Annotated in this window: 80 protein-coding genes, 1 tRNA gene and 1 pseudogene; 39 read left to right on the top strand and 43 right to left on the bottom strand. The window is 71.1% G+C overall.

Annotated features, from left to right (window positions below; all coding sequences use genetic code 11):
* From ABZS40_RS26660 to ABZS40_RS26645, 4 genes are all read left to right on the top strand, one after another.
* A partial coding sequence (locus ABZS40_RS26660; protein WP_354946230.1) for a DUF559 domain-containing protein occupies nt 1-808 on the top strand: 808 nt, incomplete at its 5' end.
* Entirely contained in the window at nt 805-1,530 is a 726-nt protein-coding gene (locus tag ABZS40_RS26655) for a hypothetical protein (RefSeq protein ID WP_354946229.1), read from the top strand. The genes ABZS40_RS26660 and ABZS40_RS26655, both read left to right, overlap by 4 nt.
* Complete coding sequence (locus tag ABZS40_RS26650) at nt 1,527-4,769, top strand: ATP-binding protein (RefSeq protein WP_354946228.1); 3,243 nt, start codon at nt 1,527-1,529, stop codon at nt 4,767-4,769. The genes ABZS40_RS26655 and ABZS40_RS26650 overlap by 4 nt, the downstream gene beginning before the upstream one ends.
* 9 nt (nt 4,770-4,778) lie before the next feature.
* Complete coding sequence (locus ABZS40_RS26645) at nt 4,779-5,111, top strand: putative quinol monooxygenase (protein WP_354946227.1); 333 nt, start codon at nt 4,779-4,781, stop codon at nt 5,109-5,111.
* Between the two features lie 64 nt (nt 5,112-5,175).
* Here ABZS40_RS26645 and pdxY read toward each other — a convergent pair whose 3' ends face one another.
* Nucleotides 5,176-6,027: a pyridoxal kinase PdxY gene (gene pdxY / locus ABZS40_RS26640; protein ID WP_354946226.1), complete on the bottom strand. Its 852-nt coding sequence runs from the start codon at nt 6,025-6,027 to the stop codon at nt 5,176-5,178.
* 164 nt (nt 6,028-6,191) lie between these two features.
* A complete protein-coding gene (locus ABZS40_RS26635) occupies nt 6,192-6,986 on the bottom strand; it encodes a serine protease (RefSeq protein WP_354946225.1) in 795 nt (264 codons plus the stop codon).
* 195 nt (nt 6,987-7,181) lie between these two features.
* Between ABZS40_RS26635 and ABZS40_RS26630 the strand changes: the two genes are divergently transcribed.
* Nucleotides 7,182-7,892: a MerR family transcriptional regulator gene (locus ABZS40_RS26630; protein WP_354946224.1), complete on the top strand. Its 711-nt coding sequence runs from the start codon at nt 7,182-7,184 to the stop codon at nt 7,890-7,892.
* Nucleotides 7,893-7,905: 13 nt separating this feature from the next.
* On the opposite strand, the gene ABZS40_RS26625 is transcribed toward ABZS40_RS26630, so the two are convergent.
* Genes ABZS40_RS26625 through ABZS40_RS26615 form a run of 3 tightly spaced genes read right to left on the bottom strand, consistent with a single transcriptional unit; the run spans nt 7,906 to nt 9,008 of the window.
* Nucleotides 7,906-8,616 (bottom strand): DUF998 domain-containing protein, encoded by a 711-nt coding sequence (locus ABZS40_RS26625; RefSeq protein WP_354946223.1) that lies wholly within the window; start codon nt 8,614-8,616, stop codon nt 7,906-7,908.
* Between the two features lie 42 nt (nt 8,617-8,658).
* Complete coding sequence (locus ABZS40_RS26620) at nt 8,659-8,790, bottom strand: hypothetical protein (protein WP_354946222.1); 132 nt, start codon at nt 8,788-8,790, stop codon at nt 8,659-8,661.
* The gene (locus ABZS40_RS26615) at nt 8,787-9,008 is read right to left on the bottom strand and encodes a hypothetical protein (RefSeq protein ID WP_354946221.1); all 222 of its coding nucleotides are present in this window, start codon (nt 9,006-9,008) and stop codon (nt 8,787-8,789) included. Before ABZS40_RS26615 ends, ABZS40_RS26620 begins: the two co-directional genes overlap by 4 nt.
* Before the next feature lie 89 nt (nt 9,009-9,097).
* Between ABZS40_RS26615 and ABZS40_RS26610 the strand changes: the two genes are divergently transcribed.
* The gene (locus ABZS40_RS26610) at nt 9,098-9,703 is read left to right on the top strand and encodes a TetR/AcrR family transcriptional regulator (protein WP_354946220.1); all 606 of its coding nucleotides are present in this window, start codon (nt 9,098-9,100) and stop codon (nt 9,701-9,703) included.
* 22 nt (nt 9,704-9,725) lie between these two features.
* Here the strand turns inward: ABZS40_RS26610 and ABZS40_RS26605 are convergent, their stop codons facing one another.
* Entirely contained in the window at nt 9,726-10,742 is a 1,017-nt protein-coding gene (locus ABZS40_RS26605; protein ID WP_354946219.1) for a LacI family DNA-binding transcriptional regulator, read from the bottom strand.
* Nucleotides 10,743-10,999: 257 nt separating this feature from the next.
* Here ABZS40_RS26605 and ABZS40_RS26600 point away from each other — a divergent pair, with 257 nt between their 5' ends.
* The 11 genes from ABZS40_RS26600 (at nt 11,000) to ABZS40_RS26550 (ending at nt 24,399) form a co-directional block, all read left to right on the top strand.
* Entirely contained in the window at nt 11,000-13,354 is a 2,355-nt protein-coding gene (locus ABZS40_RS26600; protein ID WP_354946218.1) for an AbfB domain-containing protein, read from the top strand.
* A gap of 437 nt (nt 13,355-13,791) precedes the next feature.
* Complete coding sequence (locus tag ABZS40_RS26595; RefSeq protein ID WP_354946217.1) at nt 13,792-15,084, top strand: cytochrome P450; 1,293 nt, start codon at nt 13,792-13,794, stop codon at nt 15,082-15,084.
* 262 nt (nt 15,085-15,346) lie between these two features.
* Entirely contained in the window at nt 15,347-15,829 is a 483-nt protein-coding gene (locus ABZS40_RS26590; protein ID WP_354946216.1) for a helix-turn-helix transcriptional regulator, read from the top strand.
* 253 nt (nt 15,830-16,082) lie between these two features.
* Nucleotides 16,083-18,485 carry a nitrate- and nitrite sensing domain-containing protein gene (locus ABZS40_RS26585; RefSeq protein ID WP_354946215.1) on the top strand — a complete coding sequence of 801 codons (2,403 nt, stop codon included), beginning with the start codon at nt 16,083-16,085 and terminating at the stop codon, nt 18,483-18,485.
* A gap of 16 nt (nt 18,486-18,501) precedes the next feature.
* Nucleotides 18,502-18,906, top strand: a complete 405-nt coding sequence (locus tag ABZS40_RS26580) for a roadblock/LC7 domain-containing protein (RefSeq protein WP_030490280.1) — start codon at nt 18,502-18,504, stop codon at nt 18,904-18,906.
* 53 nt (nt 18,907-18,959) lie between these two features.
* Nucleotides 18,960-20,153: an ABC transporter substrate-binding protein gene (locus ABZS40_RS26575; RefSeq protein ID WP_238684964.1), complete on the top strand. Its 1,194-nt coding sequence runs from the start codon at nt 18,960-18,962 to the stop codon at nt 20,151-20,153.
* Nucleotides 20,154-20,158: 5 nt separating this feature from the next.
* A complete protein-coding gene (locus ABZS40_RS26570; RefSeq protein ID WP_354946214.1) occupies nt 20,159-21,046 on the top strand; it encodes a branched-chain amino acid ABC transporter permease in 888 nt (295 codons plus the stop codon).
* Nucleotides 21,043-22,053, top strand: coding sequence for a branched-chain amino acid ABC transporter permease (locus ABZS40_RS26565; RefSeq protein ID WP_354946213.1), 1,011 nt, complete (start codon nt 21,043-21,045; stop codon nt 22,051-22,053). Before ABZS40_RS26570 ends, ABZS40_RS26565 begins: the two co-directional genes overlap by 4 nt.
* The gene (locus ABZS40_RS26560; protein ID WP_354946212.1) at nt 22,050-22,793 is read left to right on the top strand and encodes an ABC transporter ATP-binding protein; all 744 of its coding nucleotides are present in this window, start codon (nt 22,050-22,052) and stop codon (nt 22,791-22,793) included. The genes ABZS40_RS26565 and ABZS40_RS26560 overlap by 4 nt, the downstream gene beginning before the upstream one ends.
* Nucleotides 22,793-23,563, top strand: a complete 771-nt coding sequence (locus ABZS40_RS26555; RefSeq protein WP_354946211.1) for an ABC transporter ATP-binding protein — start codon at nt 22,793-22,795, stop codon at nt 23,561-23,563. Before ABZS40_RS26560 ends, ABZS40_RS26555 begins: the two co-directional genes overlap by 1 nt.
* A 32-nt stretch (nt 23,564-23,595) precedes the next feature.
* Entirely contained in the window at nt 23,596-24,399 is an 804-nt protein-coding gene (locus ABZS40_RS26550) for a methyltransferase domain-containing protein (RefSeq protein WP_354946210.1), read from the top strand.
* A 534-nt stretch (nt 24,400-24,933) separates the two neighbouring features.
* Here ABZS40_RS26550 and ABZS40_RS26545 read toward each other — a convergent pair.
* The gene (locus ABZS40_RS26545) at nt 24,934-25,539 is read right to left on the bottom strand and encodes a hypothetical protein (RefSeq protein WP_354946209.1); all 606 of its coding nucleotides are present in this window, start codon (nt 25,537-25,539) and stop codon (nt 24,934-24,936) included.
* A 629-nt stretch (nt 25,540-26,168) separates the two neighbouring features.
* On the opposite strand from ABZS40_RS26545, the gene ABZS40_RS26540 reads away from it, so the two are divergent.
* Together ABZS40_RS26540 and ABZS40_RS26535 are read left to right on the top strand one after the other, a co-directional pair.
* On the top strand, nt 26,169-27,149 hold the full coding sequence (locus ABZS40_RS26540) for an ATP-binding cassette domain-containing protein (RefSeq protein ID WP_354946208.1): 981 nt from the start codon (nt 26,169-26,171) through the stop codon (nt 27,147-27,149).
* Entirely contained in the window at nt 27,146-27,973 is an 828-nt protein-coding gene (locus ABZS40_RS26535) for an ABC transporter permease (protein WP_354946207.1), read from the top strand. Before ABZS40_RS26540 ends, ABZS40_RS26535 begins: the two co-directional genes overlap by 4 nt.
* A gap of 1 nt (nt 27,974) precedes the next feature.
* Here ABZS40_RS26535 and ABZS40_RS26530 read toward each other — a convergent pair whose 3' ends face one another.
* Nucleotides 27,975-31,145 (bottom strand): BTAD domain-containing putative transcriptional regulator, encoded by a 3,171-nt coding sequence (locus tag ABZS40_RS26530; RefSeq protein WP_354946206.1) that lies wholly within the window; start codon nt 31,143-31,145, stop codon nt 27,975-27,977.
* 113 nt (nt 31,146-31,258) lie between these two features.
* Between ABZS40_RS26530 and ABZS40_RS26525 the strand changes: the two genes are divergently transcribed.
* The 6 genes from ABZS40_RS26525 to ABZS40_RS26500 all read left to right on the top strand — a co-directional run bounded on the left by ABZS40_RS26525 (nt 31,259) and on the right by ABZS40_RS26500 (nt 38,263).
* Complete coding sequence (locus tag ABZS40_RS26525; protein WP_354946205.1) at nt 31,259-32,092, top strand: ABC transporter ATP-binding protein; 834 nt, start codon at nt 31,259-31,261, stop codon at nt 32,090-32,092.
* A 31-nt stretch (nt 32,093-32,123) separates the two neighbouring features.
* Nucleotides 32,124-33,107 carry an iron-siderophore ABC transporter substrate-binding protein gene (locus ABZS40_RS26520; RefSeq protein WP_354946204.1) on the top strand — a complete coding sequence of 328 codons (984 nt, stop codon included), beginning with the start codon at nt 32,124-32,126 and terminating at the stop codon, nt 33,105-33,107.
* A 5-nt stretch (nt 33,108-33,112) separates the two neighbouring features.
* Nucleotides 33,113-35,212 (top strand): iron ABC transporter permease, encoded by a 2,100-nt coding sequence (locus ABZS40_RS26515; RefSeq protein ID WP_354946233.1) that lies wholly within the window; start codon nt 33,113-33,115, stop codon nt 35,210-35,212.
* 26 nt (nt 35,213-35,238) lie between these two features.
* Nucleotides 35,239-36,144 carry a siderophore-interacting protein gene (locus ABZS40_RS26510; RefSeq protein WP_354946203.1) on the top strand — a complete coding sequence of 302 codons (906 nt, stop codon included), beginning with the start codon at nt 35,239-35,241 and terminating at the stop codon, nt 36,142-36,144.
* Nucleotides 36,145-36,275: 131 nt separating this feature from the next.
* Nucleotides 36,276-37,736 (top strand): SDR family NAD(P)-dependent oxidoreductase, encoded by a 1,461-nt coding sequence (locus tag ABZS40_RS26505; protein ID WP_354946202.1) that lies wholly within the window; start codon nt 36,276-36,278, stop codon nt 37,734-37,736.
* Between the two features lie 50 nt (nt 37,737-37,786).
* Complete coding sequence (locus ABZS40_RS26500) at nt 37,787-38,263, top strand: heme-degrading domain-containing protein (RefSeq protein ID WP_354946201.1); 477 nt, start codon at nt 37,787-37,789, stop codon at nt 38,261-38,263.
* A 44-nt stretch (nt 38,264-38,307) separates the two neighbouring features.
* Here ABZS40_RS26500 and ABZS40_RS26495 read toward each other — a convergent pair whose 3' ends face one another.
* The gene (locus ABZS40_RS26495; protein ID WP_354946200.1) at nt 38,308-39,684 is read right to left on the bottom strand and encodes an FAD-dependent oxidoreductase; all 1,377 of its coding nucleotides are present in this window, start codon (nt 39,682-39,684) and stop codon (nt 38,308-38,310) included.
* Nucleotides 39,685-39,920: 236 nt separating this feature from the next.
* On the opposite strand from ABZS40_RS26495, the gene ABZS40_RS26490 reads away from it, so the two are divergent.
* Complete coding sequence (locus tag ABZS40_RS26490) at nt 39,921-41,297, top strand: serine hydrolase domain-containing protein (protein ID WP_354946199.1); 1,377 nt, start codon at nt 39,921-39,923, stop codon at nt 41,295-41,297.
* An 86-nt stretch (nt 41,298-41,383) separates the two neighbouring features.
* Nucleotides 41,384-42,709 (top strand): alpha/beta fold hydrolase, encoded by a 1,326-nt coding sequence (locus ABZS40_RS26485; protein WP_354946198.1) that lies wholly within the window; start codon nt 41,384-41,386, stop codon nt 42,707-42,709.
* A 95-nt stretch (nt 42,710-42,804) separates the two neighbouring features.
* On the opposite strand, the gene ABZS40_RS26480 is transcribed toward ABZS40_RS26485, so the two are convergent.
* The gene (locus tag ABZS40_RS26480; RefSeq protein ID WP_354946197.1) at nt 42,805-44,025 is read right to left on the bottom strand and encodes an MFS transporter; all 1,221 of its coding nucleotides are present in this window, start codon (nt 44,023-44,025) and stop codon (nt 42,805-42,807) included.
* A gap of 41 nt (nt 44,026-44,066) precedes the next feature.
* Between ABZS40_RS26480 and ABZS40_RS26475 the strand changes: the two genes are divergently transcribed.
* Nucleotides 44,067-45,176, top strand: coding sequence for an ROK family protein (locus tag ABZS40_RS26475; protein ID WP_354946196.1), 1,110 nt, complete (start codon nt 44,067-44,069; stop codon nt 45,174-45,176).
* Between the two features lie 132 nt (nt 45,177-45,308).
* On the opposite strand, the gene ABZS40_RS26470 is transcribed toward ABZS40_RS26475, so the two are convergent.
* From ABZS40_RS26470 to ABZS40_RS26450, 5 genes are all read right to left on the bottom strand, one after another.
* Nucleotides 45,309-45,692, bottom strand: coding sequence for a MerR family transcriptional regulator (locus ABZS40_RS26470; protein ID WP_354946195.1), 384 nt, complete (start codon nt 45,690-45,692; stop codon nt 45,309-45,311).
* 128 nt (nt 45,693-45,820) lie between these two features.
* A complete protein-coding gene (locus tag ABZS40_RS26465) occupies nt 45,821-46,273 on the bottom strand; it encodes a hypothetical protein (RefSeq protein ID WP_354946194.1) in 453 nt (150 codons plus the stop codon).
* Nucleotides 46,274-46,330: 57 nt separating this feature from the next.
* Nucleotides 46,331-47,581 (bottom strand): Ig-like domain-containing protein, encoded by a 1,251-nt coding sequence (locus tag ABZS40_RS26460; protein WP_354946193.1) that lies wholly within the window; start codon nt 47,579-47,581, stop codon nt 46,331-46,333.
* Nucleotides 47,582-47,782: 201 nt separating this feature from the next.
* On the bottom strand, nt 47,783-48,223 hold the full coding sequence (locus ABZS40_RS26455; protein WP_354946192.1) for a DUF4395 domain-containing protein: 441 nt from the start codon (nt 48,221-48,223) through the stop codon (nt 47,783-47,785).
* A 172-nt stretch (nt 48,224-48,395) separates the two neighbouring features.
* Nucleotides 48,396-48,920 (bottom strand): thioredoxin family protein, encoded by a 525-nt coding sequence (locus tag ABZS40_RS26450; protein ID WP_354946191.1) that lies wholly within the window; start codon nt 48,918-48,920, stop codon nt 48,396-48,398.
* Between the two features lie 315 nt (nt 48,921-49,235).
* On the opposite strand from ABZS40_RS26450, the gene ABZS40_RS26445 reads away from it, so the two are divergent.
* Nucleotides 49,236-50,315, top strand: a complete 1,080-nt coding sequence (locus ABZS40_RS26445) for a DUF1996 domain-containing protein (RefSeq protein ID WP_354946190.1) — start codon at nt 49,236-49,238, stop codon at nt 50,313-50,315.
* Between the two features lie 139 nt (nt 50,316-50,454).
* Here ABZS40_RS26445 and ABZS40_RS26440 read toward each other — a convergent pair whose 3' ends face one another.
* The 13 genes from ABZS40_RS26440 to ABZS40_RS26380 form a co-directional block, all read right to left on the bottom strand.
* On the bottom strand, nt 50,455-50,718 hold the full coding sequence (locus ABZS40_RS26440; RefSeq protein ID WP_354946189.1) for a hypothetical protein: 264 nt from the start codon (nt 50,716-50,718) through the stop codon (nt 50,455-50,457).
* Between the two features lie 759 nt (nt 50,719-51,477).
* Nucleotides 51,478-52,674 carry a helix-turn-helix transcriptional regulator gene (locus tag ABZS40_RS26435; RefSeq protein WP_354946188.1) on the bottom strand — a complete coding sequence of 399 codons (1,197 nt, stop codon included), beginning with the start codon at nt 52,672-52,674 and terminating at the stop codon, nt 51,478-51,480.
* Nucleotides 52,675-53,281: 607 nt separating this feature from the next.
* Nucleotides 53,282-53,668 carry a tautomerase family protein gene (locus ABZS40_RS26430; protein WP_354946187.1) on the bottom strand — a complete coding sequence of 129 codons (387 nt, stop codon included), beginning with the start codon at nt 53,666-53,668 and terminating at the stop codon, nt 53,282-53,284.
* Nucleotides 53,669-53,749: 81 nt separating this feature from the next.
* Nucleotides 53,750-54,625 (bottom strand): alpha/beta hydrolase, encoded by an 876-nt coding sequence (locus tag ABZS40_RS26425; RefSeq protein ID WP_354946186.1) that lies wholly within the window; start codon nt 54,623-54,625, stop codon nt 53,750-53,752.
* A 284-nt stretch (nt 54,626-54,909) separates the two neighbouring features.
* Nucleotides 54,910-54,980 (bottom strand) — tRNA-Val (locus ABZS40_RS26420).
* Between the two features lie 171 nt (nt 54,981-55,151).
* Nucleotides 55,152-56,129: a hypothetical protein gene (locus tag ABZS40_RS26415; RefSeq protein ID WP_354946185.1), complete on the bottom strand. Its 978-nt coding sequence runs from the start codon at nt 56,127-56,129 to the stop codon at nt 55,152-55,154.
* Nucleotides 56,130-56,161: 32 nt separating this feature from the next.
* Nucleotides 56,162-57,691, bottom strand: a complete 1,530-nt coding sequence (locus ABZS40_RS26410; RefSeq protein WP_354946184.1) for a plastocyanin/azurin family copper-binding protein — start codon at nt 57,689-57,691, stop codon at nt 56,162-56,164.
* 8 nt (nt 57,692-57,699) lie between these two features.
* Nucleotides 57,700-61,638, bottom strand: a complete 3,939-nt coding sequence (locus ABZS40_RS26405) for a ThuA domain-containing protein (protein ID WP_354946183.1) — start codon at nt 61,636-61,638, stop codon at nt 57,700-57,702.
* 23 nt (nt 61,639-61,661) lie between these two features.
* Nucleotides 61,662-62,666, bottom strand: a complete 1,005-nt coding sequence (locus tag ABZS40_RS26400; protein WP_354946182.1) for a multicopper oxidase domain-containing protein — start codon at nt 62,664-62,666, stop codon at nt 61,662-61,664.
* Nucleotides 62,667-62,985: 319 nt separating this feature from the next.
* Nucleotides 62,986-63,792 carry an amino acid ABC transporter ATP-binding protein gene (locus tag ABZS40_RS26395; RefSeq protein ID WP_354946181.1) on the bottom strand — a complete coding sequence of 269 codons (807 nt, stop codon included), beginning with the start codon at nt 63,790-63,792 and terminating at the stop codon, nt 62,986-62,988.
* 5 nt (nt 63,793-63,797) lie between these two features.
* On the bottom strand, nt 63,798-64,592 hold the full coding sequence (locus tag ABZS40_RS26390; protein ID WP_091406922.1) for an amino acid ABC transporter permease: 795 nt from the start codon (nt 64,590-64,592) through the stop codon (nt 63,798-63,800).
* 101 nt (nt 64,593-64,693) lie between these two features.
* Nucleotides 64,694-65,512: a basic amino acid ABC transporter substrate-binding protein gene (locus ABZS40_RS26385; protein ID WP_354946180.1), complete on the bottom strand. Its 819-nt coding sequence runs from the start codon at nt 65,510-65,512 to the stop codon at nt 64,694-64,696.
* 176 nt (nt 65,513-65,688) lie between these two features.
* Nucleotides 65,689-66,366 (bottom strand): hypothetical protein, encoded by a 678-nt coding sequence (locus tag ABZS40_RS26380; protein WP_354946179.1) that lies wholly within the window; start codon nt 66,364-66,366, stop codon nt 65,689-65,691.
* 133 nt (nt 66,367-66,499) lie between these two features.
* Here ABZS40_RS26380 and ABZS40_RS26375 point away from each other — a divergent pair.
* Nucleotides 66,500-66,640 (top strand): annotated as a pseudogene (locus tag ABZS40_RS26375) (SipW-dependent-type signal peptide-containing protein); the annotation flags it as partial.
* A 41-nt stretch (nt 66,641-66,681) separates the two neighbouring features.
* On the opposite strand, the gene ABZS40_RS26370 reads toward ABZS40_RS26375, so the two are convergent.
* Nucleotides 66,682-66,867 carry a hypothetical protein gene (locus ABZS40_RS26370; RefSeq protein WP_354946234.1) on the bottom strand — a complete coding sequence of 62 codons (186 nt, stop codon included), beginning with the start codon at nt 66,865-66,867 and terminating at the stop codon, nt 66,682-66,684.
* A gap of 260 nt (nt 66,868-67,127) precedes the next feature.
* Here ABZS40_RS26370 and ABZS40_RS26365 point away from each other — a divergent pair, with 260 nt between their 5' ends.
* Genes ABZS40_RS26365 through ABZS40_RS26355 form a run of 3 tightly spaced genes read left to right on the top strand, consistent with a single transcriptional unit; the run spans nt 67,128 to nt 69,549 of the window.
* Nucleotides 67,128-67,760, top strand: coding sequence for a SipW-dependent-type signal peptide-containing protein (locus ABZS40_RS26365; RefSeq protein WP_354946178.1), 633 nt, complete (start codon nt 67,128-67,130; stop codon nt 67,758-67,760).
* Nucleotides 67,761-67,771: 11 nt separating this feature from the next.
* Nucleotides 67,772-69,064 (top strand): signal peptidase I, encoded by a 1,293-nt coding sequence (locus tag ABZS40_RS26360; protein ID WP_354946177.1) that lies wholly within the window; start codon nt 67,772-67,774, stop codon nt 69,062-69,064.
* Nucleotides 69,061-69,549, top strand: coding sequence for a hypothetical protein (locus ABZS40_RS26355; RefSeq protein ID WP_354946176.1), 489 nt, complete (start codon nt 69,061-69,063; stop codon nt 69,547-69,549). The genes ABZS40_RS26360 and ABZS40_RS26355 overlap by 4 nt, the downstream gene beginning before the upstream one ends.
* Here ABZS40_RS26355 and ABZS40_RS26350 read toward each other — a convergent pair.
* Genes ABZS40_RS26350 through ABZS40_RS26340 form a run of 3 tightly spaced genes read right to left on the bottom strand, consistent with a single transcriptional unit; the run spans nt 69,528 to nt 72,748 of the window.
* Nucleotides 69,528-70,457, bottom strand: coding sequence for a sulfotransferase (locus ABZS40_RS26350; RefSeq protein WP_354946175.1), 930 nt, complete (start codon nt 70,455-70,457; stop codon nt 69,528-69,530). The two genes, ABZS40_RS26355 and ABZS40_RS26350, sit on opposite strands and share 22 nt — an antisense overlap.
* 3 nt (nt 70,458-70,460) lie before the next feature.
* Nucleotides 70,461-71,468 carry a sulfotransferase gene (locus ABZS40_RS26345; RefSeq protein WP_354946174.1) on the bottom strand — a complete coding sequence of 336 codons (1,008 nt, stop codon included), beginning with the start codon at nt 71,466-71,468 and terminating at the stop codon, nt 70,461-70,463.
* Nucleotides 71,465-72,748, bottom strand: a complete 1,284-nt coding sequence (locus ABZS40_RS26340; RefSeq protein WP_354946173.1) for a glycosyltransferase — start codon at nt 72,746-72,748, stop codon at nt 71,465-71,467. The genes ABZS40_RS26345 and ABZS40_RS26340 overlap by 4 nt, the downstream gene beginning before the upstream one ends.
* A gap of 257 nt (nt 72,749-73,005) precedes the next feature.
* Here ABZS40_RS26340 and ABZS40_RS26335 point away from each other — a divergent pair, with 257 nt between their 5' ends.
* From ABZS40_RS26335 to ABZS40_RS26325, 3 genes are read left to right on the top strand one after another with little or no spacing between them, the layout of a single operon-like run.
* Nucleotides 73,006-73,968 carry a hypothetical protein gene (locus ABZS40_RS26335; RefSeq protein ID WP_354946172.1) on the top strand — a complete coding sequence of 321 codons (963 nt, stop codon included), beginning with the start codon at nt 73,006-73,008 and terminating at the stop codon, nt 73,966-73,968.
* Complete coding sequence (locus tag ABZS40_RS26330) at nt 73,961-74,740, top strand: sulfotransferase (protein ID WP_354946171.1); 780 nt, start codon at nt 73,961-73,963, stop codon at nt 74,738-74,740. The genes ABZS40_RS26335 and ABZS40_RS26330 overlap by 8 nt, the downstream gene beginning before the upstream one ends.
* Nucleotides 74,737-76,218 (top strand): hypothetical protein, encoded by a 1,482-nt coding sequence (locus ABZS40_RS26325; RefSeq protein ID WP_354946170.1) that lies wholly within the window; start codon nt 74,737-74,739, stop codon nt 76,216-76,218. Before ABZS40_RS26330 ends, ABZS40_RS26325 begins: the two co-directional genes overlap by 4 nt.
* On the opposite strand, the gene ABZS40_RS26320 is transcribed toward ABZS40_RS26325, so the two are convergent.
* The 7 genes from ABZS40_RS26320 to ABZS40_RS26290 all read right to left on the bottom strand — a co-directional run bounded on the left by ABZS40_RS26320 (nt 76,215) and on the right by ABZS40_RS26290 (nt 85,626).
* Nucleotides 76,215-77,069 (bottom strand): sulfotransferase, encoded by an 855-nt coding sequence (locus ABZS40_RS26320; protein WP_354946169.1) that lies wholly within the window; start codon nt 77,067-77,069, stop codon nt 76,215-76,217. The two genes, ABZS40_RS26325 and ABZS40_RS26320, sit on opposite strands and share 4 nt — an antisense overlap.
* A complete protein-coding gene (locus tag ABZS40_RS26315; protein ID WP_354946168.1) occupies nt 77,066-78,676 on the bottom strand; it encodes an oligosaccharide flippase family protein in 1,611 nt (536 codons plus the stop codon). The genes ABZS40_RS26320 and ABZS40_RS26315 overlap by 4 nt, the downstream gene beginning before the upstream one ends.
* Nucleotides 78,677-78,686: 10 nt before the next feature.
* On the bottom strand, nt 78,687-79,697 hold the full coding sequence (locus ABZS40_RS26310; protein ID WP_354946167.1) for a Wzz/FepE/Etk N-terminal domain-containing protein: 1,011 nt from the start codon (nt 79,695-79,697) through the stop codon (nt 78,687-78,689).
* A 24-nt stretch (nt 79,698-79,721) separates the two neighbouring features.
* On the bottom strand, nt 79,722-81,179 hold the full coding sequence (locus tag ABZS40_RS26305; RefSeq protein ID WP_354946166.1) for an O-antigen ligase family protein: 1,458 nt from the start codon (nt 81,177-81,179) through the stop codon (nt 79,722-79,724).
* 180 nt (nt 81,180-81,359) lie between these two features.
* Nucleotides 81,360-82,652, bottom strand: coding sequence for a glycosyltransferase family 4 protein (locus ABZS40_RS26300; protein ID WP_354946165.1), 1,293 nt, complete (start codon nt 82,650-82,652; stop codon nt 81,360-81,362).
* A gap of 245 nt (nt 82,653-82,897) precedes the next feature.
* Nucleotides 82,898-85,174: a catalase/peroxidase HPI gene (gene katG / locus ABZS40_RS26295; protein WP_354946164.1), complete on the bottom strand. Its 2,277-nt coding sequence runs from the start codon at nt 85,172-85,174 to the stop codon at nt 82,898-82,900.
* The gene (locus ABZS40_RS26290; RefSeq protein ID WP_354946232.1) at nt 85,171-85,626 is read right to left on the bottom strand and encodes a Fur family transcriptional regulator; all 456 of its coding nucleotides are present in this window, start codon (nt 85,624-85,626) and stop codon (nt 85,171-85,173) included. Before ABZS40_RS26290 ends, katG begins: the two co-directional genes overlap by 4 nt.
* 198 nt (nt 85,627-85,824) lie before the next feature.
* Between ABZS40_RS26290 and ABZS40_RS26285 the strand changes: the two genes are divergently transcribed.
* The 3 genes from ABZS40_RS26285 to ABZS40_RS26275 all read left to right on the top strand — a co-directional run bounded on the left by ABZS40_RS26285 (nt 85,825) and on the right by ABZS40_RS26275 (nt 88,846).
* Nucleotides 85,825-86,232, top strand: coding sequence for a YciI family protein (locus ABZS40_RS26285; RefSeq protein WP_354946163.1), 408 nt, complete (start codon nt 85,825-85,827; stop codon nt 86,230-86,232).
* 8 nt (nt 86,233-86,240) lie between these two features.
* The gene (locus tag ABZS40_RS26280) at nt 86,241-87,386 is read left to right on the top strand and encodes a DUF6596 domain-containing protein (RefSeq protein ID WP_354946231.1); all 1,146 of its coding nucleotides are present in this window, start codon (nt 86,241-86,243) and stop codon (nt 87,384-87,386) included.
* A 431-nt stretch (nt 87,387-87,817) separates the two neighbouring features.
* Nucleotides 87,818-88,846 (top strand): glycoside hydrolase family 11 protein, encoded by a 1,029-nt coding sequence (locus ABZS40_RS26275; RefSeq protein ID WP_354946162.1) that lies wholly within the window; start codon nt 87,818-87,820, stop codon nt 88,844-88,846.
* Nucleotides 88,847-88,911: 65 nt separating this feature from the next.
* Here ABZS40_RS26275 and ABZS40_RS26270 read toward each other — a convergent pair whose 3' ends face one another.
* The 4 genes from ABZS40_RS26270 to ABZS40_RS26255 form a co-directional block, all read right to left on the bottom strand.
* Nucleotides 88,912-90,336, bottom strand: coding sequence for a protein kinase (locus tag ABZS40_RS26270; protein WP_354946161.1), 1,425 nt, complete (start codon nt 90,334-90,336; stop codon nt 88,912-88,914).
* Nucleotides 90,337-90,452: 116 nt separating this feature from the next.
* Nucleotides 90,453-91,346: an SGNH/GDSL hydrolase family protein gene (locus ABZS40_RS26265; protein ID WP_354946160.1), complete on the bottom strand. Its 894-nt coding sequence runs from the start codon at nt 91,344-91,346 to the stop codon at nt 90,453-90,455.
* Between the two features lie 121 nt (nt 91,347-91,467).
* A complete protein-coding gene (locus ABZS40_RS26260) occupies nt 91,468-92,142 on the bottom strand; it encodes a hypothetical protein (RefSeq protein ID WP_354946159.1) in 675 nt (224 codons plus the stop codon).
* Between the two features lie 75 nt (nt 92,143-92,217).
* Entirely contained in the window at nt 92,218-92,832 is a 615-nt protein-coding gene (locus ABZS40_RS26255; protein ID WP_354946158.1) for a dihydrofolate reductase family protein, read from the bottom strand.
* Nucleotides 92,833-93,151: the final 319 nt, after the last annotated feature.

Raw genomic sequence — 93,151 nt, 5'->3', positions numbered from 1 at the left:
CCCCCCCCCCCCCCCCCCCCCCACCGCCGCCCGCTCCCGGCACTTCGGCCCGTTCCTGGCCGACCTCGCCGAGCGAGGGCTGCGCGGCCCGCGCCACCCCGGCGTCCGGTCCCGTTTCGCCCCTGGGGTACGCGCCGCCGGGCTCGCCCGGGTGATCGCCGACGCGTACGACCGGGACAACTGCGTACTCGTCGTGGCCCTGCCCGACCTGGGCGCCGACGCCGAGCGGACGCTGGTGGCCGCCGCCGAGTGGCTCGTGCGGCACGGCGGCTTCACTGTGTGGTTGGCCGGCGGGCCGCTGCGCCACGCCGACCGGGTGCGCTCGGTGCCCCTGCCGGTGCCGGCGCGATTCGCCGGGCTGGCCAACACGACCGAACGGCCTCCGGCCACCGCGGCCGAGCCGGAGTCGACGGTGCTGGCCTGGCCGCCGATAGCTGGCGTTCCACGCGGTGACAGCGCCGCCGAGCAGGCGTTGGAACGCGCACTCGCGCCACACGACTGGGCGCGGGGCCGGCGGTGGAACCAGACCTACGAGTGGCACGTCCTGGCCGAGGCGTACCGACTGGATCTGTTTTGGCCCACGGAGGGTCTTGCGGTCGAGGTGGACGGCCCGGAGCATCGTGGGCGAATCGCTTTCGCCAACGATCGGCGGAGAGACGTGCAGCTGCAACTCCTCGGGCTGGACGTGCTCCGCTTCACCAACGAGCAGGTGCTCACCGACGTGCCGGCGGTGGTCGACGGGATCCGTCGGCTGCTGGTCCGGCGACGCGCGGGCGGCACGCACCCCCACGGAGATGAGACATCATGACGAGCCCGGCGGACGTCCCGCACCTGACGCCGAACCAGATCAACGCCCTCGTGGTGTTGATGGTCGAGGCACGCCGACTCACCAACGTCGAGCTGAAAGAGCTGGCGGGTTTCACGCTGACCGGCAGGGACAACACGAAGCTCGTCGACCTGGGCCTGGTGGACACCGATCGGACGCACCGGCCGTTCGCCCACGAGCTGACCGAGGAGGGCTGGCGGGTGTCGCGTCAGCTGCACACCTCCGTGCCGCCGAAGCAGGGCGGCTCGACGACCCGGTCGCTGTTCGTCGTCCTGTCCAACCTGCACCGTTCGCTGGACCGGCTCCGGGTCAGCCACGGCGACTTCTTCAAGCAGACCGAGGCAACTGCCCCCGCGGCCGGCGAGCCGCGACACGAAGCGCCGGCACCCACGGCGGCAATGACGACGGCGGCACCGGCAGCGGTGGCACCGGTGTCCGCGGCGGCGGTGGAGGCGCTCGTTCGTTCCGCGTACCGGGATCTGGCCACCGCGCCGGGCGCATGGGTCGGCCTCGCCGACGTCCGCGACCGGCTCGCCGACACCGACCGGGTCGCCCTCGACGCGGCGTTGCGGGCGATGGTAGGCCGGGAGGACGTCCGCATCATCCCGGTGGCGAACAGCAAGTCACTGACCGCACGGGACCGGGCCGCTGCCGTCCGCATCGGGAACGAGGACAACCACGCCCTGGCGATCGGCCCGGCATGATCTCCGACGACCAGCGGGCCGCGCTGGAAGCGGTGAACCTGAACCCGGCGGTCACCCCGGACGACGTCTGGCGACCCAGCCCGCACAACGTGCCGGAGCTGCACGAGAAGGTGGCCGCGGAGATCCTGCGCGGGGTTGCGCGGGCCCGCACCGACGACACCAGCATGCCGCTCGGCGTGGCCATGCAGGGCCGCGCGGGTGCCGGGAAGACGCACCTGCTCGGAGCGGTCCGCGAACGGATCCAGCGCGACGGCGGCTACTTCTTCCTGGTCGACATGGTCAGTGGCAAGACGTTCTGGGAGAGCGTGGCCCTGGCCCTGGTGGAGGGGATGGGCCGCCCCCACGTCGGCTGGGGCACCCAGTTGAAGACCTTCCTGCGTCGACTCACCCCCCAGCTGGGCCTGCCGGTGGAGGTTCGCGACGCGGTCGCCGGCGCCCAGCCGGTGACCCGTGCGCAGCTCGACACCTTCATCTGGGCGCTGCGCGAGCGCGATCGGGAGGTCGGGCGGGACGCCCAGGACACCGCTCGGGCGCTCGTCCTGCACGGCGCGACCGACTTCGAGGCACAGGACGTCGGTTACGCCCACCTCATCTCCGAACCGGGTGACCCGGCCGCGCGGGCGGCGTGGGGGTTGAGCACCGCTATCCGCACCCCGCAGCAGGTCGTGCAGGACATCTCCCGGTTGATGGCCCTGACCCTGGACCCCACTGTCATCGCCGTGGACCAGCTCGACACGCTGTTCGCCCAGACCAGCACCTCACTGCTCAACCATCATCAGGGGCTGGAGGACGGCCAGGCCAAGGTGCTCGGCCCGATCGCCGACGGCCTGCTCAAGCTCCGCGACATCACCCGCCGCACGCTGGTCGTCGTCTCGTGCCTGCCGGACACCTGGGTGTTGATGACCCGCGCGGCGCCCACTCCGGTCGCCGACCGCTTCCGTACGGCGACACTGCCGGACCGGATCCCCACCTCGGAGATCGGGCAGGCGATCGTGGCGAAGCGCCTCTCCGCCGCGTTCGCGGGTATGTACTTCGGGCCACCGCACCCCACCTGGCCGATCGCCCCCGCCGCCTTCGCCGACGCACCAACCCTGACGCCACGCGCCCTGCTCCGCCGGGTGGACCGCCACATCGCCTGGTGCCGTGACCGCGACGAGGTGGTCGAACTGGACCGGCTCATCGACGGCGCCGACACGACGCCAACGGTCAGCACCGCCTGTGGCGCTGCCGCCGATCCGACGACTGACGAGCGCCGCCTGCACGAGTTGGACGAACGTTTCGCCGAACTGGTCGAGGCTGCGGACGTGTCGGCCGCCGTCGACCCGACGGGCGAGGACGAGCACCTGCCGCCGCTGCTCGCCGCCGGCCTGGCCGCCTGGATCGCCGAGCAGGCGCCGACCGGCGCCACCTACAAGTACGATCCGCCGCCCGGGCGCAAGCCCGCGCTGCACGGGCGGCTCATCGAGGTGCTCGACGAGGCCACCGAGAACGAGGCGCACTGGTGCTTCCGGGCCATCGCGCACCCCAACGCGGTCGCTGTGACCGCCCGGGTCAAGGCCGCGTGCACCCTCGCAGGGTTGGACCGGGACCTGCCGCAGCGGCGGCTGATCCTGCTGCGCAACGGTCCGTGGCCGACCGGGAAGCGTACGACCGAGGTGTTGACCGGCTTCGACGCGGCCGGCGGCCTGCGGTGCGCCGTGCCGGAGGCGGACCTGCGGGTCTTCGCGGCGCTGCGGGCGATGGCGGCCGAGCCGTCCACGGCCCTGCAGGAGTGGCTGGTGGCCCGCCGTCCGGCCAGCGGCACCGAACTGTTCCGCGCGGTCCTGCCCGGGCCCGACGGGACGCGCGGCGGCGCCCCGCCGCCCGACGTCGACGAGCCACGATCGGGTGGCCCCGCAACCGACCCGACGAACGTGCCGGAAGCCGACGTCCCCGCTGGCGCGTCGACCGGCGCGACGGCCGGGCCCGTACCCGCTGACCCGGCCGACCTCGCGGCCGGCACCGGCGCTCGGGCCGTCGGGCTGGGGCGGACCGTCGACGGCGGTCAACCGTTCACGGTGCCTCTGGAGTCGTTGCGCCGCCACGCCGTCGTGTTCGCCGGGTCCGGCTCGGGCAAGACCGTGCTGATCCGCCGGCTGGTCGAGGAGTGCGCCCGCGAGGGGGTCTCCGCGATCGTGCTCGACCCCAACAACGACCTCGCCCGGCTCGGCGACCCGTGGCCCGAGCCGCCGAGTGGCTGGGGCCCCGGCGACGCCGAACGAGCCGCCGACTACCTCGCGCACACCGAGGTGGTGGTGTGGACGCCCCGGGTCACCGCCGGTCGGCCGCTGAGCTTCCAGCCGCTGCCCGACTTCACCTCCCTGCGGGACTGGCCCGACGAGTTCGACCAGGCCGTCCGCTCCGCCGTGGAGGCGCTCGCGCCACGGGCCGGCGTGGACCGCGCCGGCCGGCTCGCCCAGCAGGGCAAGGCCGTCCTCACCGAAGCCCTCCAGGCGTACGCCCGCAGCGGGATGGTGGGCCTGCCCGGCTTCACCGAGTTCCTCACCGACCTGCCCGAGGGGGTCAGTCGGCTGGCCCGCGCCGGGAAGCTCGCCGAGGAGTTGGCCGAGGCGCTCAAGGCGGCGATGGTCACCGATCCGCTGTTCGGCGGGGTCGGCGCGCCGGCCGACCCGGGGCTGCTGCTGACACCGTCGGCGGGGCGGCGGGCCCGGGTGTCGGTGATCAGTTTCGTCGGCCTCACCTCGGATCAGGAGCGGCAGAGCTTCGTCAACCAGTTGCAGATGGCGCTCTTCGCGTGGATCAAACGGCACCCCGCCGGTGACCGACCACTGGGCGGACTGTTCGTGATGGACGAGGCGCAGACGCTCGCGCCGGCGACCGGCACCACGGCCTGCACCGCCAGCTCGATCGCGCTGGCCTCGCAGGCCCGCAAGTACGGGCTCGGGCTGGTCTTCGCCACCCAGGCGCCCAAGGGTCTGCACAACCAGATCTCCGGCAACGCGACGACGCAGTTCTTCGGGCTGCTCAACGCGCCGGCGCAGATCGACGCGGCCCGGCAGCTCGCCGAGGCCAAGGGCGGCCGGCTGCCGGACATCGGCCTGCTCAACAGCGGTGAGTTCTACGCGGCCGGAGAGGGATTCTCGTTCGTCAAGGTCCGCACCCCGCTGTGCCTGACGCACCACCCGAAGGCGCCGCTGACCCCCGAGGAGGTCGTCGCCCGCGCCCGCCCGGCTGAGTAGCCTTGGGCCATGATCTTCATTACCGCCAAGTTCCGGGTCCTGGCCGAGCACGCCGACCGGTGGCCGCAGATCGCCGCCGAGTTCACCGAGGCGACCCGGGCGGAGCCGGGCTGCCTGTGGTTCGACTGGTCCCGCAGCCTGGACGATCCCACCGAGTACGTGCTGGTCGAGGCGTTCCGCGACGATCAGGCCGGCGGGGCCCACGTCCAGTCCGCGCATTTCCGCGCGGCCCAGGAGACCCTGCCGCCGTACCTGGCCGAGACGCCGCGGATCGTGAACGCCACGGTGCCGCAGGAAGACTGGTCGCTGCTCGGCGAGATGGCCGTTCCCGAGGGTCGCTGACCGCCACCGGTCCGGGGTCAGCGACCGTCGTCAACGCAGCCGGTCCGGGGTCAGCGACCCGCCGTCAACGCAGCCGACGGGCGGTGAACCGGGCCGGCGGGTCGGCGATCACGTCCTGCGCCGCGATCAGCTGGATCTCCCGGGTGCCCGCCGCGAGAGTGGCCTCGAGCACGGCGTAGACAGAGGCGATGGTGCGTTCCAGCGCGGTCGCGGGTGAGCCGGTCGTCCACAGGTGGGCCAGGTACAGCGCCGCGGTGACGTCGCCCCCACCGTTCGGGTTGATCGGCAGCAGCGGCGTGGTCACCGCCCAGGCGCCCTCGTCGGAGACCGCCACCACCTCCAGCGAGTCCGGAGGCAGGTCGCCGTGGAGCACGCTGGTCACCAGGACGTGCCGTGGCCCGGTCGCGCGCACCACGTCGACCGCGTCGAGCACCTCGGCCAGCGAGTTCGTGGTGCGACCGGCGAGGAAGTCCAGCTCGAAGTGGTTCGGCATGATGATGTCCGCACGGGGCACGACGGTGTCCCGTAGGTACTCCGGAATTCCCGGCCGGACGAACATGCCCCGGCCGGCGTCGCCCATCACCGGGTCGCAGCAGTACACAGCGGCCGGGTTGGTCGCCTTCACCGTCGCCACCGCGTCCAGGATCACCGCCCCCATGGCCGGGTCGCCCTGATAGCCGGAGAGCACCGCGTCGGCGCTGCCGAGGACCCCGCGGTCCTCGATGCCCGCGATCACCTCCGCCACGTCCGCCGCCGGGAGCATCGGGCCCCGCCACGCGCCGTACCCGGTGTGGTTGGAGAAGTGCACAGTCAGGACCGGCCATACCTCGTGCCCGAGGCGTTGCAGCGGAAAGGCCGCCGCCGAGTTGCCGACGTGACCGTAGGCGACCGACGACTGGATGGACAGGATCTTCACCGGCCCATCATCGCCGCTACGGCCGGCGGCGCACCGACGGCCCGCCGAATCTGTCGGGTGGCCCACTCGCCCGGTGTCGGGTGGCACTCTCGCCGTCCTCCCGGCGGGACGCACGAACGGGCGACCCGGACCGTGTCGTCCGGGCCGCCCGAGCTGTCGTACGGTCAGCCGCCGAGGCTCGCCGCGGCCGAGGCGATCGACGAGGCGAAGTAGCTCACCTGGGTGTAGACACCCGGGTAGTTGGGCCGGGCGCAACCGTTGCCCCAGCTGACGATGCCGACCTGGATCCAGGCGTTGGAGGCGTCGCGGCGGAACATCGGGCCGCCCGAGTCACCCTGGCAGGTGTCAGTGCCGCCGCTGGCGTAGCCGGCGCAGATCTCCTGGGCGGGGATGAGGTCCCCGCCGTAGTTGGCGTTGCAGGTAGAGTCGCTGACGAACGGCACTGTCGCCTTGAGCAGGTACCGCTGCTGGCCGCCGCCCTCGCGCGCGGCACCCCAGCCGGCGACGGTGAAGGTGCCGCTGTCGTACGCGGTGGTGCCGGCGATCGGCAGCGTGCTCAGCCCGGTGACGGGGCTGGCCAGCCGGATCAGCGCCCAGTCGCGGCCGGCGCCGTTGTAGCCGGGGGCGCGGTAGACGTAGTTGGACCGGACGGTGATCCGGCTGGACGACTGGAGGTCGACAGTCCCGAGCGTCGCGGTGATGCTGGTGTTGGTACCGGTCGCGCCCACGCAGTGCGCCGCGGTGAGCACCAGCCGGGCGCTGTACAGCGCCCCGCCGCAGCCCATCGAGAGACGGACCATGAACGGGAATTCGCCCTGAGCGGCGCGGGTGCCGCCGACGACGTTCGGCGTCACGGGGCTGCCGGCCGCGGCGGCCGGCGCGGTGAGGGTGAGGCTGGCCGCGGTCACCGCGGCCAACGCGGTGGCCAGCAGGCCAGTGAGGGTACGCCAGCGAACCATGCATTCCTCCGCATCAGGATGGCACGCCTCGTGAGCGCACCGCAGTCGAGATAGCGGTCATCATATTGAGGTCTATGGATCTAGTGGGTCATCCTCTCTGGGTCGTACCACCGGCGGTATGGATCGCGTAACTGCACCCCCGCGAGGCGCCAAGGAGGGGCCTTGCCGGGTCGGGACTTCGAGGATGATGGAGCAATGATCACGATCGGTCAGCTCGCCGGCTACGCTGGCGTGACCATCAAGACGGTGCGCCACTATCACCAGCGCGGCCTCCTTGAGGAACCGCCGCGCGACGCCTCAGGTTACCGGCGCTACAGCGCCGAGCACGCCATCAGACTGGTGAAGATCAAGACTCTCGCCGAGGCCGGCGTACCGCTCGCCCGCATTGACGAGTTGCTGTCCGCCTCTCCTGACCGCTTCACCACGGCCATCGCCGAGATCGGCAACAACCTTGAGGAGCGGGCCCGAGAGCTTGTGCGCACCCGTGAGCGACTCACCCAACTCGACAGTGGCGACCGGCTCTTTGTCTCCGCCGACGTGGCGGCCTACCTCGACGAGTTGCACCGGATCGGGGTCAGCCAGCGCACCGTTAACCTGGAACGCGACGGGTGGATTCTGCTGCGGTCTATCTCACCGGTGCAGGCGTCCGCCTGGCTGACGGACAAACGCGACGCGATCAGCGATCCTGAATTTCGTGCCATCTACCTTGAGTACGACGCGGCACACGACTGGTCGCCCGATGATCCACGCCTGGAGGCGCTGGCCGCTCGTGTCCGGCGGTGGGTGGCAGGCCGGCCCTCGGCCGAGAAGGACCGGCTGGCCACCACGGCTCAACTGATCAAGGCGTCGACGAGCGTCGCCTCCCCGACGTGGGGGCGGCTCGCCGAACGGACCGCCCGTGGATGAACGGCATACCGCTTCAGCCCTGCCGTCGCGCCCGGAGTGCGTACACCGCGACCGCTGTCAGCCAGAGCAGGCTCGTGGTGATACCGATACGTTGATACAACCCGAAGCGGGCGGCCGGATCCGAGTCGAACCGTTGCAGGGAGAACGCCGCGAAGAATGCGACGCCAGTCAGCGCCGACGCAATTGCCCACCCGCGTTCACCGACCCGACGAAAATAGCGGGTGAAGACGAACGCCGAGACGGGCAGGCTGAAGAGGAAGGCAGCCGCGAACAGGTTGTGCAGCATGCCGTTCGTCGTGCTCTCTGTGGGGACGACGGGCGTGCCGACCGGAAACCCATTCGCCGGATCCGAGGCGAAGGCCCCCGCCCCGACCAGCCCGATGCCGGCCAGCCCGATCAGCAACGACCCCCAGGCGGAACCCGGAGGTCGGAGTGCGCGCCGCAGCCCGATCGCGAGCCCGAGCACCAGGAGGCCAGCGACGAAGAAGCTGGCAACCTGCATCCAATCGAACGACCCGAGTGCGAGCGTGCTGACGAGGTGCCGCATTGGTTGGTAGTCCGGGGTGAGTGCACCGCCCGCAATCCACGCGGCAGTGAACAGCGGGCCAGCGAGGGCACCGCCGACGAGCAGCGCCGAGGTAGCTCCATGGTTGGCGGCCAGGACAGTCGACTCTTGAGGTCGTGACATGGGGGGTGCCCTTTCGAAACGGATCGGTGCTGCCATTCGTTGACGACCTCAGTCAACGACCTTGACCCTAGGTCAGGGTCAAGGATGCCCGCCGGGCCACCGTGCGTCCATAATCGACGGACCGAAGTCGATCGGTACGCCGTGCTCGTTGCTGCCGGCCAACACTGCCGCCGCCCTCGTGAGGGCGAGGATCCGGGTCGATGCGTTCATCTGGCGCTGCCTGTCTGCTTGCTCCTGCGCGCGCCCCAGGCGGCCAGGGCGATCCCGGCGGCGGCGGCCACCACGTAACACGACAGCCGCACGCCGAAGCCGCCCGGCATCCAGGACAACAGGCCGGAATTGTCGTGGTCGACCAACAGTCGGATGGCGCCCTGCGCGCCCAAGGCAAGCAGGGCCAAGCCGATGACCAGCACAAACGCGTGCTTCACGTGCGATCTCCTTGAGGGGAAAGTGATGGTGCGATCGAACCATACCAGATTTTGGTACGATCGCACCACAAGACTTGGGAGGGTGGCGCTTGCCCCGCAATGTGGATCACGACGCGCGGCGTCGTCAGATCGCCGAGGCCGTCTGGCGACTGGCCGCCACCGGCGGACTCGAAGACGTCACCCTGCGGCAGGTCGCCACCGAGGCCGGTGTGTCGGCACGGTTGCTGCAGTACTACTTCGGCACCCGCGATCAACTCCTGCTCGGCGCGCTGGAAATCCTCAACACCGACGCCGAACAACGCGCCCGCGAACGCATGGCTCAACTCGGCGACACACCCACCATGCGCGCACTCGTCCGCGGCGTACTGCTCGAACTGCTCCCGCTCGACGAGGAACGCCGTAATCGGCATCTGGTCTACATCGCCTATTTCGTACGTTTCCTCACCGACCCCGCCCTCGCCGCGCTGGCCCGAGAGGCGCCACCCGCCCTGGAACAGCTCATAACCGACCTGCTCTGTCACGGCCACGAACTCGGCGAAGTCCCCACGCACATCGACACCGCCGCCGAGGCCGCGTTTCTCGTCGCCGGCGCCGAAGGACTCCAGGCCAGCGCGCTTTTCGGCCAACACCAACTCGACCGGGCCGTGGCACTGATCGACCATCAGCTGAACCGCATCTTCACCGTCAGCGGGTAGGCAGTCGTCCAGCTTCAATTCGTCACCCGCCGGGAGTGCCCGTGCTCTCGCGGCGGAGAAGCCGGAACGGCGTCTGCACGGTCAGCGGCCCCGCGATCTCCGCACCCTCGATGCGGGCGACGAGACGGCGTACCGCGAGACGGCCGATCTCCCTCTTGTCCGGGGCGATGGTGGTGAGGGTCGGGGCAGTGAACCGCCCCTCCTCGATGTCGTCGATCCCGACCACCGCGACGTCCTCGGGCACCCGGTGACCGGCCTCCGCCAGCGCCCGCAGCGCGCCGATGGCGACCAGGTCGTTGTAACCGAACACCGCGTCCGGCGGGTCACCGAGGGCGAGCAGGTCACGCATGGCCCGCATGCCGTCGAGCCGGCCGAAGGCGTCGGTGCGGGCGACCAACCGTGGTCGGTACGGCAGACCGGCGGCCGCCAGGGCCTCCCGGTAACCCCGGACCCGCAGGTGGGCCGACTGCCGGTCACCGCCGGGGGTAGCGCCGATGAACGCTATCCGGCGGCGCCCGATCGCCACGAGATGCCGGATCGCCGCGTGGCTGGCGGCGACGTTGTCGATGGCGATGTGGTCGTGCGGTACGTCGTAGACGCCCTCGCCGATCAGCACGAGCGGGCTGCCGGCCGTCCGGGCCAGCACCTCCTCCCGGCCGACGCGCACCGGGCTGAGGATCAGGCCGTCGATGATGCGCTGGCGCGAGCCGTCGAGGAGCGCCAGCTCGGCCTCCCGGTCCGCGGCGGTGTTCTCCATGACGAGCGTGTAGCCGAGCGCGGCGGCCTCGGAGATGGCGATCTCGGCGAGCTCGGCGAAGTAGGGGTTGGTCAGTTCCGGGATGGCCAGGGCGATCAGGCCGGTACGACCCCGGCGCAGATGCCGGGCGCCGAGGTTGGGGCTGTAGCCGAGTTCGTCGATCGCCTGCTGCACCCGTTGTCGGGTCCACTCCCCCACCGGCCGGTACCCGTTCACCACGTTCGAGACCGTGGCCAGCGAGACACCGGCCCGCTGGGCGATGTCCTTCAGGTTGACGCCCATCCCCCCGACCTTTCGTGAATTCGACCGGCGGGCCGACCAGACATTGATGAACAAGCATTGACGGGAGGGCCGGCGCGGCTCTATAACGTTATACAGGTGATGATGGATGTCAATATGCCGGTCACCGTTGGCGCGTGGAGATTCCACCGACATCCGTCGCTGACGCCCGCCCCCGTCAATGACCACCCGATGCCCGCCACCCACGCGCTTCGGGCCTGGCTGCACCGCCCGCGGCGACTCGTCCCCCCGGAGACGGCATGACACGTCACGTCCCCATCCGCCCCGCCCTGCCCCTGCTGCTCATCCTCGCCCTGGTCGCCGGCGTTCTCACCGCGCCCGCCTCGCCGACGTACGCCGCACCGGCCAAGACACCACCACTGACCACCCCCTGGACCAGCCAGGCCCTGGCCGGCACACCACTACCCGAGTACCCGCGACCCCAGATGACGCGGCCGGACTGGCTCAACCTCAACGGCGAGTGGCAGCTGCGCCAGTCGACGACCGACGACGCCCCGCAGTTCGGGACCAACCTGCCCGAGCGGGTCAACGTGCCCTTCCCGGTGGAGAGCGCCCTGTCCGGCATCCAGCGGGCGGCCAACGACAACCGCAACTACCTGTTCTACCGACGCACCGTCACCATCCCGGCGAACTGGTCGGGTCGGCGAACCCTGCTGCACTTCGGCGCCGTCGACTGGCAGAGCACCGTCTGGGTCAACGGTGTCCGGGTCGGCGCGCACACCGGCGGCTACGACGCCTTCACCTTCGACGTCACTCCCCAGCTCACCGCCGGGACGAACGAGATCGTCGTCAAGGTGTGGGATCCCACCGACACCCGGCAGAACGGCAGCCTGCCCGCGATCGGCAAGCAGACCAAGACGCCCAGCGGGATCTTCTACACCCCCAGCTCCGGCATCTGGCAGACGGTGTGGATGGAGCCGGTGCCCCCCGCCTCGATCAGCAGCGTCGACGTCTACCCGAACTTGAGCAACAACACGGTGCGGGTCCGGGTTTTCACCCGGGGCGACGTGAGCGGCCACAGCGTGCTCGCCGAGGCGCTGAACGGCGCCACAGTGGTCGGCTCGGCCACCGGCGGCTTCACCGACTTCAGCGTGCCGGTTCCCAACGCCCGCCGCTGGTCACCCGACGACCCGTTCCTCTACAACCTCCGGGTGACAGTGCGCGGCGCCACCGGCGCCACAGTGGATCGGACCACGCACTACTTCGGCATGAGGGAGATCACCACCGGCCTGGTCAACGGGGTGCTGCGCCCCAAGCTCAACGGCCAGTTCGTGTTCCAGGTCGGCACCCTCGACCAGGGCTTCTGGCCGGACGGGCTCTACACCGCGCCGACCGACGCCGCCCTCGCCTTCGACCTGCAGAAGCACAAGGATCTGGGCTTCAACATGGTGCGCAAACACATCAAGGTCGAGCCCCAGCGCTGGTTCTACCACGCCGACCGGCTCGGCCTGCTGGTCTGGCAGGACATCCCGTCGCTGACCGCACAGGACGTCGACCCCACCGACGCCCAGCAGGCGCAGTTCGAGGCCGAGGCACGCGAGATCGTCGACGAGCATCGCAGCTCACCCGCCGTGATCGCGTACACGCCCTACAACGAGGGCTGGGGCGAGCGGTCCCTCGCCGACACCCGTCGCGTCGCGCAGAACATCAAGAACCAGGACCCGACACGTCTGGTCAACCCGCACAGCGGTCACAACTGCTGCCAGTCCCTCGGCAACCCCGGCAACGGCGACATCGACGACTGGCACGTCTACCTCGGCCCGGACTCCCCCGTACCGTCGAGCAGCCGGATCGCGGTGCTCGGTGAGTTCGGCGGCCTGGGCCTGCACACGCCGGGCCACGAGTACAGCCCGAACGGCAGCTTCTTCGCGTACGAGTGGCAGTCCAGTTCGAGCGCGCTCACCGACCGGTACGTGGGGCTGGTGCAGGGCACCCAGAACCTGATGGTCGGCAAGGGGCTCAGTGCCTCGATCTACACCGAGATCACCGACCTGGAGGGTGAGCTGAACGGTTTCCTCACCTACGACCGGCAGGTGATCAAGATGGACCAGGCGCGGGTGCGCGCCGCCAACACCGCCCTGATCAACGCCTCGAAGACCATCGGCAGTTCGGCACCCGTCGCCCTGCCGGTCAACACCCGCCGGTCGTTGCAGGTGACCACGCCCGGCTTCACCAACCGCTACCTACGCCACCAGGACAGCCTGGCCTACACGGAGGTGGTCGACGCCGCGAGTTCCAGCCTGCTCAAGGCCGACGCCACGTACACCATCCGTTCCGGTCTGGCCGGCGCCGGCTGCTACTCGTTCGAGTCGGTCAACTTCCCCGGGCAGTACCTGCGCCACCAGAACTCCCGGGTCCGCAACTCACCGGACGACGGCTCCGCGCTGCTGCGTGCCGACGCCACCTGGTGCGCCCGTACCGGGTTGACCGGCACCGGAGTGTCGCTGGAGTCGTACAACTTCCGAGGTAAGTACCTGCGGCACTACAACTCGGAGGTCTGGCTCAGCAACGGCACCGGCGGCGACGCGTACAACACGCCGACGTCGTGGACCGCCGACAGCACCTGGAACATCGCCGCACCGTGGGCACCCTGACCGCCGCGCCCTGACCGGGCCGTCACGACACGTTGACGCGCGGGGGTTCCGGCATGGGCCGGAACCCCCGCGACGCGTGGACGGTGCGGCGGGGCCAGCCCCTTCTGCCGGGTCGTGACCGGACTCCGGCGTCACTCGTCGTCTCGGGCGTCGTTTCCCCGGTCATGAGCGAAGGCGGCGAGTTGACTTCACCGTGCGGCTGGGTCGACTTCACGGCAAGGACCGCGCCGCAACTTGCATTCCGCCAGGTTCACCCGGCTGTTGCAGCGCGCAATTATGCCAACCAATAAATAGACAACAACCAATCTTGACTTGTACGGCCGGCCAGCGCACCGTAAAGAGCCAGAGGCAGATGCACGCCATTATCGGCCCGGCTGAAGTGGATCGCCAAATGGGGGCGCTGCCGGTTCCTCGCCGCGTGTATCAGGAGGCTTTCCATGCGGTTGAATCCGTTCGCCGGGGTCTATCTCACCGATCCGGCAAGCATGTGGCGACGCATTCTCGACGATCCCGACGGGGTGCACTACGCCGAGGATCTGGGCCTGTGGTTGATCAGCCGGCACGCGGACGTCCGGCGGGCCCTCGCCGACGCCACGACATTCGCCAACGCCCTCACCCTCGCCCCGGTCTACGAGGTGTGTCCGCCGGCACTGAACGTCATCATGCAGATCGACGCGCCACCCACGACGGCCGCCGCGGACCCACCGGTGCACCCACGCACCCGGCGGGCCCTACGGGCGACCTTCGCGAACACCGCCGAGCGGGTCGAGGCCGAGTACGGGGCGATCATCCGACGTCGGGTCGACCATCTGGTGTCCCGTCTCGCCGCCCGCCAGGGCGATCAGGTCGACCTGATCCCGGAGTTCGCGACCGAGCTTCCCCTGCTGGTGGTCCTGGACATCCTCGGGGTGCCCGACGCCGACATCGGGCGGATCCGACGTTGGGCGGACGGCCAGATCGCCCTCATCTGGGGGCAGCCGGACCCGGCCGAGCAGGTACGCCTGGCACAGGGCCTGCTGGAGTTCTGGCACTACTGCGAGGACCTGGTCCGCCAGCGGGTGGACAGTGGACACCGGGGCGAGGACTTCATCAGCCGCGCCCTGGACTACCGGGACGACGACGACAGCGTGCTGACGGTGCCCGAGGTGGCGAGCCTTGCCTTCAATCTCCTGGTCGCGGGTCACGAGACCACGGCCGGGTTGCTCGCGCACGCCCTCGACCAGGCCCTGTCCGCTCCTCAACGTTGGTCGGCGATCACCGCGGACCCGGGGCTCGTTCCCGCTTTCGTCGGCGAGACGCTCCGGTTCGCGCCCGCCATCGACGGCTGGCTGCGGGTGACCACCCGGGATGTCACAGTGGGGCCGGTGACGATCCCCGCCGGGGCGCGTTGCCTGCTGTTGATCGGAGCGGCGAACCGGGACCCGGCAGCGTTCCATGACCCGGACCGGTTCGACCCACACCGGGCCGATGTGGGAAATCACCTGTCGTTCGGCCACGGTCCACATTTCTGCATCGGTGCGGGATTGGCGCGACTAGAGGCCGGAATCGCCCTCAGTCGGCTCGCCGAAGCCATTCCCGGGCTGAGGCTGTCACCGGAGCAGCATCGCTCGTACAAACCCAATGTCGCGTTTCGGGCGCACCGCACGCTGCTCGCGATAATCGACGGTCCGGCGCCCGCTGACGTGCCGGCAGCACGGGATGGCGCGACGGCCGAAGTGCACGCCGCCTGAGCGGGCACCGGCACCAGCGGTGCTGACCTGCGGACGGGTCGAGGGTGGGGTGGGCCGGCGTCGACCCGTTCCACCCGGCACGTCGCGATGCCGGGCCGGGTCCGGCGAGCACCTTTCCCGCTTTTCCCGACGATCCATACCGGTGAACGTCTTCACACCCATCGCGTCCTGGGTTAAGAATTGCCCTCTGTGAATGTTCAGCTCATCGGCCAATCTCGATCTGGCGTCCGGCGCTGAATGTCCGTTCCACGAAGGTGAGCGCATGGAGCACACGTCCCCGTCGAGCTCGGCTCACTCTGCGGCCAGTCAGCGGTTCCGACGGGAGTTGCGTGACTGCCGCGTCCAACGGGGCCTGACCCAGCGAGCCCTGGCGGATCTGGTGCGGTTCAGCCGGGAGACGGTCGCGGCGGTCGAGTCAGGTCGCCGGTTTGGCAGTCACGAGTTCGCACTGCGCTGCGACGACGTGCTCGGCACCGACGGCCGGCTGGCCGCGCTGTGGCCGCAGGTCGCGACCGAGCAGTTGGCGGCCGATGGTCGCCGAGGCCCCCGCGCGCCGGAACCGGCTCGGCTGGATCGGCAGGTGCCGCGCCAGCGTGGACGGCGGGACGCGCGCGACCCGGGCGCCGTGGTGGACGCGATCGACGAGCTGCGGGAGCTGATCGGCCAGGTGCTCAACGGTCAACCCGAAGCGGACGACTCGGAGCGGCGGCACCCGTCGGCCGAATCCCTCGACAACCAGCGCTGACCCGACGGATCCGACCCGACCTCGTGGCGTCACCGGCCGCTGACGTTGGGTACAGATGCTGGTACGGGCAGTTTGTACCACGGCCAGGTCTGGCCTACGAGCGCGGCTTCCGGCCGAATGGGACTTGCATTCGGCAACGTGCGGATAGACCGTCATCGACGAGTCGTGGGAGTCAATCTTGGCGTCGAGCACCCGGTCCCACGCGGCCAGACCCTACCCGACCCGCCGACGCGGTTGGAAGATAGCCGGCCGGATGCGCCTCATCGTCGCGGCCCCGCTCGTCGCCGTGATCGGCTTCGCCGGTCTCGCGCTGACCGAGAGCGCACGCCAGACGGCCCGCGCCAGCGACCTCCAGATCCTGGCCCAGGTCGGTGCCGAGGCCGGCGACCTCGCCTACCGGCTGCAACGCGAACGCATCGCCGCGGCCGACCTGCTCACCTATGCCCGGCCGGAGCAGCAGGACGCCTTCGGCGCGGAGATGGCCGCCACCGACGACGCCGTCGCCCGCTACCGCGGGCAGCGTGACCGACTGTCCACCGACAACGGCACCAGCTCCGCTCTCCTGCGGCGCATCGACGCGGCTCTGGACGGCCTCGCCCCGCTGCGCACCCAGGTGCGCACCGCCACGCACGCGTCGGTGTCGGCGATGACCTTCAGCTACCGCATCGCGATCGCCGACCTCATCAACTTCCGGGAGAACGTCTCACACGGCGTGGTGGACGCCCCACTCGCCGACGGGATCCGGGCCTCGGCCGCGCTGTCGAAGACGGCCGAGGCCATCGGTCAGCAGCAGGTGGCCGTTCTGCGCGCCGTCGCGGGCGGCGAGCTGACCCCGGCCATGCAACAGGACATCACCGCGGCCCGCACCAGCTACACCGAGTCGAGCCTGTCGTTCCTGGCCCTGGCCCCACCCGAGTGGAGCATCTGGTGGGAGCAGGCCGGCACCGGCAAGGAGGCGCTCACCCTGCAACGGATGCAGGACGAGGTGTCCCGGGCTCAGCCGGGGTCGCAGCTGAAGCTGGAGACCGACGCGTGGGTGTCCACCACCCAGACACGCGCCGCCCGGCTGGCCGACCTGCGCGCCCGGGTCGACGGCGCGGTCCGCGACGACGTACGGGCCGCGCACGCCGACCAGCGCCGCCGGGCCGTGGCCGAGGCGGCAAGCGTCCTCCTGGCCCTGGTCCTGACCGCGTTGGTGACCTGGGCCGTCGCACGGCAGATCACCCGACGGCTGCGCCGGCTACGGGACGCGGCCAACGCGGTGGCCTTCGAACAGCTCCCCGCCGTCGTGGCCCAGCTCCAACAGCCCGGCAGCGCCGCCGTCGACCCACAGAAGCTCGCCCATCAGCAGTCCAGTGCCGCCCTCGAACCGTCCAGCGACGACGAGATCGGCGAACTGGGTCAGGCGTTCAGCGCCGTGCACCAGGCCGCCGTGCGGACCGCCGCCGAACAGGCCGTCATGCGTGCCAACACCGCGGACATCTTCATCCACCTGAGCCGCCGCGAGCAGCGACTGGTCGACGCCGTCCTGGCCCAGGTCGACCTGGTCGAGCGGGACGAGACCGACCCCGACCGGCTCGACCAGCTGTACACACTGGACAACCTGGCGACCCGGATGGGCCGGATCAATGCGAGCCTGCTGGTGCTCGGCGGCGTCGGCGTGGGTCGCGTACGCCAGCGCGACGTGCCGCTGCAACAGGTGCTCCAGGCGGCGCTGTCCCAGATCGAGCACTACGCACGGGTCCGGCTCGGCATGATCGACGGAGACGTCGCGGTGGCCGCCAAGACCGTCGACGAGGTCGTGCACCTGCTCGCCGAACTCATGGACAACGCCACGACGTACTCACCGCCGGGCAGCGAGACCTGGGTGAGCGGCCGGAGCCTGGGAGACCGCGTCATCGTCCAGATCAGCGACGAGGGTGTGGGGCTGTCCACGCAGCGGATGCAGCAACTCAACGAGCTGCTGGCCCGCCCACCGGCCATCGACGTGGCCGCCGTGCGGGCGATGGGGCTGGTCGTCGTGGGCCAGCTAGCGGGCCGGCTGGGCGCCACCGTCCAACTGCGACGCGGCCCCCGGCGGGGCATCCTCGCCGAGGCGACACTGCCCGCGGCGATCATCCGGTCGCTGCCACCGGAGGAGTACCTGCTCGCACCCGGCCGCCTGTCGCGGCGTGCTGCGCGGACGCCCAGCCCTCCGCCGCCATACCAGCCGCGCCCCGAACCCACCGCCGGACGCCCGCCGGCCGAACGGACCCTGCCGGCCGCGCCGGTCTTCCGACCGGCGGCTCCCCCACCCCCGGACCGGGGTGACGCGCCCACCGAGGAGCTCCTCATCTTCGAACAGGTCAACCACTGGTTCCAGAACGACGTCGTCGACGGCCAGAACGGCCAGAACGGCCAGCGGTGGTCCAGCCCCGCCGACGACGCCTGGCGCACGGCCGCCCAGGCGCACACCCCCGAGGTCGCCACGACCACCAACTCCGGCCTGCCCAAACGACAGCCGCAACGGCACCTCGTGCCCGGCGGTGTGACGGTGCCCCAGCAGCAGCAACGGTCCGAGTACCGCGACCCGGCGCAGGTGGCCACGGCGATGGCCGCCTACGCGCGGGGCGTGGCGAACCGCCGACGGACCCCGATCAACCTCGGCAACAAATGACGCGACAGGAGAGCATGTGACCGACCAACAGGATCTCGGCTGGCTGCTGGACAACTTCGCGGCGCGCGCGACCGAGGTCAGCCACGCGATCGCCATTTCCAGCGACGGCCTGATGGTGGCCGCCACCCGCGACCTGCCACCGGACCGGGCCGACCAGTTGGCCGCCACGGGTAGCGGGCTGGTCAGCCTGCTGCGGGGGGCGGCGGCCTTCTTCGACGCCGGCGCGGTGATCTCCAACGTCACCCAGCTCGAGGGCGGGTTCATGTTCTCCATGGCCTTCAACGACGGCGCCTCGCTGCTGGTGCTCGCCGCGCCCGAGTGCGACGTGGGCAAGGTGTCCTACGAGATGACCGAGCTGGCCAACCGCATCGGGGACGCCCTGACCCCCGCTGCCCGAGCGGCGCTCGCCCGCAGCCGCTGACCACCCCGGCGCCCCCACGCCGGAGACCCCTTCCCCTTCCTCTGGAGTTAGACATGCCTCTCACCACGCCTTGGCGCAGCCGTGCCCTCACCGCCGCGCTGCTCGCCGCCGTGCTGACAACCAGCACGGCCTGCGGCGACGACGCTCCGGGCACGAGCGCCGGCGGCTCGATAAAGATCGGCCTGCTCGCGTCGCTGTCCGGGACGTACCAGGCGGTCGGTACGGAGATCCGCGACGGCTTCCAGCTCTACCTGGACACCCACGACGGCAAGTTGGGCGGCCGGCAGGTCGACCTCATCGTCGCGGACGAGGGCAACGGCGCCCAGACCGCTGTCCCGGCGGCGACCAAGCTGCTCAAGCAGGACCGGGTGTCCGCGCTCACCGGCATCGTCGGTGGCGGCTCGGTCGCCGGAGTCACCCCTGTGCTCAACGAGACCAAGGTGCCACTGGTCGGCTCCAACGGCCGGCCGGAGCTCAAGGACGTCTCCCGGGTCTGGCACACCTCGTACCTCTCCGACGAGCCCGGGGCGGCGATCGCCCAGCACGTCCGCGACAACGTGAAGGGCTCCGTGTACGCGATCGGCCCGGACTACCAGGGCGGTTGGGACGAGCTGCGCGGCTTCACCGACGCGTTCGGCAAGATCGGCGGAAAGCTCGCGAACGCCGACGGCAAGACGACCTTCACACCGTTCCCGGCCACCACCAACTTCCTCCCGTACTTCGCCCGCATCAAGGCCTCGGGCGCCGCGGCCGTCTACACCTTCTACGCCGGCAGCGCCGCCGTCGACTTCGTGAAGCAGTACGCGCAGTCGGAGATCAAGGACATCCCGTTGTACGCGGCCGGGTTCCTCACCGAGGGCGGCGTGCTCAACGCGCAGGGCGAGGCCGCCCGCGACATCTACTCGGTGCTCAACTACTCGCCCGACCTCGACAACGCGGAGAACCGCGCCTTCGTGGCCGCGTGGAAGGCGAAGCACGACGGTTCGCCGACGACCTACGCACTGGCCTCGTACGACGCGGCTGCGGTGCTGGACCGGGCGATCGGCGCCGCCGGAAGCGACCCGACCCCCGAGGCCATCAACACGGCTATCGGCCAACTCGGCCAGATCGCCAGCCCGCGCGGCACCTGGCAGTTCTCCACCACCACGCACTCCCCCGTGCAGAAGTGGTACCTGCGGCAGGTCCGCCAGGACGGCCGGGCGCTGTCCAACACCGTCGTGGGCGACCTCGCGACCGTCGGCCGGTGATAGCGGTGGCGGCAGGCACGAACCGGATCGACCCGTACCTGATCCCGGCGTTGGACGGAGTCGCCTACGGGCTGCTCGTGTTCGTCGCCGCGTCGGGCCTGGTCTTCTGTTTCGGCGTCGCCAACATCCTCAACCTGGCGCACGGCCTGCTGTACGCGATCGGCGGGTACACCGCCGCGGCGCTGCTCGACGGCGGCTGGGCGAGCCTGGCGCTGGCCCTCGCCGTCGGTGTGCTGGCCGCCGCAGCGGCGGGGGTGCTCCTGGCCGGCCTGCTCACACCGGTCGCCACCGGCAACCACCTGAGTCAGGCGCTGCTGACGTTCGGGGTGGCGCTGGCCGGCGGCAGCCTGCTCGTCGCCGGCTTCGGGCCCGACAACCCGCAGGTGCAGGTGCCCTCCGCCCTGGAGGGGTCGGTGATGGTCGCCGGCCACCGCTACGCCGCGTACCGGTTGGTGTTCATCGTCGTCGCCGCGGTGCTCGCCGCCGCCCTCTACCTGGTGGTGCGACGCACCAGGGCCGGGATGCTGGTCCGGGCGGCCGTCGACGACCCGGAGATGGTCGCCTGTCTGGGCGTGAGTCCAGCGCGGATCCGGGCCGGTGTGCTCGCCGCAGCCGGTGCGCTGGCCGGCGCGGCCGGGGTCCTGGGCGCGCCCATCATCGGCCCCGGCACGGGCACCGCCGACACGGTGCTGCTGCTCTCCCTGGTGGTGGTCGTCCTCGGTGGTCTCGGGTCGATGGCGGGCACCCTGCTGGCCGCCCTCGCGATCGGTGAGATCCAGACGCTGGGCGTGGCGCTGCTGCCGTCCGCCGCGCCGTTTCTGCTGTTCGCCGCCATGGCGGCCGTGCTGGCCGTGCGGGCGCGTGGCCTGGCCGGCAGGTGGAGGGCGGCATGAGGGGTGAGGTGATCCGGCGGTTTCGGGGCGGCATCGCGGCGCTCGTCCTGGTCGGCCTGGTCGTGGCGCCCTGGGTGGTCGACGACTACACCACGTCGATCCTGGCCCGGACGCTGGCGCTGGCCCTGGTCGGAGTGAGCGTGGCGCTGCTCACCGGCGTCGCCGGCATGCCCACCCTCGGCCAGACCGCACCGTACGCGGCGGGCGCCTACGCGTGCGCCGTGGTCGGCAGCCGAGTCTCCGACGTCGGCGTCGTGCAGCTCGTCGTCGCGGCGGCCGCCGGGGCGCTGCTGGCAGCGCTCACCGTGCCGCTCGTCGTGCACGCCCGAGGGGTGATCGTCCTGATGATCACCCTGGCGATCGGGGAACTCGTCGTCATCGTCCTGGGGCGGTGGCGGTCGGTGACCGGTGGCACGGACGGGTTGGGCGGCATCCCCGCAGTCCGCCCGTTCTGGGGGCTCCCGACCCTGGCCAACGATCAGGCCCGTTACCTCTACGCCCTGGCCGTCGTGGCCACGCTTGTCGGCGCGGTGCTGGTGCTGCTGCGTACCCGGGCCGGGCTGGTGCTGCGTGCCGGCCGCGACGACGAGACGCGGCTGCGGGCCAGCGGTCACCGGGTGGCGTTGCACCTGTCCGGCGCGCACATCGCCGCCGGGGCGATCGCCGGTGCCGCCGGCTCGCTCCTGGTCGTCGCCCAGCAGTACATCTCCCCCGCCGACTTCGGCTTCGACACGTCCGCGCTGCTGCTGCTCGGAGTCGTCATCGGTGGCACCGCCTCGGTGGGCGGAGCCCTAGTGGGCGCGGCGTTGGTCATCGCCGTCCGGGACTGGCTGTTCGGGGTGCTGCCCGGCCACGCGCCACTGGTGCTGGGCGCGCTGTTCGTGGCGACGGTCTACCTGCTGCCGACCGGCGTGAACCGGGCCCGGGTTCGGCTGCGCCCGCCGGGCATCCCGGCGCACCAGCCAGCCGCCCCTGATCAGGCCACCGTTGCGGAGCTGCACCGATGACCGGCCTGCTGGAAGCCCAGGATGTCAGCGTGCGGTACGGCTCGCTCGCCGCACTCGACGGCGTGGACCTGCGCATCCACGACGGCCAGCGGCACGCGCTGATCGGCCCGAACGGGGCCGGCAAGACGACCCTGCTCAACGTGATCGGCGGGTCCACCAGGCCGCAGCGCGGCACGGTGCGGTTCGACGGACGAGACGTCGGTCGGCTCAGCCCGGCGGCCCGGGCGCGGCGGGGCATCAACCGCATCCACCAACGACCCGCGGTCTTTTCCACGCTCACCGCGACGGAGAACGTCGTGGTGGCCGCCCTGCCACGGGTCATCCCACGCCGGAGGTGGTGGCCGGGCGGACGCCGACGCGCCGCGCAGCGCCTGGCCGGCCCGCTGCTGGACCAGATGGGGCTCACCGCCGTCGCGGCGGTGCCCGCCGGGCACCTCGCGCACGGACAACGACGCCAGTTGGAGATCGCGATGGCCCTGGCCGGTCGCCCCCGCCTGCTGCTCCTCGACGAACCGGCGGCCGGGCTGTCCGCCATCGAGGTCGGCCGGCTCGTCGAGTTGCTCCAGGCGCTGCCCCGGGCGGTCGCCGTACTGCTGGTCGAGCACCGACTGGACCTGGTGTACGCCCTCTCCGACACGGTCACGGTGCTGCGCGACGGTCAGACGTTGGCCGCCGGCACACCGGACGAGATCCGTACCTCGCCGCTGGTGCGGCAGGCCTACGCCGACGGGGTGGCCTGATGCTCACTGTGGATCGCCTCTGCGCCGGCTACGGCGGGGGAATCGTCCTGCACGAGGTCAGCCTGCGGGTGCGCCCGGGCAGCATCCAGGCCGTGGTGGGCCGCAACGGGGCGGGCAAGAGCACCCTCGTGCACACCATCGCCGGGCTGGTTCGCGCGGCCAGCGGTCGCATCGAGATCGGTGGCGTGCACGTCGCCGGCCGACAACCACATCGCATCGCCCAGTCCGGTGTCGGTCTGGTCCCGCAGGGTCGGCGGGTCTTCTCCCGGTTGACAGTGGCCGAGCACCTGCACCTGGCGGCCGCGCCGTGGCGGGCCCCCACCTCCGGCGGCGAGGGCTGGACGGTCGCCCGGACCCTGGAACTGCTGCCGAGGTTGGCGGTGCGGCTGCGACACCGCGGCTGCGAACTCTCCGGCGGCGAGCAGCAGATGCTGGCGATAGCCCGTGCGCTGCTCGGCCAACCTCGGGTGCTGCTGCTCGACGAACCATGTGAGGGCCTCTCGCCCGATCTGGCGGCGCGGGTCCGCGAACTCGTCAACGGTCTCGCCGCCGACGGTTTGACCGTGCTGCTCGTGGAGCAGCAACTCCAGCACGCCATCGAGATCGCGGACCGGGTGGCGGTGCTGGAGTACGGCCGGGTGGTCTACGACCGGCCGACCGCGGAGGCCCGCCGCGATCCGGCCCCACTGGCGGCGATGTTGAGCGTCGCCGCCGTTGCGCCGCCCCCGGCCAACCGATCGACCCCTCGGCTCTGGGCCGACACCCCCTAGTCACCCGACCCTTCACGGAGAGGTAGACACCGATGACAACCGCTACGAGCGATGACACGTACACGTTCGACAACGGCGCACCGGACGCCATTCCCCAGATGCACGCGCTGGAGTCCTTCCTGGATCCGATCACGACGCGGAGGCTGGCCCGCCCGGTGCTGGAGCCGGGCGTGACCTGCTGGGAGGTCGGGGCCGGTGGCGGCTCGATGGCCCGTCGGATGGCCCGCGCGGTCGGCGACGGCGGCCACGTGCTGGCCACCGACATCGACCCCACCCACCTCGTGGCCGAGGGCAACCTGCACGTACGCCAACACGACGTGCGCACCGAACCGCCCCCCGGGGACGCGTTCGACCTGATCCACGCCCGGCTGGTGCTGCTGCACCTCCCCGATCGACGACGGGTTCTGCGCACCCTCACCGGCGCGCTGGCGCCCGGCGGGTGGCTGGTGGTCGAGGAGTTCGACTGCACAGTGCCGCAGCGGGTGCTGACCGCGCCCAGCGACGACGCCGCGAAGCTCTTCGCGCAGGTCATGGACGCCATGATGGGTGTCCTGGAGGACCACGGCGCCGACCTGGGATGGGCGCAGGACGTGCACACCGAGATGGCCCTCGCCGGTCTGACCGATCTGGACACCATCACCCACTCGCAGAGCTGGGCCGGCGGGTCGACCGGAACCTCGCTCTACGAGACCAACTCCCGCCAGTTGGAACCGGACCTGCTGGCGGCAGGGCTGTCGCCCAATCAACTGAACGCCTTCCGACGGCTGCTCCGGGACCCCGGATTCGCCGTCATGTCGTACCACTTCGTCTCCACGCGGGGCCGCCTACCGAGCTGAGCAGGTGGACCACCGCGCGGAGCGCGGTCACACCGTCCGTACCTCTCCCGCCGCAGCACCTCCCCCCCGCTGCGCTCCGGACAGCTCTACGACGGCGTCGACCGCACCGGCCGGGCTCCCTCGCGGGGGAGCCCGGCCGCCCCGCGCCCCACGCCCCACGCCCCGCGCCCGCGCCCGCGCCCGCCCCGCGCCCGCCGATCTTGCACTTTCGGTTGCCGATACGCGCGGAATGACCCCTATGCCGGGACAGAAAGTGCAAGATCGCGGCGCGAGGGCGGGCTGGCCTCGCGGATCATGGAGTTGTGGTGCCTGAATTGGTGCCATTCAGGGCTTTTGTTGCCCACCACAACTCCATGATCGACGAGATGGTGCGGGGTTGATGGACAACTACGGGAGGGTGTTGGTCGTGCGCTGATGACAGCGGCTGTGCGCAGGTTCGTTCCGGGCTCAGGCTCCGTCGAAGTAATCACCTTTGGCGTCGATCACCCGGGCGCCTGCGTCAGCGGTGCGGGCACCACAGTGCCAAGCCCCGGCTCAGCGCGGAGTGGTCTCCTGGTCGGCCAGGACGACCAGGTCGTCGGGGCGGGCCGACAACGGCGCCGCCGCCCCGTCGAGCCACACGAGATAGCCCACCGGCGGACCGGACGAACCCCACCGGGCGCCGATGATCGTGGCCAACCGCGCGTGGTGCGGCTGCGTGAGCAGGCGTACCCGGGTGCCCGGCGCGTGTCCGTCGTCGGCGACGATGAGCAGCGCGTCGAGGATCTGCCGGACCCCGGCGACGGGCAACCCCGGCACGTACGGCTCGCCCGCGTATCCCAGACGCGGCGTCATCATCGTGCTCAACACCGCGGTCTGCCGGATCGCCTCCTGGCGGACCTGCCCGTCCACGCTGCGTCCGGCCACGGTCAGTGCCTTCTGGATGCTCGACCAGAGGGCCAGTGGCTCCTGGTCGAGCAGGCGGCGGGCCTCACGGTCGACTTCGGCGCAGGCCGTGTCGAGCGCGGTGTCCTCGCCGAGTTCCGCGATCCAGGCGAGGTCCCCCACCTCGGGCAGCAACCCTGGCGACTCGGCCACGATCACGATGTACAGCATCGCGAGCAGTTCCTCGCGGCCCTCGCCGTGATAGAGCGAGCCCACCCCGCTGCCGGTACGCCCACGGCTGGGCGAAACCGCTCGACGAGCTGCTGCGCGCGGCCATGGGGCAGGGTCGCGGCCCGCCTGGTGCCCGACACCCGCTCCTCGAACGACCGCCGCTCACGGCGTTCGACGAGCATCTGGCGATGCGGGTCAAACCCGATCGGATAGATCGTCCGCCCGTACCTGGAAAGGGTTTCGCCGGGCCGGAGACCGACCGACTCGAGCTGCCGGGCCGCCTCCGAATAGGCAACGCCGGCCCGGGCTGCGTGCTCCCGGATGGCGCGCTTGCGGGCGCGTCCCGGGGCCGGGGTCCGTCGGGGGTTGGGATCAGACATGACGCCTCCGGTGCAGCCCCACGCACTCCACCGAACGGGCGGCGTGACCGGCACGCCGGGAGTCGACACATCGGCGCGGAGTCGGAGACTCTTGGCCCCAAGCATGCGGTCAGGCGTGGGCCACCACATCGGGCGCTGGCAGGCGCTCTGCCGTGGCCAGCATATCGTGACGCCGACAGGCGGTGTGGATGTGCACACCCTGGCCGCCCTCCCTCTCGGCCCGGTGTCAGCCCGTGTCAGCCGGTGTCGGTGGCGTGTCGGGGCGGTGTCAGCGGGCCCGCGCAGACTGGGCGCATGACAGCTGACCTGGTGATCGAGGCCGAGGGCCTCGTGAAGACGTTTGGGAAGACGAGGGCGCTACAGGGCGTGGACCTCGCCGTACCCCGCGGGACGGTGCTCGGGGTGCTCGGCCCCAACGGCGCCGGCAAGACCACCGCCGTGCGCATCCTCTCCACCCTGCTCACCCCGGACGGCGGTACCGCCCGAATCGCCGGTTTCGACGTGGTACGGGACGCCGAGCGCGTTCGGCAGAGCATCGGGCTCACCGGCCAGTACGCCTCGGTCGACGAGGACCTGACCGGGCGGCAGAACCTGGAGCTGTTCGGCACCCTGCTGGAGCTGGGGCGCACCGGCGCCCGGCGACGGGCCGCCGAGTTGCTCGACTGGTTCGACCTGACCGATGCCGCGAACCGTCAGGCCAAGACCTACTCCGGGGGCATGCGGCGACGGCTGGACCTGGCCGCCAGCCTGGTCGGCTCCCCCGACGTGATTTTCCTGGACGAGCCGACGACCGGGCTCGACCCGGCCAAGCGCGAGGACATGTGGGACGTGGTCCGAACGCTTGTCAACAACGGCTCGACGGTGCTGCTCACCACCCAGTACCTGGAGGAGGCCGACGCGCTCGCCGACGCGATCACGGTGATCGACCACGGCCGGGTCATCGCGCACGACACCCCCGAAGGGCTCAAGCGGGTGGTCGGCGGGCAGACCCTGGAGGTCCGGCCGTCCGATCCGGCGCAACTGCCCCGCACCGCGGAGATCCTGACCCAGGTCGGCTCCGGCGCGCAGGCCGACGAGATCCGCAAGGGCGTGCTCGCGGTGCCGGTCACCGACGACGCGGCCCTGACCGAGAGCGTCGCGCGGTTCGCCACGGCCGGCATCGCGGTCACCGAACTCTCCCTGCACCTGCCGAGCCTCGACGAGGTGTTCTTCACCCTCACCGGGCGTACGGCGTCAGTTGACGACACCACCCGCCCCACGGAGGTCGCGGCATGAGCACTCTGACCGACACAGCGCCGCCGAGAAGCCGCGCACTCTCGACAACCGCGCCGAACCCGCGGCCGTTCCGGCTGGTCCGGCACTCGTTGGCGCTCGCCAAGCGCAGCCTCATCAAGACCTGGCGTACGCCCGAGGCGCTCATCGACGTCACACTGCAACCGGTGCTGTTCCTCATCATCTTCGTGTACGTCTTCGGTGGCGCCGTCGCCGGCTCGACCCACGACTACCTTCAGTTCCTGCTGCCCGGCATCCTGGCGCAGACGATCGCGACCGGCGCCATCGCGATCGGCGTCAACCTCAACACCGACATCGCCAAGGGCATCTTCGACCGGTTCCGGTCGTTGCCGATCCCCCGCTCCGCACCACTGGTCGGCGCGGTCCTCGGCGACGTCGTCCGGTACGTCATCGTCACCGTGTCGACACTCGCGATCGGCTACGTGATGGGTTTCCGGATCGACACCGACCCGTTCCGGGCGATCGCCGGATGTCTGCTCGCGGTGCTGTTCGCGCTCTGCCTGAGCTGGCTGCCCGTGCTGGTGTCGATGAAGGTGCGGACCGCGGGCGCCGTACAGGGTGTGATGTTCGCGTTGATCATGCCGCTGAGCTTCGCGTCCAACGTGTTCGTCGGCGCGGACACCCTGCCGGGCTGGATGCAGGCGTTCGTGGACGTCAACCCGATGACGCACCTGGTGGCGTCGGTACGCGGGCTGTTCCTCGGCACCCCACTGGGCAACCACGTGTGGTGGACGCTCGCCTGGTGCACCGGCTTCGTTGCGGTGTTCATGCCGCTGGCGCTGCGGGCGTACCGCAAGAAGATCTGAGTCAGGCGAGCAGGTCGTCCATCAGCTCGCGAATCCGGCTGACTGCCGCGGCGGGTGGCCGCTCGCGCCACGCGGCCAGCAACGGCTCACGCTGCTCCTCGTTCCCGAGGATGGCGTTGAGCCGTTCGCCGTCTTCAAAGGGGAAGAACATCTCGATCTGGGTGCCGATCCGCTTGGCGAGTACGGCCAGTTCGCGGGCGGTGTCGGCGTCGCCCCGGTACGCAGCGAACTCCGCGCCGCCCGACGCCCACGCCCCGATCACCGGCAAATCCCGCGAGGTCAGCGCATCGTCACGGGCGAGCGACAGCATCGCGGCCGCCTGGACGGTGGCGTCGGTGCCCGACACCCGCCCAACCTGGGCCACCCGCAGGTAGATGATCGCCGCCGTGGCCCGGAGCATCACGCGTGGCTGTGGCTGCGGCCCGACCCAGCCGGCGAGGACACGCGTCACCTCGTCGGCGTGGGCGAGCGCCTCGTCGTACCGCTCACGCTGGCAGGCGAGGTGCGCCAGGCCGAGCAGGGCCTGCGCGGCGTCGATCTGCTCGGCCTGACCCAGCGCCGCCGTCTCGCCCAGTCGCTGCTCCGCCTCCGCGTCGCCGGTCAGGGCGAGCTGCACGTCCAGCCGTACCCGGATCGACCGCGCGTCCTGCATGGCGCCGACCAACTCCATGTGCCGGACGCTGCGGGTCAGCCACTCGGCCGACCGGGCATCCCCGCCCGGGACCAGGAACTGCCCGACCGCGCCCGCCGCCATCGCCATGCCCCAGTGGTCGCCGGCGGCCTCGAAGCGGTGGTACGCCTGCTCGGCGTCGCTGATCGACGCTTCCGGCAGGCCGCCGTTCTCCCGTACGGCCGCGCGCGCGAACAGCCCCAACCCCTGCACGTACGGGTCCGGGTGCGCGACCATCTCGGTCGCGCTCTTCAAGCTCTGCTCCAGATCGGACGCGTCGAAGCCGGGCAGCGCCGACGCGAGAGCGGCCAGCCGGGGCGACACCTCGGCGGGACGTTCGGCCTGGAGCGTCCGCAGCGCCCGCCGGGCGAGCACGGCGGGCCGCAGATCGGCACTGACGCCGGCGTTCACGCTGATCACCACGCACGTCCAGGCCAGGCGGTCGGCGTTGGGCAGTGGCCGGCCGCTGGCCGCTCCGCGCAGGATCGCCGACCGCAGCCGCCGCTGCGGGTCGTCGATGTGCAGCAGCCCGCGCGCCCAGGCCAGGACCTCCAGGTGCAGGCCCCGCACCGACCAGAGGTGGAACAGCGCGGTGGCGACGTCGACGGCGGCGGGCTCGTCGTCCGCTCCCATCGCCCACCGCAGGCCCGCGACCAGGTTGTCCTGCTCTGCGGCGCAACGGTGCAGCGCCTCGACCTGGCCGGGGCCGATGAAGCGGCCGGCCAGTGCGACGGCCTGCTCCCGCGCCCACCGGACCAGGCCGGCCATGGCCTGATTCCGGCCGCCGGCCGCGTCCAGCCGGGCCTCGCCGTACTCACGGACCGTTTCGAGCATGCGGTAGCGCGGTGGGCCGTCCCCCTCGACCAGGGTCAACAGGGACTGTTCGACGAGGGTCGCCAGGCCGCGACGGACGTCCGGGGCCTGCGCGACGGCGGCGGCGAGGTCCGCGGTGAACGGCGCGGGAATGACAGCGACCCGCTGGAGCAGGTCCCGGTCGGCCTCGGCGAGCAGTTCCCTGCTCCAGTCGACAAGCGCCCACAGGCTCGCGTGTCGCTCGGGCAGGCCGCGCAGGGCGTCGTCGAGCAGCGCGAACCGGTCGGTCAGCCCGGCGAGCACGTCGTCGATCGGCATGTGCCGCAGTCGCGCGGCGGCCAGTTCGAGCGCCAACGGCAGGTTGTCGAGCCGGTGGCACAGGGCGAGCGCCCGCTCGGTGTCCCAGGTCGGCACGGCGCCGCCGGCCCGTGCCCGGGACTCGACCAGCGCGAGCGCGTCGGCGTCCGGCAACGCGGTCAGTCGGTGCACCAGCTCGCCGACCAGGCCCAGTGGGGCGCGGCTCGTCGCGAGCACCGCGACCTCCGGCGAGGCCGCCGCGACCAGGTCCGCGACGACGACGGCCACCGCGTCGAGCACGTGCTCGCAGTTGTCCAGCACCACCAGCCCGTCCAGGTCCGGCGCCACGGCGCGCAGCCGCTCCTCGGGGCTGAGGACCCGCCGTTCCAGACCCAGGTTGCCGCCGGTGGCCGTGGTGTCCGCGCCGCCGAGCGCGGCGAGCACAGTGGGCAGCACCTCGTCGGGCGAGCGCAGGCCGGCGAGTTCGATCACGCGTACCGCCCGCCCACCCGCCGCCGTGCGCCTGGCCACCTCGGCGGCGAGCCGGGTCTTGCCCGCCCCGCCGGTCGCCACGATCGTCACGACAGGTGTCTCGGCGAGCGCGTCGGTGACGGCCTTCACGTCCCGCTCCCGCCCGACGAGGGCGGCCATGGGACGGCGCCACGCGGCGGGCAGCGTGATCAGCGCCGGTTGCCGGGGCGGCGCCGCGACGGGCGGTGCGCTGAGTTCGCCGCGCAGCAACGCCAGGTGGACGGTGGTGATCACGGGCGACGGGTCGGTGCCGTACCGGTCGGCCAGGTCGGCGCGCAGCCGCTCGACAACCTCCAGCGCCTCCGCCTCCCGCCCCTGCGCGGCCAGCACCCGGACGAGCAGGGCGGCGGACGGCTCGTCCGGCGGTGTCCGCGCGACGAGTCGGCCCAGATCGACCTCGTCGAACGGGCCCACGCCGGCGAGTGCCGCCTGCGCGCGCAGCGCGGCGACCTCCGCGAACAGGCGGGTGTCCTCGGCGCTGACCAACTCCGGCACATCGGGGAACAGGGCCCGCGCCTGATCGGCCAGGGCACGGGCGTCACCGCACTTGAGCACGACGCCCGCCTGATCGACGAGCGCGCGCGCCTCGACCGCGTCGACGGTGATCTCCTCGACGGGCAGCCGGTATCCGCCCGGCACCGCGACCACGGGTAGCCCGAGACGGCGCACCCGGGACACGAGCGCCTGGACGGCGCCGGTCGCGTCGTCGGGTGGCGCGCCGTCCCAGACGGCGTCCACGAGCAGGCTCACGGAAACCGCCCGTCCCCGCGCGTCGACGAGCGCGCGGAGCACCGCCACGAGCCGCTCACCCCGAACGGGCTGGCCGTCGACGGCGAGTGGGCCGAGGGTCGCGATGTGCACGGAGTCAGCATCCCCCACGCGCGCACGAGCCCGACGACCACCGGTCCGCCAGGCCGGTCACGGCCCCGCGACCGGCTTGACAGGCCGTCATTCGGTTAGGTTAGCCTAACCTCATGCAGAACGAGTTGGCGTCGGTCAGCGGGGAGCGCAGCCTGTCCGGCGTCGACCTCCGGCTGGGCTATCACGGTGTGCCGGTGGTGCACGATGCTGTGATCAACCTCCGCGCGGGTGCCGTCACCGCACTGGTGGGGCCCAACGGCAGCGGCAAGTCCACACTGCTGCGGGCCCTGGCCCGGCTGCACCCGATCGAGGCCGGAATCGTGCACCTCGCCGACGGCGTCACGGCCGCCAGCCTCGCGGCCCGGGAGTTCGCCCGGCGGGTCACCCTGCTCGCCCAGAGCCGGCCGGTGCCCAGCGGCGTCACCGTCCGCGATGTCGTCGGCTACGGCCGCCACCCCTACCGGGGGCGCTGGCGCACCGAGGATCCGGACGGTCCCGCCGCCATCGCACGTGCCATGGACGTCACCGGCGTCGCCGCGATGGCCGACCGTCCCGTCGACGAACTCTCCGGAGGCGAGTTGCAGCGGGTCTGGTTGGCCACCTGCCTCGCCCAGAACACCCCGGTCCTGCTCCTCGACGAACCCACCACGTTCCTCGACCTGCGCTACCAGGTGGAGATCCTCGACCTGGTCCGTGACCTCGCGGACGATCACGGCGTCGCCGTCGGCGTCGTGCTGCACGACCTCAACCAGGCAGCCGCCGTGGCGGACGAGGTGGTCCTGTTGCAGCAGGGCCGGGTCCGCGCCACCGGCACCCCGGCAGCGGTGTTCACCGAGAACGCCCTCACCGAGACCTACGGGATCCGCATCGAGGTGACCACCGATCCGATCAGCGGGCTGGTCACCACCCGCCCCGTCGGGCGGCACCAGATCCGCGCCCTGGTCTGAGCACCCCCATCCACAGCAGAGAAAGACCGTCATGACCCGTACCCGTTTCACCGCCCTCATCGCCGTCGCGGCCGCGCTGACGCTCGGCGCCTGCGGCACCACCGAGAACGCCGCGACCCCCGACACCTCCGCCTCGGCGGCCGGCGGCCCGGTCACCGTCACCGACAGCCGGGGCAAGGAGATCACCCTCAAGGCGCCGGCGACAAAGGTCGTCGGGCTTGAGTGGGGCGAGACCGAGCTGCTGGTCAGCCTGGGCGTCATGCCCGTCGGCGTCGCCGACCCCAAGGGCTACGGCACCTGGGTCACCTCCGCGAAGCTCGACCCGAGCGTCAAGGACGTCGGCGCCCGCGGCGAGCCCAGCGTCGACGCGATCGTCGCCCTCCAGCCCGACCTCGTCGTGATGGAGGACGACCGGGGCGCCAACATTGTCAGCCAGCTGGAGAAGTTCGTGCCCGTGGTGGTGGCCAAGGGCAGTGACGCCACCGACAACCTCGGCCGGATGCGCACCGACCTCAACATGATCGCGAAGGCGGTCGGCAAGACCACCGAGGCCGAGAAGCTGCTTACCGACTTCGACGCGGCCATCGCCGACGGCAAGAAGAAGATCGCCGACGCGGGTGCCGCCGGCCGACAGTTCGCCATCGCCGACGGCTGGAAGGAGGGCAGCACCGTCAGCATCCGGATGTTCGGCACTGGCGCGCTGGTCTCCCAGATCGGCATCCAGCTCGGCCTCACCAACGCCTGGACCGGCAAGACCGATGAGGTGTGGGGCCTGGGCCAGACCGACGTCGAGGGCATGACGGTCCTCAAGGACCCGAACATGCGCCTCTTCTACAACGCCTCCGACGGCGACGACGTGTTCGCCGACGGTCTCGCCGGCAACGCCATCTGGAAGTCGCTGCCCTTCGTGCAGAAGGGCAACCTGCACAAGATGCCCAACGGCATCTGGACCTTCGGCGGTCCGCTCTCCGGCAAGCAGTACATCGACGAGCTCGTCAAGACGTACACGGTGTGAGCGTGCTGAACGCGCCCCCACGCCCGGAGCCGGCCACCCGGCCGGCTCCGGGCGGACGCCTGGCCGTGCCCCGCGTCGCCGGCGTCTTCGTCGCCGCGGTCCTGCTGCTGCTCGCGGTCGGCGCGGTGCACCTCACCCAGGGCACCTCGAACGTCGGCGCCCTCGACCTGCTGCGGCTCGCCACCGGCGCCGACGACGAGGCGGCCCGCGTCCTGGTCGCGTCCCGGCTGCCCCGGCTTCTCGCCGGGCTGGCCATCGGCGTGGCGCTCGGGTTCGCCGGGGCGGCGTTGCAGTCGATCGCCCGCAACCCGCTCGCCTCCCCCGACACCCTCGCGGTCAACGCGGGCGCCCACCTGGCGATCGTCGCCGTCGCCGCGTTCGGCGTCTCGCTGCCCGCGCTGCCCGCCGGCGGTCTCGCCTTCTGCGGCGGGCTGGCCGCCGCCGGCCTGGTGATGGCGATGTCCTCCGGTGGGCAGGCCGGCACCACCCGGCTGATCCTCGCCGGCTCGGCGACCGCGCTGGCGCTGGGCTCGGTGACCACACTGCTGCTGCTCCTGTTCGAGCAGGCCACCATCGGGCTGTTCGCCTGGGGGAACGGCTCGTTGGTGCAGAGCGACCTGACCGCGCTGACCCAACTCGCTCCGGTGATCGTCGGCGCCGCCGTCGTGCTCGTGCTGCTCGGGCACCGCCTCGACATCCTCGCCCTCGGCGACGACACCGCCACAGTGCTCGGCCTCGACGTACGGCGCACCCGGCTCACCGTCATGGTGCTGGCCGTGCTGCTCTCCGCCGCGGCCGTCACCCTCACCGGCCCAGTCGGCTTCGTCGGTCTGTGCGCACCGGTGATCGTCCGGCTGCTCGCCCCAGTGGTGCCGGGCGTGCACCGGCACCGCATCCTGCTGCCGTTGTCCGGCATCGCCGGAGTCATCATCGTGCTCGGCTCGGACGTGCTGCTGCGGGCCGTGATGGGCGGGCAGGCCGGGGTCGACATCCCCACCGGCGTGGTCACCACCCTGTTCGGCGCGGCGATCCTCATCTGGCTGGCCCGCCGGCACCGCGACGCCGGCCCCACCCGCCGTCCGCCCGGCGGGCACGCGGCCGTCCGCTCGGCCGCCTTCCACCGCGGCGTCGTCGCCGCCACCGCAGTCCTGACCGTCTGCGCCGTGGCGGTCGGCATGCTGGCCGGTGACACCTGGGTGCTGCTCGGTGACGTGGTCAACTGGGTCAACGGCACCACCGGGCCCGCGTACACCTTTGTGCTGGACCAGCGGTGGCCGCGCGTCGCCGCGGCGGTCCTGGCCGGCGCGGCGCTCGCGATCGCCGGGACCACGGTGCAGGCGGTCTGCCGCAATCCGCTGGCCGAACCCGGCATCCTCGGCATCACCGCCGGCGCCGGGCTCGGCGCGGTCTCCCTGCTCACCTTCGTGCCGCTGGCCGGGGTGTGGGCCGTCTCCGGCGTCGCCGGGCTCGGCGCGATGCTGGCGTTCGCCCTGGTCTACGGCCTGGCCTGGCGCGGCGGACTGAGCTCCGACCGACTGGTGCTGATCGGTTTCGGCGCCTGGCAGGGCGGCATGGCGGTCATCACCTACCTGGTCGTCGCCTTCGACCCGTGGAACACCGGCAAGGCGTTGACCTGGCTGTCCGGCTCCACCTACGGTCGGATGCCCACCCAGGTGCTGCCGGTGCTGATCGCCCTGCTGGTGCTCACCCCGGCCGTGGTCGCCGCCCGCCGGGAACTCGACCTGATGGCGCTGGACGACGACACCCCCCGGGTGCTGGGCGTCCGGCTGGAACGCACCCGGTTGATCGCGCTCGGCGCGGCGGCGCTGCTCACCTCCACCGCCGTCTCGGCCGTCGGGGTCATCGGTTTCGTCGGTCTGGTCGCCCCGCACGCCGCGCGGGCGCTCGTCGGCGGGCGGCACTCCCGGGTGCTCCCGGTGGCCGCCCTTCTCGGCGCGGCGCTGGTCGGCATCGCCGACACCCTCGGCCGGACGGTCATCGCTCCGGCCCAGATCCCCGCCGGCCTGGTCACCGCCATGATCGGCACCCCGTACTTCGTCTGGCTGCTGTGGCGCTCCCGCGCCGTGGCGAGCACCACCCGGTAGAGCCGGCCCGAGCCGAGAGAGGCACCATGACCGAGACCCTGCCCATCGCCCCGTGGCGTGTGTTCGCCGTCACCGTCCGCGCGGTACGCCGACTGAGCCCGTCCTTCACCCGGGTGACCTTCACCGGGGCGGGCCTGGACCGCTTCGCCGACAACGGGTACGACCAGCGGATCAAGCTGGCGCTGCCGCTGCCCGGTCAGGACCGGGCGACCCTGCCGGACGGCGCGGACTGGTACGCGACGTGGCGGGCCCTGCCGGAGCACCTGCGCAACCCGATCCGTACCTACACGGTGCGGGCGGTCCGCCCGCACCTGGCCGAGGTCGACGTCGACCTGGTGCTGCACGGCGACAGTGGCCCGGCGACGCGCTGGGCTCGGCGGGCCAGCGTCGGCGACGAGATCGCCCTGGTCGGGCCGGACGCCGGCTTCGACGGCAACCACGGCGGGGTCGAGTTTCGACAGTCCACCGGCGGCACGCTGTTGCTGGCCGGGGACGAGACCGCCGTGCCGGCGATCAGCAGCATCTGCGAGCGGCTCCCCCTCGACGCCCGGGGCACTGTCGTGCTGGAGGTGCCCGACCCCACCGACGTGTTGCCGCTGGTCGCGCCACCTGGCGTCGAGGTCCGCTGGCTGGCCCGGGGCGCCGACGGGTACGGCAGCCGGCTGGTGCCCGCCGTCGTCGCGGCGGCCGGGGAACTGCTGGCCCCCGGCGCGTCGGCGGCCGGCCAACCCGTGCCGGACGTGGACGTGGACACCGAGATCCTGTGGGAGGTGCCCGAGCAGGTGGCCTCGGCGCCGCTGTACGCGTGGCTGGCCGGGGAGGCCGGCGTCATCCGTAACCTGCGCCGGCACCTGGTCGCCGAGCGGGGTCTGGACCGGCGGGCGGTGGCCTTCATGGGCTACTGGCGGCTCGGCCACGCCGACGCCGACTGACAGCGCCGCGAGGCGCACCACGCCGGGCGGCCGCGAGGTGCGTCGGAGGCCGTGAGGCGCGTACCGTTTCGGGTCGGACTTGGGGCGGGCCGGCTGGAGCCGGCACGGGATACGGGACGAGACAACGACGCATGACGGTGGACAACATTACCGAAAACGGTCAAGAGGGTATTGACCGAAGCCGGCTGGAGGCCTGCCTCAGCGTCTTCGAGGCGTTGGAGGCGCTGCCCTCCGATCACCCCGACGTGGTGCAGGTGCAGCGGGCCACCGCCCGGCTCTACAAGGTGATCAAGCAGCGGCGGCGGGAGGAGCGGCGGGACGCCATCCTCGCCGCCGACCGCGCGGTGACGGAGGCCACCGCCACCGGCGCTCCGGGGCGGATCGACGACGAGACGCAGGGCATTCCGCTCGCGTCGTCAGCGGCGGGCGAGACGGCGGGCTTCCTGCACAACCCGCGCGGCTGTTACGTCTGCAAGCAGCGCTACCGCGAGGTGGACGCCTTCTACCACCAACTCTGCCCGTCCTGCGCCGCGCTGAACCGGGAGCGCCGCGACGCCCGCACCGACCTGACCGGCCGGCGCGCGCTGCTCACCGGCGGCCGGGCCAAGATCGGCATGTACATCGCGCTGCGGCTGCTTCGCGACGGCGCGCACACGACGGTGACGACCCGGTTCCCGCACGACGCGGTCCGCCGTTTCGCCGCGATGCCCGACAGCGCGGACTGGTTGCACCGGCTGCGCATCGTCGGGATCGACCTGCGCGACCCCGCCCAGGTGATCGCCCTCGCTGACGACGTCAGCAGCCAGGGCCCTCTCGACATCCTGATCAACAACGCGGCGCAGACCGTCCGCCGGTCCCCCGGGGCGTACGCGCAGCTCATCGCCGCCGAGGCCGCGGCCCTGCCGGACGGCCCGCTGCCGGAGTTGATCACGTTCGCCAAGCCGGACGGGCAGGGCGTCCCGGTGGGCAGCCTGACCGCCGGGCCACAGTCGACAGCGCTCACCCCGCACGCGCTCACCGCGTTGGCGCTGACCAGCGGCTCGGCCTCGCCGGAACGGATCGCGGCGTCCACGGCCATCGACGCCGGAGGTCTCGTGCCCGACCTCGACTCGGTCAACAGCTGGGTCCAGCGGGTCCAGGAGGTTGACCCGGTCGAGCTGCTCGAAGTGCAGCTGTGCAATGTCATCGCGCCGTTCGTGCTGGTCAGCCGGTTGCGCCCGGTGATGGCCGCCGCGGCGGCCCGTCGGAAGTACGTGGTGAACGTGTCGGCGATGGAGGGTCAGTTCGGGCGCGGTTACAAGGGGCCGGGGCACCCGCACACCAACATGGCCAAGGCCGCGCTGAACATGCTGACCCGCACCAGCGCCGAGGAGATGTTGACCGACGGCATCCTGATGACCAGCGTCGACACCGGCTGGATCACCGACGAACGCCCCCACCCGACGAAGATGCGGCTGGCCGACGAGGGCTTCCACGCCCCACTGGACCTGGTCGACGGCGCCGCCCGGGTGTACGACCCGATCGTCCGCGGCGAGCTGGGCGAGGACCTGTACGGCTGCTTCCTCAAGGACTACGCGCCCTGCGCCTGGTGATCGCCCCCCGCACGACGAGGATGACCGCCCGCATCAACAAGGAGATGAACATGTCAGCTGACCGTGAATCGTGGCCGACGCTGGACGAGCTGCTGCGCGAGGAGAACGAGCTGGAGCTCGCGGGCCTGTCCGAGACCGACGCGTACGAGCTGGGGATGCTCGCCGTCACCGCCGCTACCGAGCAGCGGCTGCCGGTCTCGGTGGGCGTGTGGCGGGCCGGGCGGCAGCTGTTCCACTGTGGCCTGCCGGGGTCGACGGCGGACAACGACGCGTGGCTGCGCCGCAAGGGGCGGGTGGTGATGCGGTTCGAGCACTCCTCGCTCTACATGGCCCGGCTGTGCCAGGACAAGCAGGTGACGCTGGCCGAGCGGTTCGGCCTGCCGGCCTCGCGGTACGCGGCCGCCGGGGGCGCGGTGCCCCTGCGCGTACGCGGCACCGGTGTGGTGGGCTGGGTCGGTGTCTCCGGCCTGCCGCAGCTGGACGACCACCGTTTCGTGGTCGACACCCTCCGCAAGATCCCCCGCTAGAGCGTGCCCGGCGGCCTCGCTGGCGAGGCCGCCGAGTCAAACGCTCAGCGGGCGCGCCGGTTGGCGCGCAGGGCGCCCAGGAGTACGCCGGGGCGGGCCAGCGAGTGCGGGTGCTCGCGCATGGAGACGACGTCGTTGAACCGCCGCGCGGTCGCCACGTCCGTGACTGTCGCGGCGATGACCTGGCCGCTGGCCCAACGGGAGAACCGGTAGCCGCGCGGGTAGGGCCCGTCGACGTGGGGCAACGCCAGGTCCGCCGAGGTGGAGAGCGACCAGGCGGCGTCGACCACGACCTTCTGTAGCGCGAGGTAGTGCCGCGCGGGCGCCCTCAGGTCCGGGCCGGACCGAAGGTACGTCGACAGGCAGGCCGCGTGCAGGGCCGCCGCTGTCATGCCCTGCCCGTAGACCGGGTTGAACGACGCGACGGCGTCACCGACGCTGATCAGACCGGCGGGGAACCGGTTGAGCTCGTGGAAGTCCCGTCGCCGGCTGTCGGCATGGTGGTAGGTCTGGACGTCGCCGATCATTTCCTGGTCAGCGACCTCGCCGAACTCCGGTGGGAACTGCTCGCGCAGGCGGCGGACGAAGTCCGCCGCGGTACGCCCCGGACGGTCGTCGCCGTAACCGGCCATCATGGCCATCCACCGGCCGTCCTCGATCGCGAAGAACGCGGCTCCGGCCACGTCCATCGCCATCCTCGGCGTGTTCAAAGCCAGCACGACAGTCGAGGCCGGGGTGACCTCCGGGCGGCGGAACAGGGCGGTCGCGTAGTTGAGGTGCACTGTCATCCGCCGGGTGACCGGCCGCTCCCAGTCGGCCTGCTCCAGCCATTCCGAGAGTCGGCTGGACCGCCCCATGGCGTCCACCACGAGGTCGGCGCGTTCGACACCGGGCACGCCGCCGACCTCACAGCTGACCCCGGTGACCGCGGTGCCGTCGAACACGAGGCCGGTGGCGCGGGCGGTGATCGTCTTGACGTTGGGCAGTCGGAGCACCTGCTGGCGGATGAGGCCCTCCAGCAGCGGCCGACTGCCCGCCAGACTGTCGGCGTCGTCGGGGACGACGACCTTCAGCCGCCCGTCGAGGTAGTTGCGCCGGGCCGTGGGCGGCGCCTCGATCGCTCCGCGCGCCAGTGCCTCGTCGCGGAATCCGGGAAACAGCCGCTCCAGCTGGAAGAGGCCGCCGGGCAGCAGCGCGTGCAGCTGTGTCCCCTGGGGTACGCCGGGCCGCGCGCCGGTCACCTGCGGGTCGTCCCGATCGATGATGACGACGGTGTCAGCGTGGTCGGACAGCACCCGCGCGGCCAGCAGACCGGCGACACTGCCGCCGACCACGACGGCAGTGCCCATCGTCGGGGACGGCTGGTCAGGGGGTCGAGCTGCATTCAGCTCTGCGAAGACCCGGGACGGGGAGAGGGACATCGTGCTCTCCAAGGGGGTAACGAGGTGTGTGCCCTCCCCGGTTGCTGTCCGCGACCGTGCGCGGACAGACCGGTGGACGGTCGTTCGACGTGATGCCCGCCGATCGTCGCACAACCGCCTGAATGGCAACCGGCTGTGTCCGCCAGATGACCACCTGTTGGCCGATGGGTCGGACGAAGCCGACGTTCGGACGGGTCAGGTGGCATGTTGTCGGGCCGGCTGTCACGATCTCCGACATGCCCGTTGCGCGTCGTACTCTGCTCGGGGCCGGCCTGGCCGCCGCGACCTCCGCCCTCACCGGTTGCCGCGACAACGGCGCGCCGAACCCCGGTTCGGCCGGCCCTGGCGACGCGGCGACCGGGAAGGGCGCCAGCGGCAGCCGGGTCGGATTTGGTGCGGCGGAAGACCCCGGGTCGCCGACCAGGGCACCGGACGCAGGGGTCGGCGGCAACCCACCAGTGCGTCAGGCCCGCTACGCGCAGGACGTGACGGCCCTGCTCCGGCGACACCTGCCCGCGACCCCGCAGACGGTGCAACACAAGGGTTTCCCCGGTGCTGTCGCTCTCGTCCTGGTGGGCGGAAAGATGACGGTGCGGACCGCTGTCGGTGAGGCGCTGCGTTATGAGGCGGGCCCGAAGCTGCTCGCGGCGAACCAGCGCGTCGCGATGCGACCGGACTCCATCTTCGACCTCGCCTCGGTCACCAAGGTGTACACGGCCATCCTGCTGTTGCAGCAGGTCGACAAGGGGCGAGTCGACCTCGGCGCACCGGTGCGCGACTACCTGCCCGCCTTCACCGGCACGGGCAAGGAGCAGGTCACCGTCGAGATGCTGCTCACCCACACGAGCGGCCTTCCCGTCGGCGCCCAGGTCACCGGCCTGCCCGACAACGCCGCCCGCTGGAACGCCGTGCTCACCACGCCGCTGGTCTCCGGGGCCGTGCCGGGCAACACGTTCCGCTATTCCAGCGTCGGGCTCATGGTCGCCGGCAAGATCGTCGAGAAGGTCACCGGCCAGCGGCTCGACCAGGCGCTCAAGAGCAACCTGACCGACCCGCTCGGCCTGCGCGACACCGGCTTCAACCCGAACGGCTGGCTGTCGGCCGCTGCGAAGGCCAGCCGGCTGGTCGCCACCGACGCCCGCTCGTCCCGAGGGCTGCTCCGTGGCGTCGTCCACGACGACGTCGCCAACCACCTCGGTGGCATCGCCGGTCACGCCGGCATCTTCGCCTCCGCGACCGATCTCGCGGCCATCGGTCAGCTGCTCCTCAACGAGGGCACCCACCAGGGCAAGCGGATCCTCGCCGCGGCGACGGTGCGCCGGATGCTCACCAACCACAACGCCGGCAAACCCGCCATCGACCCCGAGCGCCGCAACCGGACCTCGGCGCACGGCCTCGGCGTCGTCCTCGACCAGAGCTGGTTCATGGGCAAGCTCACCTCGGCCCGTACCTTCGGCCACACCGGGTTCGCCGGCCCCTCGCTCCTGGTCGCGCCCGATCGCAAACTCGTCCTGGCGCTGCTCACCAACCGCGCGCACCCCAACTGGAGTTGGTCGAACCCCGACCCGGTCCGCGCCGCCGTCGGCGACCTGCTCGCCGCAAAGGTCAACTGACCGCAAGGTGTGGACCATCGCGCCCCACCCTGACACGATACTTGCGCTAGTAGTGCAAATACTTCGTCCGTCCAGGTGGAGGATCGATGCACACATCTCGCCGGAGGCTGCTCTCCGTGGTGGCCGGGGTCGCCCTCGCGGCCAGCCTGTCCGCCGTCGCCGTTCCACGCGCCGAAGCCGCCGCCACACCGACGTACCGTCCAGTGATCTTCGTACACGGCAGCGCGGGATCGGCGGCGCAGTTCGAGACCCAGGCCAAACGGCTGGCCAGCAACGGGTACCCGATCGACATCATCGAAGCCCACGAGTACGACTCCCCGAACATCGCGACGATCCTGCCCCAGGTGTACGCGGGACTCGACGCACGGATCGCCCGCCTGCTGGCGGCCACCGGCGCGGACCGGGTCGACCTCGTCGCGCACTCGCTGGGCACCTTCGTCTCGCAGGGCTATCTCAACAGCTCGCCGGAGCGTGCCGCCCGGGTCGCGCACTACGTCAACCTGGACGGGCGCACCGCCACCTCGCCGCCGGGTGGTGTGCCCACGTTGGCGATCTGGGGCGAGGGTGACCCGGCCCGCGCCGTCGTCGGCGCCACCAACGTGCGCCTGCCGGACCAGTCGCACACCCAGACCGTGTCGTCGGAGGAGTCGTTCACCGAGATCTTCGGCTTCCTCCGAGGCCGCGCGCCCCACACGACGCGGATCGTGCCGCAACTCTTCGGCGCCGCCCGGGTCTCCGGCCGCGCCGTGCTGTTCCCGAGCAACGTCGGCGTCACCGGCGCGACTCTCGAGGTCTACCCGGTCAGTCCGCTGACCGGCGGCCGACTGTCACAGAGGCCCGCGCATCGGCTGCCACTCGGCGGCGACGGCTCCTTCGGCCCCCTCCCGGTGCTCGCCACGGCCCGCTACGAGTTCGCCATCGTGCGCCAGGGCGCCGCGACGCACCACTTCTACCTCCAGCCGTTCCTCCGCTCTGATTCGTTCGTACGCCTCGCGACCAGCGAGCCGGGCGAGGGCCTCAGCGGCCTGGTCGAGACCAGCGACCGGCACACGGCGCTCACGATCCAACGGCAGAAGGAGTGGTGGGGCGACCAGGGCGACGCCGGCGACCACCTCTGGATCAACGGCAGGGACGTCCTGAACGCGGCGAACACCCCGCGCGTCAAGCGGACGATCGGCATCTTCGCCTTCGACGACGGCAGCGACGGCGTCACGGACCTGACGGCACCGTTGCCGGAGTTCTTCAGTCAGACCTTCATCACCGGCATGGACGTCTTCATCCCGGCGGCCCCGGCCCACCTCGGCCTGGTACGGATCACCGTGGGCCAACGCGGCGGCGGCTACGAGGTGATCAACGTGCCCAACTGGAGATCGAGCACCGACCGGGTGACGGTCAGCGTGGACGACTTCTGACCGCGTCTCGCGGACGGCCCGGCCATCGCAGGTCGAGACGGTGGCCGGGCCCCGCGCGCACTCGTCGAACGGTGGCCGGGCCCCGCGCGCACTCGTCAGACGGTGGCCGGGACCCGCTCGCGCACTCGTCGTCCGACGGCGAAGCTGACCACCCCCAGGATCAACCCGACGACCGCCAGGACGACGCCCACCCGGGCCGGCGCGAGGTAACCGAATCCGGCGGCGATGGCGACGCTGCCCAGCGCGGCGCCCAGGCTGTTCGCGATGTTCATGGCCGACTGGTTGACCGCCGCGCCCATCAGTTGCGCTCCCGGGGCGACGGTGATCAAGCGCGCCTGTAGGACCGGACAAAGATAGAGGCTTGTCGCACCGACCAGGAACGCGCCCACGAACAGGCCGACGCCTGTCGACGCCACGAGGCTGAACACGGCGATGCTCACGATCATCGCCACGAAGCCGATGAGCATGCTCCGCTGGAGGTCGCGGTCCGCCAGCCAGCCGCCCAGGGCGTTGCCGACGGTCATCCCGAGACCCACAGCGACCAACGTCCACGGCACCGTCGCGGCGGAGAGGCCGGTGACGTCGGTGGTGACCGGTGCGATGTAGGTGTTCACCGCGAAGAAGCCCGCGAAACCGACAGCGCCGGTCGCGGCGACCAGCCACACCTGCGAGGTCCGCAGCGCCCGCAACTCGGCGGCCGGCGAGCCGTCGACCGCCGCGGCGACCTCCGGCACGACCGCCAGCACCGCCAGCAGGGTGAGCACGAAGAAGCCGGCGATGACCAGGTACGCGACCCGCCAGTCGACCGTCTGCCCGAGCCGGGTGATGAGGGGTACGCCGACCAGGTTGCTCACTGTCAGACCGCCGAGCACTGTGGCGAAGCCACGGGCCTCGTTACCGGGGCCCATCAGGGTCGCCGCGAGCAGACCGGCCGCGCCGAAGTACGCGCCGTGCGGCAGCGCCGCCGCGAACCGGGCCACCAGCACCAGGTCGAAGGTGGGGGCGAGCGCGGACGCGACAGTGCCGACGGCGAACAGCACGAGCAGCCCGAGGACGAGCTTCTTGCGGGGCAGGCGCGCGCTCAACGCGGCGATCAGCGGCGCGCCGACGACGACGCCGAGCGCGTACGCGGTGATCATCCAGCCTGCTCGGGCGACAGCGTCAGACGACGACTGCGCGTACTCGTGCGGGAGCAGACCGCGGGCGATGTCGGGCAGCAGCCCCATCGCCACGAACTCGGTCAGGCCGACAGCGACGCCGCCCAGTGCCAGAGCGGCCAGCGCCGCCAACCGTCGACCTCTACTCAACTCGATCACCGAAAAAATTTAGCAACAGCGTTGCGTAATAGGGTGGTGAGATGACTCGCGTCACTGCCGACGTCAGCTTCCTGCGCGGCTACAACCAGGCCTTGGTCATGGCGGTGGGCCGCACGGCCCGCACCTTCGAGCGTTCGACGGTGGTCCAGGCCACCGGTCTGACACCACAGGCGGTCTCCAAGGTCATCGCCCGGCTGGCAGCCGACGGCCTGATCCGCCCCGCCGGCGTCCGGCGTCCGGGCATCGGCAAGCCCGCGGTCGTCTACGAACTCGTCCCGGACAGCCGGTACGCGATCGGCGCCCACGTGGCCCGGCGCACGCTGCGGCTCGTCCTGGTCGACCTGGCCGGCACCGTGCACCACTCGGCGGTCAGCCCGCTGCCCCGCGACTTCACCCCGGAGCAGCTCCTCGACGCCCTGAGCGTCGGCATCGACACGATGGCCGGCATCGGCGACCTGCGGAGTCGGCTCACCGGGCTGGGCATCGGCATGATCGGCCCACTCGACCACGCCAACGGTCTGGTCCGGGACGCCCACGGCCTGCGGCACTGGCACGACGTACCGCTGCGCGAGATCGCCGAGAAGCACCTGGGCCTCCCCGTCCACTTGGACAAGGACGTCAACGCGGGAATCACGGCGGAGGCCTGGCGGCACGGCGCGACGTTCGGCGACGCGGCCCTCATCATGGTCGAGTCCGGCATCGGCGGAGGCTTCTGGCTGGGTGGCGCGGCCCACCGGGGAGCGCACACCAACGCTGGCGAGTTCGGCCACACTGTCGTCGACCTCACCGGGCCCCGCTGCGTCTGCGGCCGGCACGGCTGCCTGGAGATCGTGCACCACCGCGCCGCCGAGGCCGGAGACATCGCGCACGCCGCCCGCGTGCTGGCCGTCGGCGTCGTCAACCTGCTCCAGACCCTCGACCTCGCCCACGTGGTGCTGGCGGGCGCGGACCTCCTCCGGCACCCGCAGACCTATCTCGCGGCGGTCACCGAGGCCGTCGGGGCGGACGCCCGTCGCGCGGCCTGGCTCAGCACCGAGGTGGCCCTGTCCAGTCTCGGCGCGGACGTGATCGCCGCGGGCGCCGCCATGCAGGTCCTCGACCAGCACTACGGCATCCCGGAGCTGGCTCATTCCTTGATCGTTGGCAGCTGAGCAGCTCGACACGCCGAGCGCCGCCCTGCTGAGCTGCCACCGATCGCCGCAAGCTCAGATCATGCACACACCGCAGGCCGGACGCTCCGGCATCACCGGTCCCGCCGTCGGCGACGGGGACCCGCCGCGTCGCTACGCCACGGCGGCGTCGGTGTCAGCTCGGGTGCAACCGCTGGCCGGGCTCTCGCTGAGCGTGATGACCTCGTCGAGCCGCGTGCGCGCCTGCCGGAGTTGGGTGATCTGTTGATCGATGCGGTCGCGTTCGGCGCGCAGCATGGCCCGCGACTGCGGTGTGTTAACCTTCGCGTCGACGCAGGGCAGCAGGTCCAGGATGGTTCGGCTGGACAGGCCGGCGGCGTACAGCATCTGGATCAGATACACCCGGTCGACCGCGTCGTCGAGGTAGTGGCGCTGGCCGCCACTGCTTCGTGCGGAAGCCAGGAGGCCCTGCTCCTCGTAGTAGCGCAGGGCTCGTACCGACACCCCGGTCTTCGTGGCGAGTTCCCCGATCCGCATGGACCCCTCCCCCGGCCGGTGACGCCAGCCACACAGCCTTTCCCTCACGTGAACGTCAGGTTTTACCGTAACTCACCCGCCGGAGACCGACGACCCGGGCGACTCCCGTGCCCCGACGGCACTGTGACTCACTGGCAGACGCGCCAGTCGCCGTCCTCCTTGACCAGCGCCACCCCCTGCGTGAATTTCGCACCGGTGGCCTCCTGGACAATCTCGACCTGGACGGTCCCGGTGACCCGCCCGTTGTAGTTGTTGACGTTCACGCCGGTGATCTCGTAACTGCTGATCTTCAGCTGCGCGCCTTGGACCCGCGCGAAGTCCTCCTGCGGCATGGTGTCGCGCACCCGGTCGCACAGCCGCCCGTACGCGCCCGCGTAGTTGCCGGCCTGTACGTCGTCGAGGTAGGCCGTCGTGGCCACCCGGACCGGTTCGACGGTGTCCTTGACCGAGCGGTAGAGCCAGAGGCCGACGCAGGTGCCAACCACGCAGCACAACGCCAGTAGGGCGCCGACGACGATCAGGACCGTACGAAGTGTCCGGTTGGGCCTCGGGGCGGGAACCATCATCGGCTCGTACGTCATGGCCCGGAGGGTAGGGCCGCCGGGCAAGCGGCGAGAACCCGCCGGGCAGCCGGTGGTTCAGCCCCCGGAGGCGGACGGACCCGGCGTCGGCACGCCACCGGCGACCGCACGCGCGGGTGGCGCCGACGCCGGGGCCGGTCGCAGATCCGCGGGTACGGGCAGCGCGCTGCCCTTGACGAACTGGCCCCAACTGGTGTTCCAGGCCGTCCAGCCGTTGCCCGACTGGAGCCGGACCTCGGTGCCGGTGAAGGTGACCAGGTCACCGACCTGGGTGACGCCCATCAGCCAGTCAGCGTTGGCCGCCGAGATGTTCGTGCAGCCGTGCGAGACGTTGCGGTGTCCCTGATCCGACACCGACCAGGGCGCCCCGTGGATGAACTCGCCGCCCCAGGTGAGCCGTTGCGCGTCCTCGACGTTCACCACGTAGCCGCCGTTCGGCTCGCCGCGCGTGTCGAACGTGGTGTACTGGTGCTTCTCCATGATCACCATTTTGCCGCTGGACGTGGGGGTGCTGCGCTTGCCGAGGCTGACCGGGATCTTGCGGATCAGCTTGCCGTCCCGCAGCACCCGCATCTGCTTGGTGGCGTTGTCGACGTCGAGCGCCACCTGCCGACCGATCCGGGACGTCGCGGCGCGGTCGGCGTCACCGATGTGGTTCCTGCCGATCGGCAGACCCTCCAGGCCGGCCCGGACACTGATGGTCGTGCCCGGCCGCCAGAAGTCGGGAGCCCGGTAGAAGACCTGGCTGCCGTCGTCCACCCAGGACCAGGCACCCGGCTGGGCTGGCTTCGTGGTGACGAACAACCGACGCTGCACGTCGGCGCGGGCCGCCCTGGCGATGGGCGGATCGAAGCCGATGGTCACCGGCATGGCCGTACCGTACGTCTGCTTGTCGGCGAAGTAGAGGGTGCTGGTCACCTGCGGCTTCGTCGACGCCGCCGCGGTGGTGAAGGTGGTGGTGCGGGTGGTGGTCCGCCCGGAGTCGCCGGTGGCGGTCACCGCCACGGTGTAGGTGCGCTGCGGGCGCAGCGGAGCGGTCGGCACCCAGGCCGAGCCGTCCACGCGTGGCTCCGCCCGGACCAGCGTGCCCGCGTCGTCGACGATGCGCACGGCGGTGATCTTCCCGCCCGTGACGAGCGGAAGCACCTCGGCGCTGAGCGGCACGTCCCGGGACAGATCGGCGGGCGTGAGGGTCAGTTCGGGCGATGGCACCACCCGCTCGGCGGGGCGTGCGGCGGGCTTCCGCTCCGTGGTGCACCCGCCGAGGACCAGCGGTGTCGCCGCGACGGTCACCGCCACGAGCGCCATACGCCTTCGTAACCCCATCGAACGTCCCCCGGCTCCCGTGTGCTCCGTGGCGGCAATTCTCTCCGCGTCGGCCGCGCCCTGCGCTGTTTCCGCAAATCACGCAACGAAGGTGGGAAGGTTCGTCCGCACGGTGGCACGGCCCGGCACAGGACAGCTGCTGACGAGAAGCGGTCGGGCCAGGACAGGGAAGCCCCTCCGCGATCAGGACAGCCCGACCGGGACCCGGGCCGCCATCGGTCGACCCGCCAGCCGACGCAGAGCAAGGTATCCGACGCAGCCGAGGCACAGGTCGAACGCCGCGTTGAGGAACGCGGCGGCCAGCGCCGCACTGGTCGCGGCAAGACCGAGCGCCGGCACACCAGCCAGGTTCCCGATCGTCGCGACCAGCACGAAGACCAGGCCGACGAGCTGCGCGAACCGTACCGGGGCCGCCGGTTCGAGTTCCGTGGGCGGCGCGACCCGGGGCGCGATGAGGGCGCGGTAGAGCATCCCGTACGGCCCGATACGGGGCTTGGCGGCGGTCACCGCGAAGATCGCCGCCTGGACGATCAGCAGCAGGTTCGAGCCGGTGATGAGGGCGACGGCAAGGACTGCCGTGGTGATGGTGGCGGCAAACCGGGGCGCGCGAGGGTCGAGCAGCATGTGAGAAGTTCCGTTCGGCGAGGACGCGGGGCGCACGAGGGTGGGCGGGGCCCGGCGGAGGCGGGAAAGTGGGCTCAGGCGGAGGAGAGCGCCGTACAGAGGCTCGCCGAGAGCCGACCGTGGTCCACTGTTCGCCTACGGATCAAGACGGTGCTGGTCAACGCCGCGCCGGTCATCGCGCGACTCCGGCGAGGAGCGGCCGCAGTACGGCCATCAGCTCGTCGCGGCCCGGCACCCCGGACACGCGTTGGACGACACCGCCCTCGGCGTCGACCACCAGCACCGTCGGCGTGCGCCAGATCGCGAGCGCGCGAACCTCGTCCAGGTGCCGTTCCGCGTCGATCTCCACGATGGTGATCCCGCCGACGCGACCCTCGACCTCGGTCAAGAGGCGGCGGGTGGCCCGGCAGGGGGCGCAGAACGCGGACGAGAACTGCACGAGGGTGACCGCCCCGGGGCGCACCCCGAGCGCGGCGAGGGTCGCCAAGGCGGGGTCCGGGCCGACGTCCGCGAGTCGGTCGGCGGCGACGACCGAGCGGATCCGGCCATCGCGCCGGCGCCACCACCAGCCGAGGACAGTCGCGAGGGTGAGCACGCCGATGACCACCAGGAGGCCGGTCAGGTCGAAGTGCCGCACCGCCCAAGCGTGCCACAGCCCGCCGCCGCTGGCCTCGGCTGGTTGGATGAGCCGCGCCACGTCGATGTGCCCACCGGGCGCGTGTCGCGCAAGCCTCGGTCGGCCGACCACCCAAAAAGGTGGAGTGCCGCCGCGGTCGCCGATTACGGTTTTTTGGAGGAAATCAAAGAATTGAGATTGAGCCGACATCGCAGTGGCTCCACAAAGCTGACCAGGCAATCGCTGAGCGCTATTTAAGGGAGAATTAATCGTCCCAACTGGAAGCGGGCAGGGGGTCCACTCGTATTCTTCCCTCTCGGAAGAAAGGTGCGCCCCCGTTGATAAATCTCCGATCCACCCCTCGACACCCGTCGTGCCGTCACCGCCCTGCTGCTGGTGAGCGTGGCGCTCGCCAGCGGATGCAAGGAGGCACCGGGAACGCCCGGCGCGTCCGGCCCGTCCGGCGACACCGGCATCGGCTCGTCCGCCCCGGAGGCGCCGACGGCCACCACCCCGGGCGACCCGTCGGCCACGCCGAGCGCCCCGGGCACCTCGGCCACCCCGTCCGCGCCGGGGAAGCCGGGAACGCCGGCGACCAGCGCTGCCCCGCCCACCGCATCCGGCGGATGGATCACCATCGACGCCGCCGCGCAGGCCGCCGCGACGAAGGCGTTCTTCGCGCGCAAGCCCAAGCCGGTGACCGGCAACCCCGTGAAGGTGCCCGAATTCAACGTCGGCTGTACGACCAGCCACCACAACAGCGACGACCCGATCGTGCTGCCGAAGCTGGTGGGCGGTTCGCACAACCACACGTTCTGGGGCAACACGTCGACCGACGCGAACTCGACCGCCGAATCGCTGCGGGCGTCCAAGGCGACCACCTGCAACTCGCCGGATGACCAGTCCGCCTACTGGGTGCCGACGATGTACCAGAACGGCAAGGTCGTGGACCCGAAGGAGGTGACCGTCTACTACGGTTCCCGATTGAAGGACCCGAGCAGGACCCAGCCTTTCCCGTTCGGTCTACGAATGATCACCGGTAATGCCAAGAACCAGGTCGACACCCCGGACAAGCAGGGCAACCATTTCTGGTGCGCCGGCATCGGCGGCGAGATCGGCCGCAGCGCCGACAGGACGTTCCCGGTCTGCGCCAAGACCGCGAACATCGTCCGGCAGATCACCTTCCCTGACTGCTGGGACGGCAAGCACCTGGACAGCCCCGACCACAAGGCGCACATGGCCAACGGGGACCACACCGGGGCGTGCCCGAAGAGCCACCCGGTGCCCGTCCCGTCGGTGTCCTTTGTGATCTCGTACCCGTTGAGCGCGAACACGAACGGCATCACCCTCGCGTCCGGCACGTCGTTCTCCATGCACGCGGACTTCTTCAACGCGTGGAAGGACGAGGCGCTCGCCGCACGGGTGCGCAACTGCCTCGACCAGGGCGTGAAGTGCAACTCGGCCGGCAACTTCTGAGCTGACCTGGCCTGATGGCCGTCGCCGATCGACGACAGAGGGCGGCGAGGTCTCCGGTGGACGGTTCAGCTATCAGGCCGATCCGGATGCCGGAGACCTCGCGTCACCACCTACGTGCGCAGCAGGCCGAGGAAGTCGGCTACCGCCGGGAAGATTGCGGTGCTACTGGATTCGGCAGCTCGGCGTTCCTGGTCCATCCGAGGAATCGGCGATGCAGCACACCGGCCGGTGTCCACTGCATGTCCTCCGTCGCCTGCACCAGGTAGGACCCGAGGTAGAGCGCCAGCGACACTGGCGCATCCGCATACTCCGCGCGCAACTCGCGCTTGCGGGTCGTGCAGGGCCAAGGCAGGCCGCAGCCACCGCAGCTCCAAATCGGCATGACCGGGCCGTGGACGGTCACCGCGCACCCGCCAGAAGGCCGGCGGTGATCGTCAGCGTCCGCCGACCGGTCGTCCATTCGCCTCGCCAGCAGGGGTACGACGTGAGCCACGTCCGGCAGCAGCTACACCTGCCGTCCAGCTCTCGGACGCGAACCGCGACGATCGCCTTCTGCTGCCGGCTACTCACTGCTCGCCTTCCTGTGGCCAGTGGCAACGACTGATCGGAATCCGGTGCCGGGCACGGCACGGCAGGTCGACTCCGCAGCGGCAGATATATCGCCAGAGCCGCCACGACCACACCGGCCGGTGCCTGCGGGCGAGAGTCAGCGCGGCGGCCGAGAGGTATTCGTCATACGAGACACGCCTGCTGCTCACGGTTGACCGGCTGAACGAGTTGGCCACGCCGCGAGTCACCGGCGACGCCCCGGTCGGCGTGCGCTGAGCTGGTCTGCTGATTCGTGAGAGCCCTGGCACCGCCGCAATTGCGTCGCGTGGTCGAGGAGACGCTTCTGGGCCGCCGCCTGCTCAACGTCCTGGTGCCGCTGCCCGATCCCGGGCGGTCGCGGCGGCTGAGGCCGCCGAGACAGCCACCGAATCAAAGCGCGCACCCCAGACCAGATCGCCACAGACTCGCCCCTCGATCGAGCAACAGGAGGCGGCGACGAGGCTCCGTCCGGCTCTATCGGGTCTCAAGCAGGCACAGGCTCGCCGCCGCCAGTGACGGGAACGCTACGAGTGGTCACCGGCTGCGGGAGGGAGAGTTTGTACCTGAGGGAGGGTTACCCGATCATGCCGATGGCGAGGGCCAACTCTCGGGCGTCCTCACCGACCGTGCCCGGCCGGTTCGACAGCTCCAGGGCGACAGTGCGGGCGTACGGGTTGTGTCGTACCGTGTCGACGCTCTCCCGCAGTGCCCGGCCAAGCAGGTGCACCGCCGCTACCTCCCCACGGTCCAGCATGTGCGCCCGCGCGGCATCGATCAGCGCGGCGGCCCGGCGGGTCTGCGAGGGCAACGCCCGAAAGTCCGTGGTGTTTGCCCGCCGCACCGCCTCACCCGTACGGCACAGGTCCGTCTCGATCGTGACCGCGTACGCCGCACAAGCCGCCGGTCCGAACATCAGCCATGGATGGACGTACCCACCGCCGAGGCGTCTCGCGGCCGAGTCGGCACCATCCCACGCCCGCCAGGCCCGACCGGCCCTGCCGGCCTTGCTGTGCCCCAGCGCGATGCCGAGCTGCACCTGACCCCACCGCGCCAACTGCTCACCACCCGCCGCCGGGTCAACCAGCGCCGCAGCCTCAACCAGCACCTGCTCGGCGGCATCCACCAGATTCGCGCCCCGATAGACGTGCGCGTAGTACCAGGCAGCTACCGCCATCGCCGCAGGGTCGTCGGCGTCCTGGGCGGCCGACATCGCCCGGTCGGCAGCCAGCCACACCAACTCCGGCAACGGCTGGTGCGCCAGATACAACTGCACCAGGTGATACACCCGCGCCAACTCCACCAACGCCAGCCGGCGGTCGCCGCCGTCAAGCATCCGGGCACTCCGCTGCGCATCCGTCAGCAACCCCGGAAGCACCGCCGCCACCGCCGTCCGCTCAGTCGTCGACCGATGCCACAACGCCCACGCCTGATCCACCAGATCGCGCAGCACGGCAACCGGCGTCACCGCGCCCGCCGGCACCGATGCCCGCTGCATCACCGCAGCCACCTTGCCGACCTCGGAATGCCCCGCCCTGGTTACCGACGCCACCGGCAACGACTGATCACCGGTCAGATCCGCAAGATCCGAGATGTCGAGCACCTCGGCCAACCGCAGCAACATGGGCAGACGGGGCGGCAGTAGCCGGCCGTTCTCCAACGCCTTGACCCACTCCGCGCTACGCCCGACCAGCCCGCCGAGAACCGGCCGAGTCTTCCCCGCCCGCTCGCGATACATCCGCAGGCGCGCACCAAAGGTCGCGGAATCGCTCATCATCGTCTCCCAGGTAGCGGTCTGGGCAGCGGACCACCAGCCACTACACCAGCAGACCACCACAGTCGACGGTACCCCCGCCCACCGCCAGACGTGCCCCACCACGACGGATAATGCTGCAGCCGCCCGGCGACGTCCCGAGCTTCGCCACACCCGGGCCACGGACGCATCGGCCCCTCGCTTGTTGGCTCTGTGCGTCACGTCCGCACGTGTCCGGCAACGGCTGCGCGATCGGTGCTCCGTCCGTGCGAGTGTTTGTCAGCTTGCCGCTGTCTGGCGGCGTTGCTGCAAGCGTTGCTGTCGACAGCTGTTCCGCCGACGGCTCAGTGACGTTCGCGACCGCCGCCAGCTTGCCGGCGCGACCGGCGTGTGGGCCATGCTGGTATCGAATCAGCGACCTCTTCGCTGTGAAACTGGACGCCGCACCCACCCTGAGCTGCTCGAACGTGGAGCCGCAGGTAGGGGTGGGGACGTTGAGGGCCGTTCGTTGCCATTGGGCGCAGTGCGAGCCCGGAGCAGAAAGTGGCCGTCCGGTGTTATGCGTCGGCCACCCGATCGTAATGCCCCTGGTTACCGTCAGTCGGGCGATGCTGCTGCCGGGACGCGCTCACTGCGCCTTGAAGAGTTGGGCTTCCCCGTTGCCGAAGGACCAGTTGTCAGTGCTGGTCTCGATCACCGAAATCAGCACATCCTCGGGACGCACACCCGGGTCGCGTCCGAGCCGCTCGACGATCGCGCGGTACATCGCCAGCTTGGCGTCGGAGGACTTGCCCGAGGTCCAGAAGATCTGAATCTGCACCAGGTCAGCCGACCGCTGGACACCAAGGAAATCACCGTGGGCGAAAGCGCTCTCGCCGTGCTCCGTGATGGCCATGAAACGGTCGCCGTCCTTGATCTTGACGGTCTCGCGCATGGCCTCGTAGATCTGGTCGAGCAATGCCTGCTTGTACGTATCGGACTTGCCCTCGCGAATCGCAATACGAGTGATGGGCATTGGTTTCCCTTCTGTTCGTCGCCGGGCACGAGTAAGCAGCGCGCGAAGAGCGTGATCAGCGCGGCGACGCGCCGCAGGGCGTCACCTTAAAAAGTCCCGGAGTTGGCGGGTGGTCTCGTCGGGGGCCTCCTCCGGGATGAAATGCCCGACCGGGACCGGTTCGCCGCGTACGTCGTCGGCCCACTCCCGCCAGATCGCGAGCGGATCGTCGTAGAGCTTCGCGACCTGGCCCTGTTGGCTCCAGAGGAACAGCACCGGGCAGGCGATCTTCCGTTTTCCCCGGTCCGCCTTGTCCTGCTGGTAGTCCACTGACGCGGCCGCGCGGAACTCCTCGCAGATCGCGTGGGCCGTGGCAGGGTCGCTGAACTGCTTGACGTACGCCGCCCGTACCTCCGCCGGGAAGGCGTCCTTCACCTTCGGCCAGGTGTCGAGCATGAAGTCGACGAGCACCGCGGGCGCCGCCTTGATGAACTGCTCGGGCACCGGCTCCGGTGCAGCCAGGAACGACCAGACCCAGTAGGAGAGGCTGAACGTTCGGTCGGCTCGGTCATAGACATCGCCGATGGGAACGACGTCCATGACGGCCAGCCGGGTAACGACGTCGGGTTCATCGAGCGCCAGGCGATAGGCGCAGCGAGCACCGCGGTCATGCCCGACGAGGTGGAACTGCTCGTAGCCCAGGCTCCGCATGACCTCGATCTGGTCGCGGGCGACGGCGCGCATGCCGTAAGGCTCGTGATCGGCGCTACTCGCCGGTTTACCGCTGTCGCCCCAGCCGCGCAGATCCGTGGCAACCACCGTGTAGTTTTCGGCGAGCTTCGGTGCTACGCGGTGCCACATGAGGTGCGTCTCGGGAATGCCGTGCAGGAGCAGAACGGGCGGCCCGCTGCCGCCGCGACGGCCATGGATCGTCGCCCCGGGCGTCTCGATGTCGAACTCCTCAAAGCCGTCAAACATGCCCCGAACCTCCTGGCGGGTGATTAAGACCGGCGCTTGGCGGCCTGGGCCGTTGATCGCAGGTCCACCGCACTTTCCCGGATTTTGATCGAATTAACAGCGCAAGTCGGCATGCTGCGTCTGTACGGGTGCCATGTCGGATACGGACCGGTGGAGCACAGTGGTGAGGCTCCGCCCGCGGGACTACCCGGCCAGAGCCTCTGCTCCCAATCTGAGCAGCGCATATGGCGAAGCCCGTTATCGACTACTGCGGTGACGGGCTTCTGACCTGCACAAACTGAGAGTGGGCGATGCTGGTTTCGAACCAGCGACCTCTTCGCTGTAAACGAAGGGCAGCTGAGACCACGCATGGCCCTAGTGGTGACGTCGAAGTCGGGCAGAATCGGCCAATCCGACGAGTTGCCTGGTCAACTCCGCGTCGATGGGACAACCTCCACGCAAGCGCGGCTCGCGGCGGTCCGGGCCCCGGCCCAACGGCGGTGGCCGGTCACCCCGAGGGGTGACCGGCCACCGTCGCGTCGATCGGTCAGAGCCGGGCGGCGCCCGCCTCGGTGGCCTCCTGCACCGCCGAGGTACGGCGGATCTCGGCCCGTTGGTCGCCGGCGTCCTCCCGGTCCGGAGCGGCCACCCGCGCCGCCCGGTTGGCGGTCGCCGCCGCCTGGTCACCGGTCACGCCACCACGGATCCGGTTGTTCGTCGCCACCTGGGCGACCGGGTCGTTGCCGGTGACAGTCAACTGGCCGTTGATGATGTTGTCGTCCACAGTGACGCCACCGGTGGTGCTGGTGATGCTGACGTCAGCACCCCAGTAACCGCCGGAGGCGCAGCTGTCGAGCCCACCGTTCGGGCCGACCTGCACACCGCCCAGGTTGCCGGCGAAGGTGGCCCGGCCCTGGACCGCACTGCCGCACACCACGCTGCCGGTGGCGCTGTTGAGCACCGACAGCGTGCCGTCGACGAACGAGTCGTGCAGGTCGGTGTAGTAGGTGCCGGTGCTGCTGAGGTTGCGCTGCACCTGGGTGCCCCGGTCGAGCCGGACCTCACCGGCACCGACGTTGACATGCCCGGTGACCGTCGACGCCTCGGCGAACAGGAAACTGTCGATGGTCGTGGAGCCCTTCGGCCGTACGGTCACGGTGCCGGTGCGGGCGTCGGAGAGGAAGATGCCGTACCCCCCGGCCGCGAGCACCACCTGGCCGTCGACTGTCGTCTCGGTCGCGTCGAGGTAGCCGTCGGCGGCGACACGCACCTCACCGCTGACCCGGCCACCGGTCACCACCAGGTTGCCGCCGGCCGCGACGGTGACGTTGCCGGTGATCGTGGTGCCGGTGAGCGCGCAAGACTCGCCGGCGGGCACGAGCAGGTCGTTGGGCACTGTCACCGCGCCGCCGGTGCCGATGCAGTGGGTGACCAGGTCGGCGTGTGCGGTGGGCGCCACGGCCAGCACCGAGGCCGCGATGACGGCGCTCACGGTGGCGAGCTTGGCGACGGTACGTCCGGGCATCGTGGTACTCCCTGTCGGTGAGGTTCGAGGACTCATGCGCCGACGTCCGATCGGGCCGCGGCCCGGACGATGGCGCCCTGCTGCCGCCGGTCGAGCGTGCCGCCGGTCACGAGCGCGGCGGTGACCGCTTCGACGTGCCGGACGAACTCGGCGTGGCCGGGGTAGTCGGCGTGTTCGTCGATCAGGTCGTTGATGGTGCAGCCGTCGCCGGTGTCCACGTTCGCCACACCGGTGTCACCCCCGTCGATGATCACGGTGGCCCGGGTGTCCGAATCGGGGCACGTGTCGGTGCCGTCGGCCACCACTGTGAACGTCGTCGACTGCTCGGTGGAGGAGTTCCCGGCCGTGTCGGTCGCCCGATACCGCACTGTGTGCGCGCCCGGCGTGCGAACGGCGACCGGAGCGGCGTACGCCGTCCAGGCCCCGGTGTCGAGCGCGTACTCGATCTTCGCCACGCCGGACTCGGCGTCGGTGGCCGTCACGGTGACTGTCGCGCCGCCGACGTACCCGCCGTCGTCGTTACGGTCACCGGCAACCGTGGCGGCGACAGTGGGTGGGGTGGTGTCCTCGGCCTGCGGCTCGACGACGGTGAAGTGGGACATCTGCTCCGCCGACGTGTTGCCGGCGACGTCGGTGGCCCGGTAGTGCAGCATGTGCATCCCGGCCGCGTTCACCACGATCGGGTTCGTGTACGCGGTGAAGGCCGCCCCGTCCAGGGCGTACTCGATGGTGGCGACACCGGATCCGCTGTCGGTGGCGGTCAACGTGGCGGTGGCCGTACCGATGTAGTTGCCGTCGCCGTCGCGGTCGCCGGCCAGCGCGGCCGTGACCACCGGCGCGGTGGTGTCCTCCTCCCCCGGCTCGACGATCCGGAACGCCACCGAGCCGACGGCGCTGGTGTTGCCGGCCTGGTCGGTGGCGCGGAACTGCACCGCGTGGTCGCCGATCGCCGTCACCCGCACCGGCTCGGTGTACGGCAGGAAGCTGGTGTCGTCGACCTGGTACTCGACGGTCTGTACCCCCGAGTCGGCGTCGGTGGCCGTCACTGTCACAGTGGCCGCGCCGAGGTAGTTGCCGTCCTGGTCCTTGTCGCCGGAGACCGCCGCGGTCACTGTCGGCGCGGTGGTGTCGCCACCGCCACCGCCCTCGGTGACCACCAACTCACCGACCATCGAGCTGTGGCCGGGGATCGAGCAGAAGTACCGGTACCGGCCCGGGGTCAGCGTCACTGTGGCCTGGTGGCGGCCGTCGTTGGCGTCGAACGGGCTGGCCAGGATGTTGAGTGTGACGTCGTGGTTGTAGCCCTCGGTGCTGGTGTCGAAGGTCAGCGTGTGCGGCATCCCGGTGGTGTTGCCGGTGGCCGCGCTGTTCTCCCAGATGATCGTGGTCGCTCCGGCCACGGCCGTGGTGGGCGCGGACTTGTACTGGGTGATGCTGTCGTCGGCGGTCCAGGTCAACACCTGGTCGGCGGCGACACGCGGGGCGGCGGAGGCGGGCACTGCTGCCAACGGGATCACCGTGAGCAGAAGCGCCGCCAGCGCGGCCGTCAGTCGTCGGTTCATCGTCACTCCTAGAGTTCCCGCGCACGGATGTTGCGGAACTCGGTCAGGTCGTTGTCACCGTGGTTCTGCAGGCCGATGAAGCCGCGCAGGAACTGCCGCAGGTCGGTCGGCGGGTCGCCGGCACGCGACGACTGCTTGCCGGGCGTGTTGTCGAACTCGTTGATCACCACGCCATTGCGGATCATGGTGTAGTGCTGGCCGACGACGCGGATCTCGTAGTCGTTCCACTCGTTCTTCGGCGTCACGCCGGCCTGGGCCAGTGGCACCGGGTCGAAGTTGTAGACCGAGCCGGTCTTCTGCGGCTCACCGGTGTCACCGTCGTAGATCTGGATCTCGTGTCCGCAGTAGATCGCCACCCACGCCTGCGAGGTCCGCGCCGACCCGACAGTGCCGCAGCTGTCCGGTGGGCGCTGGTCGAGGGGAATGCGCGGGTCAGGGAACCGGGTGAAGACCCCGGAGTTGGCCCGGCCAGTGCCCGGCGCGATGTCCTTGAACTGCAACTTCAGCGAGAAGTCGCCCAGCTCCCTGGTGTGCCAGAGCATGCCCAGGCCACCGCTGGAGCGCAGCGACCCGTCCGGCTGGATGCCGAACTGTCCCGACGGCGCCTGCTGCCAACCGCGCAGCGACTCGGCGGTGCCGTCGAAGAGGGGCTCGTACCCGGTGTGCCCGTTCCGGCCGATCTCCGACGCGGCGGCCAGTCGGGTGAGGGTGCCCACTTCGCGGGTGCTGAGCAGGCCGTCGTCCTGCAACGCGCGGGCCACAGCGGTGACGTGCCGGACGAAACCGTTGTGGTCGGCCCAGGTGCTCTCGTCGTCGATCAGGTCGTTGGCCGTGCAGCCCTGCCCGACAGTGCGACTGGGCACCCCGGTGTCCGTGTCGCCGAGCCACACCGTCGACCGGTCGTCGGGCACCGCGCAGCCCACCGTCACAGTGGTCTGCACCGTTTCCGTCTGACCGTCGGCGTACGTGACGGTGAGCTTCGCCGTGTAGGTGCCGACAGTGGCGTACGTGTGCCGGGGGTCCGCCTCGGTCGACGTGGCGCCGTCGCCGAACTCCCAGCGGTGGCTGACGCCGCCGGAGCGGGAACCGGTGAAGGCGATGGTCAGCGGCTTGTTCTGTACGGCGACCGAGGTCGCCGCCGGCGCCGGGGTGGGCGCTCCGCCGGTGTAGGTGACCCGGATCAGCTTCTGGTTCGCGTGCAGGCTGAAGAAGCCGCCGCCGTAGTCGAGCAGGTAGAGCGCGCCGTCCGGGCCGAACTTCGCGTCCATCCAGCTCTGCAACCGGGTGTCGCCGTTGCCACCGGGGATGATGGCCCGCAGCGACTCGGCGTACACCGGTGGGGCGGCCTGCGGCACGCCGGCCGGATCGACGGTGACCGCGACCCGGTTGGCGGCGTTCGACTGGTCGCCGATGAACCACTTGCCGTCCCAGTGCTCCGGCCACGCCACGCCGCTGGTGGTGTCGACGAGGCTGCGGTGGTACGTCGGGCCGGACATGATGGCCTGCCCGCCGCCGCGCAGGTACGGCTGCGTGTAGGTGGCGTCGGCCGCCACGTAGGTCGGCAGGCCGCTGCCGTCGGTCCGCTTCGGGAACACCGGGCCGCCGCCGTCCGGCGAATACCAGATCATGTTGTCCCGGGCCGCCGGGATGTCCACCAGGCCGGTGTTGCGCGGCGAGGTGTTCTTCAGGTTGTCGCAGTCGTACCAGCCGGTCAGCACCGTCGCGTCGGTGGTGCTGCGGTCGCGGTACGGCTGCCGGTTGCCCATGCAGTACGGCCAGCCCTGGTTGCCGGCCGAGGTGATGATGGTGGCCGTCTCGTACTTCGCCGGGCCCAGGGTGGGGCTTGGCGACGAGGCGTCCGGGCCGACCCAGCCGGCGGTCAGCCACTGGTGCACCGGGTCGATCTGGAGGCGGGCGATGTTGCGCACGCCCATCACGTAGATCTCCGGCCGGGTCTTCTCGGTGCCCGGTGGGAACAGGTTGCCCTCCGGGATGGTGTACGTGCCGTCCGGCTCCGGGTGAATCCGGATGATCTTGCCGGCGAGGTCGTTGGTGTTACCCGACGTGCGGCGGGCGTCCTGGAACGAGATCCCCTGGTACTCCTGGGTCCAGTTGTTGCCGGCGTAGCCCTGCGACCCCTCCGAGGAGTTGTTGTCGCCGGAGCCGACGTAGAGGTTGCCCTTGGCGTCGAACGCCATGCCGCCGCCCGCGTGGCAGCAGCTGTGGATCTGCACGGGGAACTGCAACAGGTCCTTGCGGGTGGTCTGGTCGACGGTCTGCGCCTGGCGGTCGTAGGTGAACCGCGAGACGGTCCGCTGACCGACCCGCTTCACCCGGTCGACCGAGTCGTGCGGCATCCAGTAGACGTAGAGCCAGCCGTTCTCGGCGAACGCGGGGTCGGGCACGATGCCGAGCAGGCCCTCCTCGTTCTTGACCAACTCGGAGCCGCTGCCCCGGTTGCCCATCACCTCCAGGGTGGTGAGCAGCTTGACCTGCTTGGTACGCGGGTCCCAGGAGTGGATGGTGCCGCAGCCCAGGCCGACCTTCGGGTTGTTCCAGTCCGCGATCGGGCCGCTCGGGCAGGCCGCCTTGCCGACGTAGAAGACAGTGCCGTCCGGCGCGATGGTGAGCCCGTGCGGCTCGCCGATCTGGTCCAGCTGCCCGGTCTGGTTGGCTGCGGTGAGTCGCTCCACCTTGTAGTTCGCGGCGATGGTGGCCTGACAGTCGCCACGTACCCGACCGGTGGTCCAGTTGAGGGCGCCGGCGAGGTGCGTGCGGAACGCCTCCTCGCCGTAGCTGCCCTCGGTGTGGCCCATGCCGGTGTAGAACGACCGGCCGCCGTCGTAGTCCCGGCACCAGGACACCGGGTGGAAGGCGCCGTTGGCGGCCGCCCCCGGGTTGTAGTGCCGCTCCTCGACCTGGGCGAGGGTGTGCACGGTGCCGATCGGGTTCGGGTCCCAGTTCTCCCAGCGGTCGGACCGGGTGATGGTCATCGGCAGCGACGCGGTGGCCGGGTGCTTGCGGTCCAGGATGTTCACCACGGCGCGGTTCACCGCGGGCGGCTCCGGGGCTGTGGTGCTGCCGGTGAACAGGCGCAGGTCGGCGAGTTGGACCAGCGGCTCACCGCTGTTCGCTGTGACGTTCAGCCGGTAGCGCGTGAACTCCTGCGGCGTGGCGATGTCGAACCGCCGGGTCTGGAACCGGTCCGCAAAGGTCTGCCCGGTGCGGCGGTCCAGGTCGGTCCAGCTCTGACCGTCAGTGGAGCCCTGCAGGGTCCAGTCCTTCGGATCCCGGCCGGCGGAGTCGTTGGCCGACGTGAGCGCGTACCCGGTGATCTTCTTCGGCGCGCTCAACTCGTACGCCACCCAGGCGGTCGGGGTGCGGACCAGCCATTTCGTGTTGGCGTCGCCGTCGGTGAGCTTCTCCTTGGTCTCGTTGGGCGGGTTCTCCCCGCTGGCGGTCACCCGGGTCACCGGCTCGGCGACCGGGATGGCGCCGGCCGGGCGGGTGCCGATCAGCCCGGTGAACCAGGTGGAGTCGACCTGGGCGCGGGCGGCGTCGGCGATGCCGACGAAACCGCCGCCGGCCTTGACGTAGTTCTGGAGCGCCGACTCCTGGTCGCGGTTCAGCGCGGCGCCAGTCGCGGAGAGAAAGACCACGCTGCGGTACGCGGACAGCCCGGTCGCGGTGAAGGTACCCGGGTCCGTGGTGGCCGTGACATCGATGTCATGAACGGCACCAAGCTGTTTGATGGTGTCCACCGCGCGCGCGACCGGGTCCTGTTGCTCGGCCACCGGGCCGTGGAACACCAGGACCGCTGTCTGCTGCGGCGCCGCCGCCTGCCCGGCGGCAGTTCGTGGTGCGGCAGTGGCCGCCGTCGTCGTCGCCGGGAGCAGTGTCGCTAATGCCGCTACCGCGGCGAGGGTTCGTCGTAGTTTTCTGGTCATGCCCGTCCCCACTTTCGGTTCGGTCAGCTTCCGTGCGTGTGGGTGTGGCCCTGGAACCGGTGGATCGCCTCCTCGGCACCCGGCGGCATGCTGCCGTCGGCGTTGCGCACCAGGAAGATCCCGGCCATGCCGCCGTCGGAGTGCGTCTGCACGTGGCAGTGGTACATCCACGCGCCGGGTCCGACGCCCTCCCCGGCCAGCACCTGGAAACCGAACGAGCTGCCGGGGTTGAGGTCCTTGTTGTCGACCACCAGGCTCGGGTCGCTCGGCCCCTCCAACATCCCGGTACGGTTGTCCGCCCAGCGATGCGCGTGCAGGTGGAAGGTGTGGAACAGGTTGCCGTGGCCGATGGCGATCCACTCGACGCGCTCGCCCAGGTTCGCCTCGAACATCGGGGTCGCCGGGGCCATCCTGTTGTTGATCATCATGTCGTGGAACACCGCCGTGAACTGTTTCGACGGCAGGATGTCGCCACGCCGTCGAACGATCAGCGCCCCGTACAGTCCCTTCGCGACACCGCCGGTGCCGTGGTCGGTGCCCATCGCGTGATCGTGGTAGTGCCAGTAGCCAGCGCTGCCCGGCATGTACCGCCGGCCCGCAGCGGCCACCATCTCGTGCGAGCGCCAGACGTACGTCCGCGTCTCGCCCGGGTTGTTGTACGAGGCGTTGAACGGGCTGCCGTCGGACTCGGTGCTGTAGTCCACCCCGTGCGGATGAATGGACAGCCGCTGGTTGGTGGTGTTGACCAGGGTGATCTCCAGCGTGTCACCCTCGTACATCTCCAGGACCGGGCCCGGAACGGTGGCCTGACCGGGCGCCAGGCCGTACCCGAACAGGTTGCCGGGCAACTGCTCGGCGTAGATGGTGATCTTCTTGGTGACACCGGCGGCGGCCCGGGCGGGGCTGCCACCGAACGCGGTGCCGATCGTTGGCGCGGACGCGCCCAACGCTCCGGCGGCGAGCGCACCGGTGGCGATCAACGATCTGCGGGACAGGTGGCGGTGAGGGCCACCAGCGTGATCGTCCATGGGTCTCCGTTCCCGACCGGGCGAAGACGCGACGAGGGCAGGGTGCATCGACCGCCGAGCACGGGCGGCGGTGGCATGGCACGACTGAGGGTGAGGCTCGTCGCGGACTTTGCTCGGAAGACTCAGAACTTTCGATGGATGCCTGCAACTTATGTAATCCATCGACGAAAGTACAGGTCTGATTGCAAAAAGATTACCTTGACATCACGACGTTCGTCGATTGACATGAAGCTGACACGCAGGCAGACGCCGGGCTGCCGTCAATGCGGCAGCCCGGCGGACATATGTACGGAGGCTGTGGTCAGAGTCGTGGCGGTCGTCAGCCGGTCGACTGTGGGCCCGTCTGGTCGGGACCACCGAGCTGCGCGACGTGAGTCGGGTCGAGGACCCGGGAGAGGAACGCGCGGGTCCGTTCGTGCTTCGGCGCGCCCAGCACCTCCTGCGGCGGCCCCTGCTCGACCACCACGCCACCATCCATGAAGACGACCCGGTCGGCGACGTCGCGGGCGAACGCCATCTCGTGGGTGACCACCATCATCGTCATACCGTCCTCGGCCAGCTTGCGCATGACGGTGAGCACGTCGCCGACGAGTTCCGGGTCGAGCGCGGAGGTGGGCTCGTCGAAGAGCATCAGCTTCGGCTCCATCGACAGCGACCGGGCGATCGCCGCCCGCTGCTGCTGCCCACCGGAGAGCTGCGCCGGGAAGGCGTCGGCCTTGTCGGTCAGCCCGACGCGCTCCAGGTTGGCCCGCGCGATCCGCTCGGCCTCGGCCCGACCTCGCCGGAGCACCCGGCGCTGGGCGATGGTGAGGTTGTTCAGGACGGTCAGGTGCGGAAACAGGTTGAACGACTGGAAGACCATGCCGATGCCACGACGGACCGCGTCGATCTCGACGTCCGGGTCGGTCATCTCGACCCCGTTCACCCAGATCTTGCCGGCCGTCGGCTCCTCCAGCAGATCGACGCAGCGCAGCAGTGTCGACTTGCCGGAGCCGGACGGCCCGATGACGCAGACCACCTCGCCCTGGCCGACCTCGAAGTCGATGCCCTTGAGCACCTTGAGCGGCCCGAAGGACTTGTGCAGGTCGCGGATCTCCACGGCGGGGCGGGAAGGGGTGGTCGTCATCGGGGTCACCGAGCCTTGGCGTAGCGGAGTTCGAGGCGTCGTACCACCTGCGACAGCGGCAGGGTGATCACCAGGTAGGCGAGACCGGCCACCAGCAGCGGGGTCGCGTTCACCCGGTCGTTGAGCATGTCCCGACCGAACTTGGTGATCTCGATCGTCTGCGCCGTCACCCCGAGGACGTAGGCCAGCGACGAGTCCTTGGTGAGCAGGATGAGCTCGTTCGTCAGCGGTGGGATCACGATCCGGAACGCCTGCGGGATGACGATCGTGCGCATGGCGGTGAAGTGCGACATGCCGAGGGTCCGCGCCGCCTCCATCTGCCCCTTCGGCACGGCCTGGATGCCGGCTCGGATCGTCTCCGCCATGTACGCCGCGGCGGTCAACCCGAGGCCGATCGCTATCGAACCGAACACGCCGCCCGGAATCTCACGCTCCGGGAAGGCGATCGGGATGCCGTACCCGACGAGGAAGAGCACCAACAGCGCGGGCAGACCCCGGAACAGCTCGATGTACGCCGTCGCCACCCAGCGGTACGGCGCCACCCGGGACAGCCGCATCAGCGCCAGGATGGTGCCGAAAACGAGGCCGAAGGCGAACGCGCCCAGCGTGTAGAGGATGGTGTTGCGCAGCGCGACGGTGATGATCGTCGGGAACATCGACTTGATGATGTCGACGCGGAAGAACGCGTCGGCCAACCTGTCCCAGTCCGCGGCGACGAGCACCGTCGCGATGATGGCGATGAAGACCAGGTACTGGAGCCCGAGGGACAGCCGCTCCCGCTGGCGGCGTCGCAGCTTCACTTTCGCTCGTTGCCTTCCCGGAGGTTACCGACGTCGGAGGGCGCGCGGGACGCGCGCCCTCCGGTACTGCGTGGCGCTCAGGCGCTCGGCCGCTCTGCGGCTCAGGCGCTCGGCTGCTTGCCGATCCACTTCTCGTAGATCGTGTTGTACGTGCCGTCCTGCTTGGCCTTGGCCAGCACCTCGTTGATCTTCTTGAGCAACTCCGGGTTGGCGTCCTTCTTCACGGGGAAGCCGTACTGCTCGCCGGTGTCGAACTCGGCGGCCACCTCGAACCCGCCCGGGTTCTTCTTCAGGTACTCGGTCCAGACCGGCAGGTCGTTGATGGCGGCCTCGACCTGGCCGTTGGCGACGGCCTGCTGGAGGGCGGCGAGGTCCTCGAACTCGACGAGCTTCAGGCCCTTCTCCGCCTCGAGCTTCTTGGCGTAGTCACGACCCGTGGTGGCCGCCTGGACGCCGAGCTTCTTGTCCTTGAGGTCGTCGAGCGACTTGTACGTCTTGCCGGTCTTCACCAGCATCGCCTGGGTGGCGTCGAAGTAGGGATCGGAGAAGTCGATCACCTTCCGCCGCTCCTCGGTGATGGTCATGCCGGCGGCGGCCGCGTCGCACTTGCCGGTGTTGAGGTCCTGGCCGGACTTGATCCCCTCGAACGGGGTGTCGATGATCGTCTGCTCGACGCCGAGCTCCTTGGCGACCAGGTCCATGATCTCGACGTCGAAGCCGGTCACCTTGCCGCTGGCGTCCTTGGACTGGAACGGCGGGTACGGCAGGTGGGTGCAGACGGTCAGCTTGCCCGCCGCGACCAGCTTGACGCCGCTCGCCTGGACCTCGCTGTCGTCCTTCTTCGCGCAACCCGCGGTCAGCGCGAGGGCGGCGACGGCCACGACGAGGCCGGCCTGACGGACGGCGCTTGGGAACCTCACGGCTGTGTCCCTCCGATTCGGCTTCCATTGCACAGAAAGCCAATCTGATTCATAGACTTTGCGATAAGCGACCGTACCCGATCCGGCGGGTCGCCCCCAGATCACGCCGTCACCGCTCGGCCGACCCGGCCCGCCGACCCTCGCCGGCAAAACCGACACTTGCCCCGCAAGGCGCCTCAGCCGCCGGTTCCCTCGGCCGCCCCGTCCGGGGTGAGGGCCCCTTCGTGGGGGTCTGTGTCCAGGAACACATGCTGGTGGCCCTGGCCGGAATCGACGCTGATCTGGTCGAGTTGGGTCGCCGCGACCGACCAGATCGTCGCGGCCTCGGCCGCCTGCCGCGCTGTGACGTCCAGCAGGGCCGCACGCTGCGCGGCCGGAGCGCCGGCCGCCAGAGCGTAGGCGTCGACGGCCAGCGACGCCTGCTGGACCGCTCCGCGCAACCCTCCGCGCGCCACGTTGGTGGCGGTGGTCCCCGACGGCGGGTCGGCGAACGGCGCGGCCGCCCGGCGCATGACCTCCTGCCACTGGCGCGCCTGCGCCGGGTCTGGCGCACGTCCGCCAGCCGTCTCCGTCTTGATGGCGGCCAGCACCGGGGCGACCTGGTCGCGAACGCTTCGGGCCGTCCCGATCAGCTCCACGATCTGCTGAGCGTCACGCTTCGCCTCGTCCTGCTTGATGCTCGCGATGGTCGCCTCGGTCGCGTCCGGGCGGCCCAACTGGTAGCCGATCAACCCACCCAGCAACGCGGTGACCAGTGCGATCACGCCCGCGACGGCCACGAAGCGCACTGTGCCGCGGTGACGCACGTCGGCCTTGTCCAACTGGTAGGAGGGTCGGCCGGTACGGCGCGCCATCGCATCTCCTCACATCGATGGTGTGGGGCCAAAGATTAGCCGCCCCCGTGACGGCCGTCGATAGCCCAGGCCGATTCGCAAGGCGCTCGTGTGCACACTTATGTGGTGATTTGGGCTGAGTGAACCCACAGGGATGGCAGTGGAGAGATCGAGCAGTCGAGGCCGCCGTCGCAAGCTGAAGGCCATCCTGGCCGGAGGGATCGTCCTCGGCCTCGGCGCGACGATCACCCTCGCCGCCTGGAACGACTCGGAGTACGCCACGGGCACGTTCACGGCGGGCACCTTCAGCATGGAGGGCAGCACCAACGGCACCACCTACGCCGAGCACCCCACCGCCGGCACGGCGGCCGCGTTGACCTTCAGCACCGGCTTCGACGACATCAGCCCGGGTGACGTGGTCGCGGCACCGTTCGCCGTCCGGCTGACCGCGGCCACGACGTACGACGCGACAGTCACCGTGGCGTCGGCGACCCCCGCTCCACCCGCCTTCGTCGGCCTCACCTACGGGATCGCGACTGTCCCCGCCTTCGCCAACTGCAGCGCGACACCCACCACCCCGACCTGGATCGTGGCACAGGGCACTCCGCTCAACTCGGTGGCCGGCGCTGTGCCGTTCAACCTGACGCAGGGCACCCCTCCCACGACGCCCGGCGCTGCGGTGAACCTCTGCTTCGTCGTCACGGCGGGGGGGCACCCTGGTGCAGGGCACGTCGGTCACGGAAACCTGGCAGCTCCTGGCCGAGTCCGTCTAGGTGGTGGCCGTGGTCAACCGTCGGACGCCGGCCGGAACACCACGGCTTCGCCGGACCCGTGCCGTACTCGCTGGCGCCCTCGTTCTCGGCCTGGGAACGACGTCCACGCTCGCCGCGTGGACCGACAGCGAGTACGGCACCGGGTCGTTCGGCGCGAGCGTCTTCGGCACCGAGTCGCAGACCGCCTCCAGTAGTTGGGCCAGCCACACGCCGGTGGCGAACGCCGCGACGCTGGCGTTCAACGCGACGGCGATGTCCCCTTCGGTGTCGTTCTACGCCTTCATCGACATCCGGACGACCTCGACGACGAACGTCGGTGGCGCGGTCGCGCTGACGAGTTCGTCGAACAACTCCGGTGCCCTGCTGCCCGCGCTCGAGTACCGGGCGGTGCGGACCGCCACCACCAGCACCCCGTGCGCCGCCGCCGCCTTCTCCGGTTCACCCACCTGGATCGTGGGGCCCAGCTACTCGGCCGTCACCGCGGTACCCGGCTCGCCGGTGTCGTCCCCCATCACCGTGCCGGGCGGCGCGACGCCGCAGCTGCGGTTCTGCTTCGAGGTTCGAGTCCAGTCCGGCGCCAGCAACACGTACCAGGGCACGACCGGGGTCGTCACCTGGGAATTCACTGCCACGTCTACGTAAAGGATCTTCAGATGGTGGGACGCGAACATCGGCGGCATGGCACCCTCGCCCGGGTCGGTGACCTGGTGCTGACAGTGCTCGCCGTCGGTGGGACGGCGTGCGTCGTCCTCGTCCCGCTGGCCTTCTTCTTCGACATCTCGCTCATCCTGTTCAAGACCGGGTCGATGAGCCCGACCATTCCCGCCGGGTCACTGGCCGTGGTGCGCGAGATCCCCGCCTCCGAGGTCCACGTGGGAGACGTCGTCACCGTCGACCGCACGCCGCTGCCACCGATCACCCACCGGGTCGTCGACATCGCCATCGGCGGCGGGCCAACTCGCCTGCTCACCCTGCGGGGAGACGCGAACGAGTCCAACGACGCCGCGCCGCACGCGGTGAGCCACGTACGGCTCGTGGAGTGGTCGGTGCCCAGGCTCGGGTACGCGGTGCGAGCCGTGTCCAACGTGTACGCCACGAGTCTGATCACGATCGGGGCAGCCGCGATCGTCACCTGGGCGTTCTGGCCGCGCGGGGGTGCGCCGGGGACCCGGCGAGGCCGCACGTGGCGCCGTCGGGGGCCGGGTTCGGCGGTGCCGGACGAGGTGGCGGCGGCGCCGGAGGTCGACACCCAGCCGAGGGGTACGGGAGCGCACGGCGACTCGACACTGGGGCGCATGTTGGTCGTGCTGGCGGTGCTGCCGGGCGTCGCCGCCGCGGTACTGGCGACACCGGGCCAGGCCCGCGCGGACACCACCGAAGAGGTCATCCGGAGCAGATACCTCACCCTGGTCTCGATCGGCGACAACGATCGCATGACGAACCTGGCGCCGGACCAGCCCGTGCCCTGGCAGGTGGGCGTCTCGGCACACGCGGAGCAGCCCGGCGAGGTGACCATCTCGCTGTCGGCGCTGGGCCCGCTCACCGTCCGGCCGGACGGACTCCAGGTGATGGTCGCCATCTGCGCCATCCGCTGGGTGCAGGATGCCTGCCCCGCCGGCCAGGGCGAGCAGGTCCTCGCCGACGGTCCCGCCACCAGGGTGGCCGCACACCCGATCACCATCAGCTCGATGCGGTCCGACCAGCAGCGTTGGGTCCTCGTCACCGCCAGCCTGCTCGCCAACTCGGTGGCCTCGGGGTCGGCGGACCTGATCGTCACGGCCACCGGATTCGGCGACAGCGCATCGGCGGGCGGCACTGTGGGCCCGCTTCCCCGCACCGGAACCAACCTGTGGACACCGGTGTTCGCCGGCGGCGGTGCGCTCGTCACCGGCCTGCTGCTCATGCTCGCCACGCGCCGGCACCGGATCAGGGTGGGGCGGCCGTGAGGCGTGCGCGCATCCCCGCTCTGCCGGCCCGGCAGCGAACCGGCCACGTCCGGCGGCGCTGGCTCGCGGGCGCCGCGGCCCTGCTGCTCGCCGGCACCGCCGTCGTGCTCCCACCGCCGCAGTCGACGCTGGCCGCCTGGACCGACACCGAGTACGGCAGCGGTTCCCTCCAGGCCGGCACCGTCAACCCGCCGACAAACCTTCAGTGCACCGCGGGCGTGCTCACCCCGCCGACCTTCACCTGGACCCTGCCGGTCGGCGGCCTGACCCGCAGCGGCTTCACCTGGTCGCTGGCGGGCGGCTTCACCGGCGGCGGAACCCTCAGCGCCAGCGCCACCTCGGTCACCATCCCGGGCGGATTGCTGGGCATCGGAAGCGGTACCTTCCGCCTGGTGGCGAACGGCCCCGGCGGCTGGACGTCGACCCAGGTGACCGGCACTGTCGGCATGCTCACGGCGGTCCTCTACTCCTGCAGCGTGCCGTAGACCGGGTAACCCCATTCGGCCAACGGCTTCTCCAGCACCCGCTCGATCGCGGTGAGCTGCGCCGGGCTGAGTTCGTCCCGGTACGCCTCCGCCCGGCCCACTGTGAAGTCGTACCGGGAGAAGCCCTTCTCGAAGGCTGCCGACCAGCTCAGCCCGAGGAAGTCGAGCATACGGCCGACCTGCTCGCGCGGCTGCTCGACCAGGTCCTCGTAGCGCACGTCCAGCCACTGGTCGGCCGGGTGACGCAGCCGGGCCTGCGCGAAGGCGTCCATCAGCATCTTCCAGCCCAGCGCGGCGAGCACCTGGAAGGAGCGGGCGGACTCGACCCACTCCTCCCGCAAATCGGACGGGAGCGGGCCGTAGATCCAGTTGTCCGGCCCGCGCCAGCCGTCCCACCAGCCCATCTGGAGCCACGAGTTGGCCACCGCCCGGCCGTCGCGCACCACGTTGACCACCCGCAGGTCCGGGTACGCGGCGTGCAGCAGGCCGGTCCGCGGCCACCCGGTGACGTGCTGCGCCAACTGCTGACAGCCCTGCCGCGCGATCCGCTCGTCGAAGAAGGCCCGCAGCCGCCGGGCCACGAACGGGGTCAGGTCCTCGGCCACCAGGTCCCGACACGGTCGGGAGAAGCCGGCCAGCACCTGCCGGTCGAGCAGGTGGTAGGCCTCCGACGGCGCCACCCGGAGCCGGCCCCGCTCCAGCAACCGTCGACTGTGCCGCAGCGAGGTCATCCCCGCCGGGCGCGGCGCCGAGCGCCGGTAGAGCGCGCCGTTGAACCTGCCCCTGGGGTTGAGCCGGGCCAGTTTGTCGTCCAGACCGGAGACGAAGCCGACCGCGGGATGCCGGGAGAGCAACTCCTGGACCAGAGTCGAACCGCACCGACCGGTGCCCACCACCAGTGAGAGCATCGTTCAGCCTTCCTGCCGGGTGGCGGGTGACGGGGAGACAACCGGGCCCGCGGCGGGAGGGGTGACCCTCGGGCGGCGCAACGGATAGCCGAACCGGGTCAGGGCCACTGCGGTCAGCCCGGTCACCACGGCGTACGCGCCGGTGGGGAGCCCGGTCAGCCACTCGGTGTCGGCGACCACGTCGACCAGCCCGGTGCGGTGCCGCGACGGATTGCCAGCCACCGAATGGGTGGGGGCGAGCCGCACGGTGGCCGGTGTCGGAAACGGACGCTCGTCGGGGACGGCGCCGACGAAGCCGGCGATCCGGGCCGTGATTCCGGCCGGGTCGGCCACGAAGTCCTCGTACCGCACCCGCAGGTACCGGCCCGGCGCGCGGCGGCGGTCGCCCCACAGTCGTACTGTCGCGGTGTTCCAGACCAGCCAGAGCAGCGCGGCCTTGCCCACCGGTGGACGGCTCATCAGCTGGTCGTCGGCGCGCCCGTCCAGCGGGCGGCGGCGACGCCAGGAGTACGCGGTGGCGCGCGGGTCGCGCACCACGTGCAGGACGTACAGGTCGATGCCGGGCAGGCTGCCGAGCAGGGCCCCGTACGGCGGCAGCTTGGAGGAGTCGACGATGACACCGTCCGACCGGCCGGCCAGGGCGTGCTCGGCGATCGAGGCGTAGAGCCGGGCCAGCTGCCTGTCGTCGGGGTGGCCCGCGACCGGCGGCTGCCCCCGACGCTGGCGGCGCAGCAGTGCGGGCAACCCCCGCATCCGCAGCCGCTGGGCCAACCGGGCGGCGATTCCGGCCGGGTCGGCGTCGGTCAGGTCGGCGCTCACCCGGGTCCACAGTGGGCAGTCGGCGACCGGGGATCCGCAGCCGCAGGGCCGGTTCTCCAGGATGCCGCGCCGCCACAGGTATCGCAGCTCGCCCGCAGCGAAGAAGCCCGGCAGCTGTCCCAGGACCGTGGTGACCAGCGTGCTGCCACTGCGACCACTGCCGGCGAGGTAGAGCACCCGCACCGGGCTCACCGGGCCGCTCCCCCACCGGCGGTGGCCCGGCCGGCCCGCCGCCGCGACGGCAGCGCCTCGGCGGCCTCCGCGTACAGCCCACGGATGCGGTCCAGGTGCCGGTCCGGGGCGAACTGGGCGGCGATCTTCGCCCGGCCGGCCCGGCCCATCCGGTACGTCCGCTCCGGGTCGGCCAGGAGGTCGTTGAGCGCGTCGCCGAGGGCCGTCGGCGCCTCAGCGGCGACGACGCGGCCGTCCACCTCGGGCTCGACCAGCTCGGGTAGCCCGCCCAGGTCGGTGGCGACCACCGGCACCCCGCAGGCGAACGCCTCCAGCACCGTCATCGGCTGGTTCTCGTGCCACCGTGACGGAACGGCGACCACCGCCGCCGACCGGATCAGCTCGTGCAGGCGCGGCTTGTCGAGACGGCCGTGGAACCGGACCCGGCCGGGCACCCGCCGTGCGGCGAGGGCCTCCAACGCCGGGCGGGCCGGGCCGTCTCCGGCGACGTCCACGCGGATTCCGTCCGGCAGGGCGGCGGCCGCCTCGATCAGCACGTCGACACCCTTCTCCGGCGCCAACCGGCCGGCGAAGACGACACCGCCGCCGGGCGCCTGCTTGGCCGTCACGCCGGTCAGGTCGACGAAGTGGTTGACCACCCGCAACCGGTCCGGGTAGACGCCCGCGCGGCGCATCACGTCGGCCAGGAACCCGCTCGGGCTGACGAAGAGCTGCACCGGGTCGTACGCGTCGAGCTGCCGGTGCAACCAGGACTCGACAGCGAGCAGCCCACTGCGCGACAGCGACCCGTCCTTGCAGCGGCGACGGGCCGCCTGCAAAGGGCCACCGGTGACGCACGCCTGGCAGGGGCGGCCCCGGTCCAGCAGTTGGTAGCTCGGGCAGGCGAGCTTGTAGTCGTGCATGGTCAGCACGCACGGCACACCGGCGGCGCGGGCCGCGGCGAGTACCGACGGGGAGAGCTGGTGGTAGATGTTGTGCAGGTGCAGCACGTCCGGCCGAAAATCGTCGATCACCCGGGCCAGGCCGCGGCGGCTCGTCGGCGACCACAGCATCCGGCCGACGGCCACCGCGCGGGGCCGCACCCCGCTCGGCGCCGGCTCCAACTCCACTTCGGACGGAAACCGCGCGGCGTACGGCAGCGGCGACTCGTTCTCCGGGTGGCTCATGCCGAAGTAGGCGACAGTGTCGCCGGCAACCCGTTGCAGGTCGGCGAGATCGAGCAGATACGCCTCCGCGCCGCCACGGCGGTAGAGGAACTTGTTCACATGCAGCACGCGCATCGACTCGCCCTGCTCACGTCGATCGGGCGAACCGGGCCCGGAGGTGATGACCGGGGTCTGCCCGCCCCGGCCAGGGCCCACGCTATGCAGGGCGGGTCAGCGAGTCCAGCTCACGTTTGGCATGTGGCTGAACGGGTGATCTTCGTCTGCCCGTGCGGTCCGCGGCCTGGCCTCCCGCCGTGATCTCCCGATAGCCTGGCTGCCGCCGGTCGCCCCGCTCTGATTTCGGGCCGGGCCGGTGCCCGACGAGGAGGACCGTGGCAGCCGACGACGAGGTCTCCGCGCTCGCGTACACCGCGCGCCGGGTCCGGCGGCATCTGCGCTGGGCGCGTACCGAGGGGATCGGACGGCTGATCGAGGAGGACCGCCTCAACCCGGTCGACCGGATCGCCACGGCCCTGGCGAAGCGACGCTGGCGACGGCGGGCCGGCCGGACGGCCGGCTCGGCGATGCCGGTCTACCTGGTCGGTCTGCAACGCTCCGGCACGAACATGCTGGTCCGGGGCCTGGACGCCGCCGGAGAGGTCGAGGTCCGCAACGAGAACGACAGCACCCTCTTCCACCGCTTCCAACTGCGCCCGGACCCGGTGCTGACCACCGCGCTCCACCGCAGCCGACACGCGTACGTCCTGGTCAAGCCGCTCTGCGAGAGCCACCGCGTGGACGAGTTGCTGGCTCTGCCGGGGCTGACGCCCGGGCGTGCGCTCTGGGTCTACCGCGACGTCGACGACCGGGCCCGCTCCGAGGTCGCCAAGTTCGGTGACGCCAACCTGCGGGCCCTGCGGGCGATCGCCGACGGCAGCATCGGCCGACGGTGGCAGGGGCAACGCCTCGACGCCGACACCATCGAGCTGATCCGGGCCCACGACCCGCTGCGGTTGGATCCGCACAGCGGTGCGGCGCTGTTCTGGTACGTCCGCAACTCGCTGTTCTTCCAGCTCGGCCTGGACCAGCGGGCCGACGTGCTGCTCTGCCGCTACGACAGCCTGGTCGCGGAGCCCGCCGCGCAGCTCCGACGGCTCTGCGCCTTCCTCGACTTCCCCTACCATCCCCGGCTGCACGCGCACATCGCCCCACGCGCGTCGCACGGCGCGGCGGACGACCGACGGCTACCGATCGATCCGCGCGTCCGGGCCCGCTGCGACGAGCTGACCGACCGGCTCGATCGCGCCGCGGCCGACGCCCGATCCGAGACGACGAAGGCGGTCGACAGTGGCTGAGACCGAGACCCGTACCGCGCCGATCTTCCTGGTCGGCTGCCAGCGGTCGGGCACCACGATGGTGCGCCTCGTCCTGGACTCGCACTCGCGGATCAGCTGCGGCCCGGAGACCCGGTTCCTGCCGGACCTCCGACGGATCGTCGGCCGGGACTGGGAGCGGCTGGCCCGCTTCGGTTTTCCGCGCGAGGACTGGCTGCGCCGGATCCGGGACTTCTTCGGCGGCGTGCACGCCGACTACGCCGCCGCGCGGGGCAAGACCCGGTGGGCCGACAAGACCCCGCTGTACGCCATGTCGCTCGACTTCGTCACCGAGGTCTTCCCGGACGCCCAGATCGTGCACCTCATCCGGGACGGACGCGACGTGGTGGTCTCGCACCGCAAACGGTTCGGCTACTGGTCCGCTGTGAAGTGCGTGGTGAAGTGGCCGCGCTACATCCGCGCCGCGCGGGCGGTCGGCGCCACACTGCCGGCGGACCGCTATTACGAGCTGCGGTACGAGCAGGCGGTCAGCGAGCCGGAGAAGGCGATGCGGGGCCTCTTCGAGTTCCTCGGCGAACCGTGGGAGGACGGCATCCTCGACTACGACAGCAAGCAGCACGACGTGGCCCAGAAGTACACCACCGAGGCCGAGCGGCGACGCGCGGCGGTGGGCGACACCGCGGCGATCTACGGCTCCCGGGTGGGCAGCCACCGCCGTGAGCTCGACCCGTTCCTCCGCCTGCTGGTCTGGGTCTTCTCCGGTCCGACCCTGCGCGCGCTGGGCTACCGGTGAACCGCCCCGGCCGGTTGCGCGCGGTCGCCACCGCCGTCGCCGTCACGGCCCTGCTCACCGCCGGCTGCACCGCCGGCGACGACGATCCGCCACCGGCCGCCACCCCCTCCGCGACGGCGGCACCCGGAGCCGGCCCGCCGGGGCGCGCCGCCGACCAGGTGAGCAACCCGTTCGGCGCGCACTGGGACTGGTCGCGGTACCAGCAGTTCGGGCCGTACCTGCGCCGGCTCGCCGGTTCGGCAACGTACGAGGAGATCTCCTGGTGCGAGATCGAACGGACCTCGGGGCAGGCCGACTGGGCCGGGCTGGACGAGATCGCCTCACGAAGCCGGGAGTTGGGCATCACACTGCACCTGAAGATCCGCACCGGCGTGTGCTGGGCGACCGGCGGCACCGCCCGCCACACCCGGGGCGCGGCGAACAAGACCGAGTCGGCGATGCCCACCGACCTCGGCGCGTACCAGCGGTTCGTCCGCTCGGTGGTGCAGCGCTACGGCCCGTACGGGGTGCGGGAGTACGCCATCGAGAACGAGGTCAACGCGCCGAGCTACTGGGCCGGCAGCCCCGAGGAGTACGCGCGGCTGGTCCGGGCCGCCGCCGAGGCGATACGCGCGACCGACCCGAAGGCGCTGGTGGTCGACTCCGGCATCAGCAGCGTCGCGTACGGCATGGGTGTCGCTGACCGGCTGGTGCGCGCCGGTCGGATGCCCGAGGCGATCGCCGCCTACCAGGCGTACTTCCACCGTCGGGTCGGCACCCGGGGGCAGCAGATCCCGGCGGTGACCGGGGAGGCGCAACTGCGCCGGGCGCTCGGCACCGAGACCAACAGCCGCAGCCTGCGTTTCCTGGCGGTGACCGAGTCGCTGCTGACCGACCGCACCGTCGACGTCCGGCAGGTGCACTTCTACGAGCACTTCAGCGGGGTGGCCCCGCTGCTGGACCATCTGCGCGCCACCACACCGCCGGGTGTGCCGATCCAGGCGTGGGAGGTCGGGCAGTTCTGGCGCGACGGCGACGGTGACCCGGCCAGCCGGGCGGCGGAGATGGTCAAGACGGTCACCCTGCTGGTGGCCGGCGGGATCGGCGAGATCAGTTGGTTGCCGTTGGCGTACAACCCGAACAATGCGGCCGGCAGCGAGGTCCGCTACGGCCTGCTCGACCCGGACGGCACCGAACGGGACGCCGGCCGGATGATGGCCGCCCTGGCCGACGCGGCCCGGGACGCCACCGTCACCCCGCTGCCCGCCTCGGTCGCCGGCAGGCTGAACGGGGTCGCGTTCGTCCGGGGCCTGTCGAGCACACTGGTGCTCTGGTCGGCGTCGAAGACACCGGTGACAGTGCCGGCGACACCGGGCGGACGGACGGGGGCGGTGGGTTCCCCGCTGGGCGCGGCCGGCGACGACACCACAGTGACCGATGTCCCCGTCGTGCTCCGCGCCGACCAGCCGGTGGACCGGATCCTCGCCACCGTCCGCTAACGGGCCGGCCACGGGTCGGGCCAGTCGAGCAGGGCGGTCAGGCGGGCGTTGTGCGGCGCGAAGTACGCGCCGAGACGCTCGCGCAGCGCCGGGGTCAGCTGCGAGACACCGTTGTCGACGCGACGGGTGTGCCGGGTGAACGCCTCGGGGGTGAAGGCCGGCAGGCCGAGGAAGCGCAGCATGTCGCCGTACGTGCCATCCGGGTCGGTGTGCAGGTCTTCGGTCCGGGCGACGTGGATCCGCTCCCGCGGGACCTGCGCGAACCACCGGTCCAACTGCTCGGCGTAGCGGCCCCGGGCGGCGTAGGAGAAATTACGCAGCGCCCGGTGCGCGGCGGGGCTGTCCGGGCCACCCCGCGTCGCTCGGGCCAGCCGCTCCTCCTCCGCGTCCAGCGCGTCGGCGAAGGACAGCGGCTCGACGCCGTACGAGCGGGTGTGCAGGTAGTGCGAGTACGCCCGCTGCACCGGGTCACGCAGCAGTGCGACGAATCGGGCCCGCGGCAGGGTCGCCGCGACCCGGGCCGGCACGCTCGGGTGGAACAGGTAGTAGGGGCTCGCCTCGAACGTGCGCTCACCCGGGGCGAGGTGCGGGAAGTGTCCCCGGTACCACCGCACCCCCCGCCCATGGTGGACGCTGAAGTACTGCAACTCCTTGCCGCTGGCCGCCCGGACCTGGGGATGCGCGGCGAGGTGGTGGTAGAGCGAGGTGGTGCCGCAGCGCTGCCCGCCGATCACCAGGAAGTCGGGCAGCGGTCCACTGTCGCCCGGTTTCGCCGCGCGTCCCCACGCCCGCGCCGCGCGTACGCCCCGGCGCAGCCGGTCGGTGACCTGACGCCGCGCGACCCCGGTCACGAGCGCACCCCGCTGCGGCCGGCGCCCACACCCGCACCGTCGGCGGGGCCGGCGGGGTCAGCCGGGGCGCGTCGAGGGCCTCGGCGGGTCACCGAGCGCAACACCATGACGTCCTCCCGACTGAGCCCGAGGGCGAGCACCACGGCGAGGTACGCCACCACGATCGCGGCCAGACCAACAGCGAGCTGCGCAACCCAGCCCTCGATCAGCCACCGCACACCGAACCCGACGCCCATCGCGACCAGCGCGGCGACCAGGCCCTTGACCATGCCCGCCGTCACCGGCACGGTGTGCACCTGCGCGCGCACCTGCCAGACCCGGGCGACGTTCACCGCCGCCAACGACACCGCCCAGGCCACCGCCGCGCCGAAAATGCCGTACGCCGGGATGAGCCAGAGGTTGAGCAGGACGTTGAGCAGCAGGGCCGCGAGGTTGTCCATCATGTTGACCGAGACCCGGCCGGACATGTTCAGCAGCGTCCCGCAGGGCCCGGTCGCGGCGTTGACGAGCTGGCCGAGCGCCAGCACCACCGTCACCGCCGCGCCGCCGGCCAGACCCGGGCCGCCGACCAGGCGCAGCAACTGCTCCGGGAAGACCAGCAACGCCACGAAGGCCGGCAGCGACAGCCGGAGCACCCAACCGGTGGCGACCCGGTAGATCAGGCGTACCTCGTCCAGCCGACCCTGGTGGTAGAGGTGCGCCAGGTGCGGACCGAACGAGGCGTTGACCGGCGCCAGCACGAACACCGCGATCGTGACCAGCCGGGTCGCCACGTGGTAGACGCCGATCGCGTCGGGACCGTGGTCGAAGAAGCCGAGCAGCAACGCGTCCACCCAGATCAGCCCGGTGGACGACAGCGAGGAGACCCAGCTGACAGTGGAGAACCGGAACAGCTCGCCCGGCCGGTACGCGGGCCGGGCGGCGGGCACCCGGCGCACCATCCGGGCGAGCGCGACGAGGGCGAGCCCGGCCGCGCTCCAGCTCGCCGCCACCAGCGCCCAGAACGCTCCGGTCAGGCCGGCCCCGAGGGCGAGCGCCAACGCGGTGAGCACCAGCTGGGCGGCCGGCTCGTAGACCTGGCCGATGAGCGCGTAGGCCCGTTGCGTGCGCCACCCCCGGGTGGCCGCGAGCGCGGCCTCACAGACGGTCGCGGCGGGCAGGCAGAGCGCCGCCAACCGCAGCCCGGTGGTGAGCTGTGGGTCGTGCAGGGCGTCGGCGAGCAACGGCGCGCCGACCGCCAGACCGAGGGCGATCACTGTGGACGCCACTGCCGAGATGCCGATCCCGAGCCGGATCGCGCCCCGGAGGGCGGCCGGCTCGTCGTCGGCGAGATGCACCGCCACGAACCGGGTCAGCCCGGCCCGGAAACCGGAGAGCGAGAGCAGCCCCAGCAACGACAGCACGGCGTAGACCTGGGCGTACCGGCCGAGTTCGCGTATCCCCAGGGCCCGGGCCAGCAACAGCATGACCAGGAAGAGCGCCACCTGGCTGAGCACTGCGCTGCCCAGGTTCAGCACACCGCCGCGGGCCATGCCGCGTACCTGCTGGTCGCCGGCCTCCGGCGCGGCCGGTGACCGGCCGGTCACCTCGCGCACCCGGCGTCCCATTCTCCGACGGTCACGGCCGTGCCGCGGTCACGGTCTCCGCCGGCGCCGAGGGGGCCGCGGTGGTCGCCGCCACCGGCCGGGCGGCGGCACGACCCCGGGAGAGCAGTTCGAGTACGCCCACCAGCAGCACCCCGAGCAGCAGACCGGCGCCGCCCACCGGCAGGGCGGTGCGCACCAGCTCCGCCATCTGGCTCACCTCGTGCGCCTCGCCGATGCTGGTCACCTGCTTGGGATCGGCGGCCTGGGCCTGTGCCCGCGCCGCCTGCAACCCCTCCCGCGCCTGGGACAGGGCATTGGTCGCCGCGTCCCGCTGGGCGAGCAGGGCCTGGTAGTCGGGGAGCTTCGGCCCCACCTGGTCGAGCTTCCTCTGGGCGGCGGTGATCGCGGCGGTCGCCGCGGCGACACCGCGGCTGTTGCCGACGGCCTGCATGGAGAGCTGCTGCTGGCGCAGGCTGGTCAGCTCGCCCAGCGTCGCCTGGTAGATCCGGTCCGGCTGGGAGACCTTGTTGGTCTTCTCCCACTCGCCGATCGCCCTGGTCGCCGCGGTGACGTCGGCGTTGGCCGCCTCGACCTCGCCGGTGGCGATGCCGACCTGGGAGGAGAAGAGGAAGGCCAGCGCTCGGGTGGTGGCAGCGGTCAGCACCGGCGCGACAGTCGCCCGGTCGCCGGCGGTGTACGTCACCTCCAGCTGGCTGCTCGCGCCGACCTGGGTGATGGCCAGCCCGTCGCGCAGCCGCTCCGGCGCCACCCCGGTGTCAGCGGCCACGTCGGCGAGCACGCGGGGCGAGGTGACCGCCGCGCCGAACGCCGCGACGAACTGGTTCGCCGCCTGCGTACCGGTGTACTGCGTCCCGGCCGCACCGCCACCCACCAGGGCCGGAGCCGCCACGTACGCGGTCCCGTCGAACTGCTGTGGCGCGAACAGGACGATGGCGGCCGCGGCGCCGGTGGCGAGCACCGGCACTCCCACGAGTACCCAGAGGCGCCGCCGGGCGACCCGCAGGTAGTCGACGATCTCCACTTTTTCCCCAATGCTGTCGTTCAGTCAAACCGGGACGGACGTGCCTCGTGGCTGCTCGCCGGTCAGGTTCGGAGCCGGTTGGCGGGCGATCACACTGGCCGCCGCGGCGAACGCGACGAAATACCAGAGGGTGACCACGTTGGAAATGACGTTGGAGGCGGCGCTGACCGCCACGAACGCGGTGGCGCAGCCGGTGAACCCGACCGCGACGCCACGCGCGAAGCTGCCCGGCGGCGCGCGCCGCAGCGCGGTCCGGGCGGTGTGCAGAAAGGCGAACAGCATCAGCAGGTACGCCCCGAGACCGAGCAGCCCGGTCTCCACGTACGCCCGCAGGAAGTCGTTGTGCGGCTTCTTCGCCTCGTCGGTCTCGCGCTGGGTCATGTTCGGCCCGATGCCGGTCACCGGGTTCCGGTCGGCGAGCGTGACGATCTCGGTCCAGTAGCCGATCCGCCACGCCAGGGTGTTCCCGGTCGGGTCTCCACCGACAGCGCGCGACGTACCGAGTTGGGCGAAGCGTTCGCCGACGGCGGGCACCACTGCCACCCCGGCCACCGCCACCACGCAGAGGGTGACCAGCATCCGCTTGCTGCGATGCAGCGCGGCGACCACCAGCAGGCCGATCGCCGCGCCGAGCAGGGCGCTGCGGGTGTTGGTGAGCAGCAGGAACAGCAGCGAGAGCGCGAGCAGCACCCCGAGGGACGCCCGCAGTCGACGATCCAGGAAGCGGTACACCGCGAAGCCGAAGATCACCATGAACATCAGGTAGCGGCCGAACGTGGTCGACTGGCTGAACGTGCCGCTGATCCGGGTGAAGTCGCCCTTCACCTCGGCCGGCGGGTTGCCGAGCAGCGACAGCACGACGGTGTAGCCCAGCGCCAGCACCAGCGAGGCGTAGCAGGCGAGCAGGACCCGACGGATCGACGCGGTGTCCGGCATGAGCTGTTCCAGCACCACGAACATCACCACCACGGTGAGGATCCGCAACGCCTCCAACAGGCTGTTCGCCGGCCGGCTGGCACCGAGGGCGCTGACCACGCTGCTGGCGCCGACGAGCAGCATGGCCCAGCTGAGCGGGGAGCCGCGCAGCCGCCCGTGTCGGCTGAGCTGTGCGGCCAGCCAGAGCCCGGCGGCGAGGAGGAACAGCACCGCGAGCACTGTGGAGGGGTCCACCGCCCGGGCCGCCCCGGCGGAGTCGGCCTGGCCGGCGCTCGGGCCGGTCAGTTTGAACAGGTCGACGCAGGAGCGCACCGCGAGCATCAGCAGCACGTACCCGGCGAACCGGGTCAGCGCGAGGACGGCCACCGCGATCCCCGCGACCGCAGCGAGCGGCAGCACCACGCCTCTGCGGTCACCGGCCGCCAAGGAGACACCCGCGACCACCGCCACGACCGCGGCGGCCAGCGCGGCGCCACCGGTGAGCAGGCGGGTCGGGTCGAGCCGCCTGGTCATGAGCGGAGTGACCTGCTGCGTGTGTTGTTCCACTGATCCCACTGAACTGAATCGGCGCTGCTCGGCCGCTGCCGGGCGCGGCCCGCCGATGTCCTCCCGGCACAAGATCGGTTCAATCTAGTCCTGTCGCCCCGACGGCAGAAGGGGCCGTTGCACCGACCGCGCCGTCCCCCGGGGGGCTGACCCGACACTCCCCCGGCGAACGCCGTCCGGTCAGTCGGCGGCCCCCGTGGGTCGTGCCCTGGCCCGTCGGCCGGGTTCCGGAGCCAGCCGGAGATAGAGCTGCTCCAACTCTCGGGCTGCGGTGTCCCAGCTGTACCTGCCGGTGATCCGCTCGCCCAGCGCCACGGCACCGGCCCGTTCAGCCGGCAGGTCGGCGAGCAGCGACGTCAGCACCCGGACCAGGTCGTCCTCGTCGCCGTCGCGGAACAACCGCCCGCCGACGGTGTCGGACCTGAGCACCTCCACGTGCGGCGCGATGTCGCTGGCGACCACCGGCAGCCCGTACGCGGCCGCCTCCAGCAACGTCAACGGCAGTCCCTCCAACCGGGACGGTTGGACGAAGCCGGCGGCACCGGTGTACAGCTCGGCGAGCAGGTCGCCGTAGGCGAACCCGGTGAAGACGATCCGGTCGTCCGCCCCGGCCTCCCGCCGCAGCCGGTCCACGAAGTCGTCGGTGAACGACGACCCGCCGACGATCGCCAGGCGCACCGGGGTCGCGGTGCGGCGGAAGGCCCGGATCAGCAGGTCGGCCGCCTTCTCCGGAACCAGCCGACCGACCAGCAGCAGGTAGCCGCCGGGGGTCAGCCCGAACCGGTCCTGGATCTGACGGGTCCGCGCCGGTCGGGCAGGGTTCACGCCGTTCGGGATGTAGGTCGTCGGGCGGCCGAACCGGGCGCCGTAGTGGGCGGCGAGCCCCTGGGAGACGGCCACTCGCTGGTGCGGGACGTACCCGCTGAACCAGTGGGCGCTGCCCAGCACCGCCCGCGCGGCGAGCCCCCACTTGCTGCGCTGGTTGTCCAGCCCGTGCACGGTCAGCACCACGCGGGCCCGGGACAGGGCACGCGGGAGCGGGGCGACCAGGGCCGGCCCGAGCCCGTGGTAGTGCACGATGTCGGGTCGCGCGGTCATCGCCGCCACGGTCGAGGTCGCCGCGTGCACGATGGCATCGAGGTGTTTGCTGGGGATCGTGTGGGTCTGGCGCAGCCGTACGCCCCGGTAGCCGTCGGCGGGTGTCTCGCCGTAGCTCCGGCGGCAGTAGACGGTGACCTCGTGGCCGTAGCTGGCGAGCCGGCTGGCCATCTCCTCCACGTGCCGTTCGATCCCGCCGTAGGTCGCCGGCATCCCCTTCTGGCCGATCATCGCGATCCGCAGCGGACGCCAGGCGGTGCCGGTGTCGTCGACGCCCGCTCGGGACTGCCGGACGGGGACCACCCGCTGCCGGGGTATCGCAGGGCCTACGCCGTGCTGGTCCACGTCCTCGGCCTGCAGGTCGGGATGGGCCACGTTGACTCCCTGCGTGACTAGGTCCGCGCCCGCCGACCGGGCAGGGTCAACACCTTGCCATGAATGGGCCCGTCCGCCAGCTGATCAATGAGACAGGAAAATCATCCATGGGATTTGTCGCGAAGGAAATGGCACCGGGGTGACATCGAGGTGGACGGCGCTGGTGCCGCGTCGAACGGCACGCAGAGGGCGACGAGCCCCGGTCGATCCTGACGGATCGGTCCGGGGCTCGTCGGTGGTACCTGTCAGGCGAGATCGAACCGGTCGAGCTCCATGACCTTGGTCCAGGCGGCCACGAAGTCAGCCACGAACTTCTCGCTGGCGTCCTGGCTGGCGTAGACCTCGGCGAGGGCGCGCAGCTGCGAGTTGGACCCGAAGATGAGGTCGACCGCGCTGGCGGTCCACTTCACCTCGTCGGTGGCCAGGTCGCGGATCTCGTACACGTGCTCGTCGGACTTCGACGCGCTCCACCGGGTGCCCGGGGAGAGCAGGTTGGCGAAGAAGTCGTTGGTGAGCACGCCCGGCCGGTCGGTGAGCACACCGTGCTGGCTGCCGCCGACGTTGGCGCCGAGCGAGCGCAGGCCGCCGATGAGGACGGTCATCTCGGGCGCGGTCAGGTTGAGCATGTAGGCACGGTCGATGAGCAGCACCTCCGGCTGGGTCTTCTCGCCGGCGCGCAGGTAGTTGCGGAACCCGTCGGCACGCGGCTCCATGACCCGGAAGGAATCGGTGTCGGTCTGCTCCTGGGTCGCGTCGGTGCGGCCCGGCCGGAACGGCACCGTCACCTCGACGCCGGCGTCCCGCGCCGCCTTCTCGACGGCGGCCGAACCGGCCAGCACGATCAGGTCGGCCAGCGAGATGGTCGCCCCGCCGGCAGCATTGAACTCCTGCTGGATGCCCTCAAGGGTGGCGAGGACGGTGGCCAACTGCTCGGGCTGGTTGACGTCCCAGCTGCGCTGCGGCTCGAGGCGAATGCGCGCCCCGTTGGCGCCGCCGCGCTTGTCGGTGTGCCGGAAGGTCGCGGCAGAGGCCCAGGCGGTGGAGACCAGCTGGTCGATCGTGATACCGGAGTTCAGGATCTTCGCCTTGAGCGCGGTGACGTCGGCGTCGCCCACCAGCTCGTGGTCGACGGCCGGCACCGGGTCCTGCCACAGCTGCGGCTCGGCCACCCACGGCCCGAGGAAGCGCTCGATCGGGCCCATGTCGCGGTGCAGCAGCTTGTACCACGCCTTGGCGAAGGCCAGCGCGAACTGGTCGGGGTTCTCCAGGAAGCGGCGGGAGATCTTCTCGTACGCCGGGTCGACGCGCAGCGACAGGTCGGTCGTGAGCATCGTCGGCCGGTGCTTCTTCGCCGGGTCGAAGGGGTCCGGGATGATCGCCTCGGCGTCCTTGGCGACCCACTGCTTCGCCCCGCCAGGGCTGGTGGTCAGCTCCCACTCGTAACCGAAGAGGATCTCGAAGAAGCGGTTGCTCCACTGCGTCGGCACGTCGGTCCACGTCACCTCGAGACCACTGGTGATCGTGTCGGCGCCCTTGCCGCTGCCGTGGGTGCTCAGCCAACCCAGGCCCTGCGCCTCCAGCGGAGCGCCCTCGGGCTCCGGGCCCACGTGGTTGTCGGCGACGCCGGCACCGTGGGTCTTACCGAAGGTGTGACCACCGGCGATGAGGGCGACGGTCTCCTCGTCGTTCATCGCCATCCGGCCGAAGGTCTCGCGGATGAAGTGCGCCGCCGCGGCCGGGTCCGCGTTACCGCGCGGGCCCTCCGGGTTGACGTAGATGAGCCCCATCTCGGTCGAGCCGACGCCGGTCGCCATCTCCTTCTCGGAGGCGTAGCGCTCGTCGCCCAGCCAGGTGTCCTCCGGACCCCAGAAGATCTCCTCGGGCTCCCAGACGTCCTCGCGACCGAAGCCGAAGCCGAAGGTCTTGAAGCCCATCGACTCCAGGGAGACGTTGCCGGCGAGCACGAGCAGGTCGGCCCAGGAGATCTTCTGGCCGTACTTCTGCTTGACCGGCCAGAGCAGCCGACGGGCCTTGTCCAGGTTGGCGTTGTCCGGCCAGCTGTTGAGCGGCGCGAACCGCTGACCACCGTCGCCGGCGCCGCCGCGACCGTCCTCGATGCGGTACGTGCCGGCGGCGTGCCAGCTCATCCGGATCATCAGGCCGCCGTAGTGGCCGAAGTCGGCGGGCCACCAGTCCTGCGAGGTGGTGAGCACCTCGACGATGTCGCGCTTGAGGGCGTCGACGTCGAGCTTCGCGAACTTCTTGGCGTAGCTGAAGTTCTCGCCCAGCGGGTTGCCCTTGGACGAGTGGGCGTGCAGCACCGAGAGGTCGAGCTGGTTGGGCCACCAGTCGCGGTTGGTGCGCGGGCGACCGCCGGTCTTCGGGGTCGGCGAGTCGATCGCCGGGTTCTCGCTCTCGCTGCCGTGCGCGGTCACCGAGTCGTGCGCGACCGGGCAGCCGGCCGCTGCCTTCTGGTCCACGCCCTGCGCACTGGTGGGACCGTTGTCCTGGGTGTCGCTCATGTACTTCCTTCCGAGCTGGCGGATCTCTGGGGCGTACGTTCGGTCGCGCAGTCGGGGCAGGTGCCCCAGTAGACGACCTCCGCCTCGTCGACCACGAAACCGTGGTCACCCGAGGCGGTGAGACAGGGGGCGTGACCGACGGCGCAGTCGACGTCGGCGATGGCGCCGCAGGAGCGGCACACGACATGGTGGTGATTGTCCGAAATCCGGGACTCGTAGCGGGCGGTCGCCCCGGCCGGCTGGATGCGCCGCACCAGGCCGGCGTCGGTGAGCACGCGCAGCACGTCGTACACCGCCTGGTGGGAGACAGTGGGTTGCTCCGCGCGGACCAGCGCGATCACCGCGTCGGTGCCGACGTGCGGGTGGTCGCGCAGCGCCGCGAGCACCGCCAACCGGGGCCGGGTCACGCGCAACGAGACGGCCCGCAGCTGCGCCTCGAAGTCGGACATCACGGGTACGAACACTAGCTCACTATTTTGGAATCAATCAAGTTTTGTGCCGCCCGGGGTACCCCAACGACGGACGATTCACCCGGGGTTAACCTGCGGGAGGAGAAAAACCGGACAGCTGTGTCGAGAAGTGCCGACCGGCTCCGTCCCCGTAGTGAACGTGACCACACTGGGTCGCAGCCAGCATCAAGGAGCACCACGATGGCCAAGTACCTGCTGCTCAAGCACTACCGGGGCGGCCCGGCCGGGGTGAACGACGTGCCCATGGACCAGTGGACGCCGGCGGAGATCTCGGCCCACATGCAGTACATGCGCGACTTCGCGACCCGACTCGAGGGCACCGGCGAGTTCGTCGACGCTCAGGCGCTCGCCCCGGAGGGAGCGTGGGTCCGGTACGACGGCGAGGGCCGCCCGCCGGTCACCGACGGCCCGTTCGCCGAGACCAAGGATCTCATCGCCGGCTGGATGGTGATCGACGTCGACAGCCACGACCGGGCCGTCGAGCTGGCCGGGGAGCTGTCGGCCGCTCCCGGGGCGGGCGGGAAGCCGATCCACGAGTGGCTGGAGCTGCGCCCGTTCCTGAGCGAGCCGCCGACGATCACCGAGTGACGACTCCGATGGACGAGACGCTGCTGCGCAGTCTCACGCCGAGCGTCCTCGGGATCCTCGTCCGCCGCGGAATCGACTTCGCGGCGGCCGAGGACGCCGTGCAGGACGCCCTGGTCGAGGCGGTCCGGGTCTGGCCGGCCGACCCGCCGCGCGATCCGGTGGGCTGGTTGACCACTGTGGCGTGGCGACGGTTCCTCGACGCGGCCCGGGCCGACACCGCTCGCCGTCGGCGCGAGGATCTCGTCGACGAGGAGCCGGCGCCAGGGCCCACTCCCACTGCGGACGACACACTTCAGCTCTACTTCCTGTGCGCCCACCCGTCGCTGACACCGTCGTCCGCAGTCGCCCTCACGCTGCGCGCCGTCGGTGGGTTGACCACCCGGCAGATCGCCCACGCGTACCTGGTGCCCGAGGCGACAATGGCGCAGCGCATCAGCCGGGCCAAGCGCACCGTCTCCGGGCTGCGGTTCGACCGACCCGGTGACGTCGCCACAGTGCTGCGCGTCCTCTACCTGGTCTTCAACGAGGGCTACTCCGGTGACGTGGACCTCGCCGCCGAGGCCATCCGGCTCACCCGGCAGCTCGCTGCCGCGATCGACCACCCCGAGGTGGCGGGGCTGCTCGCCCTCATGCTGTTGCACCACGCCCGGCGTGCCGCCCGGACCGCGCCCGACGGCAGCCTGGTGCCGCTCGCCGAGCAGGAGCGCAGCCGATGGGACACCCGGTCGATCGCCGAGGGCGTCGAGATCCTCCAGGCAGCCCTGGCCCGCGACCAACTGGGCGAGTTCCAGGCCCAGGCCGCCATCGCGGCGCTGCACGCGGACGCGCCGACCGCCGCCGAGACCGACTGGGTGCAGATCGTGGAGTGGTACGACGAACTCGCGCGCCTGACCGGGAACCCGGTCGTCCGACTCAACCGCGCGGTGGCGGTCGGCGAGGCCGACGGCCCCCGGGCCGGTCTGGCGGCGCTCGCGGCGGTGGACGACGCACTGCCCCGCTACACGGCGGTGGCGGCGTACCTGCACGAGCGCGACGGCGATCTGGCAACGGCGGCGCGGCTGTACACCGAGGCCGCCCAGCAGGCCCCCAACCTCGCCGAACGCGACCACCTGACCCGCCAGGCCGGCCGGCTCAACGCCCTGCGGCGTCGCTGACCGGTCGGGCAACGGGAGCCGCTGCTCGTGCCGCTGGCCACGGTCGGGACACCTGGTCCGGAAAGTCTCCGGAATTTTCGGCGGCTCCGAACCCGGTCGGTGTTCGGCCGTTGCGACGCTTCGGTGACCGCCCTGACCTCTGATCGACTACTGACCTGGATGGATACCGCTCCACCGACGACAGCGGTGTTGCCACGCTGTTTCCGAAAATTGTTGACAAGGAGACGGCTGGGTTAATACGGTCGCCATCGACGGCGCTCGATTGTCGTCAGCACCAGCCACCACGACCCACCTCTCCGGTCGTCGTGCAGGACGACCGTCCCACCACCACCGAGCGGTACGACGCCGTGGCCGTTACCCGACCACCGGCAGCCTGCCGAGGCGTACCGCGCCGCTGGCCCCCGCCAGCCGTCAGAGGAGGCAACAGTTCCATGACCGACACCAGCCACACCACACCGAGAGGCCGCGGCCGCATGCGGCTGCTCCTGGGCGCCGCATGCGCCGCCGTCGTGGCCGTCGCCGGCACGATGACGGCCACCAACGCGTACGCCGAGGCCGACCGGACCCTCACGTCGAACCTCACCGGCACGCACAACGGGTACTACTTCTCGTTCTGGAAGGACAGCGGCAACGCCAGCATGACGCTGCGCGCCGATGGCCGATACACCAGCAGTTGGGACCGGAGCACCAACAACTGGGTCGGCGGCAAGGGTTGGGCCACCGGCACCCGACGGACGGTCACCTACTCGGGCAGTTACAACCCGGGCAACAACAACACCTACCTCGCCCTGTACGGATGGACGCGCAGCCCGCTCATCGAGTACTACGTGGTGGAGAACTTCGGCAGCTACAACCCCAGCAGCGGCGCCACCCGGATGGGCACTGTCACCACTGACGGCGGCACCTACGACATCCTCCGCAGCCAGCGGGTCAACGCCCCGTCGATCGACGGCAACCAGACGTTCTACCAGTTCTGGAGCGTCCGCCAGCAGAAGCGATCGAGTGGCACCATCACCACCGCCAACCACTTCGACGCCTGGGCCCGGGCCGGCCTGAACCTCGGCACCAACCACAGCTACCAGGTCATGGCCACCGAGGGTTACCAGAGCAGCGGAAGCTCCGACATCACCGTGCGGGAGGGCAGCGGCGGCGGCAACCCGACCACTCCGCCACCCACCACCGGCAACCCGGGGACCGGCAACTGCAACGCGACGATCTCCGCCGGCCAGCAGTGGGGTGACCGATTCAACCTCAATGTCGCGGTCAGCGGCACCAACAACTGGGTCGTCAGCCTCGGCCTCGGTGGCGGCCAGAGCATCCAGAACAGCTGGAACGCCTCCGTCAGCGGCAGCAGCGGCACCGTCACCGCGAGACCGAACGGCAACGGCAACAACTTCGGGATCACGGTCATGGCCAACGGCAACTGGAACTGGCCGACGATCACCTGCAGCACCGGCTGACCCGATCGACTCCTGACCCACACTTCTGGCGTGGCGGCCTCGGCCGTCACGCCAGAAGTATGTCGCTAGACCTGCGGTGCCGCGTTCCCGTCCGCTGCCGGCGCCTCCGAGGACGGCTTCTTCGTCGGCTCCGTGGCCGACTCCTCCTCGCTCTCCTCGGACGGTGTCGCGGTCGGCGCCGCCGTCGTCTCACCCGTCGGGGCCGCCGTCGGGTCCGCTGGCGGGCTCTCGGACGAGGTGGGCTCGGGCGTGCCCCCGGTGCTCTCGCCGGAGGGCGTTGGCTGGCCGACCGGCCCCGCACCCGCCGAAACGCCTGCCGTCGGGGTCGGGGAGCCAGGCGCGCGGACCGGCAGGCCCCCGGAACCGCGGGTAGCTGGTTCTCCGCCACCGACGCCCAGGCCGGGCTCGCGCTGCGACGGGCCTGTCGTCGACACCGCCGGCGGCGTCGACGGCCCGTCGGTCTTGCCCGTCATCATCCCGGTGGGATCGGCGAACACCAGGACCGCGGCCGCGGCTGCCATCGATCCGACGACCACCGCGAGCACCTTCGGCCCAGGGCCTCCCGGCCGCTTCGCCGCACCGCCGACGACCGACCGCTGAATCTCGGTGCGCTCGATAGCCGCCCCGACCGGCGCTCCGACAGCCGTCCGCAGCTGATCGGACGGATCCGCGAGCATCTGGGCCGCCGCAGCCATCGTGGCCGCCGTCGGGAAGCGACGGGTGGGCTCCTTGGCCATCGCGGTGGCGACCAACCGCTGGACCGCCTCCGGAACGTCGTCGGGCAGCGGCGGCGGCTCCTCTTCGAGATGCCGCAACGCCACCGCTACCGCGTTCTCGCCCTGGTGCGGGGGCCTGCCGGCAAGACAGTGGTAGACGACCGCCCCCAGCGCGTAGATGTCGATCGCCGACGTCGTCTCGCTCCTGGTGACCTGCTCGGGTGCCATGTAGAGGGCGGTGCCGACAACCTGGTTCGTCCCGGTGAGGCTCGCCGCCTCCTGGGTCACCGCGACGCCGAAGTCGACAAGTACGACGTGCCCGTCCGGCTCGATGATCAGATTGCTGGGCTTGACGTCCCGATGCACGACGCCGGCGTCGTGCGCGGCTTGCAGGGCACTGGCGGTCTGCGCGGCGATCGACATCGTCTCGGCCACACCCAGCCGACCCATCTCGGCGATCCGCTCCGACAGGGGCTGCCCCTGCACGCACTCCATGACGATGTACGCGAGCACCGGCGCGTCGGGCTGGGACCCCTCACCGTAGTCGTAGACCTGAGCGACACCCGGGTGACGCAGGGCCGCCATCGCCCGGGCCTCGCGACGGAACCGTTCGCCGAAGCCGGGATCGGTCACCAGCCGAGGTCGCAGCATCTTGATCGCGACGCTGCGGTCCAGGGTTTCGTCGACCGCCCGCCAGACGTCGCCCATTCCACCGCTGGCGATGCTCTCGAGCAGACGGTAACGGTCCCCGACGACTTCCCCCACAATCGGCATGACAACGTCGGTACCCCGGACTGCCCGATCCCAAGCGCGACGTCGGACGAGCCCGGCGTCCCCGTGCACCGGCCCCGCCGCTTCCGACGGGGCCGGCTCGACCGTTCGGGGGCTGATCAGCTGTTCAGCCTGGCGATCAGGGCGGTGGCCATGCCCTGCTCACCTCGGGCGTTGGGGTGGAACGGCGCGGCCGAGTTCTGCGGCACCAGGCCCTCGATCCACCGGGTACCGCTGCCCTTGCACGCGTCGCGGCCGATCGACGGGGTGTAGACATCGGCGTAGGTGGCGCCGTTGGCGCTCGCGGCGCTGGCCAGCATCGCGTTGAGCGACTTCTCGATACCCCGCAGGTACGGCACGTCCTGGTAGGCGATCGGAACGACCGGCCAGCAGCCGTAACCGCTGTCCGGCAGGATCGCCGGATAGCCGAGCACCACGACCCGCGCGCCCGGTGCGGCCTGCCGAACCGCCTGGAGCACGGCGGTGACCTTCGGCGTGGCGCCGACGATCCGCGCCTGCAACTGGTCGACACCTCCGGCGGTGTACCGGTTCTTGCACGGAGATCCGAGCGGGCTGCTGAGGCTCGCCTCCGCACAGTCGCCGATGATGCCGGAGAAGCCGATGTCGTTGCCGCCGATCTGCACAGTCACCAGCGACGTGTTCGACGTGACCGCGTTGAGCTGGGGCGGCACCGTGATGCCCAGTTGGCCGCTACCGCCGTAGAGGATGTCGTCGGTGGTGGCGCCGGAGCAGCTCACGTCGGCGAACGACGACGAGCCGGCGGACGCCGCCACCAGCGAGGGGTAGTTGCGGTTGGACCGTAGGCAGTTGAGGTCGACCTGGGTGGGGATCAGCGGGCCTGCGGTGTACGAGTCGCCCAGCGCGACGTACCGGCCGGTGGGCACAGCGGCGTTGGCGGGGGTGGCGACGGTGAGCAGCACGCCGGCGGCGGCGAGGGCGAGTGCTGCCAACCGGGTGGCTGCCCGCAGGCGGGGCAGGCGGGGACGGGTCATGGCGCCTCCCAGGAGGGATCAGGGTGGTGGTGCCCGAGATCCTGTCGCTGCCGACGTCAACCGTCAATATCGATAGCCCTCACTAAATGTCGGTCCGAAGTGTGGGATGAATCGGTGGCGGTCAATCCAGCGGCGCATACCACTGGGCACCGGTGACCCGGATCCGGCGGGACTGCTTGCGATTCCACTCCACTTCCATGCCGTGCCTGCGAAGCACCGGAAACGCGACGTCGTCCAGCAGTCGTTCCAGGTCGGCCTGGTAGTTGGCCTGCTGCTCGGCCTCCGACAGCCCCGCGTAGGCGACCTCGTCGAAGTCGGCCGGAGGGTAGACGCCATAGCCGAGATAGACCTCGCCGTCCTCGCTCGCGAGCAGCGACTCGGTGTCCTGCTGGTGGTACCAGAGAAACCCGCGCCAGTGCCGAGAGTCGTCGCGCTCGTCGTGGATCTCGGCGCTCGCGCAGGTGCCACAGCAGCTGAAGTTCTCCCGAGCCAGCACTGCCAACTCGTTGAGCTCGGCGAAAGCACGGGTGAGGTTGCCGCGCACCTCACCCCACTCGCGCTGCTGCTCCCGCCGAACCGCCAACGCCGTATCGTGCGCACCCCTGAGCTCGTCGTCAGTGGCGCCGCAGCGCTCCTCGGCGTCGTCGAAGAAGTCGACGAACTCGTCCGCGTCGGCCTCACCCCGCACGACCCAGGCCCACAGCTCGTCCTCGACTGCGGTGCGACCCGGCTCCGGGATCCGATCGGTGAGAAACCTGACGCCCACCGGGCGATCGTTGTACGTCCACTCAGTCACGACGAGATCTTCACAAGGGCCTGTGACGGCCTCGGTCGGGAAACGGCCGGCGCGGCGGCCACCCCCGAAGGTGCCCTAACTTCCGGCCGGCACCTGGTCGGTGATCTCGTCGTAGCCGACCGGAGTCGGTGCCGCGCCCGGCGCGTAGATCACGCGAAGGACGCCGGTCGGGAACGCTTCCGTTGCCACCAGTCGCAGGTGGTACGCCGCGTCCCCCTCGTCGAACAGCTTGCGGCCCTTGCGCGCGGCCACCGGATGTACCAGCAGACGCAGCTCGTCCACCAGGCCCGCGGCGAGCAGTTGCTGCACCACGGAGATCGAGCCGGGGATGAGGATGCCCCGGACGCCCGCATCGGCCTTGAGCGCGGCGACGGCGTCGAGGAGGTCCCCGCTGATCAGCTCCGAGTTGCGCCAGGAGAATTCCAGCGCCTGGCGCGAGACGACGACCTTGCGCATGTCGCCGAGTTGCTTGGCCAACGGGGCGTCGTCGCCACCGGCGGTCTCACGGTCCGGCCAGGCCCCGGCGAAGCTGTCGTACGTCTCGCGGCCGATGAGCAGCACGTCGGCGGTGTCGTAGTCCTCGGTGACGGCGCGGCCCATGTTCTCGTCGAAGTACGGGAAGTGCCAGTCAGGGTCGATCTCGGCCACACCGTCGGCCGAGATGAACAGCGTGGAGATGACCTTTGCCATCGCGGGGATCCCTTCGAGTCGGGTGATGTCGGTGGTTCGACCGGCGCATCGTCCCAAACTCGTCGGCCGCAGGCGGCCCCGGTGATGCGTGTCGCATCCCCTGTTTGTTGCTTGATCGACTCGCGTTCAAGGAAGTCGCGGCGTCCGGACGAGGCGGGATACCGCGACTTCCATGAACCCGAGTGGCGTGGTGCGGGTCAGTCAGTCGAGCGTGATCAGACCGGGCGCTGCAGGGTCAGCAGACCCGGCCGGTACGGCAGGAGGCCGTAGTCGCCGCCGGAGCTGGGGGAACGACCCTGGTAGAGCAGTTGCAGGTTGC

Source organism: Micromonospora sp. NPDC005324, assembly GCF_040607155.1.
In the GTDB taxonomy this organism is placed as follows: domain Bacteria; phylum Actinomycetota; class Actinomycetes; order Mycobacteriales; family Micromonosporaceae; genus Micromonospora; species Micromonospora trifolii.
The sequence above is the reverse complement of the archived record's forward strand: the minus strand, read 5'-3'. Positions and strand labels throughout refer to the sequence as shown.

Excerpts from the sequence above, each read along its gene's own strand:
- ABZS40_RS26655 (WP_354946229.1), top strand. The coding sequence starts at position 805 with ATGACGAGCCCGGCGGACGTCCCGCACCTGACGCCGAACCAGATCAAC.
- ABZS40_RS26650 (WP_354946228.1), top strand. The coding sequence starts at position 1,527 with ATGATCTCCGACGACCAGCGGGCCGCGCTGGAAGCGGTGAACCTGAAC.
- ABZS40_RS26645 (WP_354946227.1), top strand. The coding sequence starts at position 4,779 with ATGATCTTCATTACCGCCAAGTTCCGGGTCCTGGCCGAGCACGCCGAC.
- ABZS40_RS26635 (WP_354946225.1), bottom strand. The coding sequence starts at position 6,986 with ATGGTTCGCTGGCGTACCCTCACTGGCCTGCTGGCCACCGCGTTGGCC.
- ABZS40_RS26630 (WP_354946224.1), top strand. The coding sequence starts at position 7,182 with ATGATCACGATCGGTCAGCTCGCCGGCTACGCTGGCGTGACCATCAAG.
- ABZS40_RS26625 (WP_354946223.1), bottom strand. The coding sequence starts at position 8,616 with ATGGCAGCACCGATCCGTTTCGAAAGGGCACCCCCCATGTCACGACCT.
- ABZS40_RS26620 (WP_354946222.1), bottom strand. The coding sequence starts at position 8,790 with ATGAACGCATCGACCCGGATCCTCGCCCTCACGAGGGCGGCGGCAGTG.
- ABZS40_RS26605 (WP_354946219.1), bottom strand. The coding sequence starts at position 10,742 with ATGGGCGTCAACCTGAAGGACATCGCCCAGCGGGCCGGTGTCTCGCTG.
- ABZS40_RS26600 (WP_354946218.1), top strand. The coding sequence starts at position 11,000 with ATGACACGTCACGTCCCCATCCGCCCCGCCCTGCCCCTGCTGCTCATC.
- ABZS40_RS26595 (WP_354946217.1), top strand. The coding sequence starts at position 13,792 with ATGCGGTTGAATCCGTTCGCCGGGGTCTATCTCACCGATCCGGCAAGC.
- ABZS40_RS26590 (WP_354946216.1), top strand. The coding sequence starts at position 15,347 with ATGGAGCACACGTCCCCGTCGAGCTCGGCTCACTCTGCGGCCAGTCAG.
- ABZS40_RS26585 (WP_354946215.1), top strand. The coding sequence starts at position 16,083 with ATGCGCCTCATCGTCGCGGCCCCGCTCGTCGCCGTGATCGGCTTCGCC.
- ABZS40_RS26575 (WP_238684964.1), top strand. The coding sequence starts at position 18,960 with ATGCCTCTCACCACGCCTTGGCGCAGCCGTGCCCTCACCGCCGCGCTG.
- ABZS40_RS26565 (WP_354946213.1), top strand. The coding sequence starts at position 21,043 with ATGAGGGGTGAGGTGATCCGGCGGTTTCGGGGCGGCATCGCGGCGCTC.
- ABZS40_RS26560 (WP_354946212.1), top strand. The coding sequence starts at position 22,050 with ATGACCGGCCTGCTGGAAGCCCAGGATGTCAGCGTGCGGTACGGCTCG.
- ABZS40_RS26555 (WP_354946211.1), top strand. The coding sequence starts at position 22,793 with ATGCTCACTGTGGATCGCCTCTGCGCCGGCTACGGCGGGGGAATCGTC.
- ABZS40_RS26550 (WP_354946210.1), top strand. The coding sequence starts at position 23,596 with ATGACAACCGCTACGAGCGATGACACGTACACGTTCGACAACGGCGCA.
- ABZS40_RS26540 (WP_354946208.1), top strand. The coding sequence starts at position 26,169 with ATGACAGCTGACCTGGTGATCGAGGCCGAGGGCCTCGTGAAGACGTTT.
- ABZS40_RS26535 (WP_354946207.1), top strand. The coding sequence starts at position 27,146 with ATGAGCACTCTGACCGACACAGCGCCGCCGAGAAGCCGCGCACTCTCG.
- ABZS40_RS26525 (WP_354946205.1), top strand. The coding sequence starts at position 31,259 with ATGCAGAACGAGTTGGCGTCGGTCAGCGGGGAGCGCAGCCTGTCCGGC.
- ABZS40_RS26520 (WP_354946204.1), top strand. The coding sequence starts at position 32,124 with ATGACCCGTACCCGTTTCACCGCCCTCATCGCCGTCGCGGCCGCGCTG.
- ABZS40_RS26510 (WP_354946203.1), top strand. The coding sequence starts at position 35,239 with ATGACCGAGACCCTGCCCATCGCCCCGTGGCGTGTGTTCGCCGTCACC.
- ABZS40_RS26505 (WP_354946202.1), top strand. The coding sequence starts at position 36,276 with ATGACGGTGGACAACATTACCGAAAACGGTCAAGAGGGTATTGACCGA.
- ABZS40_RS26500 (WP_354946201.1), top strand. The coding sequence starts at position 37,787 with ATGTCAGCTGACCGTGAATCGTGGCCGACGCTGGACGAGCTGCTGCGC.
- ABZS40_RS26495 (WP_354946200.1), bottom strand. The coding sequence starts at position 39,684 with ATGTCCCTCTCCCCGTCCCGGGTCTTCGCAGAGCTGAATGCAGCTCGA.
- ABZS40_RS26490 (WP_354946199.1), top strand. The coding sequence starts at position 39,921 with ATGCCCGTTGCGCGTCGTACTCTGCTCGGGGCCGGCCTGGCCGCCGCG.
- ABZS40_RS26485 (WP_354946198.1), top strand. The coding sequence starts at position 41,384 with ATGCACACATCTCGCCGGAGGCTGCTCTCCGTGGTGGCCGGGGTCGCC.
- ABZS40_RS26475 (WP_354946196.1), top strand. The coding sequence starts at position 44,067 with ATGACTCGCGTCACTGCCGACGTCAGCTTCCTGCGCGGCTACAACCAG.
- ABZS40_RS26470 (WP_354946195.1), bottom strand. The coding sequence starts at position 45,692 with ATGCGGATCGGGGAACTCGCCACGAAGACCGGGGTGTCGGTACGAGCC.
- ABZS40_RS26465 (WP_354946194.1), bottom strand. The coding sequence starts at position 46,273 with ATGACGTACGAGCCGATGATGGTTCCCGCCCCGAGGCCCAACCGGACA.
- ABZS40_RS26460 (WP_354946193.1), bottom strand. The coding sequence starts at position 47,581 with ATGGCGCTCGTGGCGGTGACCGTCGCGGCGACACCGCTGGTCCTCGGC.
- ABZS40_RS26455 (WP_354946192.1), bottom strand. The coding sequence starts at position 48,223 with ATGCTGCTCGACCCTCGCGCGCCCCGGTTTGCCGCCACCATCACCACG.
- ABZS40_RS26435 (WP_354946188.1), bottom strand. The coding sequence starts at position 52,674 with ATGAGCGATTCCGCGACCTTTGGTGCGCGCCTGCGGATGTATCGCGAG.
- ABZS40_RS26430 (WP_354946187.1), bottom strand. The coding sequence starts at position 53,668 with ATGCCCATCACTCGTATTGCGATTCGCGAGGGCAAGTCCGATACGTAC.
- ABZS40_RS26425 (WP_354946186.1), bottom strand. The coding sequence starts at position 54,625 with ATGTTTGACGGCTTTGAGGAGTTCGACATCGAGACGCCCGGGGCGACG.
- ABZS40_RS26415 (WP_354946185.1), bottom strand. The coding sequence starts at position 56,129 with ATGCCCGGACGTACCGTCGCCAAGCTCGCCACCGTGAGCGCCGTCATC.
- ABZS40_RS26410 (WP_354946184.1), bottom strand. The coding sequence starts at position 57,691 with ATGAACCGACGACTGACGGCCGCGCTGGCGGCGCTTCTGCTCACGGTG.
- ABZS40_RS26405 (WP_354946183.1), bottom strand. The coding sequence starts at position 61,638 with ATGACCAGAAAACTACGACGAACCCTCGCCGCGGTAGCGGCATTAGCG.
- ABZS40_RS26400 (WP_354946182.1), bottom strand. The coding sequence starts at position 62,666 with ATGGACGATCACGCTGGTGGCCCTCACCGCCACCTGTCCCGCAGATCG.
- ABZS40_RS26395 (WP_354946181.1), bottom strand. The coding sequence starts at position 63,792 with ATGACGACCACCCCTTCCCGCCCCGCCGTGGAGATCCGCGACCTGCAC.
- ABZS40_RS26380 (WP_354946179.1), bottom strand. The coding sequence starts at position 66,366 with ATGGCGCGCCGTACCGGCCGACCCTCCTACCAGTTGGACAAGGCCGAC.
- ABZS40_RS26360 (WP_354946177.1), top strand. The coding sequence starts at position 67,772 with ATGGTGGGACGCGAACATCGGCGGCATGGCACCCTCGCCCGGGTCGGT.
- ABZS40_RS26350 (WP_354946175.1), bottom strand. The coding sequence starts at position 70,457 with ATGCTCTCACTGGTGGTGGGCACCGGTCGGTGCGGTTCGACTCTGGTC.
- ABZS40_RS26340 (WP_354946173.1), bottom strand. The coding sequence starts at position 72,748 with ATGCGCGTGCTGCATGTGAACAAGTTCCTCTACCGCCGTGGCGGCGCG.
- ABZS40_RS26315 (WP_354946168.1), bottom strand. The coding sequence starts at position 78,676 with ATGGGACGCCGGGTGCGCGAGGTGACCGGCCGGTCACCGGCCGCGCCG.
- katG (WP_354946164.1), bottom strand. The coding sequence starts at position 85,174 with ATGAGCGACACCCAGGACAACGGTCCCACCAGTGCGCAGGGCGTGGAC.
- ABZS40_RS26285 (WP_354946163.1), top strand. The coding sequence starts at position 85,825 with ATGGCCAAGTACCTGCTGCTCAAGCACTACCGGGGCGGCCCGGCCGGG.
- ABZS40_RS26280 (WP_354946231.1), top strand. The coding sequence starts at position 86,241 with ATGGACGAGACGCTGCTGCGCAGTCTCACGCCGAGCGTCCTCGGGATC.
- ABZS40_RS26275 (WP_354946162.1), top strand. The coding sequence starts at position 87,818 with ATGACCGACACCAGCCACACCACACCGAGAGGCCGCGGCCGCATGCGG.
- ABZS40_RS26270 (WP_354946161.1), bottom strand. The coding sequence starts at position 90,336 with ATGCCGATTGTGGGGGAAGTCGTCGGGGACCGTTACCGTCTGCTCGAG.
- ABZS40_RS26265 (WP_354946160.1), bottom strand. The coding sequence starts at position 91,346 with ATGACCCGTCCCCGCCTGCCCCGCCTGCGGGCAGCCACCCGGTTGGCA.
- ABZS40_RS26255 (WP_354946158.1), bottom strand. The coding sequence starts at position 92,832 with ATGGCAAAGGTCATCTCCACGCTGTTCATCTCGGCCGACGGTGTGGCC.